Raw genomic sequence first — 98,362 nt, 5'->3', positions numbered from 1 at the left:
TCTTAAAAGTCTATATCAAAGATATGAATTTCTGCGTCAGACTTAATTTGAACCGCCGTATACGGAACCGTACGTACGGTGGTGTGAGAGGTCGGGAGTTAGTCGCTCCCTCCTACTCGATTTTTTTGAAAGCCTCCATTTTATTTGGAGGTTTTTTCTTTGCTTTGCCTGTCACTTTCATAATTTATTCATTTTACCGATAAAAGAATAAGAAATTCTGATATACCACTTAGTTGAAGAAGGGTATAAAAATCGAAGTATAAAAAATATATTTGAATTATGAAGGGAGAAAATTAAAAAATGTCTAATTATACCGTGAAAGATATGATGATTGCATATTCTGAAGATGCACTAGACCTTGCCAGTCAGATGGGAATATCTCTTGACTATTCAGAGGATAGTCTGAAGCTACTGGATGAGATTTTAGAAGAATATCATCTAGGATTACCAAAAGGTATTAAAAAACTATTTTTTAGAGGACCTTCTGAAGAGGATATTGTGCAAATGAGTAAAATCTGGGGAGGATATTTAGGCGAAGTAATCAGAAGAAATATTGGTGGAGAATGGGAAATGAGTAAGAATTTTAACAACGCCATATCTTTAACAATAAATAATACTGAAATTTACCCTCCAGCTAAAGTGAATAAAAGGATAATTAATGGGAAAGAAGATGAAGTATTCTTCTATTATCATGCTATAAAGGAAGACATTGTAAATGTATAATTTGGCTAATCCAATATGTTTTTGAGAAGGTGATTTATTGAAACTATTTTGCAAGGTAGCTAAAAAGATAACGGTTAATAATTTTATTTTTCATTGCATAATCAATGAAATACCTAGTAATGACTCAGTAAGTTTTAAAGTATATTCATCGAAAACTTCATTCTTTGAAGTGCATTTTACATGGGAAGGAAGTTCTCACTTCAACCTTCATAGACCACAGAATTGTGCAAGTATAATTAAATATGCAATTGAGCATGGATGGGGTTTTCGACAAGATAAGAAAACTATGAAAATTGAACAAGGTGATTTTCTAATTGATAAAATAGGATTATGTGTGTAACTTCAAATAAAACATGTGTTTCATATAACACTGACCAAGAAGGTAAGTACGAAGGTAATAAGTTTAATTGGATAGTTTTTTAGGAACTTTTCTAAAAGATTGTTGTTTTTAAAAAGATTTTGTTATAGGAAACAGTTGATAAATAAGTTGATTGGAACGGAAGGTGCGAGACTCCTGTGGGAGCAGCGGGACAGGTGAGACCCCGCAGGAGCGATAGCGACGAGGAGGCTCACCGCCCGCCCCACGGAAAGCGAGCGACCTGGAGTGGAAATTAACTTCTTCTCACATTGATATATAGTAACAATGTTTATGAATCAGGCATTGGCGGACGATATCACATTGGACTAGTTCCGTAAGCTAAATGAAACATATAACTTAAAAATAAAAAGAATACAATTGAAAAGAATAACCTAATAAGAACAGATCTTTTTTCTTTCTTGTTCTGAGCTTTTTTAAATAATTTATAATGGATAAAAATCAATATTGATAAAATTGGTATGTAAAGATATAGAGATATCGTATTAACCCATTCCGAATTTTTATGCCAATATTCATTTGGAGTCGGTATGATACCATCATATTGTTGATCTACTTTATTTTTAACAGTAATAAAAAAATAGGATACAACCAGATAATAGGCTGCAACTAAATACTTTACCCACCGAAATAATACCTTGTTAAATATAACGATTAACATGATAATTGTCAGATCAAAATATAAACCTGTGTATTGTTCCAACGAAATCACCTCTGACATTGTTGTTTTAATCTCTTCAAAAAAATGATGTTGAAAATGATATTTTATTATTCATTGCTCTGAAAAACAACAACTATATAACAAAAACTTAGAAATTATCCACATTCTATTCACATTCGAAAAGGTGACAGGCACCATTAAGGCAAATCCTTCTTTAAATAATAATGCGTAAAGTCTCTACCAACATGATCAATACTACCAAACACTTGATAACCATGCTTTTCATAAAATCCTAATGCTTGAAAACTTAATGTATCAACTTTAATGAAATCACACTTTTTTTCTAAAGCAATTTGCTCTACTTCTTGTAATAGTTGACTTCCATAACCGAATTTACGTATTTCCTCATCTATCATTAAGGTATGAATTTCTAGCCAATTCCAACATATTTCACCTAATAGACCACCAAGAACATTACCATTTTCATCTCTAAGAAATAAATTGATTTCTTGGTATCTGCCTCTTAAGTCTTCTGGGAAATGCGCAAAATTATACTTATAAAGCTGAAGATTTATATGATTCTTGTCCTTATTATTTAATTCTTTTGTAATATGTAAATTCATTATTTTATTCTCCTTAATTTCTAAAATCCTGCTTGTGAGATTAGTTCTTTATATTTTATCTTAAAAATCTTAATAATTAAAATTTTTATCAAATAATGTTAAAATTACATAGTAGTTGAAACGTAGATATGATGATTATTTATTAAGGGTGATACTGATGAAGAGTAATTTCCCAAAGAAAATACATATTATTGGATCAGTTGGAAGTGGGAAAACTACCTTGGCAAGGGACTTATCTACTAAGCTAAGTCTTCCATTCTATGAATTAGACAATGTTGTTTGGAAAAGATTTAAAACTGGCGATATAAGAAGAAGTGATGAAGAAAGAGATAACTATCTAAGCAAAATAATTAACTCTGAAGCTTGGATAGTAGAAGGTGTTCATCATAAATGGGTAATGGAAAGTTTCGAAAATGCTGAGTTAATCATATTTTTGGATACAAATTATTCTAAAAGGACAGTTAGAATAATAAAGAGATTCATTTTACAAAAAATGCTGCTTGAAAAAGCAAATTATAACCCTACTTTTGAAATGTTTAAGAAAATGTTTAAGTGGAATTCATATTTTGAAAAAGAAAGTAAACCAGAAATAGTAAACATATTGAACAAATACAATGATAAATTGATCATCCTAAATGATAACACTGAAGTAGAAAAATATTTGGGCTAACAAAATTTATACATACCATTTTTCTTCTCAATCATATCTTGTAAAATTATAAAATATGATTTAATAGACAGTAGGGAAGGATTTCTTTTAAACAAATCGAATAATTAAATGAATCATTCCTATATGTCATTTTTCTTCAAGTATATAGATTCGATTTGATCTTAATTAATATTTAAAATAATAGAATTTGTCCACATATTATTCACATCAAAAAAGTGACAGGCACCACCACAGAATTTGTCCACAATCTATTCACACAAAAAAAGTGACAGGCACCACCACAAAAAAAGTGACAGGCACCACCACACCAAAAGGGGGAAAACAATGGAAAGTTGGTCGGGATTTATTAAGATTGGAGAAGTACCAATCTACTTAAATAAATATATACCAGATCATCCGAAAGCAATTGTTCATATCGTTCACGGTATGGCAGAGCATAGTGGGATGTATAAAGAATTTATATCATACCTACTAGAACATAATTTTGCAGTTTATATTCAGGATCTTCGGGGGCATGGTCAAACTGCTCAAACAGAGGAAGACTTGGGATTTTTAGGCCATGATGTAGCTTGGGAGCGTATGAGTGATGATATATGTGAAATATCCAAGTTAGCGAAATCTGAGGTTCAAATGCCACTTATCTTATTTGGCCATAGTATGGGGTCCTATATTGCAAGGAGAGTTGTTCAAAAAGAAGGTAAAATCTATCATGGTTTAGTTCTTTCTGGCTCAGGTTATGACCCAGGATTGATAAGGAAATTAGGAGTAGTATTATCTAGTAGTTTAGCAAAAATGATGGGGAATCAAGCGAAGAGTAAGCTACTGGATAAACTGACATTTGGTAAATTTAATTCGAAGTTTAAACCTGCAAAAACTGATTTTGATTGGTTATCTAGGGATAACGAACAAGTTAAAAAATATGTTGAGGATCCTTATTGTGGCTTTATTTGTTCTACTAGTTTCTTTAAAGAAATGTTAACGGGTATAGGAGTAGTCCATTTAGAAGACGAAGTAAAGAAGACGCCATCTGATTTGCCAATTTTTATTTTTTCGGGAGATGAAGATCCAGTAGGGGATATGGGGAAAGGAGTAAAAAAACTCCATCAACTCTACGAAAAAAGTGGCATTCAAAATGTAACGCTAAAGCTTTATCCAAAAGGTAGACATGAAATGTTGCATGAAATTAATCGTGAAGAAGTGTTTCAGGACATTGGTGATTGGATTGAGAATCTTCCGTTGGATTTCAATAATGTAATCGTTTCTTGATGAATTTCCTCGTTCATAGTAAAATAATAGATAACAGTATATTCTGTCGGAGGTGAAGCAATGCATACATTATTTACAGTATTATTAATTATTGTTTCAATACTAATGATTCTTTTAGTACTTTTAAAAGCAGGTAAAGGCAATGGCTTATCAGGCGCAATTTCAGGTGGTGCTGAACAATTATTTGGAAAGCAAAAGGCTCGTGGGTTTGATTTAATATTACAGCGTACAACAGTTGTTGTGAGTGTTTTATTTTTCATTTTAACAATTGCTGTATCATATTTTAAACTGTAGTAAGAATGGCTGCCAGCGTTGGTAGCTTTTTTATTTTTCCCTACTTCACATTTTCTTCTTTTATCAAGTTTATAGTATTATTTTGATCATTTTGCTATTCTCTCATTCAGCTTTGCTATTAATCAACATTTCCTCTCACTTCTTTCTTTTTTTAATCGTTTAAAAACCCACACTGAAACAGAAAATAGAACTAGTCTATATTAAAATGATGAACATTCATCAGAAAAGCTATTTTTATGGAAATACAATCCAAACAAAGGTAAAATGAAGTGTTCAGTAATTATAATCTATACGTTTGATTAAGTTTAACGACATTAGCGACACCATTAAATCAAACGTTTGTTTGAAAGTTTAATTCGTTCATTTAAGAAATATTTACGTTGGAGTGATACATATATTATGAAAGTAACGATGCCAAAGCCGTTTACGTTTGAAGGTGGCGAACGTGCGGTATTACTATTACATGGATTTACAGGTCATTCAGCAGATGTTAGAATGCTTGGTCGTTTTTTAGAAAAACAAGGATATACTTGTCATGCCCCTCATTATGAAGGACATGGTGTACCTCCAGAGGAATTAGTTCATACTGGTCCTGATGATTGGTGGAAGGATGTAATGAATGCCTATCAATTTTTAAAGGACCGTGGACATCAAAAAATTGCGGCTGTTGGACTTTCTCTAGGTGGGGTGTTCTCATTAAAATTAGGATATACGGTTCCGTTAACTGGAATTGTAACAATGTGTTCGCCGATGTATATTAAAAGTGAAGAAATCATGTACCAAGGTGTATTAGCTTATGCTCGCGAATTTAAAAAACGTGAAGGAAAAAGCGAAGAGCAAATTGAAATAGAAATGGAAGAATACAGTAAAGCACCAATGAAAACACTTAAGGCGCTTCAAGGTTTAATTCAAGAAGTACGAGATGATGTCGATACAGTTTATACACCGACTTTTGTTGTACAAGCGCGTCATGATGAAATGATTAATACAGATAGTGCCAATATTATTTTTAATAATGTTCAATCAGATCATAAAAAATTAAAATGGTATGAAAATTCAACTCATGTCATTACATTAGGGAATGAACGTGATGAATTGCATGAAGATGTCCTTGAATTTTTAAATAGCTTGGATTGGTAGAAATAGAAATTCTGGGAATTGGACAAACTAATAAAAAATGTAAAAAAAGAACCCTCTAGCCATTTGGTTAGAATAGGAGTGATTTGGTTGGAAGAGTACCAACTTTGGAAAGAAAAGATTTTACAATTAATGAAAAGTAATGAGTACAAACCATTAAATATTCAAGAATTAGAAGAAGCTTTTGAAATTACGGATGCAGTTGAATTTAGAGAACTGGTTAAAACACTTGTAACTTTAGAGGATGAAGGATATATCACTCGTTCTCGTAATAACAAGTATAATCTTCCTAAAGAAGCTAATTTAGTAAGAGGGAAGCTTACTGGTCATGCTCGTGGATTTGCATTTGTTATACCTGAAGAAGAAGGTGCAGAAGATGTTTTTATTTCTCCTTCTGATCTAAATGGTGCCCTTCATGGAGATATTGTTATAGCAAGAATCACGAAAGAAAAAAGTGATGCTCGTCGTGAAGGAACAATTGTAAAAATTATTGAGCGTGGGCAAACAACAATGGTAGGTACATACCAAGCTCAAAAAAACTTTGGATTTGTAGTCCCAGATGAAAAGCGTTTTGGCAGTGATATTTTTATTACGAAAAGTGATTCGATGGGAGCGGTCGATGGCCATAAAGTAATTGTGGAATTAACACAATTTCCTGAAGGCGGAAAAAAAGCTGAAGGAAAAATTATTCAAATCCTTGGCCATAAAAATGATCCAGGTGTCGATATTCTCTCAGTTATTCATAAATTTGGTTTACCGCAAGCATTCCCTGAGGACGTAATGGACCAGGCAAATGCAGTACCAGATGAAATTAACGAAAATGATATCGGTAACAGACGTGATTTACGTAATGAAATGATCGTAACAATTGATGGAGCAGATGCGAAAGATTTAGATGACGCAGTTACTGTCACTAAGCTTGAAAATGGAAACTATAAATTAGGTGTCCATATTGCAGATGTTTCTTATTATGTAACCGAGAATTCACCGATTGATCAAGAAGCGTATGATCGTGGAACAAGTATTTATCTTGTCGACCGAGTAATCCCAATGATTCCTCACCGTTTATCGAACGGAATCTGCTCATTGAATCCAAAAGTTAATCGCTTTACACTTTCTTGTGAAATGGAAATTAACGAAAAAGGTGAAGTTGTTAGCCATGAAATTTTTGAAAGTATTATAAAAACGACTGAAAGAATGACATATAGTGATGTAAACAGTATTCTAGATGAAAATGATGAGGCATTGCGTGAACGTTACGAACCACTTGTTCCAATGTTTGAAGAAATGGCTCATTTAGCAAGTATTCTTAGAAGTCGACGAATGAACCGCGGGGCAATTGATTTTGATTTTAAAGAAGCAAAAGTTCTTGTTAATGAAGAAGGGCATCCTTTTGACGTTGTTTTACGTGATCGTTCGACTGCTGAAAAGCTAATTGAAGAGTTTATGCTTGTAGCAAATGAAACAGTTGCTGAACATTTTCATTGGTTAAATGTACCGTTTATGTATCGTGTTCATGAAGATCCAAAAGAAGAAAAACTGCAACGTTTCTTTGAATTTATTACAAATTTTGGGTATACCGTAAAAGGTACTGCAAATAACATCCATCCACGTGCACTTCAACAAGTGTTAGAAATGGTACATGGACAGCCAGAAGAAACGGTCATATCAACTGTTATGCTTCGTTCGATGAAGCAGGCAAAATATGAAGCAGACAATTTAGGTCACTTTGGCTTAGCAGCAGAGTTCTACACTCACTTTACGTCACCTATCCGTCGTTATCCCGATTTAATTGTACATCGACTGATTCGAACTTACTTACTACAAGGTAAAATAGACGACAATACGAAACGCGAATGGGATGATAAATTACCTGCAATCGCTGATCATACTTCTAAAATGGAGCGTCGAGCGGTTGATTCTGAACGTGAAACAGATGACATGAAAAAAGCAGAATTTATGCTTGATAAAATTGGTGAAGAGTATGAAGGGATTATTAGTTCCGTTACAAACTTCGGAATGTTTATCGAGCTCCATAATACGATTGAAGGTCTTGTACGCGTAGCAGACTTGTCAGATGATTACTATAACTATGATGAGCGTTCTTACGCAATGATTGGTGAACGTACAGGTAAAGTATTCCGAATTGGTGATGAGGTTAAAATCCGCGTTGCGAATGTTGATAAAGAAGAACGTGCCATTGACTTCGAAATTGTTGGCATGACAGGAACAAAATCTCGACGTGGTAATAGTAGAAGATCTGTTTCACTTCCAGATTCAAGCGGTAGAGGTGGTAAACGAGGAGAATCTCGTAGTCGAAATGGCCAAGAAAGAGGCGGACGAGGAGAATCCCGTGGTCGAAACGGTCAAGAAAGAGGCGGACGAGGAGAATCCCGTGGTCGAAACGGACAAGAAAGAGGCGGACGAGGAGAATCCCGTGGTCGAAACGGTCAAGAAAGAAGCGGGCGTGAAGAGTCACGCGATCGAAACGGTCAAGAAAGAGGCGGACGTGAAGAGTCACGCGATCGAAATGGCCAAGAAGGTAGCTCACGTGGAAGATCAAGAGGAAAACGTGATGACCGTTATAATCCAACTAAGAAAAAACGTGCTTTTTATGATGGAATCGCAAAAGGTAAAAAGAAGAAAAAACGAGATTAAAAAATGGACTGGCTCACATTAAGAGCCAGTCCATTTCTATTTTAGTACATTAAGATGCACTTATATCTTCGTTTTCTTGATCGCCATTCCATGTTTCTAGGTGTTCACGACCTGGTAAATCTGGAATATTAGCTGCGTTAAACACAGGGTTTAATCCTTGTTTCTTTTGTTTAATATAATCTGTTAAGACGTTTTTAGCTACTTTTGACAGTCTAGTAATAGCGTATAAGTTTACAAGGACCATTAATCCCATAAAAATATCTGCTAGTGACCAAACTAATTCAGCACTTTTTACTGTTCCAAATACAACCATGCCAATAACCGCAAGTCGGTAGAATAATATTGTTTTCTTACCATTTTTCATAAAGCGGATATTTGATTCGCCATAGTAGTAATTTCCAATAATTGTACTTAATGCAAATAAGAACACAGCGATCGAGATAAACATTGCTGCAAATGGACCAACACCTTGTCTTAATGACTCTTGTGTTAAAGGAATACCTGTTAAGTTTGATGTTTTATATACACCTGATACTAAAATAATCATAGCTGTTGAAGAACAGATAACAAATGTGTCTAAAATAACACCTAATGCTTGAATAAATCCTTGTTTAGCAGGATGTGTTACGTCAGCAGCAGCAGCTGCATTTGGTGCAGAACCCATACCAGCTTCATTTGAGAATAGTCCACGGCGAACACCTTGTAGTACAGTAGCACCGATTATTCCACCAAAAAGTTGTTTAAAGCTAAAAATTCCATCAGAGAAGATAGCTGAAAATACACTTGGTAAAATGTGATAATTAGCTACCATCATCCAAATTGATAAAAGGATATATACGCCAGCTTTAATAGGCACTAACGTAATTGAAAACTTAGCAACAGATTGAACGCCACCAAAAATAATTAAAGAAGTAATTACGATTAAAATAATTGCAGATGTTGATGTTTTTACACCAAATTCATTTTGTAAAGAAGCAGCAATTGTGTTAGCTTGTACTGCATTAAAAATAAGACCAAATGATAATGTAATTAAAATACTGAATGCTATACCTAACCAGCGATTACCTAAAGCTTTTTCCATATAGTAAGCTGGGCCACCACGCCATGCTTTTCCATCTTTTCCATCTCGTACTTTATACACCTGAGCAAGTGTACTCTCAACGAAAGCTGATGCAGAACCAATAAGAGCCATTAACCACATCCAAAATACAGCACCAGGACCTCCTAATGCAACAGCAGTAGCAACCCCAGCGATATTACCTGTACCGATACGTGCAGCCATACCGATTGCAAATGCTTGAAGAGAGGATACGCTTTTTTTATCTTTATTTGGTTTTTTTTCAGTAAGTAAACGGAACATTTCTGGGAAAAATCTAAATTGGACGAATCCCATTCTTATCGTTAAAAATAATCCAAGTCCAACTAGGAGAATAACAATAAGTTTCGACCATAAAAAATCATCAAATTGTGCAATAAAATTTGTCACAGATTCACACTCCTTTATTATTGATAGAATATTCGACAAAAAACGAACATAATCGACATTATATAGTGAAAATGTCCTATCTGTAAATAGGTGATATACAACAATTTGAATTGGAAGATTCTGTACTACAATCTTAAGGGATAGTGCAACTGTCTGAATGAGTTAACTGTTATAGTATAATTTCAGAGTTTAGGTTTATTTTTAACTAAAAAACAATTGATTATCAAATTGAAAGATGTTCGAACTAAATACAAACAGTTCAAACTTTCCTTCAATGGTTGTTTTTGTTAAAATAGAACCTAATAGTGAGGTGAACGACATGCCAAAAGGTGTTGGGAAAGTTATTGCACAAAATAAAAAAGCTTATCATGATTATTTTATTGAAGAAACATATGAAGCGGGAATGGTTCTTCAAGGAACGGAAATTAAATCGCTTCGTGCTGGGAAAGCTAACTTAAAAGATTCTTTCGCACGTGTTCAAAACGGTGAAGTGTGGCTTCATAATATGCACGTAAGTCCATATGAACAAGGTAATCGTTACAATCACGATCCTTTAAGAACAAGAAAGCTTCTTTTACACAATAAAGAAATTGTAAAATTAATTGGTTATACTAAAGAAACTGGATACACTCTTGTTCCTTTAAAAGTTTATTTAAAAAATGGTTATGCTAAATTGTTATTAGGTTTAGGAAAAGGGAAGAAACAATTCGATAAACGTGATGATCTGAAGAAGAAAGAAGCAAAACGTGAAGTTGAGCGTGCATTCCGCGATCGTCAAAAAATGTAGAATGTACGGGCATTTTCAATTAATGGATAAAACTAGTTAAACTTCTATTCTTTTTATGATTTAGTAACAATTGTTAATTGAAAGTTCCTGTGCATATGCTATAATAACTCATGTAAGGTAGTTAGCAACACAAAAACATGAAGCATTGAATGATGGCAATTTGAACTTTGAAAAACAGTTCAGTACGCTACTCGATATAGTTTCTGCTTCGTAAGTCATCCTTTAGAAGACAATATGAAAATTGTTGTCTTGCGATATGAGCTTTAACTAGTTCATAAAGCATTTCTAATATGGGGACGTTACGGATTCGACAGGGGTAGTTCGAGCTTAAGTTGCGAGTCGAGGGGGTCGGCCTCGTTAAAACGCCAAAGCCAATAACTGGCAAAAACAACAATTTCGCTTTAGCTGCTTAATAGCATCTAAAGGCTCCTCCTATGTATCGCCCATGTGCATAGCTTAGAGGGGTTCACTCATTAGTGGGCTACGCCGGACCTCGCCGTCTGAGGGGAAAGGAAGAGATTAACCAGACTAGCTACTAGGAAGCCTGTCATTGGGCTGAATAGTATGCGAAATACGAATACGATGACTACACTCGTAGAAGCTTAAGTGCCGATATTTCTGGACGTGGGTTCGACTCCCACCGTCTCCACCAATACATACTGTTGGTGGTTTTTTATTTTGTGTGTGATTTGAACCATAATTTTGCCAGATTGGCAAAGATATGCTTCAAAAAATACAGTAAGTTGTTGTAAGAGGCTTTAAAGAATAAATATATAGTATATATTGGGGCTATACGTAAAATAAAATTTACTATAGCCCTTTTTCTTTTTAGAAGTATTTACAATATTGATCTTTTCTAAGTTTCCCACTTAATTCAGCATATATTTTTGTGGTTTCACTTTTTTCATGACCTAATAAACTTTGAATTACCTCCAAAGGAGCACCATTATTCATCATATGTGTAGCATAACTATGTCTAAGTTGATGAGGACAAATATCTTTATTAATTAAAGAACGATTTGAAACTTGTTTTATTATATGACGTGTTTGAGCGATACTCATTCTGTGAGGATTCCTCTCAGTAACAAATAAAGAAGGATCGTTATCCTTTCGTTTATTTAAGTATCTAAAAAGCCAAATTTCGGACCGTATGTTAAAATATACTTCTCTCTCTTTGTTCCCTTTCCCTCTTACAATTATTGAGTGATTAGACCAGTTAATATCATTTCGATTTAATCTTACAATTTCTCCTATTCTACAGCCAGACGAATACATAAATTCAATAATCGCATGCTCCCTTGATGATATACATGCTTCACGTAAGTGCCCAATTTCTTTTCTGTTAAAAATTTTGGAATTCGTTTTCCTGGTTTTGGCTCTTTAATTTTAGATGATGGATTTTTGGTAATAAAACCTTCTTCATGGGCCCATCGAAAAAATGATTTAATAAATCTATCCCGATGTCCTAAACTTGATGGTTTTAATGATTTGCTTACTTTAACTAGATATGATTTTAAACATTCAGTATTAATATTACAAAGTTCAATATTTCCAAAATGCTTAATTAGTAAATTCGATTGAATTGCATAGGCTTTTAAAGTAAATTCAGAATAACCTTCAATTAATTTATCATCTAAATAACATTCCCATCCTTTTGATAATTGCATTATCCATCCCTCCGAATATAGAAAACATTTACAAAAGCATTATTGACAATTCCATTAACATAAATTTAAAAATGTGGAAAAATTTTTTTATTACACAACGGTTTGAGAGCAATATAAAAGTTAGTAAAAAGGAAGAGTGTTATTCAACTATTTGGCAGTTTAGTTGAATAAGGAAAGGGGATTTTTATAATGCCATAGAAATAAAATATTATAAAATATTCAGAGTGAGGTTAAGAATGAAAACATACTTACTAAAAAGGAGTAAGCACTATTTATTTATTTTAACTGGTGGATTTATAGGGATGTTATTAGCCTTAATGGTTAATAAGAAATTATATTTGAATCATAATAATATTTATCTTTTTAAATGGATGGGGATTGGATTATTGATAAGTGAGGTTGTTCTTTTTACTTCTTGGTTCTTTAAAAAGGATAAAAATTAGTTTAACTAACGCATGCGATACTTCATTAGAAGATCGCTTCTTTTATTCAACATAATGGCAGTTTAGTTGAATAAGGCAAGGACTTTTCGACTCATAAATCGAATAAATAATTATATAAAATCTCGAAATATTTCAATTGAAATTAACTCAATGGTAGTTTGTTTATAAAGTGTTATTTGAGGAGTGACCATCATTATGTAGAGAAGGAAAGGTACTATCCAAGAAAATTGGTACTGTGTGGATTATTGTGAAAGATCAAGAAAACCCAAGTAAAAGAAAAGAGGATTTACTCAATGACTTATGATCTATTATTTAAGCTATTTTTTGTATTTTCGATAGGGGTATCTATTTATGGAATATGTAGAAGTGCTAAGAATAAGCTCTACAAAATCTTGTTTAGATCAATTTTTCTTTTTTTATTCTCTTCAACGGTAATGTTCTTTTATCTACAAAACAGTGACAGTATTGCAAAATATTTTATTCCAGGTATAGCATATTTTACTGGAGCAATTAGTTTTAAAAAAAATAACAAAAGGTATAGCATGTTTTACTGAAGCAATTAGTTTTAAAATAACAAAAGTTATAGCAGATTAAACATGCTATAAAACATATATTCCATCTTACCTATACTGCTGCCATTTAAGGCAATAAAAAACCGACTAAACAGTCGAATATGATGTTCAACTAACGCATGCTTTAGTTCAATAATACTTGTACTTGTCCGCCAGTGATTTCTCCTATTTTAGAATTCGTTTACTTTAATTAATATAGAGGAGTTTATTTATGGATGAAAAAGATTTGTTGGAATTCTTAATGTTTATTGCTGAGGAAGATGCCCAAATCAGTACAATTATTGGATTTTTCACAAATCAATTAGGTTATAACGTAAATACTATTAAGAATATAGTTGACTATGGTGTGAAAATGAATATTTTACAAGTAATTGAAATTGACAAAGACTTTGAACACTATATCGTTGTAAATGAGTTAAGCGAAATTGATTGGACTACTTCAAATGTTAGACACGAAATATATTTTAATGACTTTGAGTATTGTAGAAAAAAATTATTTGTTCCTAATCCTAAAATACCAAGTGAATTTAGGTGTTTTATTAAAGGGTAGTATTCACTTATTCTTGTTCAACTAACGCATGCGATAGTTTAATACCACGAGTACCTTTTTGGTGCTCTTTTTTTATTGGAGTAAATGGCAGGATAGTCATATTGTAAGGGATGTATCAGTATTAATAGCGGGGAACCGTATCATATGTAAATGAGGTTTTGAAATTCTTGGTACTGAAACGATAACTAATTTAATCGATTTTCCTTTTTTCCTCTCTTCAAAATCATACCCAAATATTGGACCGTGTTGTGGGTTATTACCAATTATTCAACATTTACTCATATGCTATCCCTTATGTATGATAGAAATATAAACTAGTAGGTTTCCCATAAGGTACTAGATTGCTAGAATACATAATTTTATATCAGATTTAAGGGAGAGAGACTATGAAACATGCAGCAAAGTGGATGCGCTCGTTTATTTCTGTTGTTCTGCTGATTAGCGTTCTGCTAACGAGCCATTCTGTAGCTTGGGCGTCTGGAGTAATGCCGCCAGCGACAAGCGCCAATTTAAAAGGGATTGATGTATCGAAATGGCAAGGAACTATTGACTGGAAGCAGGTCAAAAACTCAGGTATAGCTTTCGTCTATGCAAAGGCTTCACAAGGTACAACATATACGGACCCTATGTTTTCGACTAATGTGCAGGGAGCAAGGGCAGCAGGGCTCCCTATTGGTGCCTACCACTATGCAAGTCCGAGTGCGCCATATAGCCCTGACGATGCAAAAGCTGAAGCGCAGTATTTCGTCAATGTGATGACGAATGGAGGAATGGGCGATTTTGGAGATATCATGCCTGTTCTTGATTTAGAACAACCTGCTACAACTGGAACGCTAACTTCCGATGAAATAGCCAGTTGGGCAAGAGTTTTTACCGATACGGTAAAGTCACTGACGAATCGCCGGGTAATGGTCTACACAGGTGCATGGTTTGTACAGCAGTACAACGATTTTGGTGGCAAGCTTTCAGATCTTCCCGTTTGGATTGCACGCTATGGCATTACTCAACCACCAGCTGTTGGCGGGTGGACCCAATGGACAGCTTGGCAGTACGACCAAGGTACAGTCCCAGGAATATCGGGAAATGTAGATTTAGATTATGGTCCAATGTCAATCGATTCATTAAGGGGTAACCTGACATATAAGGTTGTTTTTAAAGATGCGGACGGTACGGTCCTGTCTACTGAGCAGATTGGATATGGATCTGCTGCTAATCCTCCTGTAAATCCAGAGAGAACGGGATATACATTCACAGGCTGGGATATCAATTTCAGCAATGTTACATCAGACCTAGTGGTAACTGCCCAGTATAAGATCAATCAATATAAAGTAGTGTTCATGGATTCCGATGGTAAGGTCCTTGATACTCAGACGGTCGCGTATGGCTCATCTGCCAGTGTACCTCAAAATCCATCAAAGGATGGATATACTTTCTTACAGTGGGATCAAGCATTTAACAAGATAACGTCTGATCTTACGGTAAAGGCTATTTACGAACCCAAAATCTATACTATTATTTTCAAAGACTATAATGGAACCATTTTGAGTGATTCAAAAGTGAAATATAATATGCCGATTACAGCACCTGCACATCCAAACCGGACTGGTTATACTTTTACTGGCTGGGATCAGAAGTTTACCAATGCTACTTCCGATTTAACCATTACTGCTCTTTATAAGATTAACCAATATCCGGTTATCTTTAAAAATGACGATGGCAATGTCCTTAGCACTCAAACGGTTAATTATGGGGCAAAACCGTCATCAGTAAAAGCACCAGTTCGAACAGGTTATACGTTTGTCGGCTGGTTTAAAAGTTCAAAGGATACCGTTCCATACAATCTTCAAACACCGATAAAATTTGCTGTTGTCCTATCTGCACGCTATGCTAAAAATACGACAGTACCGGGTTGGGTGAAAGTCACTTCAGCAGGTTACAGTAAAGTAAAAGTCACCTGGAGGGCTGTTTCTGGAGCACAAGGCTATGAAATTTTCCGGGCTACTACGAAAACGGGGACATACAGTTATCTCGCTACATCCAGTTCTTCTTACACAAACAGTAGTTTGGTAACGAACCGAGCGTATTATTACAAAGTTCGTGCATTCCGAGTGGTGAATGGTACGAAGGTTGATAGCTCCTTTTCGACTATTGTAAGTGGTACTCCAGTCCTTGCGGCACCGACCGGACTAAAAGCAGCCAGAGCAAGCAGCACTTCAATTAAACTGACGTGGAATAGAGGGACAGAAGCCAGCGGATACGAAATTTTCAGGGCGACGTCCTATAAAGGCGTATATACGAAAGTAGTCACTCTAACATCGGGTTCTACTCTAAGTTTTACAAATACTAAACTATCGAAAGGCAAGCTGTATTACTTCAAAATCAGGGCCTATAGAACAGTAAACGGGAAAAAAATTTATAGTGGATATTCAAATACCGTATACCTAAAAACATATTGAATTCGTTACTAAGTTTTAGCTACCTTAATTGTGCGTTTTACAGTCACAATTGGGTAGCTTATTTTTTAAAGAAAGGAAGAGGAGATAGACCACGTGCCTGTCAATTCCGCCATTAATTCAGGTAGCTCTTTGAGGATTAGGTGCACTATGAAAGGTTTTTTTAGTTTTATAATAAGGGATGAAAAACTAGATTTTGATAGAATTACAGCAAACTTGAATGTTACTCCAACTGAAATAAAGAAAAAAGGTAGTTTAATTAATTCATTAAGAAAAATGAAAGATGATTTATGGACTTATAAAGTTAAATATGATGGTTATGAAGATTTACATCAAGTATTAGAAAAATTTTTAATAAAGTTATCTAAATCGAAAATGTATATTAATGAAATTTCCAAAATTCATAACGTATATATTTTCTTTAGTGCTCGTTCAAATTTAGGGCAAATGGGGTTTGAACTAAACCCAAATATATTACAAATGTTAGTGAATTAAACATTAGATTTGAAGTTCATATCTTTCGGAGAAGTAGAAATAGAATAAATTCTTATTTATGAATTACTTGACACAATTTCTTCAAATCTACAGGATTCTATACAAAAAAGAAGAAATCTTTATAAGACAAATATCTCTCAAAAGCCTGTTAGATCAACGATGTATAAAAAAGTGTATATTGTAATAAAACAGGCGAAAGGCAATCCTTTTTACACCAAAGGATTGCCTTTTTTTAACTTCTGTTAAGATTGATTATATAAACTGTAATTGTATAATTTATTCATAAGAAAGTGAAATAGACGTTTCTAAAATAGCCCAGTTTAGTTGCAAGACGTTTCAGAGAAGAACAAAAGGAAACGTCTTGCAACATGGAAAAACGTCGTGAACAAGGCATAAAGCCACGAAATGAGTATATCAAAGAGCAACAGAATAAAACGAATAACCATATATTTAATTTTCTTCTGTAAAACAAGTTGACTGATCATACTGCACGATTTTCTCATATACAATATATGGCATTAACTTTTCAATCACGTGCATCTGACTTTCATAGATAGAAAGAAGTTTTAATTTTTTCTGAAGCAGGTGGAAGGGAATGATATCGTTTGAGGTATCAAAGACATAGAGATTATCAAGTCCTTGATCATGTAAAATCCTTGAGAGTGATTTGTGCTGGTTATGTCCGTATTCACCACAAAGATTATGTGTGACGATGCGACTAGATCTATAACGGCTAATGATCTTCCTTAAATCCTTTCCGACTAGCTGCACATCAAAGCTTCCTCCATATATATCAGGATAGTCCCATATTTCATATGAAGCTCCAACCATTTTCATTGCTTTATGAAATTCTTTTGAGCGGATACTGTTATTGCCATTGGTTAAGCATATGACCTTCCAACCTTGTTCTCTTAATAAAGACGCTCCCCCGAAAATCGATTCATCATCGGGATGGGCGATAAACATGAGTTTATCAATCAAAATATAGCACCTCATTTTTGAATTTCACTATTAGAAATTGCATTTTCTAATAGAATATGTAGAGATCATGATGGATGACACAGTGCATGGATAAATACCTGTACTTAAAGTTTCTCCGTTAAGAGCAGATGAGATATTTAAAGGAAAGGTTTCAGGAGCCAAAGATGATTGTGAGGCCTTTATATCGGTCACGGGACAGAAAACAGGTTTCCTCCGAACCAAAATTACAAAAAGAGCCTTTATTAATCTGTAATGTGAACTAAATGAAAAGGACATTGGATATAGAATTACCAATGTCTTTTTTTATTTGTTTAACAAAATATAACTTATAAAATTAAGGTAAATAGGTAATTGTGTTTTATGACCTCATTTACCACTACAACAATTGATTTTTATAACCACATTTATCACAATATTTTTTACTCAATAAAAATCCATAATTAAAAAGCACATCAGATTTTTCTACTAAAGAAATCGTTAACTACAATAAAAAAGACCGACAAAATGTCGATCGTGTTATTGAACTAACGCATGCATTAGTTGAATAATCACTTTGATTAAATAGTTGAAAAAGGTTAGAAAATACCGATAAAAGGTTTGGATATTTTATTCCATTTATAGTTTAATAGTTACGGAGTGGTAGTATGAAAAAGTATTTAGGTTATTTATTAACTTTAATTCTGCTTTTTCTTGAAGTAAAGGGCAGTTTAGTGGAAGACTTTTAATTATTTATAAATGTAATTCACGTGATATATCGGATTTAGGCATTTACATTGTAAGAGCTAAGAAAAGAGGGATAATTTGAAATCAAAATTTATCATAGCCATGCCTCTGCTGTTGGCAGGTGTAGTTGTAGGGTACTTTACATTGCCCTGGATTATTTTATTTTTTGGTATTCAATTTGAAGCGAATCCACCAGAACCCAAAAACAAATACGGTGAATTCCCATTCCACTTAGTTTATGAAATCAACGGTATTCAACATACAATTGATGATACGATCATTTGCAAGTATGCAGGAATTGGCATTGATGAGGGAAGTGGAAAACACATTAAATGGGAAGAACGCTTAGCCAATGGAAATAAGCTTACAAGTTTTTTATTTACTGAAGAAAATCAATATGGAATTGAATTATTAGATGCTGTAATTGAAGGTAACAGTACAAGTATTATTTTAGATATAGGGAATCCACAATATTATTTGGGTTATAAGAAGTACAGAGATTACAGTCCTGGACGTGTAAGTATTTCGAGCCCACTTGCTACTGGGGTAATCAGTGAAGATGAATTGTGGAATAGATACAACATAAAAATAATTGAAAAGAAGTTTTCACAACCATTGTTGGGAAATGATTTGAGGAATCATCTCCTTATATGGATACTGACACTGCTCAATTGTCAGTGAATGGCGTTACGGTGACCCCACAAGAATCGAATTATCCTCCTAATACGAAGCGAATTGTTTTTAAATGGAAAAACGATACAAACAAACAATTATTGTGTGAACAAAGCTTTGGCATCCAAAAGAAAATTAATGGTAAATGGGAAGACGTATACCCCGATGTGGCAGTTGGTTTTTCGCAAGAACAGATAATCTTAGACGCTCATACTCAAATCACACACATTTACGAAATTAGTAAATATACAAATGAAATTCCGATCGGACAATATAGGGTGATTTCCCCAGTACTTGTTCCAGTGAAGAAAAACACTTACGATAGTCAGATTTTAAGTGGAGAATTCCCAATAGATTAGTCACAATTAATAATGAGCAGCTAGAGGATGCTCATACTATTCAACTAAAACGTGCGATAGTTCAACAAGAAATAGAGGATGATCATTAATCGATCATCCTCTATTTCACTATAGGGCAGTATAGTTCAATAAGGATAAAAGGTATTATGTCTGAATTATTGAATATAAAAATGATATGAAAGTTATTTTCCTATATACGCTATTATCGGAGGTCAAAGATGCTAGAGATATTAACTCTGTTGAAAGTAATTGGATTTGTTTTTCTATTGATTTTTCTAATATTCGTAACGATATTAATAATAAATTATTTTATATCGTTAAAAAAATATCTGAGTGAAATAGATAAGAAATTGGAGGTATTAATTAATAATAAAAAGTAAAAGTTGTACAAATAACGCATACATTAGTTAAAGATTATTGAGGTGGTTAAATGGAGAAAATCACTAAAAACCAATTAGAAAAGTCAGATCTTAGTTCAGTTGTTTTTATACGGGATTACATTCAATTTGTTTTTGAAGGTGAAAAAGAAAATATAATTTTAAGTGCTTTTACCGAACCCTTCAACCACTGTTAAAAATAACTATTATAATTTTCAAACTCCTGGTTGGAGAGATGCTTTGTGTAATTTAATAAATAAGATTGTTATAACAACTATCTTGGAGGAGAATTGATGAAACGATTAATCATGGTATTACTATTAGTTGGTTTGATTGTTGGAGGATTCGTTCTAAATCTCGAGAAGGGAACACTAACCTTACATGATCCAAAAATGGCGGCGGCCATTCAAATCATCGCCCGTGATAAAGTAAGCGTGCTTCAAACGAACAAACTTGGTGACAAATCAGCGATCGCCTTCTTTAGCGTCAAAAGTGAAAAATACGGTGAGATGTACGGATTTGCATTGCTAGAGAAAAAATGGAACGGGAAGTATCGGATTCCGCACATCACAGAAAAAAACGATTGGATGGTTCAATGGGGGACAAATGATCTGACAGAAAGAGTCATCGAAACAAAAGATGGTTTTAGTGAAATCCTATACGGAAAACGAATCAATGATTTATACGGGAATGTACCCATTGCAAGCGTCGTGTTACAAGCACAACAATTTTCCGTCACCAAACAAAAACATGTTACATCACACATCAAAACAACCGTTTCCGTACCAAAGAACAAATACGCTTTCTTCATCGCCAAACCAGTCCCAAAAGACCTGTCACTACCATACTACAAAGGCGACAGAGCCAATCAAATCGATTTAACGTTTAAGTTATTCGATGAAAATGGTAAAGAAATCAACGTAAGGTAAGCACTGGTTTGGTTCTACCTTTTTTTGTTGACTTCCAAAAAATGACCGCTATGATGTAGCTACAAAAAGAAAAGGCAGATTGATTCGAAAGAACAGGACGCAAATCCACGGGGCTACAGTCGAACAACTACGCGGCTAGCCTAACAGGACTTTTCTTATAGGGAGCGTGATAAACATACATATTTACAGAATTAAATGCGAAACAATTCCATTTGAATTTGATGAAGAAGATACAGAAATGGAAACAAAACGGGATTTTACATATTCGGGAATTATACTTGATTTAACCCAAATAATATTTTCATTTGCCGTTAAAAGATTAAATGCTTGAGTAATATGAAATTGATAATCAGACTTTGTTTGATCACTAAATGGAGGTAGGTAATTTAAAGTGATTTAACTTATTCAACTAAACGTATGCGATAGTTGAAGATCATGAAGGCCGCTTCGGCAGTCTTTTTCTTATTTAAGTAACTGGCAGTTTAGTTCAATAAGGTAAGAGGGGAAACGACTATTTTATTGAATAATTTATAGTAAGGTCTAAATTGTTAAATTTGGGAAAGCGAAATATATTGCTGGACAAATAATAAGGGTGATTTTTCATATGAGGCTAGATATGTTTATTACGTTTATTTTATTAGGTATATATATAGGCATATTCTCCGAGATTGTCGCAGAATTCTTCCATTATTCAAATATACTTATGTATGGACTATCTGGTATGGTGATCTATGGTTTAATATTTTTAATCATAACAAATATCCCTAGAATATCTGGTAAGACAATAAATTGGAAATTAGCCTTTGTAGTACTAATGATCGACAGTGTATTTTTTAAAATGATTGGAAAATACTTCGAATTAAACTAATTGTAAAATAAATAAATTTAAAAAAATCTTATACAACTATTAGCTGGTTTAGTTCAACAAGAAGGTATGTTAACTAACTCCTATCATCTAATATTTAAACTTATACTAAAGAAAAGGAGAGATTCTAACTATGTACGAACTAAAAACAAAAGAAACCAATAGTAGCGTCATTGAGTTTATTGAAAATGTCGAAAGCCCTAAAAAACGTGAAGATGCATATAAATTATTAGATATTTTTACAGAAGTAACAGGTTTTAAAGCGAAGATGTGGGGACCGAGTATTATTGGATTTGGTACATATCATTATAAATATGAATCTGGTCACGAAGGTAATGCACCACTAGTTGGCTTTTCGCCTCGAAAAGCTAAAATCAGTTTGTATTTTGCAACGGGTGACACGAAACGAGGGGAATTGTTAAAAGACTTTGGCAAACATACCTCAGGAAAAGCTTGCGTGTACATAAATAAAGTAGCAGATATTGATGTTAATGTTTTAAAAGCGTTAATTAATCAATCTATAAGGTTTTTAAAAGAAACCTATCCAAATCATTAAAGCATTTAAATGGATACACACTTGCTTTGAATGTGAAACTTTTCAATAATATTTTTAATGATTAAAATGTATATTCCTAATTGAACTAACGCATTCGTTAGTTGAAGTGCATGAAGGCTGCTTTGGCGGTCGTTTTATTATGCTATCCTACAGTTTAATGTAAAGGTAAAATTATCGAAATATAACAAAAACTTATCGAAAAAATGTAAAATAATATTTAAGTTACAGAAATGTGAATTTTAATAAATAGTATAGGAGAAGAAACCAATGAATCCATTATTATTAGAGATTCCAACTAAAATCGATACTAAGAGATTGTACTTAAGAATTCCGATGGCTGGCGAGGGTGAAACAGTTAATGCTTCAATAAGAGCTTCAATTAATGAATTAAAACTTTGGTTACCATTATATCAAAGTATGCCTGAAATTACTGAAACAGAAATCACTGTGCGACGTGCACATAATCAGTTTTTAAATCGTGAAAGTTTACGTTTTTTTATATTCAGTAAAGAAACAGATGAGTTTATTGGGACGTGCAGTTTACACAATATTAATTGGGATATTCCTAAATTTGAAATAGGATACTGGATTGATATTCGTTTTAGTGGTAAGGGTTTTATGACAGAAGCAATACAAAGATTAACCCATTTTGCAATTCAGGAATTGAATGGTAGACGAATTGAAATACGATGTGAATCTAGTAATATGAAAAGTCGTACGATCCCTGAAAAATTAGGATTTGAGCTTGAAGGGATTTTACGTAATGAAGATTTCTCAGCAGATGGTAAAAAACTAATTGACACCTGTATTTATGCAAAGATAAATTAGCCTATAATTTAAATTTACTTGTTGAACTATCGCATGCATTAATTGAACAACGATCGACTACTTCGGCGGCCTTTTTTATTGGACTATAGGGCAGTTTAACTTAACAAGTAATTGTAGATTAATAGATACCTTTTACTAAACGAAAATGAATTAGTTTTACTTAATTAACTTTGAAAAAAGCCAAAGAATACGAAATGTCGGATTGGAAAGAATATATGGATAAAATGTGATGTTGAGGTGTTGTAATGGACCACAAAGTTCTGCCAACGAAAGAATGGATTGAAGCGAGGAAAGAACTCCTACAGAAAGAAAAAGACTTCACGAAGTTGCGAGATGAACTTACACAGCTGAGACGAGATTTGCCGTGGGAAGCCGTTAACAAGTCTTACATATTTGACGGTCCGAACGGTACGGTATCATTATCAGACTTATTTAATGGAAGAAGCCAGTTGATCGTGTATCATTTCATGTTCAGCCCAAATTGGGATCAAGGCTGCAAGCATTGTTCTTTTTGGGCTGACCACTACAGTGGGATGTTACCACACTTAAATCACCGAGATGTCAGTTTTGTCTGTAATTCCCGTGGACCATTAGAAAAGTTGGATGCATTTAAAAAACGTATGGGTTGGACTTTTCCATGGTATTCATCGGGGCACACGGATTTTAATTATGATTTTCAAGCATCTTTTATTGAAGAAGAAGTAGAAAATAAACAAGCATATTACAACTATACTATGCAAAACCCAATGAGTTCCGATAGAGAAGGCGTGAGCGTTTTCTATAAAGATGATGAAGGTAATATATATCATACATACTCGACTTACGCTCGTGGCATTGACATGATGAATATCACTTATCAGTTTCTCGATTTGGTGCCGAAAGGTAGGCAGGACGATCGAGGACTTCGGCATAGTGATCAATATGTTCCAAAAGTATAATTTTTTTCTATTAAAGGGACTGTAAAAATGAATTGCAGTCTTTTATGTTATACAACGAACGTATGCGTTAGTTGTGAATCATGGTTATATTTTTAAAAAATTGGAGCTTTTTTAAGTTCCAATTTTCTATGTTGGAGAGAATTATTAAAGAAGAAAAGGAACTCTCATTACTAGAATAATTTAGTAAATGATATTATAAAAAATTTATCTATTTAACAAAGTTGATGATATTTTAATATCAAAAATAAGAAGGTGATTCTTTTATGGGAACGATAACCATCAATTTGTATTTCCATTTGTTGAAAATTTCGAGGATTATAAGGAACTACCAACCTAAATATGAATTCAATGAATATGAAATTATAGAAGATTTTTGTTTGACTATTCTTGTTTAAATATACAGGAGTTGACGATCACCTTCTATTTGACTAACTGCAAGATAGTGAAACATTAGCTAAAGATTATATCTTGGATTTATCAACATGGAAATGCATGGATATATTTGCTGTAGAAGGGTTCCCATAGACACTAACTAACATTTGATCCATCAGTTTTAATACTTTGTTCAAACATTTCATATGGAGAAACCCCTAAGGTAGTTTGCTCATTGTTCTCCTCTACTATGTTTATGGTATTTTAAGCATAGTAAATTTATATTTAAAATGAGAGAGCAATCGTTTTAAGAGATCATCTATAGTTATTGATGATCTCTCTTTTTTTATGCAATATCGTTGATGAATCAATGGTTATGAAGAGAATATAGGATTTTCGCGAAAAAAATATCTGAAAATTTAGATAAAAAATATTGACGAGATGGGTTTATTACAATAAACTAATCAACAAGGGGTTTACTGTAATAAACCCACAAAGGAGGGTGTTCAGAATGGAACCTTATAAATTGTTCGATGCCGAATACAAATTTACATGCCTGATTTGGGATAATGAACCTATTAATTCTACTGATCTTGTAAAGCTTTGCCAGACAGAACTTGGATGGAAAAAGTCCACGACCTATACAGTTTTAAGAAAATTATGTGAACGGGGAATCCTTAGAAACGAGGAAGCAACGGTCACATCCATTGTTAAAAAAGAGGACGCACAGAAATATGAAAGTCAGATGGTTGTTGAAAAAACCTTCAATGGTTCATTGCCACAGTTTTTAACTGCTTTTCTAGGTGGAAAAGGAATTTCTAATGAGGAAGCCGAAGAGTTGAAGCGGATTATAGAGGAGGCAACTAAATAATGAATCTGTTTCTTGTAATCCTTAATATGAGCATAACTGCTAGCTATGTTGCAATTGCGGTTATCATGGTGAGATTTCTTTTGAGGCGTGCTCCTAAAATATTCTCCTATATTCTATGGGCAGCCGTAGCCATCAGACTGTTTACCCACATTAGTTTCTCTTCAAGCTTTAGTATATTAGGTCTGGTAAAGTCCCGGAATAAAACTGGCACGGGTTTCATGGAATTTGTGCCACAGGAAATTGGGATGCAGAAAAATCCAGTTGTGGATACCGGAATTAAGGGGATAAGCCATTTTATAAATTCCTCCCTTCCGATGGCTACACAGGTAGCAAGCGTAAACCCCATGCAAATCATCGTGTGGATTGGAAGTATAATTTGGATAACAGGTGTAGCCATTCTCCTGCTTTTCAGCATTCTATCGTACTTGAAAATAGTAGTTAAGGTCCGAACGGCAACGCTTGTCAAGGATAATATCTTTGAGACTGACCAGATTGACACTCCCTTTGTGTGCGGTTTTCTGAACCCGAAAATATACATCCCAACCGGCATGAGTGATCATGAGCTGTCTTACATTTTACTACATGAGCAAATTCATATCATGAGACTTGATTATCTGATAAAACCTTTTGCATTTATGCTGCTTATCATTCATTGGTTTAATCCGCTAATGTGGTTATCTTACGCGCTTATGAGTAAAGATATGGAGATGTCCTGCGATGAAAGTGTCGTTAACAAGATGGGACAAAAGATTAAAAGAAGCTACTCAACCTCATTGCTTACTCTTTCCGTCAACAAAAAAAGCTTACTAGCCGGTAGTCCACTTTCTTTTGGAGAGAGTAATGTGAAGGCTAGAATTAGAAATATTCTTACTTACCGTCAACCTTCTAAGAAGATGATTGCAGCATATATGCTCGTTATTGCAGTTTTAGTTGTAGGTTGTACGGCAAATCCAAAGTCTTTGCAGCAATCACCACAGATATCCTCTCAATCAATAAATTCAGAATATTTTATGGATAAGTTAATGAAAAACAAAACACTTTATGTAGGTAACGCTAGTAAGGTAGGTGGACTCACTAGTGGAATGCCCCAGCCAAAAGGTTTGGAATGGAACGGAATGGCACTTCAAACAACAGCTCAACCTTATGGAGTAACTTTCAATTATAAAATAAATGACTCTAATTATGGGGTAAAAGAGAGGGAAATAAATAGCGAAGTTTTTTATCGTAATTCCATTCTACTCTTAAGCCTGATTGATAATGTCGATATTATAACCTATTCGATTGTTGATAGCTTGGGTCAAAATAATGGTAAAGATAAAACCTTCACGTTTACAAGAGAACAGGCAGACAAACTATTTGGAGAGGATGTCAGACGTTATGCTAAAGACGAAAAAAGCCTGAGACAACTAATTGATCGTTTAGACAAAATGCACTTCAGTGAAACCAATAACACCCCTTAATGTTTATCCTTGGAAATACGTCTGAATAAAGGATACTTTAATAGACCACACATATCGCGAATGCTTAATTACAAGTATTCCAATATGTGAAGTCCTTTAATTATTAATTGTTTCACTTACCAAACCTAAATAAAGACGATACATAAAAGTATCGTCTTAATAGGTAACTATCTATTAGGCTACAGTCTGATTATTTGTTTGAGATAAAGATTGATTTTTCTTCGTTGATTTTAAAACATTAAAGATTAGATTTAATAAAATAGCCGTTAAGCTGCCTGCGACGATCCCGCTATTTGAGAGAATTTTTACGGTTGCTGGCATATGGGAAAATAGATTAGGAACTGTTGTTACCCCTAGTCCCATCCCAACTGAACAAGCAATTATTAACAGATTTTCCTGCGATGAAAAATCCACTTTACTCAGTATTTTAATCCCTGCAGCTACAACCATCCCAAACATAGCAAGCATGGCGCCACCAAGAACAGATGTAGGGATAATTTGTGTTAGCGCTGCGATTTTTGGAACGAATCCAAGAAACACTAGCATGCCACCTACTGTATAAATAACATTTTTTTCTTTTCCTCCTGAAAGTTGAACAAGGCCAACGTTTTGTGAGTATGAAGTATATGGAAAAGAATTAAATAATCCGCCAAGAATGCTAGCAAAACCTTCAGCACGATATCCCTTTACTAAATCCTTCTCAGTAAGCTTTCTTCCAGTTATATCACTAAGTGCAAAATATACCCCTGTTGATTCAATGAGACTTACAATAGCAACAACAGTCATGATTAGAATCGGAACTAAATGAAATGAAGGTGTAGCTAGATACATAGGTTTTACCATATGGAACCATGAAGCATCGCTAACAGCTGAAAAATTCACTTTTCCCATAAAATAAGCAGCAGCTGTTCCTGCAATTAATCCTAATAAAATTGCTATTGATCGAATGAAGCCCTTAAAGATGCGATAAAGTGCAATAATAAATATTAATGTACCAAATGCAAGTGCAAGATTAGAGTTTGCTCCAAAGTCAGGACTACCTACGCCTCCTGCAACGTTATTCATGGCAACAGGAATAAGAGTCATACCAATAATAGTTACAACAGATCCCATTACAACAGGAGGAAAGAACTTAATTAATTTACCAAAGAAATTTGCGATAAGAATTACGATTAGACCAGACATGATAATCGATCCATAGATGGCTGATAAACCATACTGACTACCAATTTCAATAATTGGTCCAACTGCAGTAAAAGTACAACCAAGAATAATTGGTAGCCCGATTCCTGTAAAGCGATTCTGCCAAACCTGTAATATCGTTGCTATCCCGCTTGTAAGAATATCCATTGAAACTAAATAAGTTAATTGTTTACCAGTCATATGCAAAGAACTACCGATGATTAGCGGAACAAGAATGGCACCTGCATACATTGCCAACACATGTTGAATGCTTAGGGAGGCAACTTTAATAGGATTTTGTTTCATTAAATTAATTCCTCCACTTTTTCACTAATAAAATTGACGACACCGTTTTCTAAGGATTCAATTCTGGCTAATGATTCGACTCTTAAACCAAGGTCTTTCAATTTCTGTGCACCAGATTGGAAAGACTTTTCAATTAAAATTCCAATTCCTACAACAGTTGCATTTGCTTGATGTATCAAATCTACTAAACCCAGGGCCGCCTGACCGTTTGCTAAAAAATCATCGATAATAAGAATTTTATCGTTATCATTTAAATATTTTTTTGAAATGGAGATATTGTTTGTTACATTTTTAGTAAAAGAATGTACGCTTGTAGTGAGTAACGCCTCATTAAGAGTTAGTGATTTTTGCTTTCTAGCAAAAATTACAGGAACATTTAATTGCAGTCCAGTCATAACAGCAGGTGCAATTCCCGATGATTCGATTGTTACGATTTTTGTAATTTCTTCATTGGCAAAAAGCTTTGCGAATTCCTTACCGATCTCAAACATTAATTTAGAATCAATTTGATGGTTCAAGAAAGCATCCACTTTTAAAACTTCCTTTGAAATAGCCTCACCATCTGAAAGGATTTTTTCTTCAAGTAATCTCATGATTTTCATTTCTCCTTATTAAAAAGCTGTCACCTTTTTTAGGCGCTTTAGCTAGATAGTAAAATAAAAAAAGCCCAAAAGTTATACCTCACATAAAATTTGAGTGAGGTAATAACCTTTGGACTTATATGACCTAAAGGAATAGGAAATGTATGCTAAACAAAAGATAGCATATTTCTTTACCCACTCATAGTCAGATTGTTAAGGCAATCTGGTAGAAACTTGCAGGCCATATCCCCGCGATTATATGAGTGAAACGTATAATTTTAATCTCATTATAACATGGTCTATGAGTAAATCAATCCTTTTCCTCTTAAAAAACGAATAATTAAATAAAAATTCATTAAATTGTTCGTTATTAGTTATGTCCTTTACTAGATAAAGAAGTTCATTACTGTATGTTTTAGTAACAATTTAGTCCCACTAATGCTAAATGCAAGTGGTTTTTATTATGCCTAAAAAATGAAATAGTCAATGAACTTGTAGAAAAAACGAAAGAAAAATGGAATCCATTAGGTTTACTGCAGTTTTTTTTATTTCAGTAAATGGCAGGATAGTCCAATGTGGAATGTTTGAGCCTAAAAGAAAATAATCATGACACAAACTCGCCGAAATGATAGAGTATATAAAAAATAGACAATTGGGTGGTGGAATCTTCATGAAGCATCATCTACCTAGCATTGAAGATCTGTTGCAAACGAATTTTTCTTTGCTTTCCGATATGGATGACAAAAATGAAGCAGCTTATATATTTAAACAGCATCAAAGTGAAGTCTGGATGTTAACGAGAAATGAGTACATGCATTATAAAAGCGAGAATATCAAAGAACTTTATTGGAAAAGAGTGGGCGTTTCTAATGAAAAAGCTGTTATTCAAGACGTGATTCAAAAAGTGCAAACATCAGATATTGTGGTCATCACGTTTGGAGAAGGAAAAATCAAGGGCTACATCGATTCTGCAGCTTTACTTTCTAAAGTGTTTGAATCTTATCAATATTTAGAGGCCTATTTTCAAACGATGATTGATACAATGGATGGTTCGGTCTCGATTGTGGATGAGGCCGGGAAAACCGTTGTTTGGACCCCTGGTGCAGAACGGATTTTTTCGATTCCCAAAGAGGAAATTATTGGGAAAGACATGGATCAGTTTTTTCCAAAAGAAATGTTATTAAATAAAGTAACGGTGGAAACAGGACAATCGTTTCGTAATAGGCAGCACAATCCTCGAGAGGATTTATTTGTCATGATTAATAGCAGACCCGTCATCATCAAAGATCGGATTGTCGGTGCAGTGGCAGCGGAAACCGACATTACGAGTCAAGTATTGATGAACCAAGAGCTGATGAATGCTTCCTCAAAAATTCGTCAACTGCAGCAGGAGGTTTCCAGACTGCAATCGTCACGGGATTCTTTTCAACAAATTAAAGGTTCGAGTCAATTAATAAAAGAAACGGTTTTATTATCAAGAAGAATGTCTGAAACAAATGCGAACATTTTATTGCTAGGGGAAACAGGGGTCGGGAAAGAAATCTTTGCAAAAGCGATTCACCACTGCCAAGGTTCAACCACTCCGTTTGTTGCGGTAAACTGTGGCGCAATTTCACCATCTTTGTTTGAAAGTGAATTTTTTGGATATGAAAAAGGGGCGTTTTCAGGCGCAAATGCCAAAGGGAAGGAAGGAAAGCTAGAGTCGGCGAATGGGGGAACACTCTTTCTCGATGAAATTGGCGACTTGCCGTTGGATATGCAGGTGAAATTGCTTCGTGTTCTTCAAGATAAAACATATTATCGTGTCGGAGGAACAAAGCAACTGATTGCTCATTGTCGAATCATCGCTGCCACAAATAAAGATTTGGAAGCGATGGTCGAAGCTGGTGCATTTCGAGAAGACTTATACTATCGACTTAACATATTATCCATTACCATCCCGCCATTGAGGGAACGAAAAGAAGATATTATGGAGCTGCTTCATCTCTTTATATATGAATTTTCATTATTGTATCATCGTACGATTGAATACATAGATCCACAGGTATTTTCCATATTATTGAAATATGATTGGCCAGGAAACGTTCGGGAGCTGCGGAATACAATCGAACGATTAGTATTATTGTCCAGAGACGGAAAAATTACAATAGAAGCATTGCCTCAAAAGCTATCGAAGGCTGCCTCTTCATTGTATCATGATGAATCTTTGAAAGAAGATTTGAATCAGCATGAAAAAAACAAAATTATCGAAGCCATCCAGACCGAGAACGGAAACAAGCAAGAAGCGGCTAAGAAGCTGGGAATCTCCCGCGCGACTTTATACAATAAACTGAAAAAATTAAATATCAATCATTAATAGATAAAAAACAGTGCCAAAAATTTGTTGTGGCGCTGTTTTTTTGTTGTCTAAAAAAATAGACAATCGTCACTTTGAAGTGTCTAAAAAAATAGACACATGTTTTTGAAATACCTTCTACCGCTAAACTTTCAAAATGGCATGAAACTTGCATTTACTTATCTAAGATGGTGGTTGAACAGTTCATAGTAAACTGTCTCAAACCATATCATACAGAATCAAAATAACATCATTTTGGTATTCAATTCACGAAAAAAGGGGGTGTATCCTGGCTGTAAATCGTATTGTTTCTCTACGATTTAATACGATTTTATTAACCAGGAAAGAACATGAAAGAACGATTACAAGCACTGCAAAACTTTTTACAAGAACAACACATTCAAGGTGGCTTGATAACATCACGTCATAATATTTTTTATTTATCACAATTTGATTACGATCCACACGAACGGTTTGTCGGTATTTTTGTATTTGCAAATCGCGAACCGATTTTTATTACACCAAGTATGGAAGTTCAAATGCTGAAGGAAGCAGGCTGGAACAAGCAGATTATCAGTTATACAGATTCCGATAATCCGTGGTCGCTTGTTCGCGATGTAATTCAAGGTGGGAACGAGATCAATCGATTTGCTGTGGAGAAACATGCAATCTCCTATTTTTATATAGAAAATCTGCAACAGATTTTGAGTGGTGCGGAGTTTGTATCGTTAGATGATAAGCTTACCGAGATGAGACTTGTAAAAGATGATAATGAGGTTGCGATTTTACGAGAAGCGGCCGCTTTTGCTGATTATGGAGTGAAAGTCGGTATTGAGACTTTAAACGAAGGCATGACAGAACTTGAGTTACTTGGAAAAATTGAATACGAATTAAAGAAAAAAGGGATTCGGGAAATGTCATTTTCAACGATTGTCCTGTTTGGTCAAAATGCAAGCAATCCTCACGGTATCTCAGGAGAGAACAAGTTGAAAAAAGGCGATCCGGTCTTGTTTGATTTAGGCGTGAAGTATAAGGGCTATAGCTCCGATATCACAAGAACTGTCTTTTACGACCGTGTCACTAGCGAATTCCAGACGATCTACAACACAGTTTTACAAGCAAATCTTGCTGGATTGGAGGCTTGCCAGGCTGGGAGCCGAATTGGAGACGTTGATATAGCAGCAAGAAACGTCATTCAAGCTGCTGGATACGGCGATTTTTTTCCGCACCGAATCGGCCATGGCTTAGGCATTGATGTTCATGAATCACCTTCAATGAATGATGCAAATGATGGAATCTTGAAACCGGGCATGGTGCTTACAGTCGAACCAGGTATTTATGTACCAGGGCTTGGGGGTATCCGAATCGAAGACGATCTTGTCATTACGGAAAAAGGCTGTGAAGTGTTAACGAAGTTTTCAAAAACAATGCAAGTTGTAAAGGGGGATGAAAGGTAATGAACCGAATTGAAAAAATACAGAAACAGCTTACCAAGAATAATGTCGATGCGATTTTGATAACGAAGAATGAAAACCGCCGATACACGACGGGTTTTACAGGTTCGGCAGGTATGGTGTTGATTTCGCAAAAGGGCGTTACATTTATCACAGACTTTCGCTACGGAGAGCAGGCGCAAGCTGAAGTGAAAAATGCAAAAATTGTGATACATGATGGAAATATTGAAAAAGAAGTAGCAAGCGAAATCGAACGTCACGGCATTCAAAATCTAGCTGTAGAGGCAAATGCCATGACGTTAAATACCTTTTCGGCTCTTAAGGAGTATACGAATGCACAATTGGTTCCATTGGAAAATATAGTTGAAAAGGTGCGGGAAATCAAAGATCAGTCAGAATTGGAGACAATGCGAACAGCGGCCCGTATTGCCGACACGGCGTTTGATAATATTTTGAATGTCATTAAGCCAGGTATAACAGAGAGGGAAGTCCGCAATGAACTAGAAGTCTATATGAGAAAGCAGGGCGCCTCTTCTTCTTCATTTAATATCATCGTTGCCTCCGGACAACGTGCTGCCTTGCCGCATGGTGTTGCTTCCGAAAAAGTGATCGAGCATGGCGACATGGTAACCCTTGATTTTGGTGCGATGTACAATGGATATTGCTCAGATATCACGAGAACGATTGCTGTTGGGAACTGCTCAGATGAATTTCACGATATTTATCATATAGTCCTGGAAGCGTTAAAACGTGGGACAGAAGGAATTCGAGCGGGTGAAAATGCGAAAAAAATTGACGATTTAACGAGAGATTATATTACTGAAAAAGGCTATGGAGACCGTTTCGGACATTCTACTGGCCATGGCTTGGGTCTGGAAGTACACGAACCGCTTCGTCTTTCTGACAAAAGTAAAGAAGTGCTGCAAGCTGGTATGGTTGTAACGGTTGAGCCCGGTATTTATATCCCGGGATGGGGCGGCTGTCGTATTGAAGATGATATAGTGGTGACAGAGAATGGGTATGAAATTATTACTCATTCACCTAAGAAATTATTGATTTTATAATCGTATAGAAATTGAACAGGTCATCCTAACGGTGCGTTACGATGACCCTTCATGTGATTGGTGGTCGTATACAACATGAATAATATCATTATCCTAGTGATGACAGGATTTATGCTGCTTGGCGCAGTGGATAAGTTGCTTGGGAATCGATTTGGAATCGGGCAAAAATTCACGGAAGCATTTCATTCCATGGGAGCTTTAGCGTTGTCAATGGTAGGGATGATTTCCTTGTCGCCTGTTCTTGCCAAAGTGTTGACACCGGTTGTCACGCCTGTTTATCAATTCCTCGGGGCGGATCCTGCGATGTTTTCATCGACTTTTTTGGCGCTCGATATGGGCGGATACTCTCTTGCGAATGAAATGGCACGGTCAAGCGATGCCGCCTTATTTTCTTGGGTGTTTTTAGGGACGATGATGGGCCCGACTATCGTATTTACGATTCCGGTTGCCTTGAGCATCATTCAAAAGAAAGATCATCTCTTTTTTGCAAAAGGGATATTAATCGGACTTATGACCATTCCGGTCGGCTGTTTGGCGGGAGGATTTGCAGCGGGATTTGACTTTGTATGGATGCTGAAAAATTTGCTTCCGTCGATCCTCATTTCGGTCATAATCGGCATCGGGATGCTGAGCTTTCCATCCGTGATGATTCGCGGGTTTGTATGGTTTGGCAAGGGTATTGAGATCATAATCATGATCGGGCTTGTCGCAGTTATCATTGAAACATTGACAGGATTTGTTCTTATCCCGGGGATGCTGCCGATGAAGGAAGGCATTGTGACTGTCGGGAAAATCACTTTTACCCTTGCCGGTGCGTTTCCGTTCGTATTCGTGTTGATAAAAGTGTTGAAAAAGCCTTTTAATCTAATGGGGGAAAGGTTGGGCATGAATCAACAAGCATTGGGAGGATTCATTGCGTCCTTCGCCCATAACATTCCTATGTTTGCGATACTGCACGAAATGGACGACCGCGGGAAAGTCGTAAATACCGCATTTGCTGTAAGCGGCGCATTTGTATTTGGCAGTCACTTAGGGTTTGTGGCGGGTGTGGAGAAGAATTTTGTCATTCCGCTCATTGTCGGCAAACTGACCGCAGGATTTTTGGCTGCAGCATTGGCTTTGATAGTAACAAAACGTCGTTAATGAAGGAAAGTAAAAAAATTTGTTACTTAAAATATAAAAAACACTATTAACAATAATATTGTTAATTACAAAATTAAGAGATATAATCTTACTGAAAGATATGGAAACATGATACGAAATTGTTATGGTTTCTATTACATTCAATTTATTTTAAATTGGATTGGTATATTAGTAAGAGTTGCTAATTAACTATTCCACTATGAAGACATCATACCTGTTTATCAGGTAAGTGATTTTTCATAGTGGAATTTTTTTTTACAAAGGAGAAAAAATATGAAAAATTAAGTATTATGAATTCATGATTTTAAACTATTTAATAGGTAATAACTGTAAAAAGGCTAAAGGGATAGAATTTAATACTTATATTGAGGTGAATAAGAATATGTCGAAAAAAATACATGAATTTAATGACATCATTAGAAAACTTAGGAAAGAGTTGTTTGGAAAAGGCCCTGAACGAATTAATACAGTATTTGTTGAAAATATGGCTGTTTCAACATTATATGGTAATTTAACTCCTACTGAAAAATTTATTACAGGAACAAAAGAAGGTGCGGAGATGGTCCATACTGCACGAACAAAAATGATTCAAGAGCTGTACGTAACTAATCCTCCAATAGGTTTAGAAGAACTCGTAGAAGCAAAATTGGTCCATTTGTTTTCTGATTTGAAAATAGAAGAAGATATAGCCATATCGGTTTTTGTATTCGATAAAAATATTATCTAAATGGGAAAATCTGTACGACTAAACTAAGGAGGCTACAAACAGTGCATTCACACAATCCGTTAGCTACAGTTCAAGCAGCAGTTTTAACAGTTAGTGACACTAGAGATACTAATAATGATGAAAGTGGAAAGTTAATCAAAACTTTGTTAATCGAAAAGAATCATAGCGTTGTTGATTACAAAATTACAAAGGATGATCTATCCTCCATCGTTACAATTGTAAATTCATGGATTGAAAATTCAGAGATACAGGTAATTATTCTGACAGGAGGAACGGGTTTCACACATAGAGATGTTACGTATGAAGCAATTTCAACTATGCTTGAAAAAGAAATGCAAGGATTTGGGGAGTTGTTCCGAGGATTAAGTTATACGGAAATTGGTCCTAAGGCCATGTTCAGTAGAGCCATAGCAGGTAGTATTAAAGACAAAGCAATATATGCATTACCTGGATCTACGAATGCCGTAAATCTAGCAATGGTTAATCTGATATTGCCGACATGCCAACATTTTTTGGAAGAATTAAAAAGAAAATGAAGATAGCTGGAGTTGTTTTAGCCGGAGGGAAATCTTCTAGATATGGTAAACCAAAAATGTTTGAAATCTATAAAAACAAATTTTTCTATGAATATAGTGTAGAAGCATTGAAGCAAAATTCGATTTCGCCTGTTGTGATATCAACTAATGAAAAATTGATCTCATTTTTTGATCGAACTGATGTAGAATTCGTCATTGAAAAAGAAACTGACACATATCAAGGACCATTATTTGCAATGTATAATGCATTTTCAACTATTTCTAATGCAGATTGGTTTTTTGTACTAGCATCTGACATACCTTTTGTTACATCAGATTTTGTAAAAATGATGATTGATAACGCTTATGGTACTTCTTATGATGCCATTATTCCAATGCATTCAAATACAATTCAACCACTATTCGGTCTATATCACAGGAGAATTCTTGTGAAAATGGAACAATTACTAGCAACGAATAATAGAAAACTAAAATTGTTATTAAGCGACATTAACATTAAGACAATATCGTTTTCCACTAACGAACACATATTTATTAATATTAATTATCCTGAGGATTGGCTTAGATATAAAGATTAATCTTTGGATTCAAATAAACAACATGGAGAAGGTGGAAAAAATGAGTACATGTAAATTAAATCATTCAACTCAAGATGTTATTGATAAAGTTGAACTACAAAAATCTCATTTACCTGAAATTTTAGCTGAAGGGCTATTTAAAATATTACAAACTAAACCCTCACAAGTATTGTTAAATGAATTATTTCATCTATTAAAAAAATATGATTTATCATCACCGAACGAACAAGAAATAAGAAATAACCGTTTAAGTCAATTAATAATATTAAAGGGTGAGGATTAAAATGCTAAATAAAAAATTAATATGGGTACTTGTCTCAATTATAGTAGTCTGTGCAATTGTTTTTGGGGTTGTCAACAAAGTAACTCAAACTAAATTTGAAAACAAAGATAATAGAAAAATAGAATTAACAATTTCTGCTGCTGCTAGTCTAAAAGATAGTCTTATAGAAATTCAAAGTGTTTATGAAAAAAGCCATCCTAATGTAAAGCTTAGATTTAATTTTGGAGCTTCTGGAACTCTTCAGCAACAAATTGAAAATGGCGCACCAGTGGATTTATTTTTCTCAGCAGGAAAAGATAAGTTTAATAAGTTGATAAAAGAAGGACTTACCTCAAAAAAAGAGTCGGTAGATTTAATTGGAAATGAATTAGTGTTAATTGAACCTAAAAATTCTAATTTTCAAGTTAAAAATTTTGAAGATCTGAAACTAAATGAAGTTAAGAAAATCTCAATAGGGACACCTGATTTAGTACCAGCTGGTCAATATGCAAAAGAGTCATTAGAAAATATGAACCTTTGGTCAAGCATTAATCAAAAAATTGTCTATGCAAAAGATGTAAGACAGGTTTTATCATATGTTGAAACTGGGAATGTAGATGCAGGTGTTGTGTATAAAACAGACGCACTTACATCAAAAAAAGTCAAAATTGTTGAAACGGCAAACAACCAAACTCATAAGCCAATCATATATCCGGTAGGTATCATTAGTGATACAAAAAATCATAATGAGACAAAAGAATTCTATTCATTCCTTCAAAGTAAAAAATCCATGGAGATATTTGAAAAACACGGTTTTCTATCGAAATGAGGTGTTGACTTGACATGATAGAAGAATTTTTAATACCTCTTAAGCTTTCAATTAAAGTTACTTTTGTAGCTAGTGTCTTTGTAATTATTTTAGGTACTGTAGTTGGAAGGATATTATCGGTTCGAGATTTTAAGGGGAAGATTCTATTAGAAACAATTATTATGTTACCCTTAGTTCTCCCGCCTACTGTAGTTGGATTTTTATTAATTGTTGTATTTGGGAGACATAGTATTATAGGAAAGTTTATAGAGTGGTTTTTTAATCAACCAATTATTTTTACCTGGTGGGCAGCTGTAATTGCTTCTATAGTTGTGTCATTTCCTCTTATGTACCAATCTGCAAAAACAGGATTTCAAGGAATTGACAAAGATATAGAAGATGTTGCACGGAATTGCGGAGCAAATGAATTACAAGTCTTTCTATATATTTCTATTCCTTTAGCTTTTAAGTCGATTGTCACAGGCAGTATCTTATCGATCGCACGAGCACTCGGTGAATTTGGAGCTACGCTAATGTTTGCTGGTAACATTCCTGGACAAACTCAGACTGTACCTACTGCAATTTATATGGCAATTGATTCTGGGGATATGAAAATGGCTTGGTTATGGGTAATTTCATTGGTTTTCATTTCACTTATTATGTTACTGATAGTGCAGTTAATTCAAAAATAAATAATTATTTTAATAGCGTGCTTATTATTACCTTTGGTACTTATCAAATTTTGAGTTATTCGTGTATAGAAAACGCGTAGATGAAAAGGGTTTGACTTATTTATGGGAAAAGATTTGAAAAAATATAGAGGGATTACTCGTTTATTAATTGTCCTAGTTATATTGACAGTTATACAAGGAACGGGAATTATTCTTCAAGCATTTATGCTTTCTAAAGCAATTGTAAGTTTATTTAATGGAAGGAATAGTAGTGAAATTTATTCCGCTACTATCTTCTTCATTATCGCTTTTATATGTCGTCATCTAATAACTACAGTTAAACAAAAATACTCTGAAAAGTTCGCTGATGAAGCTTCGACTGATGTGAAAATGAAAGTTCTTGAAAAGCTATTTAAGCTTGGGCCGAGGTATGCTAGAAAATCAGGAACAGGTAATATTGTAACTTTAATAATGGAAGGAACTAATCAATTAAGACAATATCTAGAAATTGTGCCTTCTAAAATGATTAATCTTGCAATCATCACACCATTAGTAGTTCTATATATCTTCACTATTGATAAGGTTTCAGCAATTATTTTAGTTGTTACCTTTCCTATTATCATTATCTTTATGATTTTACTTGGTTTAGCTGCCAAACAGAAAGCTAATAAACAATGGAAGACATATCGCATATTATCAAATCATTTTACTGACTCTTTAAGAGGCCTTGAAACTTTGAAATTTCTAGGCTTAGGTCGAAAGCATACTAAAAAAATTGAAAGTGTAAGTGAGAGATATCGAGAGGCAACAATGAGTACATTAAAAACTGCATTTTTATCTTCATTTGCACTTGATTTATTTACGATGCTTTCAATTGCTACAGTTGCTGTATTTTTAGGTCTGCGCTTAATTAAAGGGGAAATATTATTCGAACCTGCATTAACAATTTTAATACTTGCGCCAGAATATTTCTTGCCTGTACGCGAATTTGGTTCCGATTATCATGCAACATTAAATGGACAAGAAGCAGGAAAATCTATGCAAGCGATATTAGATGAACAAGATTTTAGGGATCTATCAGATATTACTTTAAGGAAATGGAATAATAATAGTTTCATTGAATTAAGTAATATTTCAATAGAGCCTGAAAACGAATTAGTGATTTTAAATAAAGTAAATATGAGCATTAAAGGTTTTCAAAAAATCGGTATTGTTGGGGAAAGTGGTTCAGGTAAATCAACTCTAATTGACTTACTAGGTGGTTTTTTAGAGCCTACTAGTGGTGAAATAAATGTTTCAGGAAAAAAAGTGTCACACCTCCAATTACAAGATTGGCATAAACAATTATTATATATTCCCCAAAATCCGTATATCTTTTCGAAAACCTTAGAAGAAAATATAAGCTTTTATAAACCTAATGCCTCAAAACAACAAGTAGAAGAAGCGGGGCGTAAAGCTGGATTATCTTTATTAATGAACGATTTACCAAATGGATTAGATGAAAAAATAGGTGAAGGCGGAAGAAGTTTAAGTGGTGGACAAAGCCAAAGGGTAGCATTAGCTAGAGCATTTTTAGAAAATCGACCAATATTACTCTTAGACGAACCTACAAGTCATCTTGATATAGAGACCGAGTATGAGTTAAAACAAACAATGCTTGAGTTGTTTGAAAACAAATTAGTATTTATAGCTACACACCGCCTTCATTGGATGAAAGATATGGATCAAATAATCGTTATGAATGAAGGGGAAATTGTTGAAATTGGTACTCATGAAGAATTACTAGATAAAAAAGGTCACTATTTTAAACTAATTACTTCTTAGAAGGGATAAGTATGTTTAATAAAAATGGATGGATTTTACCATATATAAAAGAAAATCGCCGTTTATTTATATTGGTGATCTTCTTAAGTGCATTAACTATTTTTGCTGCGGCTTCCCTTATGTATACTTCCGGCTTTTTAATTTCAAAAGCAGCAACTAGGCCGGAAAATATTCTAATGATTTATGTTCCGATTGTTGCAGTTCGAACATTTGGAATACTAAGGTCAGTTTCTAAATATACCGAACGATTAGTTGGACATAATACTATATTAAAAATATTATCTCATATGAGAACAAGATTATTTAGTATCCTTGAACCTTCAGCACTAAGTTTAAGTTCAAAGTTTAAAACAGGAGATATCTTAGGATTATTAGCAAATGATATCGAGTATTTACAAGATATTTATTTGAAGACAATTTTCCCAGGAATTGCAGTATTATTTATATATGTACTTTCAATTTTCGTAATGGGATTCTTCTCAATTCCATTCGCACTTTTAATCGCCTTAGTATCATTTGTATTAATTGGGATATTGCCTTTTTATTCTTTATTAGTTGAAAAAGCAAGAACTCATCAAATAAAAAATAAAAAGAAAATTCTATATGAAAATCTAACAGATGCAGTAATGGGAATTAGTGATTGGCTATTTAGTGGTAGAAAGTCATCCTTTTTTAAAAACTATAAGGAGAGTGACCATTCCCTAAGAAAACTTCAAAATCAAGAAAAACGGTTTAGAAGTTGGCGTGATTTCTTTGCTCAATTTGTCGTAGCAATACTCGTTTTAATGATGTTGTATTGGGCTGGGAATGAAAGTATAGTTGGTGAGATTCCGAAAACGTTTATTGCAGCATTTGTATTAGTTCTCTTTCCGTTAACAGAAGCATTTATACCTTTATCAAATTCTGTTGGAAGTGTGCCTTTATATAATGATTCCATTAATCGCCTAGAAGACCTTGAAGAAAATCATCAAACTTCAACTACTTCGTTTGAGTTTGATAGAAAAGTTGAGGAATTTTCGAAGGTAGAGTTCGAAAATGTTACTTTTCAATATTCTGTTGAAGGAAATATCTTAAACAATATTTCATTTACACTTGAACCGAATAAAATAACTGCTTTATTAGGTCCAAGTGGTTCAGGTAAATCTACTATACTTAAGCTTATTGAAGGTGTTGAAGCTCCTAAACAAGGAAGGGTTACTATTAATAACATAGAGACTAGAATAGTAGGAGACGCTATCTCTAATGTTGTATCAGTCCTCAATCAAAAACCTTATCTATTTGATACATCTGTTCTTAATAATATTCGTTTAGGAAATCCGAAAGCAAGTGATGATGAGGTAGTTAAAGTTGCTAAAATGGTAGAGTTACATGATTATATAGAGTCGCTACCACAAGGCTATCATACTCCAATGGAAGAGACAGGTGTTAGATTTTCAGGTGGTGAACGTCAAAGAATTGCGCTAGCTAGAGTCCTACTTCAATTTACACCAATTGTTATTTTAGATGAACCAACTGTTGGATTGGATTCAATTACAGAACGTAAATTACTAAATACAATATTCAAAGTATTAGAAGGAAAGACAGTTCTATGGATTACTCATCATTTAATTGGATCTGAAATGGCAGATCAAATACTATTCTTAGATCAAGGGAAGATTATAATGGATGGTACTCATAATGAGCTGTATGAAAATGAAGAAAGATACCGAAGATTATTTGAACTTGATCGACCATATAAATATTATTGACTTTTATAAAAATGTGGACACTAGTAAAATGTTCTTGTGGTTAGATAGTACGAGTATTATAATAAAGATATCAAAAATCATTGATGTTAGGGTAATAGATATTTGCTTTAACATTCTGTTTTTTAATGTTGTATATGATGAGATAGATTGCACTAGTATGATAAATTGCTTAGCAATTAGCCCGTCATAAAATAAATTGTGTATTTACAATACACAGTCTATTTTATGACGGGCTTTTTTATTTTAAAAAGTGAACTTTTTATATTTTTAAGAATACTCCAAGTGATTTGACCTACTAAATAGAAATTAATCATAAAATTAAAAAGGACTGATAGTTATGTTGAAACATGAAGATATTTTGAACGCTTTAAAACATGTCCAAGATCCGGAACTGCATAAAAGTATCGTGGATTTAAACATGGTACGCAATATTCAAGTTGATGATACGCATATTCAACTAGAGGTTGTTTTAACGATTCAAGGATGTCCTTTAAAAGCAATAATAAAAGATGATATTGAACAATCTCTTCGGAACATTGGAGCTTCTTCTGTTTCGATCACGTTTAGTTCTATGACATCAGAAGAACGTGCTGCATTGACGCAAATGCTGAAGAAGAGCTCTACAACAAAGACAGGAATGCCTACTATGTTGCGACCTGATTCAGGTGTTCGATTTATTACTGTGACAAGTGGAAAAGGTGGAGTTGGAAAATCTACAGTTACCGTTAATCTAGCAATTGCTTTGGCACGGCTAGGAAAAAAAGTTGGAATACTAGATGCAGATATTTATGGGTTTAGTATTCCTGCAATGATGGGAGTTAGTCAGAAACCAACTATGATTGATCAGACTGCGATTCCAGTCATTAGTCATGGCGTTAAAATCATGTCAATGGGATTTTTTACAGATAATAATAACCCAGTGATGTGGCGAGGTCCGATGTTAAATAAATGGATTCAAAACTTTCTTGCAAACACCCATTGGGGAGAACTGGATTACCTTCTCCTTGATTTACCTCCTGGTACGGGAGATGTAGCGATTGATGTAGCAGCAATGATTCCTCAAGCAAAGGAACTGATTGTCACGACTCCTCACAATGTAGCTTCTTTTGTTGCATCAAGAGCAGGTGCCATGGCGAAACATACAAAACACGAAATTGTAGGGATCGTCGAAAATATGTCGTTCTATGAAGAACAAGATGGTACGAAGAATTATCTTTTTGGAAAGGGTGGCGGTGATATGTTAGCCGAAATACTACAATCCGAAGTAATCGCAAGAATTCCATTTGCCAAACGCGAGGAAAATAAAGGTTCAAATGTATATGATGAGGATTCTCTTACAGGAGAGATGTTTACATCGTTAGCTGAATTTATTATTCATATAAGTTAACTTTTTACAATACTAATGTAGGTAGGATGAAGTGCCAAATGAAACCAATAGTGGAGAAACGGAAAATTTTTAGATATTCAGACGGATATCTTAATGAAACTGAGGATTTAGTTGTTACAGAGTTTCCTGTTACCGTAAAAATTAATGAACAAGAATTCGTTACGATGGTTTGTACACCAGAATACATTGAAGATATGGTTATTGGTTATTTAGCTTCCGAAGGGATTATGAGGAAGTATGAAGATATTAAAGAAATTTGGGTTCGGGAAAAAGAAGGATACGTATACGTTAAGATCGATAATTTGAATCCTTATTATCAAAACTTCCAGAACAAGCGATATATTACTTCGTGCTGTGGAATGAGTAGACAAGGGTTTGTTTTCGTAAATGATGCGTTAACTGCCAAGAAAATGAAAGAAATACGAGTAAAGATCTCACCAGATGATTGTTTACGTTTAATGAGTAAGCTACAAAGCTCAGCAACTATTTTTCAAAATACTGGAGGAGTGCATAATGCCGCATTATGCGATGTAAATGGCTTTATGCTATGTCGAATGGATATAGGAAGACATAATGCTTTAGATAAAATATACGGATATTGTTTGAAAAATAATATCTCAATTGGAAATAAAGTCATAGTTTTTAGCGGACGCATATCTTCAGAAATATTATTGAAAGTAGCAAAAATTGGTTGTGAGGTAGTTCTTTCAAAATCGGCTCCTACTGAATTGGCATTAGAGTTAGCCGAAGAATTAGGAATTACGACAGTAGGTTTTATTAGAAATGATTCTTTCAATATTTATACATGTCCAGAACGAATTCAATAGAAACAACAGTACAAAATGTAATGAATGATTAATAGATATCAAGTATTAAAGGGAGAGATAAGTATGGAAGAAGGTATATTAGACAATTTACAACGCCCGCTGAGAGATTTACGATTATCCGTTACCGATCGTTGTAATTTTCGTTGTCGCTATTGCATGCCGGAAGAAATATTTGGGCCCAATTATGATTTTTTATCTTCTGATAAAATCCTATCTTTTGCAGAAATGGAACGTTTGACCCGTATATTTGTTTCACTAGGTGTCCAAAAAATACGAATCACTGGAGGAGAACCACTATTACGTAAAGATCTTCCTAATTTAATTTATCGTTTGAATTCAATTAAAGGAGTAGAAGATATTGCCATTACGACAAATGGTTCTCTTCTAAAAAAGTTTGCCACTGAGTTATTTAATGCCGGATTAAGACGAGTGACAGTCAGTCTAGATTCATTAGATGATGAACGATTTAACCAATTAAATGGGAATAGAAGCAATGTTAAGAGGGTTTTAGAGGGAATTGAGGCAGCTTCTAACGCAGGTCTAAAAGTGAAAGTTAACATGGTTGTTCAAAAAGGAAAAAACGATCAAGATATTATCCCAATGGCGAAATATTTTAAAGAAAATAACCATACTCTACGCTTTATTGAGTACATGGATGTTGGGAATTCCAATGGCTGGAGAATGGAAGATGTAGTAACAAAACAAGAGATTTTAACCCGAATTGGAGAAATCATGCCACTTGAACAAATTGAGCCAAATTATGTAGGAGAGGTAGCAACTAGATTCCGTTATTTAGAAGGTGATCAAGAAATTGGGATTATTTCCTCAGTTACAGATTCTTTTTGTTCAAGTTGTTCAAGGGCCAGAGTTTCAGCAGAAGGGAAATTATATACATGCTTATTCGCATCAAAAGGCTATGACCTTCGTGAATTACTTCGTTCAGAAGAATCAGATGATGTGATTAGCAAAAAAATAACTGATATTTGGATGAATCGAAGTGATCGCTATTCTGATGAAAGAGCGAATGGTTCAATAATACGATCTAAAGTAGAGATGTCACATATTGGTGGATAAAGTAGGCGTGTAATTTTGAATGGACTCTACAATATCTCAATGTCTAAGGAGCGGAAAATAATGAGTGATTTCACACATTGGAATGAAGAAGGGCGACCTAAGATGGTCGATATTTCACAAAAAGATGTCACAACTCGAACGGCTATTGCCCAAAGTACCATCGCTTTATCAACTAAACTATACGATGCAATACAAAACGGATTAATAAAAAAGGGGGATCCACTTCAAGTAGCTCAGATTGCTGGCATTATGGCTGCTAAAAAAACAGCGGATATCATTCCAATGTGCCATCCAATTATATTGCAGGGGATTGATTTCACTTTTAACTATCAAAAAAGCGAGAACGGATACGATTTAATTATACAAGCTACTATTAAGTGCAGTGGTAAAACGGGAGTTGAGATGGAAGCATTGACAGCTGTATCTGTTGCTGCTCTTACTTTCTATGACATGTGTAAAGCTGTTGATAAAACAATGGTCATTAAAGAAACATTTTTAGTACAGAAAACAGGTGGAAAAAGTGGGGATTTTTTTCATAAATAATAATTAAATAGAATAGTTTCCTATACATGAAAGAAAGGAAGAGAGGGTATTGACCGATCGTTATTCACGGCAACAGCTCTTCAAGCAAATAGGTTTTGAAGGGCAAGGAAAAATTAGACATAAGCATGTTCTAATCGTAGGAGCTGGAGCATTAGGTAGTGCTGGAGCAGAAGCTTTTGTAAGAGCAGGTATTGGAAAGTTAACCATTATTGATCGTGATTATGTTGAATGGAGTAATTTGCAGCGTCAACAGCTATACACTGAAAATGATGCCGAGGATAAAATTCCAAAAGCAATCGCTGCTGAACAGCATTTAAAACAAATTAATTCGGAAGTTGAAATTGAAGGTCTTGTTATGGATGCTAGACCTGACAATCTAGAAAATTTATTGAGTGATGTTGACATAATTATTGATGGTACAGATAACTTTGATACTAGATTTATATTAAATGATCTTTCACATAAATTTAACATACCATGGATTTATGGTTCCTGTGTAGGAAGTTATGGTGCTACTTATACAGTTATCCCAGGTAAAATGCCGTGTTTACATTGTATTTTAAAAGAAGTCCCTGTTGCTGGCGCGACATGTGATACATCAGGAATCATTAGCCCAGCAGTTCAAATTGTTTCTGCTTATCAAGTCTCAGAAGCATTAAAAATTCTTGTAGAAGATTTTGCATCATTAAGGAATACCTTTCTAACATTTGATGTATGGAATAACCAGTATTATTCTATTAATCTTGACAAAATCAATACAGATGGTTGTCGAACTTGTAGTTCAATTAGAACTTATCCGTATTTATCATATGAAAATCAGACGAAATCAGAAGTAATATGTGGGAGAAATACCGTTCAAATTAGACCCGCAAAAACGATTGAATATAGTTTTGACCAATTAGAAAAACGACTAAATATCCATGGTGATGTTACTAAGAATCCATATTTGTTATCTTGTCAGCTACAAGACTATCGTATGGTTATATTTAGAGATGGTCGTGTTTTTATCCATGGAACAAACGATATCCAGCTTGCTAAAAATTTATATTATAGCTTATTAGGATAATAGAGGGAGTGTAAATTTTGGTAGAAAAACGTAGCCCTATATCTGTTGGAGAATGTGTTCGAAAAGTAATGGAATACTCAAGTAAAGGTAAGACTGAAATGGTTCCGATTGAATTGGCTTATGGTCGTTTCTTAGCAGAAGATTTAATAGCTGACCATAATGTTCCTTCATTTGATCGTTCCCCGTATGATGGGTTTGCTGTTAGAGCAGAAGATACTGAAAGAGCTAATTCTAATAATCCTCTGTCATTTAAAGTGGTAGGAGAGATTGGTGCAGGAGCGGTCTTTAAAGGGCAAGTTAGAGCATTTGAAGCTGTTCGAATTATGACCGGTGCACAAATTCCTGAAGGCTGTAATGCAGTTATAATGCTTGAATTAGTAAGAGAATCATCAGTTGGTAATCAAAAGTATATCGAAATTAAGCGCCAACTCAAAATTGGTGATAACATCTCTTTTCAAGGAGAAGATGTAAAAAAAGGGACAATACTAGCAAAGAAAGGTACTTACATTAACCCTGGTATTTCAGCATTACTAGCAACCTTCGGATATAGCAAAGTACCTGTAGCCAAAAAGCCAGTAGTAGGAGTAATAGCAACTGGAAGTGAACTTCTTGAAGTAAGTGAGCAGCTTACTCCTGGGAAAATTAGAAATAGCAATTCGTATATGATTCTTTCTCAAATTGAAAGAGCTGGTGGTAGTGTTAAATACTTTGGAAAATTAATGGATGACTTTGATAAGTGTTTTCTTGCTGTTCAAAATGCTTTATCAGAAGTAGATGTACTCATTACAACAGGTGGCGTGTCAGTGGGCGACTATGATTACTTACCTGCTATCTACGATAAATTAGGAGCTACTATTCTATTTAATAAAGTAGCGATGAGACCAGGAAGTGTAACTACTGTTGCACAGTTAGATGGAAAACTATTATTTGGCTTATCCGGAAACCCATCTGCGTGTTATGTTGGATTTGAATTATTTGTACGGCCATTTATTCGCAAGTATTTATTTAGTGATAAACCTCATCTTAATCGAGAAAGTGCATATTTAGGAGAGGATTTTGTGAAACCAAACCCATTTACTCGATTTATAAGAGGGAAATTTTCTTTTAATAACGGGCAACTTATCGTTACTCCTTCTGGATTTAATAAATCGGGTGCTGTTTCGTCTTTAGCTAAAGCAGATTCACTTATTGTTCTTCCGGGAGGTACAAGAGGATATCAAAAGGGAATGATTGTAGATGTCTTATTATTAGAAGACAAACAAGGAAGTGAATGGCCATGGGACAACATTGTTCCATCCTACAAATCGTAGGTTATCAAAATAGTGGTAAAACAACATTAATGGAAAAACTAATTAGTAGAGTAGGTCAAAAAGGACTAAAAGCTGCTTCGATTAAGCATCATGGTCATGGAGGAGTTCCAAATGATGTTAGCTCTACTAAAGATAGTATACTTCACTTTAAAGCAGGTGCAATTGTATCAAGTGTAATGGGTGAAGGTGTCCTTCAACTATCTGCTAGGGTTGATGATTGGAGTCTTGAGGAAATAATTAAATTATATAGTTTTTTTTCCATTGATGTCATTTTCGTTGAAGGATATAAAAGAGAATACTATCCAAAAGTAGTCTTGATTCGAGATGAAACAGATCTCCAATTACTTAGTTCATTACCAAATATTAAGTGTGTAATCAGTCATATTAAATTAGATAAAGATATAAATAATAATTATCAAGTTTTTCAATTAAACGAAGAAGAATTATATATTGATTTTTTAATAGAAGAGTTGGTGAAAACAAGTGACAGAAAGTTTGTTTAGAATTGTGCGAGATCCTATTTCTGTTGAAGAAGTAACGAATCAAGTTTCCAGAAGGGAGGCTGGTGCCATTACACTCTTCATTGGAACTGTGAGGGAATTTACAAAAGGGAAGAAAACTTTATCACTTGAATATCAAGCATATGAACCAATGGCCGTAAAAATGCTAAGTCAAATAGGTGAAGAAATTAAGAACCAATGGCCAGATACATTGGTGGCTATTACTCATAGAATAGGAAAACTAGAAATCTCAGATGTTGCGGTGGTTATCGCCGTTTCCTCACCACATCGTAAAACTGCTTACAGAGCAAATGAATATGCAATTGAACGGATCAAACAAATCGTACCCATTTGGAAAAAAGAATTTTGGGAAAACGGAACAATGTGGATAGGAGATCAACTAGAAACTACTGAATATCCAGAAGGAAAACCAGTAAAGGAGGAATAGAATATGATTAAGGTTTTATTTTTTGCAGGAATACGTGAAGAAGTAGGTTTAGATGAATTAAAAATAGTCGAAATAGATAATATTACGATTCACCAATTAAAACAATATCTCCAAAATAAATATTCTATTTCATCTTTAAGTCATGTTATGACAGCTATCAACGAAAGTTTTGTAACAGATGAAGAAGTAATAAAAGATCAAGATATAATTGCATTTATCCCTCCAGTTAGCGGAGGATAAGAGATCTGAATGACAATCCGAATTTATTTTACTTAAAAAGAAATTGCAATCATAGAAATAGTCAGCAGGAATAATATTCTTATAATTTTCTCAAAACTATTAACAAACACTTAAAAGTTTTAATCAATTAATGAGTTTGGAGAAAAATAATTAAAGTTAACGACTGTCAATTTAGACAGTCGTTATTATTTGTCACTTATCAACATTTTACTTTAATTTTTTTAACATATTTCTCCCATTTGATTCCTTTAATCTTTTTTAGTTTCTGCTAAATGTAAGATTAGATAACTTATTGTAAGTACAAGGATTACTAAAGATAACCACAAATTTTGAAGTGGATTTATTCCGTTATTTACTATTATGAAACGAACTGTAGCAGTAATTCCAATATATAAAAGATATCGTAATGGGAAATGATAATCTTCTTTAAAGTATCGTACAATCATGGAAATAAAACCAAAATATAAGAAAAATGTCAGTATTTTCCCAAAAGCTTCATGTACATTTCTATTGCCCTCAAAAACATCATTTAAAATATAATAGAGTTCTCTAAAAAGTGAATAAACTAAAATAAAACTAAGAAAAATCAGTGCTGTATTCAATATCAATTGATGCATTTTGATCAACCATTTCTCTTTTTTTTTATATTCCGATTCAAACATCAGTATCCTCCATTATTATACTTTTTGACATGAATGAAATTTCCTCTCAATAATTACTAAATATCTACTATTTACACATTGTATAAAAGAATTTTAATTGAAAGAATAGGTATAGATTAGACTTTAATCTACAAACTTTTTTATTTCTAGTTGTTCCCATTCATATACCAATTTTATGTAAATCACGACCATTGAATAGTATAAAATAAATGGAACATGTTATAAAAATTCAATAAAACTGTTCATAATTATACTTGAAATCGTAAATAGTATTAATGTAACTTTTAAAACTTTACGGGGTGATAAAATTGTCTATATTAGAAAACTGGGATCAATTTAAAGGTTTTTTAGGAGAACGATTAGCGGCTTCTAATGAAAAGGGTATGGCTCAAAGTGCACTTTCAGAAATGGCTTATCGCGTAGGTGATTATTTAGCAAATGAAGTAGATCCGAAAAATCCAGAGGAGAAAATTTTAGCTGATTTATGGAAAAATGCTGATGAGCAGGAACAACATGCAATTGCAAATGTAATGATGAAATATGTAAGAAATAAATAAATTAAATAATTTCTCCTTAAAAACAGTCCATTGAATTTAGAATGTAAATTCAATGGACTGTTTTAATTTACAAATTTTTTTATTGGGAAATTGTATTAAGTCCAACTTCTTTGAAATCTGGGATTTATCCCGCATTAACGGGCAGTAAGACCCCCACTGATGGAAGTTTCACTTTATTAAACTATTCTATTTATAAATATTGTTTTTGTGTAAAACATCTCATTAATTAAACCTTTACTAAGATGTTCGCAAGCAATGATATGACTTTCTTTTTGTGAAATTATTTAACAAAAATTACAATATCTATCTTCATTTCTACGGTAGTAAATATATTTCATAATTTGGTGGATCAGTTAGCATTGATTTTTTTAACCGATTCTCATTAACTAATTCCTGCAAAGTTTTCTCAACATCATCAGGTTTCACATTAAATAAATCAGCAATCTTTACAGTAGAGATTGCTGTGTATTTCGGTTTTTTAGCTGAGGAGATAATCATAGATTGTACACGTTGAAATAATTTTTCTTTTTCCACTTTTTAAAACCTACTTCCCGATTAATTTTTTTAGAGTTAATTAAGAAATGAGATGCTTGATTCCTTATAAGATTAACCTGTTATAGATTTTCTTATGCTCTCCTACTAAAAAAACTCAATAATTAACTACTAATATTTATAAAAAGGGTAAATATAAAATTAGTTAGGTGAATATTATTCTTGGCATTGGAGGAAGTGTTTATGGGTGTAGCCTATTGGCAATCCTAAAAATATTAAACTAGGTGAGAGGCCATCCTAAAGATAAAGTCAAAATAAGGAGGTTAAAGCATGAAAGAAACTTCATTTTCAATGCAAATTAACGGGAAGGAATTCGTTGCACACCCTGGGCAAACAATTTTAGAAGTAGCTCAGGCAAATGAAGTATACATACCAAGTATTTGTTTTCATCCGAACCTCGGAACCATTCAAACTTGCGATACGTGTTTTGTCAACGCAGGAGGAAAAATGGTTCGTGCCTGTTCTACAAAAGCTGAGAACGGGATGACTATCGATACTCTCTCTCAAACTGTAAAGGATGCACAATATGAAGCTATGTCACGGATTTTAGTGAATCACGAACTGTATTGCACAGTTTGTGACAATAATAATGGAAATTGTGTAGTTCATAATACAGCCGAATATTTGGAAATTGAACATCAGAAATATAAATTTGAAGCAAAGCCGTATTCACCAGACCTTTCACATCCGTTCTATCGATATGAGCCCGATCAATGTATTTTATGTGGAAGATGCGTCGAAGCTTGTCAAGACTTACAAGTTAATGAAACATTAACAATTGATTGGAACCGTGAAAGACCTCGTGTTATTTGGGACAATGATGTACCAATCGATGAATCGTCTTGTGTTTCATGCGGGCATTGTGTAACAGTTTGTCCATGTAATGCCTTAATGGAGAAGTCCATGCTAGGTGAAGCGGGTTATTTAACGAAAATTCCCCCTGTCATGTTAGAACCAATGATCGATTTGACAAAAGAAGTAGAACCAGGCTATAAAGAGATTTTTGCTATTTCTGAAATGGAAGCCGCTATGAGAAAGGCTCGGGTCAAACGTACTAAAACGGTTTGTACATATTGTGGAGTTGGATGCAGCTTTGAAGTATGGACAAAAGATCGTCATATTTTAAAAATTGAGCCTCAAGAACATTCACCAGTAAATGGAATTTCTACATGTGTAAAAGGAAAATGGGGCTGGGATTATGTTAATAGCGAAGAGCGCTTAACAAAGCCTCTAATTCGTAAAGGAGATGAATTTGTAGAGTCAAGTTGGGAAGAGGCGTTTTCATTAATTGTTTCAAAGTTAACAGACATTAAAGAAAAATATGGTCCTGATTCTATGGGATTCATTGCTTCATCTAAATGTTCAAATGAAGAAAATTTCTTAATCCAAAAATTTGCCCGTGCGGTCATCGGGACAAACAATATAGACAATTGCTCAAGATATTGTCAATCACCAGCAACAGCAGGACTCTTACGTACAGTTGGAATTGGTGGAGATTCTGGAACAATAAAAGATATTGAGAAAGCAGGTTTGGTTATTATAGTTGGTGCTAACCCTGCTGAAGGTCATCCTGTTCTTGCAACTCGTATTAAACGGGCTCATAAGCTTCATGGGCAGAAACTGATTGTTGCAGATATAAGGAAGCATGAATTAGCAGAGCGTTCTAACTTGCTTATTCATCCTAAACCTAGTACAGACCTTATCTGGTTATCGGCCGTGACAAAATATATTATCGATCAAGGATGGCATGACAAGGAATTCTTGAAAAAACATGTAAATGGCGTTGATGAATATATTAAAACGTTAGATAAGTACACACTGGACTATGCTTCAAAGATGACTGGATTGACAAAGGATGAACTTATTGAAGTAGCAACGATGATTCATGAATCAGATGGAACATGTATTCTATGGGCTATGGGAGTTACTCAACATAAAGGAGCAACAGATACAAGTACAGCTATCTCAAATTTACTTATCATCACAGGAAACTATGCACGAGAAGGAGCGGGAGCCTACCCACTTAGAGGACATAATAACGTTCAAGGCGCTTGTGATTTTGGTACGGTGCCTATATGGTTTCCTGGATATCAACCTGTTCAGGATGAACAAGCTAGAAAACGATTTGAAAAGGCATGGGGTGTTACTTTGCCTAAAGATCCTGGATATGATAATCATCAAATGCTCGAAGGGATTAAGGAAGGTAAATTAAAGGCATTGTACTTATTTGGAGAAGAGATGGCATTTGTGGATTCGAATGCAAACTTTGTGGATTCTGAGCTTGCAAGTTTAGATTTCTTTGTGGTACAAGATGTGTTTTTCAGTAAAACAGCACAATTTGCTGATGTTGTTTTGCCTGCTGCCCCTAGTCTTGAAAAAGATGGTACATTCGTGAACACTGAGCGCCGAATTCAAAGATTTTATCAAGTGTTCGAGCCACTAGGTGAGTCAAAACCAGATTGGCTTATCTTCAAAGAACTTGCGAATCATTTTGGAGCGAATTGGACTTACGAGCATCCAAGTGAAGTTATGGATGAGGCAGCAAGCCTTTGTAGCATTTTTGCGGGTGTAAGTTATGAAAGACTCGAAGGATTTAACAGCCAAATTTGGCCAGTCGCCAAAGATGGTACTGACACACCACTTCTTTTCCTTGATGGATTCGGTTTTCCAGATGGGAAAGCAAGACTCTTTCCTGTTGAATGGACTCCGCCTTTTGAAGCTGGAAAGGAATATGATTTGCATTTAAATAATGGTCGACTGTTGGAACATTTCCATGAAGGAAACATGACATACAGATCTCCAGGACTTACACACAAGGTTCCACATCCTTGGTTGGAAGTTTCATTGGAACTAGCGAAGGAAAGAGGTCTTCAAGATGGTAGCTTAGTACGTTTAACGTCTCCGTATGGACAAGTTAAAGTAAGAACGATTGTCACAGATCGTGTAAAAGGAAAGGAATTGTACTTGCCAATGAATTCACGAGAAGACGATGAAGCTGTTAACCGTCTGACAAGTAGTTATCATGACTTGGTTACTCATACGCCGGCCTATAAAGAAATGAGCGTTAAAATGGAAGTATTAGAAAAAACAGGAGAATCACCTTTGCCAAAGGTAAATTATCGTTTTGGAAATCGTATGCCTCAAATTAGTGTAAGAGTGGAAGAAAAGTGGAAAAGAGATGATTTTACCCCGATAAACGAACTATATAAAGCTGGAGGTGAAGAACTTGGCGAAACCTATTAAGCAAATTAGAAGAGTCATCCCTACTCCTGAACAGGAAAGAGAACAAGCTATTACAGATATTTTAACAGCCCTTGCAAATAATCGGGAAGCTGTATTGGGAACCCTAGGAATAATAAAACAGCTCCAAGATATAGGTGTTTTAGCAGCTCTTAATGCGTTGCTTGAAAAACGTGTTGATGTAGGCGTAATTGCCATTAATCAAATTAATCAACCTAACATGCATAATATGATTAAAAATGGAATGAACGCTATAAACTTCCTTGGCAAAGTGAGTCCTGATCAATTACAAATTATGCTTGATGGAGTTAGTAGAGGCCTTGTACGATTTGGAGAAAAAATCGATAAACGTGAAAAAGCAAGCATATGGAAGCTTGGAAGTAGTATTGGAAATGATGATGTAAAGACAGCACTTGTTACTATGTTAGGGTTTTTAGAGGGGATGGGAGAAGTGTTCAAAGAAGATAAACAAGAGCTACATTAGAAAGGAGAATTTGCCAATTGGAAAAGGTATCTCTTAAGATAAATGGAATAAAAAATGATCAAGATGCTAATAAAATCCTTCAGGCTCTACATGAAGTCTGGGGAATCCGTGAAGCAGAAGTAAGTGTAGTAAACCAAACGGCTACGTTTAGTTATGATGAGAAAGCGGCCTCACAGACAGACTTTATTCAAGCCGTTAAAGATACAGGGTTTCATATTAATGATTAGTCTTTTATAAAAGAAAATAATAGAAGAATAAGTTAGAAAGGAGCCTACTTATGAAAGTATGTGAAGTTTGTGGTTCTGAAGAGCAAATGGAACATGAAGGAAACGAATTGTCTTCAACAAGAGTGCTTCACTTATGTGAAAGCTGTATAACGGATCGACGATTCTTATCTTTTGAGAATGAGGAATTACTATAAATAACTTGAAATGGTAAAAATAAAGGGATCAAAACCTTTTATTTTACCATTTTTTTATTATTTGAGTTTCTTCTATAGGCTATATCTTTGATGATTATTGACCATAATATAAATTAAGACTATTAAATAAAAAGGACTGGTAAGTATGCTGACACATGAACAAATTATGAGCGCTTTGAAACATGTTCAAGATCCCGAACTTCATAAAAGTATCGTGGATTTAAATATGGTAAGAAATATTCAAATAGACGGTACCCATATTCAACTAGAGGTTATTTTGACGATTCAAGGATGTCCATTAAAAGCAAAAATACAGGAAGATGTAGAAAAGTCTCTTCGAAATATTGGAGCTTCTACTGTTTCCTTAACTTTTGGTTCTATGACACCAGAAGAACGAGCTGAATTGACGCAAATGCTGAAGAAGAGCTCGACAACAAAGACTGGAATGCCGAATATGTTGCGACCTGATTCAGGTGTAAAATTTATTACTGTGACAAGTGGAAAAGGTGGAGTTGGAAAATCTACAGTTACTGTTAATCTGGCGATTGCTTTGGCCCGTATGGGGAAAAAAGTAGGAATATTGGATGCAGATATATATGGATTTAGTATTCCTGCAATGATGGGAGTTATACAAAGACCAACTATGATTGATCAGACCGTGATTCCAGTCATTAGTCATGGCGTTAAAATCATGTCAATGGGATTTTTCGCAGATAATAATAATCCAGTGATGTGGCGAGGGCCGATGTTAAACAAATGGATTCAAAACTTTCTTGCAAACACGCTATGGGGAGAACTGGATTACCTTCTCCTTGATTTACCTCCGGGTACAGGAGACGTAGCCATTGATGTAGCAGCAATGATTCCTCAAGCAGAGGAAATTATTGTCACGACTCCACACAATGTGGCTTCATTTGTTGCATCCAGAGCAGGTGCTATGGCGAAACATACTAAACACGAAATAGTAGGGATCGTCGAAAATATGGCGTTTTATGAAGAGCAAGATGGTACGAAGAATTATCTTTTTGGAAAGGGTGGCGGTGATATGTTAGCCGAAATACTACAATCCGAAGTAATCGCAAGAATCCCATTTGCCAAACGTGATGAAAATAAAGGCTTAAATGTATATGATGAAGATTCACTGACGGGAGAGATGTTTACATCTTTAGCTGAAGATCTTATTCATAGAAAAATAGTCTCATGATATATTTATCAAATTTATCCTGCATTAACGGGCAGTAAGACACCCACCTCAAGATTGAGAGAGAGGCGAGGAAGATAGGTGGGGGATAACTGCCCGTAAAAGCCCGATTGGGCGAGCTAACCATCAGTGGGGGATGCAGAAAAATCCCGACTGATGGAAGATTGGGGATAAAATTATCAAAAATGAAAAGGAACTACTATTTTGAGTAATTTAATATTGAGGTTAAACATATAAAGTATTATAATAATGGTACAAACGAAAAAATCATTGATGCCAGGTTATAATAATAGCCTTAGTGTCCTGTTTTTTTCAGTATAAGTGGTGAGATGGATTATAAGTAGTAAAAACTGCTTAGTTATTAGCCCGCCATAAAATAGAATGTGTATTACTATCATACACTCTATTTTATGGCGGGCTTTTTATTTTACAAAAAGGAGCAATTAAAAATGGCGGGAACAGTTCGAGTAAATATTAATGGGGAGCAACATGAGGTAGATCAAGGGACTCGAATTCTTGATTATCTTTTGGCACAAGGAGTAGAGCACCCACATATTTGTTATTCAGAAGTTTTAGGTCCTATTCAGACATGCGATACCTGTATGTGTGAAATTGATGGGAAAATTATGAGAGCATGTTCAACAGAAATTGAGGATGGAATGAATATATTAACATCTTCAGAACTAGCCAAATCGGCACAAACAGAAGCAATGGATCGTATTTTAGAGAATCATTTACTGTATTGTACGGTCTGCGACAATAACAACGGAAATTGCCGAGTTCATAACACAGCTGAGTTATTAGAAATTGAACATCAAACTCGTCCGTACCGAGAAAAAGGATACGATGTGGATATGTCACATCCTTTTTATCGATATGATCCAGACCAATGTATCCTTTGTGGACGTTGTGTAGAAGTATGTCAAGACTTACAAGTAAATGAAACACTATCTATTGATTGGGAACGCGACATTCCACGTGTAATTTGGGATGATGGAAAATCTATCAATGAATCTTCATGTGTTTCTTGTGGACAATGTGCTACAGTTTGTCCGTGTAATGCATTAATGGAAAAATCGATGTTAGGTGAAGCCGGGCTAATGACAGCAATTCCAAAAGACCTACTAAATCCTATGGTTGATCTTATTAAAGAAGTTGAACCAGATTATAAAACAATTTTTGCTTTATCAGAAGTGGAAGCAGCTGCTCGTGATAAACGAACGAAAAAAACTAAAACAGTGTGTACTTTCTGTGGTGTTGGATGTTCATTCGAAGTTTGGACAAAAGATCGTAAAATATTAAAAGTTGAACCAACAGAAAATAGTCCTGTAAACAGTGTTTCAACTTGTGTGAAAGGAAAATTCGGATGGGATTTTGTAAATAGTGACCAACGTATTACTTCTCCTTTAATCCGAAAAGGCGATGCATTTGTACCGGCTTCTTGGGATGAAGCACTTACATTAATTGCTGAAAAAATGGGTGCCATCAAAGAAACATACGGAAATGAAGCATTTGGCTTTGTAAGTTCATCAAAAACAACCAATGAAGATTCATATCTTCTGCAAAAATTAGCTCGTCAAGTATTTGGAACAAACAATATAGATAACTGTTCTCGTTATTGTCAATCTCCAGCGACAGACGGATTACTTGCAACAGTTGGTATTGGTGGAGATTCAGGTACTATTAAGGATATTGAAAATGCTGGACTTGTTATCACAGTTGGTGCTAACCCAACTGAAGGTCACCCAGTATTAGCGACACGTGTGAAACGTGCGAAGAAGTTACGTGGTCAAAAATTGATTGTTTCAGATCTACGTAAAACTGAATTTGCAGATCGTTCAGATTTATTTTTACATCCAAAACAAGGAACAGACTTTGTTTGGTTGACTGCAGTTGCAAAATATATCATTGACCAAGGTTGGCATGATGAAAAATTCATTCAATCTCGTGTGAATTATTACAAAGATTATTTAAAACTGCTTAATAAATATACTCTTGAATATGCAGAAGAAGTGACGGGTATTTCAAAAGAACAATTGATTCAGACTGCAAAAATGATCCATGAATCAACAGGAACTTGTATTTTATGGGGAATGGGTGTAACGCAAAACGTTGCAGGTTCTCATACGTCAGGCGCTATTGCAAACCTATTACTTATTACAGGTAATTTTGGTCGTACTGGAACAGGGGCATACCCACTACGTGGTCATAATAACGTACAAGGTTCTTGTGACATGGGATCACTTCCACAATGGCTTCCAGGTAATCAGCGTTTAACTGACAATGCTGCTCGTGAAAAGTTTGAAAAGGCATATGGAGTAAAAATCTCTGAAAAATCAGGGTTAACTAACATTGATATGTTAAAAGCTGTTGAAGATGGTAAGCTAAAAGCTATGTATCTGATGGGAGAAGAAATGGCATGGGTTGATTCAAACGCTAATCACGTGCATGAAACACTTAGCAAGTTAGATTTCTTTGTTGTACAAGACGTTTTCTTAACAAAAACAGCACAATTCGCTGATGTTGTGTTACCAGCGTCGCCATCTCTTGAAAAAGATGGAACATTCTCTAATACAGAGAGACGTATGCAACGCTTGTACAAAGTACTTGATCCATTAGGAGATTCAAAACCAGACTGGATGATTATTCAAGAAGTTGCTAAGTATATGGGTGTGGATTGGAACTATAGCCACCCAAGTGAAATCATGGATGAAATTGCAAGTCTTTGTCCAATATTTGAAGGTGTATCATACGATAGACTTGAGGGCTGGAATAGTTTAGTGTGGCCTGTACAAAAAGATGGAACAGATGAGCCACTTCTTTATACTAAGCGATTTAACTTCCCAGACGGAAAAGCTCGATTCTCTCTTACAGAATATGTTCCACCAATTGAATTTACACAAGAATTCGATCTTACTTTGAATAATGGTCGACTATTGGAACATTTCCATGTTGGTAATATGACAAATAAATCAAAAGGTCTTCAGTACAAATTACCTGAAGTATTCGTCGAAGTTTCACCTGAGCTTGCAAAAGAGCGTAATATTCAAGACGGATCATTAGTACGTTTAATATCACCTTATGGTTCTATTAAACTTCGTGCGGTAGTAACTGATAGAGTACAAGGAAAAGAATTATATGTTCCTATGCACTCAGTAAGTCATGAAAGTGCAGTTAATCTTTTAACTGGTAGTGTGGGAGACGTTCGAACACAGACACCAGCCTACAAACAGACGAAAGTAAAAATGGAGTTAATTAAGGCAGATGGAATCAGACCACTTCCAATGTATAACCCTCGTTATGCAAAGCGAAATCCACAATTAGGTGTACAAGTGGAACGAAAGTGGGCGCGTAAAGATTATGAGCCGATTGCAGATTTAAATAGATCGGGAGGTAACAAATAATGGCTAAACCAATTACGAAGATAGATGAACCAGTCCTTACGGAAAAGGAGATACAAGCTCAATCACTTGAAAAGGTTTTACAAGATTTGTCCCAAAATGCAGATGGGATTATAGAAACTATTAAACTACTTCAAGAACTTCATGATAGTGGGATTCTTGGAGCGATTAATAATCTTGTTGCAGCAAAAGAGCAGGTAGCCAAAATATTAGTGGGACAAATGTTACGTCCCCCTGTGATAACTGCCATTAATAATGCAATGGCTGCTGCAGGGGCAATAACAGAGATAGATCCTGAAACAACAAAAAAATTAATGGGTGGCCTTTCAAAAGGTCTGCAAAAAGCAGAAGAAGGATTCCAGTCAAACAAAAAAGTAGGAGTATTCGAGTTAGTTAAATTAATAAGAGACCCTGATGTTAATCGAGTTATAAAGTTTTCTTTAAATCTATTAAAAGGATTAGGAGAAGGATTAAAAGATTAAAAGATTAATCAAAGTAGGTTCTTATAAGAGGAGACCTATATTGATAATGAAGTTGATTGGAACGGAAGGTGCGAGACTCCTGTGGGAGCAGCGGGACAGGTGAGACCCCGCAGGAGCGATAGCAACGAGGAGGCTCACCGCACACCCCACGGAAAGCGTGCATCCTGGAGTTCCAATCAACTAATCGCATTCTTAAATAGCAACAAAGTTTAAGAAAACAGCCTTTATAAAATTTACTTTTTGAAACTATTAATAAAATTGGAGGATACTGATGATTGGATTGAAGAAGTTAAATAAGCGAAAGGGGCTAATAAAAATTTATCAAACGATGTTAAATACTTCATTAATTTTTCTTAGCTTTATTCTTACTTATTTTCTCTTTAGAGAACTTTATTATATTTTAAATGATGTTTTATTAGGAATTAAAGATGTTCATGAAATATTTAGTAAAATTCTTATATTTTTCTTATATTTTGGGTTTATTTCAATCATTGTCCAATATTTCAAAGAAAACTACCATTTCCCAATACGATACCTTCTATATATTGGGATTACTGCTACTATACGATTCATAATAGTAAATAACGGAGAATCAATTCATAATTTATGGTTAGCTCTTGTAATATTAGTTCTTACAATAAGTTATGTAATCTTACCTTCTACTGAAGTTAAAAATAATTCAAGATTTAATTAGGAGAAGAGAAATGAACAAAAATGTAGAACATCAATTCAATATGATACTTAGAGAAATTCGAAAAGATTATGTTGGTAATGGACCAAAAGAAATTAATACCCGTATGGTAGGTTCTTGGGTAATTAGTGAAATGAAAGGTAATTTAACGAATGTGGAACGATTTATGATTGGTTCACTTGAAGGGCAGAGAATAGTTCATGAAGCACGAACTAAATTAGTAAAGAAAATTTATAAAGATCCTCTGGTCTTAGAAAAGATTGAGGCAATAACTGGATCTAAAATTGTGAACATCTTTACAGATATTGATATTGACACTGATACAGCTATGACGATTTATGTTTTTGACGAACCTATACAGTGATTTTTGGATACAAAGTTAAAGGATGAGATACTTTGGACATTAGAAAAATGATAGAGACGATAGAGTTAAAAGAGATCAATACAGATTTACTTATTTCAAAAATGAACAAGAGTCTAATAGATCTGTATACCAATAAAAGTATTGAAGAATATACTGAAATTTTGAATGCTATGTTAGTATTAGCAGTCCACCTTAAATATGATTTAATTTTAAAGTATCTAGCTTGGGCACCTACTGTTGCTGCGAATGAGAGAATTCAATTTCAGGAAATATTTAAGTGCTTAGGTACAAGGAATAATAATAAAGATTGGTTCTTAAATTTATTTTCTTTATTTTTGGGAATTGCACATGTTTTTGGTTTTAATATGAGTGAAGTAGAAAGATGTTTCTTTGAAAATAAGAGATTAAATAGTTGTAGTACAGTAATTGTTGAATACTAAGTTTAACATAAGGGCATATAACTATTGATTATCAAATATGTAAAAATCTTAATTTATTAGGATAAATCACCTTTAAGTTTTATAAAATTCATATCAACTTGCTCAATGTTTCACAAACAATCGGTGAGAAATTTACTTTGAGCCTTAAAATTATAGCTCAACCTAAAGTTATATAAGAGAAGAAAGGAAATATAAAATGAATATTGTTACACTCTCAAGAATTCAATTTGCTTCTACAACACTCTTTCATTTTATCTTTGTACCACTTTCCATTGGTCTAGCTTTTTTAGTAGCTATTATGGAAACTTTATATGTGATAAAAAAAGATGAACAATATAAAAAAATGGCAAAGTTTTGGGGACATCTATTTTTAATTAACTTTGCTGTCGGTGTAGTTACTGGTATATTACAAGAATTTCAATTTGGTATGAACTGGTCCAAATATTCTCGTTTTGTAGGAGATGTTTTTGGTACCCCTCTTGCAATTGAAGCCCTTTTAGCGTTTTTTATGGAATCAACCTTTCTTGGTTTTTGGGTATTTGGATGGGATCGTCTTCCGAAATGGGTACATTGCTTATGTATTTGGCTTGTAAGTATAGGAACAATTTGTTCTGCCTTCTTTATCTTAGTAGCTAATTCATTTATGCAGCATCCAGTAGGGATGAAGTTAGAAAATGGACGTTTAGTAATGAAAAGCTTCTCTAAATTATTAGAAAACGGACAATTATGGGTAGAATTTCCCCATACAGTTTTTGGTTCATTTGCTACTGGTGCCTTCTTTATTACAGGTGTGAGTGCAATCATGCTTCTTAAAAAGAAAAATGTAGAATTTGCAAAAAAATCTTTTAAAGTAGCAATTATTGTTGGAATGTTTTCTGGTGTATGGATTGCTGCATCAGGACATGAACAAGCTCTCTATTTAGTCAAAACACAACCAATGAAGATGGCTGCAAGTGAAGCGCTATGGGAAAATAGTGGAAGTCCTGGTGCTTGGACCGTGGTAGCAAATATCAATCCCGAGAAAAAGCAAAATACAATGGAAGTTAAGATTCCATATCTATTAAGTTTTTTATCGTATGGAAAACTTTCTGGTGATGTTGAAGGAATGAATCATTTACAAAAACAATATACAAAGAAATATGGACAAGGAAATTATATACCACCAGTTCGTACAGCATTTTGGAGCTTTAGAATAATGGCGGGATTAGGTGGTCTATTATCCATTTTGGGTATCTGGGGATATTATTTAAATCATCGTAAAAAACTTTTAGAAAGTAAATTATTTCTACGTATCATGATCGCAGCTATTTCTTTTCCGTTTATTGGAAGTTCAGCTGGTTGGATTATGACTGAAATTGGTCGTCAACCTTGGGTAGTTTTTGGATATATGAAAACAAAAGATGCGGTTTCACCAGGTGTTACAGCTAACGAATTATTATTCTCTATTATTGCATTTTCTTGTTTTTATACAATTTTAGCAATTGTTATGGTCTACTTATTTATTCGTGAAATTAAAAAAGGTCCTGAACATGGGCATAACCACGAATCAAATACAAACATATCATTAGATCCATACTCTAAGGAGGAATATAACGTTGTCTCTCAATGATTTATGGTTTACATTAGTTTCTACTCTTTTTGTAGGGTTTATTTTTCTAGAAGGTTTCGATTTTGGAATAGGGATGATATCACGTTTCCTTGGAAAAAACGATTTGGAAAGACGTGCATTTATTAATACGATTGGTCCATTTTGGGATGCCAATGAAGTATGGTTAATCACTGGGATAGGTGGAATGTTTGCAGCATTTCCAGATTGGTACGCAACTTTATTAAGTGGATTTTATATTCCCTTTGTTCTCATATTGTTATCCTTAATTGGACGTGGTGTTGCTTTTGAATTTAGAGGTAAAGTAGAAAGTAAAGTTTGGCGAAATATTTGGGATTGGGTTATCTTTTTCGGAAGTTGTTTTCCGCCAATGCTTTTTGGAATAATCTTTTCAGCTATAATAAAAGGATTGCCAATTGATAGAAATATGGTTATGCATGCAAGCCTTTCAGATATTTTTAATGTGTATACGGTAATGGGAGGAATCACGCTTACTATGCTTTGTTTATGGCATGGTCTAAATTTTGCTACCATTCGAACAATGCATGAGATTAGAGATCGATCTCGAAATGTGGCAAAAAAATTATTACCAATTAATGCTCTATTGATTATTGTTTTTTCTATAATGACATTAAATACAACAGATTTATTTTACGTTCATAATCACATTATAGTGTATGTATTTTTTATAGGGGTAATTGTTTATCTACTTGCTCTCATCTTTCAAGTAAAAGAGAAAGACGGATGGGCGTTTACGATGTCGGGCTTAATCCTTATCTTATCAACAGCATCTATTTTTATAGGTTTATTTCCACGTCTGTTAATTAGCTCAACTGATTCTAATTTTAATTTTAATTTAACTATTTTTAATGCAGCATCTAGTCATTATTCATTAAGAATAATGTCATTTGTAGGAATCGGATTATTGCCATTTGTCTTAGGTTATCAAATTTGGAGTTACTACGTTTTCCGTAAACGAGTAAATCATAAGAAGAATATGGAGTATTAATGGTGATTAATTTAGTGTTAAATAGTTAAAATCAGTAGACGTTGAAAGGGAAAATTACAATTAATAGAGGTAATAACAAATATGGAGATAGCTCACTATTTAACTGAAATTATAAAAGAGATAAATCTTGCTTCAGAACTTATTCCAGTTGAATCATCAGAAAACCTATACAATAAAATTTTAAAATCCAATAAAGTTTTTGTAGCTGGTGCTGGTCGATCAGGATTTATGGTTAAGTCTTTTGCCATGAGAATGATGCATTTGAATAAAAATTCATATGTAATAGGAGAAACAATCACACCTAGTTTAGGGGAAGGTGACTTGTTGCTTATTGGTTCTGGTTCAGGAGAAACAAAAAGCTTAATAACTTTAGCAGAAAAAGCAAAAAAATTAGGTGGTACCGTTGTACTGATAACGATTTTCCCTGAATCAAGTCTAGGAAAATTAGCAGATACTATAATTACATTACCAGGTTCATATAAAGATATGTTAAAAAGTCATTATCAAACTATACAGCCAATGGGATCTTTATTTGAACAAACATTGTTATTATTATTAGATGCAGTCATATTAAGATATATGGAAGATAAGGGAATAGATTCCCAAACTATGTATGGGAGATATGCAAATCTTGATTAAAGAAAACTAGAATGTTTCCATTTTGCTGAAAAACTGTAGATTAATCTGCAGTTTTTTTTATTTTTAGTTGTTGATAAAAGAGAAGAAGAATAGTTAAGTTGTAATTCAAGTACTCCTACTAGGGGTAGCTCCACATCGCTATTAACTTAAAAAATTGGTTGTCACCAAAAACGGTCGTTTTTGTTACAGTTACTGGCATGCTATAATTAAAATTCTCTTATTTAATTAGGATAGCAAAGACACAAAGATAGAAGAGTTGCTTTAGTGGGTCATATCTAAAAATAATATCATTTGTATAATATCAAAGTTCTATCTTAGCAACTGTAATAAATTATGTATTCCTGTGACATAATTTTACATATGTCTCGGTTAATCCATACAAACAGATTAAGTTAGAGGAGGATGAGGGGAATTATATGAGTATAACTAAAAAGCACAAGTCCAATAAACTAAAAATCGTTTTACGAGTATTAATGATAATTATTGGGGCATTTATAACATCATATGGATTAGAATCGGTATTAATCCCAAACAATGTATCAGATGGTGGTGTAACGGGTTTAAGTATCGTTAGTTCAGAAGTACTTGGATTACCATTAGGACTTTTAATTGCAATCATTAACATCCCTTTTGTTTGGTTAGGGTATAAGCAAATTGGTAGAAATTTTGCTATTTATTCGATTATCGGTATTGCTTCATTAGCAATCGGTACGGTTCTCATGCACGAAGTACGAACTATTATTCATGGTGATACATTGTTAGTTACCGTTGTTGGGGGGATTATCATCGGTTTTGGTATGGGGTTAGCATTACGTAATGGCGGTGCATTAGATGGAATTGATATGTTAGCTGTATTACTTTCTCGAAAGTTACCTTTTGAGACAAGTGATCTCATCTTATTTTTAAACATGTTTGTCTTTATTTTTGTCTCAACAATATTTGGTCTTGAAGGGGCTATTCTTTCAGCCATTGCTTACTTTATTGCTTCTAAAGTTATTCACATCGTTGAAGTAGGTTTAAGTGGTTCTAAAACATTTAAAATTATCACAAAGGAACCTAAAATAATGGTAGAGACAATTCGAGATCGCTTAGGTCGAAGTGCAACGTATAATGAAGTTTACGGCGGTTATTCACATGAACAATTTAAAGAAATCACTTGTGTCATTAACCGTTTAGAAGAAAGTGAAATGAAAGAAATCATTCATGAAATTGATGAAAATGCCTTTGTTACGGTATATGACGTAGCGGAAGTAAAAGGCGGTAATTTCAAAAAACATGATATTCATTAATTATAACCTAGAAAAATTAAATATAGTTTTACAAAAAAATCACCTTTTAGTTTGACTGAAAGGTGATTTTTATAATGGATTTTTATGTTAATGTTTTACATGTTCTTATCAATAGTAAGAGCTTTTTTGGTATTGATTATTTATAAATAGAGTAATCAATAACTTTCGGATTCTTTGGTTGATCATCTAAAGTACTGTAAAGACTAGGGAATTCAAAAGATAACTGATATTTCCCTGCGTTATATGTTAAGATATGTGACCCTTTATATTCAATTTCTTTAGCAGGCTTACCTAAAGTAGCATTTACTGTATTTAAACGAATTGAGTCAAGAGCATGATTAGTTGTTATCTTGCCTAGTTTTGCGTCTTTCATTATTTGTTGTAATTTCGTTTGTTGAATTGTTAATTCAGACGGATAAATAGAGTAATCAATTACTTTTGGATTCTTTGGTTGATCATCTGAAGTACTGTATAGGCTAGGGAATTCAAAAGATAACTGATATTTCCCTACGTTATATGTTAAGATATGTGATCCTTTATATTCAATTTCTTTAGCAGGTTTACCTAAAGTAGCTTTTACTGTGTTTAAACGAATTGAATCAAGAGCATGATTATATGTTATCTTACCTAGTTTTGCGTCTTTCATTATTTGTTGTAATTTTGTTTGTTGAATTGTTAGCTCAGACGCATAAATAGAGTAATCAGTTACTTTTGGATTCTTTGGTTGAATATCTGAAGTACTGTAAAGACTAGGGAATTCAAAAGATAACTGGTATTTCCCTGCGTTATACGTGATGATATGTGACCCTTTATATTCAATTTCTTTAACCGGCTTACCTAAAGTAGCTTTTACAGTGTTTAAACGAATTGAGTCAAGAGCGTTATTACTTGTTGTCTTGCCGTGTTTTGCATCTTTCATTATTTGTTGTAATTTCATATGTTGTTTTTTTAGTATAGTTTTATTAGATACTGTTAATGGTTTAACGTTCGTAGCTGCATGAGTTGTCAGTGTTAATCCTAGTAATAAAGTTGAAGATACTGCTGTACTGATTACGATTTTTTTAGTTAATTTTTTCATGATATTCATCCCTCTTATACTTCTTTTTTATTTTCCACGTCACAATTGCGATGTATATTTATTTTAATTTTTGAGCTCTATAAATAAGACGCATAGCTCGACCAAAAAGTTTTAAATAAAAATAAAATTTATTCAAAATAATATTTATTCCACATTAACGGAAAGTGAGCCCCCCACCTTAAGATCGCACATTTATATACTCTTCAATGAGACTATCTATTACTTTCACAAGCTTATTAAATTTTATTTCATACTTGACGCACTTTAATTACGTATATATACTAACTTACATAAAGTAACTTGATTATTTTTGATAAATATTAGGTATTTTATAATTTACATCAAAGTGATCTTAGCTTTCAATTTTAAATTACAGATAAAGAAAGACAAGATAATAAATTAGAAAGAGGTAAGAAAAGTGATTAAGAAATATGAGATTGGGGCGTTAGTTTTACGTCTGGTATTGGGGATTACATTTTTTATTCATGGTTTTGCGAAATTTCAAGGTGGAATTGAAAATGTTGCAGGCTGGTTTAGCAGTATGGGATTGCCAGGATTTATGGCTTATGCAATTGCTACAATTGAACTTGTCGGAGGCATTGCATTGATCTTAGGACTTGGGACACGTGTCATCAGCACTTTGTTTGTATTTGTTATGCTTGGTGCAATTATTAAAGTGAAACTGGCAGCAGGATTTATGGGAGATGGGAAAACAGCTGGGTATGAGCTAGAATTGGTACTTCTTGCAATAGCTGTTTACCTTGTTGTATGTGGAAGTCGATTGTTCTCTCTTCAAAATCTATTTGGCAACAAGGAAAAATAGTAAACGTAGAACCCTCTCGTTGTAAATGAGAGGGTTTTATAATTGTTATTAAATATAAAGTCGTAGATAAAAATAACTTTAATCTTCTATGTAATATAGGATTTGGTATTGGGAATAGTACAGTTATGACTAAAAATTCCTAGTATTCCTTTGAGGTGAAATTTGTAGATATGGATAGAAAACAGAAGTGGAGCTTATGGGCACTTTCATCTGTTCCTTTAGTTATGACGCTTGGAAACTCCATGTTAATTCCTGTTCTACCATTAATTGAAAAGAAGTTAAAAATTACTGATTTTCAAGTATCGCTTATCATTACGATTTATTCGATTGTCGCTATACTTTTAATTCCTGTAGCGGGTTATTTATCAGATAAATGGGGAAGAAAGAAAGTCATTATTCCAAGTTTATTAATAGCAGGAATAGGCGGAGCTTTTACAGGATGGGTTTCATGGAAATTTGAAACTCCATTTATGTGGATTTTAATCGGACGAGTCATACAAGGTGTTGGCTCAGCGGGTGCAATGCCTGTAGTGATTCCTTGTGTAGGTGATATGTTTGAAGATGAAAAACAAGTTAGCACCGGTCTTGGTCTAGTCGAAACATCCAATACATTAGGTAAAGTGCTAAGCCCAATTCTAGGATCTTTACTAGCTTCATTTGTTTGGTTTCTTCCATTTTGGTTCATTCCGGTATTATGTATCATTTCCATCATTTTGATTATCTTTTTTGTAAAACCGCCAAAGCAAAAACAAGAAGCACCCCCACTAAAAATCTTTCTTCAAAATGTAAAGTCGATTTTATGTGAAAAAGGTCGCTGGCTCTTTCCTATTTTTTTGCTTGGTGGAATTGTTATGTTCATTCTATTCGGTGTTCTTTTTTATTTATCTTCCATTTTAGAAAAGAAATATCATTTAGATGGCGTTTGGAAAGGTGTTGTATTAGCAATTCCATTAGCTTCACTTTCACTCACTTCTTATTTAACAGGGAAAAAAATTGGTAATAACAAAACGATAATGAAGTGGTGCATCTGTATTGGATTTTTCTTATTAGGAATCACATTAATCATTCCAATTTTCTTTAAAAACATTTACATCATTATAGTGTGTCTAGTATTTAGTGGGCTTGGAATTGGTGTAAGCCTTCCTAGCTTAGATGCCTTAATAACAGAGGGAATCCAAAAAGAACAAAGGGGTTCAATTACATCTCTATATAGTTCAATGCGATTTGTTGGAGTAGCAGCAGGTCCACCCGTATTTGCTTTATTAATGAAGGGACCAGATAACTATATATTTTTACTATCCATTTTTTTAGCAATAGGAGGAGCAATTTTAGCATTCTTTTTTATTAAACCGAAGACTGATGAAAAAAGTGGAGTAGAAAATAAGGAAGCATAAACTTTAAGGTTGTGCTTCTTTATTTAATTATGGATTTTTTTATTAACCTGGAATTCTTTGTCTCACACCTCCCTTCAAAAGATTAGTGGTGGAAATATCCAAAAAAGTTTCAAATAATTCATTTATTTATAATTATTTATTAAAATATAAAATAGAAAGTCTGAAATAAATGTAGTGTATCATATTCATAATTTGAAAATGTGCATTTTGGGATAGGTGATTTATTTAAAAGGCTCTTTTCTTAAAGATTGTTGTTTTTGAGATTATTAATTTTAAAGACAGAAGTTGATTACAATGGAAGGTGCGAGACTCCTGTGGGAATAGCGGGAAGGCTGAGACCCCGCAGGCTTGCCGAGGAGGCTCAGCTCACGCCCCACGGAAAGCGAGTATCCTGGAGTTGTAATCAACTAACGCATTCTAAAATAGCTACAGTGTATACGAAAACAGCCATTTAAAAAGACTTTTTGGAGGTTAATTTATGAGTGAGCTTAATTCATTATTTCGTAAAAGAATCGGCATTTCAGAAGAAGAGAATATTACATTTGAAACGCTAGATAACATACTTGAAAAAACAGCATATAACATCCCTTTTGAAAACCTATGCATTATTGAAAATAAAACAAATGATATTACAAAGGAAAACTTAATGAACAAAATATTGTTGAAGAAAGAAGGCGGTCTATGTTATGAATTAAACTCTATATTCTATTTGTTCTTAATCGAAAATGGATTTAATGCATTCTTAGCACGTGGAGTTGTATACAATCAAGAAAATCAAGGGTTCCAAACACATGGAAGAAATCATGTAACGATCCTTATAAATCATGAGGGACAAACATATTTAATCGACACTGGCTTTGGAGCGAATCTGCCATTAAAGCCAGTCCCTTTAACAGGAGAGACTATAATCTCTAATAATGGTAAATTCCGGATCGAAAAAGTGAATACTGAACATGGAGATTATGTGCTTCACATAAAATTAAAGCATAAGGATACAGATTGGAGAATTGGATATGCTTTTGATTCCAAGAGAATGGTAACAGATTTATTGGAGCTTAATGAGATTCAATCGGCTATCTCTGAACACCCAGAATCACCTTTTAATAAAAATCCTTTAATCACTCGACTTACTAGTGGAGGAAGTGTCACATTAACTGATTCTTCCTTTACACAATGGGTTGATGGAAAAGTTACAAAAGAGAAAATTGGCTATGCGAGATTCAAAGAGTTATCGAAACGGCATTTTGGATTATAGATTATATAATAATAGATTTTATAAATGAATGGATAGGGGTAGAAAATATTCTGTTACTCTATCCATTTTTTAGTTAGATAATAATCTAATGTATTAGTTAATTATTCTAGTAAGCTTAATCCTCATAGCAACTACTGTTAAAAAATAAATTAATAAGTAAAGATTACCATAGAATAAATATTGTATTATTATTCAGTAGAATGTATAATCATAAATATCTTAATCTTGAATTTTTAAAACATGTTCATCATACCAAGATAGAAACAACATTCTTTTAAAATGTCATTAACAGGGAGAGAGTGTTTAATGAATATAAAATCACAAATTGCAAACTTAGAATCATATAATCCAGGAAAGCCAATTGAATTAATAAAAAAAATGCATGGACTTGATCGAGTTGTGAAATTGAATGCGAATGAAAACCCATTTGGCTGTTCATCAAAGGTTTTCGAAGCATTACAGACCATTTCTGAACAATTTGCAATTTATCCTGATGGTCCTGGAGAAGCACTAAGTCAAAAGGTTGCTGAATTTTTAAGTGTTCAGCCAGAGCAATTGCTATTTGGCAGTGGAGCAGACGAAGTCATTCAAATGATTAGTCGTGGTTTAATAGAATCAAAGCATAATATTGTACAAGCTACACCTACTTTTTCTCAATATGAACACCATGCCATTATTGAAGGTGCTGAAGTACGTAATGTGCCATTGTTAAATGGTGTTCATGACCTTAATGAGATGTTAGAACAAATAGATGAACAAACCAAAATTGTATGGATTTGTAATCCGGCTAATCCTACTGGTACTTATGTAAATCAAGCAGAGTTAGAGAATTTTTTACAGTCAGTTCCAAAATCAACTTATGTTGTCGTTGATGAAGCATATGTAGAATATGCAATAGCAGAGGACTTTCCAAATACGATTTCATTACTTCACCAATTCGATAATGTCATTATTCTACGTACATTCTCTAAAGTATATGGTCTAGCATCGTTTCGAATTGGATATGGAATTGGTCATCCCAATCTAATGGCAGAATTAAATAAAGTAAGACTTCCATATAATACTTCACTGACTGCTCAAATTGCAGCAATGGCAGCACTAGAAGACCAAAAATTTATTAAAGAATGTGTCAGTAAGAATTCAGAAGGATTACAACAGTATGTAGATTTTTGCGAAACATATGGTATCTCATATTTTCCATCGCAAACTAATTTTATTTACTTAGAAATAGAAAATAGTAAAGACATTTTTGAAAAACTTGAATCAAAAGGTTTTATTATCCGACATTTTCCAAATGCTATTCGGGTTACAATTGGTAAGCAATCTGATACTGAAGGATTAATCAATTGCTTGAAAGAATTTATAGTTAAGAAAACATCGTTAAACGTTTAAAGCTGAAAAATAATCAATCAAAGGGGACATCTACAATGTTACAAGCACAAATGATTAACGCATTAAAACATCATCATCGTAAGAGGGATTGAATCTATGAACTAAAAAAATGTTCATGGATACAAGCCCTATTCGTGTTACGATAAGTGCTTGTGTCGCTGGAAAGCCATACAGGTACTTACCTGTATGGCTTTTCTACTTTTAAAAGGAGATGACAGAAATGGATGAACTATTACAGCAATCATTAAAACGTTATGAAATAAAGAGAAGTATGGAAGATTTTGCATTACAAAAGGGGTACTTTCCTTTTCAACCAGCATTATTCGAAAAGTATGAGCAATTTACTTGTAAAAACCCGAGTTTAACAAGAGAGCAAATGGTTGTCGTAATGAATGGTTATCAGCAGCTATTATTACGTCCAGATATTACGACTGCAATGATCAAAGAAGTGTTACCAAATATAAATCAAAAAGATAAAGTGAAGCTATTTTATCAATCTACGAACTATCGAAGTAGTAAAAAATCGGTAAAAGAAATCAGCCAATTTGGTATTGAAATTTTAGGTGAGATATCTGCTAGTTCAGAGTGTGAAATAGTCGAGATGGCTTGCAATTATTTGAAAGATTACCATTTTATTCTTGAAATTGGTCACACGGGTTTCTTAGAGGGATTATTAGATGAATGTAACTTAACTAAAAATGAACGTTATGAACTTAAGAAACTAATCTATGCAAAAGATTTCCATGGCTGTACTCAATTTATGAATCAAAAAAACAGCAAGGATGAAGTAAAAGAAGTATTTGAAAAACTATTTACGTTTCATGGTAAGTTAGATCAACTTATTACCATTGAGCCACAATATCTTTTAAACGAAAAAATGCAAAATGCAGTAGAGTCATTCCGAAAATTTACGGAGATTAATTCAAATATTTACTTTGATTTATCGATGATTAATGAATTGGATTATTACGAGGGGATTATTTTTAAAGGATATTATCCAAACTTACCAAGAGCTGTACTTAGCGGTGGTAGATATGATTCATTAACGAAAGAATATGGCCAAAAAATTGGTGCTATCGGATTTTCGATTGATGTAAATGCTTGGATTCAAGCGAAAGAGAGGGATAACACATGGAATGGCTAACCGTTGCAATCGCAAAAGGTAGAATCGAAAAAGATATGAATAAAATTTTCTATGAAATAGGGATGGGTGATTGGATTGACCAGGGTTCTAGAAAACTAGTATTTGAGGATCATGTAAATCTCATTAAATATATTTTTGTTAAACCTGTCGATGTTGTTACGTATGTTGAAAAAGGAGTTGCAGATCTTGGAGTTGTCGGAAAAGACGTCATTTTAGAGCAAGAAGGAGACGTTTATGAATTACTCGACCTGCAATTTGGAAAATGTACCTTTGCGGTTGCAAGCTTTCCGCAAAATAAACAATTTCGTTTAAAAAACAACATTCGAATTGCAACGAAATATCCCAATATCACAAAGAAATATTTTCAAAAAGAGGATATTGAAATTATCCCTTTAAATGGCTCAGTTGAATTAGCTCCAATCATGGGGCTATCAGATGTAATTGTTGACCTAGTTGAAACAGGTAACACATTAAAAGCAAATGGTTTGGTTGTTTTAGAAGAAATGATGCCAATTAGCGCTAAAGTGATTTGCAATAAAGTAAGCTATCGTTTCCAGTACGAAAAAATCATGTCATATACACGAAAAATCTCTGAGGGGAGAGAGAAGTATAATGAAAATTTATCAATCAACTGATCAAAGTAACCAATTAAATAAAATCATTTCGCGTTCAAATTTACCAACAGAACAAGTTGAAAAAGTTGTGAAAGAGATTATTCAAGATGTAAAAGAAAATGGTGATCTTGCTGTTTCAAACTATACAAAAAAATTTGATGGCACGGAATTAATGAATTTTGAAGTGTCGGAAGAAGAATTTGAACAAGCTTTTCAAGAAACAAATCAAAACGTAATTGATGCGCTGTTAGTCGCAAAAGAGAATATTGAACGATTCCATATTAAGCAAAAACTAACGGGATATAAAATAGAAGAAACAGATCAATTTATCCAACAAATTGTGCGACCAATTCAAACGGTTGGCTTATATATACCAGGAGGAAAAGCAGCATATCCATCTACCGTCCTAATGAATGCTATACCAGCAATTATTGCAGGCGTAAAAGATGTCATTATGATTACTCCGCCAAATAAAGAAGGAAAAATTAATAACTCTTTGTTAGTAGCTGCGAAAATTTCAGGCGTCAATCGAGTATTCAAAGTGGGAGGAGCACAAGGGGTGGCTGCGTTAGCGTACGGAACAAGCCAAATTCCGAAAGTGGATAAAATCGTCGGACCGGGAAATATGTATGTGGCAACGGCAAAGCGACTTGTATCAGGCATTGTTGGGATTGATATGATTGCAGGACCAACTGAAGTAGTTATTGTAGCAGATGAAACGGCTAACCCGCGATTTATTGCAGCGGATTTAATGGCACAAGCTGAACATGATGAAATGGCGTCAAGTGTTGTACTAACAAATTCATTGAGCCTTGCTGAACAAATACAAAGTGAAATTAGCATGCTGATCGATGAACAACCCAAAAAAGTAATTATCGAAAAGGCATTTGACCAATACGGTGCGATTATCCTAACAGATAAAATGGATGACGCAATTGAGATTGTGAATAAAATGGCACCAGAGCATGTTGAAGTGATGACAGAAAACCCAATTGAAATGGCAGAAAAGATTACGAATGCAGGTGCAATCTTTATTGGAGAATATACGCCTGAATCAGTTGGAGATTATTATGCAGGTACAAATCATACATTACCAACAAGTGGAACAGCACGATTTGCTTCGTCCTTAAGTGTGCTGGATTTCTTGAAGAAAACATCTGTCGTGTACTTTAGTAAACAATCACTTAGCAAAGCAAAAGAAACAATCGAAACATTGGCAAATGAAGAAGGGCTATATGCACATGCTCGTTCCGTTTCGATTCGATTTGAGGAGGGTAACTGATGAGAGTATCAACGATATCACGAACAACAAAAGAAACTGCTATTGCATTATCACTAAATCTTGATGGAACAGGAAAAAGCAACATTTCGACAGGGATTGGTTTTCTTGATCATATGTTAACACTCTTTTCATTCCATAGTGGTATTGATTTAACCATTGAATGTAATGGCGATATTGAAGTAGATGATCATCACACAACAGAAGATATTGGTCTGGCTTTAGGACAAGCGTTACTTGAAGCGCTTGGAGATAAAAAAGGAGTGAATCGATACGGATCATCCTATGTTCCAATGGATGAAACATTGGCAAGAGTAGTTATTGATTTTAGTGGGCGTCCTTATCTTATCTACGACGCGAAACTTGAAAGAGAAAAAGTAGGTATGCTTGATACACAAAATGTGAAAGAATTTTTTAAATCTGTTTCAAATGAAGCAAAGATGAACTGTCATATGGAAGTTCTTTATGGTGAAAATGATCATCATAAAATTGAAGCATTATTTAAAGCATTTGGCCGAGCTATAAAAGAGGCGTGTAAAATCGTTTCAAATGAAATTCCATCGACGAAGGGAGTGTTGTAATTGAATATTATTGTGGACTATGGAGCCGGGAATTTAAGTTCATTACAACGCGCGTTTGAGCAGATTGGATTAGATGTAGAAATTAGTGATGACAAAGAAGTTATCCAAAATGCTTCCTCAATTATTCTTCCAGGAGTAGGTGCTTTTGGAGCTGCTATGGATGAATTAAAGAAACGAAATTTAATTGATGTGTTAAAAAAGAAAGCAATGGAAGGAACGCCTTTTTTAGGAATTTGTCTTGGAATGCAGTTGCTTTATGAATTTAGTGAGGAAGAAGGAAAGTATGAAGGGCTAGGATTATTAAAAGGAACAATCAAAAGGATTCCAGATACTGTAAAGGTCCCGCATATGGGATGGAATTCACTAACTTTTTATAAAAATGACCCAATCTTAAAGAACAATTTAGACGGAGATTATGTTTACTTTGTTCATTCATATTACGCACAAGCAGATGATGAAAATATAGTTGCGTATAGTGATTACGGCGTAAAAGTACCCGCAATTGTAAATAGCAAAAACATTTATGGCATGCAATTTCACCCTGAGAAAAGTAGCGAAGCCGGACTAAACCTACTAAAAACATTTAAGGAGATGATTAGCTATGAAACTATTTCCAGCAATTGATTTAAAAGATGGGAAATGCGTGAGATTAAAGCAAGGAGACTTTTCGGATGTAAAAGTTTATAGCGAAGATCCTCTTAAAATGGCAAAACAATTTGAACAAGATGGTGCTACTTTCTTACATGTCGTTGATTTAGATGGAGCTCGTACTGGTAATGGATTGAACAAAGAAACGATAAAGAAAATCATCCAAGAAACGAATTTGTCTGTGCAAGTTGGTGGAGGAATCCGAACAATCGAGAGTATTGATGGATGGATTCAATGTGGGGTAGAACGCGTCATACTTGGGACTATTGCGGTTGAAAGCGAAGAGTTTGTGAAAGAAGCTGTTAAACAATATGCAGAAAAAATAGCAGTGGGCGTCGATGCAAAAGACTCAAAGGTGGCAACGCATGGTTGGGAAACATTATCGAACATGGATAGTTTAGTGTTTTGTAAAAACTTATTGAACCTTGGCGTGAAGACAATCATTTATACAGACATTTCAAAGGACGGTATGCTAAGCGGTCCGAATATAGAAATCTATAAAAAGCTACTAGATCTAGAAAGTGTAAACATTATTGCATCAGGTGGAATCGGTTCTCTGAAAGAATTAAAAGAGTTAGCGGAAATTGGTGCTTACGGAGCTATCACTGGAAAAGCCTTATATGAAGGGAAGTTTACTGTAGAGGAGGCACTTCAATGCTTGCAAAACGAATCATACCTTGCCTAGACGTTCGAAATGGCCGAGTGGTTAAGGGGAAACAATTTGAAGGAATCATTGATGTTGATTCTCCTGAAGTATTGGGTAAATACTATAGTGAAAATGGAGCTGATGAGCTAGTTTTCTATGATATAACTGCTTCGAATGAGGACAGAGATATTTCTCTTGAGTATGTTTCGAACGTAGCAAAAGAACTTCGAATTCCCTTTTGTGTTGGGGGAGGCATTCGAACAATTGAAGATTTTACACGGATTTTAAGAAAAGGAGCAGACAAAGTATCAGTTAATTCTGCAGCTGTAAAAAATCCTAATTTAATACGAGAATCGGCTCAAAAATTTGGTTCTCAATGTGTAGTGCTTTCAATCGATGCGAAGCAAAATGAACTTGGAGAATACAAAGTATTTATCAATGGAGGAAGAACGGAAACAGAACTTCATGCAGTGGAATGGGCAAAAAAAGGTGTCGAGCTAGGTGCCGGCGAGATTGTGCTTAATAGCATAAATGAAGATGGGATGAGAAATGGATATGATTTGACTATCCTTAAATTAATCACAGACGAAGTAAATGTACCAGTGATCGCGTCAGGCGGAGCAGGTACGATGGAGCATTTTAAGGAAGCGATCGAAAAAGCAAATGTTGATGGTGTGTTAGCTGCTTCTGTTTTTCATTTTGGTGATATTAAAATAAATGATTTAAAGAACTATTTACTAGAAGAAGGTATTTGCATTCGAGGGTAATTATATAGTGGGAGTGAGAGAGAATGATTCAAATTGAAAAAGTAAATTTTAACCAAGATGGTTTAGTACCAGTCATTGCACAGGATAGCGAAACGAAAGATGTATTAATGTTAGCGTATATGAATAAGGAAGCTCTTCAACTAACACTTGAAACAGGCTATGCAACGTATTATAGCCGTAGTCGACAACAATTATGGAAGAAGGGAGAAACTTCTGGTCATCTTCAAAAAGTAGTGGCAAGTTATTATGATTGTGACCAAGATTCTATCTTACTACTAGTTGAACAAAGTGGCGTTGCTTGTCATACAGGTAGCTGGTCTTGTTTTACGGATAAGAAAAGTGAGAAGTCAATCCTAAATACTTTATATGAAACAATCATTGAAAGAAAGAATTCTCCAATTGAAGGATCGTATACAAACTATTTATTTGAAAAAGGAATTGATAAAATCCTTAAAAAGGTTGGAGAAGAAACAAGTGAGGTCATCATCGGTGCAAAAAATGAAGGAACAGAAGAATTAATCTATGAGATTAGTGATCTTGTTTACCATGTACTTGTGTTAATGGTTGAAAAAGGAGTGACCTTAGAAGACATTCAGTCTGCGCTTGCATCCAGAAAAGAGAAGGTGAAATCTTGAAAATAGATGGGCACACTCATTCACACTTTTGTCCACATGGTTCAGGGGAACACGTTGAAAAATTAATTGAACGAGCAATTGAATTAGGCTTTGATGAATATCACATTACGGAACATCCGCCATTACCTGAATCTTTTTTAAAGGATTTAGTTCCATTAGAAGCCGTTCCAACGATTACATTCCATGAAAATGAGACCGATGATTACATCAAAGAAATGTTGTATGTTAAAAATAAATATAAAGACAAAATCACTATTAAAGTTGGTTTCGAAATTGATTTTTTACCAGACCATACTCAATGGACAAAGCAATTTCTAAACGATTATGGGAAATATTGCGATACTGGTCTAGTGTCTGTGCATTTCCTTAAAGGTATAAGTGGCTGGCGCTGTGTTGATTATGATGCAAAAGATACAGCAGAAGGACTTGTTTCATATTATGGTAATCCTGAAAAATTCCAGCTTTCTTATTACGATATGGTAATTGAATCAATCAATGCTGATTTAGGAATCAATAAACCAACAAGAATTGGACATATGACCCTTTGTAATAAATTTAAGACTTTTATTGGGATTGAAACAAGCACGGTTATTGATGAAAAAGTAGATGGAATCTTAAAGTTAATCAAAAACAAACAGTATTCATTAGATTATAATACTGCTGGGCTATTTAAACCTTATTGTGGGGAAACATATCCCTTAAATAACATTGTGCAAAAAGCTATTAAAATGGGCATCCCATTCATGTATGGTTCAGATGCGCACGGGGTAGAAGATGTAGGAAGAGGATATGACGTTTTTCAATCTTCTATGAAACATGTATAGCCGAACAGAAAAGCATGACATTCATAAAAATGAGGTCATGCTTTTCTATTGAAACTTATTCTTATATCATTAATATTTCACGGATGTCTTCATCTGTAAGAGTAGTTGTAGCATTCCCATTTGAATCGATAATTTCTTCAATTAAATGTTGCTTTTTTTCTTGCAGTTCATTGATTTTTTCTTCGATTGTACCACGTGAAATAAGCTTGATAACTTGGACAGCATCAGTTTGGCCAATCCGATGGGCACGATCTGCTGCTTGTTTCTCAACAGCCGGATTCCACCAAATGTCATAAAGGATAACGGTATTGGCACCTGTTAGATTGAGTCCAACTCCACCTGCTTTTAAAGAAATTAGAAATAAATCACGTTCACCAGCATTAAATCGGTTACAGATTTCCATTCTTTCTTCAGATGGGGTTTGACCATCAAGGTAGAAAAAAGGTTGTCCTTTAATCGCTAGCTCTCTACCTATTAGCTCTAGCATTTTCGTAAACTGAGAAAAAATCAGTACTCTTCTATTTGAAAGTCTTGATTCCTCTAAAATTTGCATTAACTGTTCATATTTAGCTGAGCTACCTTTGTATTCATTTACAAACAAGGATGGATGACAACAAATCTGTCGCAATCGAGTCAAACCTGCTAAAATTTTGATACGGTTTTTCCCAAGCGTCTCTTGATTTTTGTCCAAATGTTTTAAAGTATCGTGTTTCAACTTTGCCAAATAGGCAGCGTACAGTTTTTTCTGATCAGGAAGTAACTCCACTGATTCCAATGTCTCAATTTTTTCAGGTAGTTCTGAAAGTACATCCTCTTTTAACCTGCGAAGCAAAAATGGACGAATTCTTCGAGCAATCGATTTTTTAGAGAGGTTACTGTATTCTTTCATTCCTTGGAATAGTTGAGGAAAAACAACATGATAAATTGACCATAGTTCTTCTAAAGAATTCTCCACTGGTGTACCAGTAAGTGCAAAACGATAATCCGCCTTTATTTTTTTTACAGCTCGTGCCGTTTGTGTCGTTGGATTTTTAAATGCCTGAGCCTCATCAAAAAACACAGTGTGAAAGTCTTGGTTCTCAAACCACTTTATGTCCCTGCGCAACAATGGATAAGAGGTAATGACAACATCCGCATCAGTTACATTCTCCATAGTCTTGAGTCTATCCGTTTTATTTCCATCAATGACAGTAACTTGTAAATTCGGAGCAAATTTCAAAAATTCACTAAGCCAGTTATACGTTAAAGATGATGGGCAAACAATAAGGGCTGGCCACTTCTTTTTACGAATATCTTGTAGCTCAGATACAATGAATGTGATACTTTGCAGTGTTTTCCCTAGTCCCATATCATCTGCAAGAATCCCTCCGAATCCATAGCTAGCAAGTGTTTTCATCCATTTATAGCCGCATTTTTGATAGTCTCTTAATGTTGTCTCTAAACTCTTCGGAACTTCGAACTCCAAGCTATCCGGATTGTGGATTTTTTCTAAGAATTCACGGAATGATTCCTCTAATGTAAATAGTTTACTATCATCAACAGAATCAAGAAGCTGAAGTCCCTGGATGATTGGTAGCTGGAAGTCACTATCAAGGTCTTCCTTTTGGATAGGAAGTGCATTTAGAAAACGATTAATTTCTTTTAACTCTCTAGTTTCTAATGAGAATAGCGATCCATTTCTTAAACGATAATATTTTCGTTTTTCTTCTAATGCGATTAGAACCTCACGTATCTGTTTGTCAGGTATACCGTCCAATTCGAATTTAAATTCAAGCCAATTAGTTCGTTCTTTATTTACCTTCACTCGAATCCGAGGAGGAGTATTTTCTCTAAAAATGCGATTTCTTACTGCTGTTGTTGCATATATTTGTACAAGTTTTTGGAGTTTCGGAACTACATGATACAGAAACTCATACTCTAACTCTTCATTATGTAAATAAAATCCGCCATCAGTCTTGGTGAATGATCTATCCTCCATCAGTTGAAAGATTGCATTTTCTTTGTCATGATCTCTGAAAAGTGGAGTCTCTAGTTGGATTTCCCGATTTTCCAAAGGATTAATTACTATATTTTCATAGTGAAAATCGAGTCCAGCTAGTAGGCGGTTTTTCACACGATCTAAGTAAAGTTTGGCGATCAATGGAGTTCTCGCAACGTTTTTAGTTAAAGCTTCTGATAGTTGAACATCGCCTAGTCTTTTCAAACCTGGTACTACTTTTTCTAAGAAAAAATCTATTTGCTCTTGTGAAATCTGAATTTGATCGGTTCCTGAAGCATCTAGTATTTGTTTTAAATCTAAAAGACGTTTACGATCGTCACTATTCATTTGAACTAGTTTTCCAGTAGATAAAACACATCCATATGAATCCAATACAATGATCTGATTTAACCCTTGAATCTCCAGTTGATAGTTTTTAGCATCAGTCTCTGTAATAGTAAATGTTAAAGGAAGGGGTTCCTCCGACAAGTGAAGACCAGTAAATGCATTTTCATCAAAATGTAGTTTTACTAAAGGTGCTCTCGTTAGTAAAGGGATAAGATGTTTTAAATAAGAAGGTGGAATAATCAACAAATGCTTATCAATGGTAAGATCATGTTCGTCCTCTAATGTATCAATAAATAGTTTTTCATCTTGGATTACTTGGATCAGTAGCTGAATAACTGCATCGGTTTCTTTTTGAAAACAATGCATGCTTGGATCATAAAAGAAGCTTGGATTACCACTTTTCACTTGATTTAGAAAATCTCGGATATTTTGTACATTAGTCGGACCAATCTTAACTTCTATTCCAAATATGTTTCGTCCCTTTCCTAAGATGACAGGTTTACATATGAACTCTACATCAAGTACTTGTCTGTTTTCAAAATGAAGTTGATGACCACTTGAACGCTTAGGCTGATCATTAAAAAGATTCAACAATCCCTCTGTTAGTGCCTGACTAGCTGAGGATTCGAATTGTTTTTTATTCGAAACAACTGGAACTGTTCCTTTTCGATGATGATCGTGAATCGATAGTAGAACTGCTGCAATATGCTGACAATCCCTTTGGAAGGAAGATAGAGAAGGGCAGCTACACTTTGTATGAAAGCCGCTTTTAGTATCCTTTTCAATGGTGACATAAAAATCTTCTGTTCCTTTTACTCTAGCTTCACAAACATCTGGACCATAATATTCAAAAATCACTTTATTAGAGCGACAAAAAGCCTCGCCTCTTTTGAAGGAGACTGTTCCGCACATTTCTTTAATCATTTTTTGATTTAATTTTATATTCAAAAGCATTGCTCCTTCCTGAAGGGGATTTGCTTTTCTTGCTAAAGCTTGCTCATGTGTTAATGAAGCACCTAAATGGAGTGTTTAATCAAATAAATCTCAATTCTATCTGAATGTTTTTATTAATATATCTTACCATTTATTGTTTAACGGGCGTATGAAATAATACCGTAATACCTAAAGAAGGACTAAATCTTGTAGCAACAGGTACTTATGATAGAAGGAAACAAAAAATTAAAGTAGAATTCCTTAATTAAAAGCTGCATGTAAATGAAAGGTTGAGTAAATGAGGGTTATAAATCTTTTATAATTGGGATTGTATTAGGATTAGTCATTCATTCTTATACGAACAGTACTCATATTTATTTTGGAGTAATAGATGCATTATAATGTAGTTTATTTTTATGGATCTTTGGTTCGTTGGGATTAAAGATTTTTCCACCTGAAATTCGAGATATGTGGGACGAGATAATTCCTTACTATAATTTAGGGGAAATCGTGATTACTTTTCTCATTTTAAGTATTGTAGGGGGATTTTTGAAATGAAAATTGTGGTTACTGCAGACTTAGTTACCCTATAGGAGACTTTTTAAATGTCGACCCTATAGGGTACATTTTATTAACTAGGTGTTGTTTAGAGTATTGGCAATAATAGTTTAATACTTAAATAACATTGAGATAATTTGCCAACCTGTACCTACCGTCCAAAATAATACATGATCGCCTCGTTTAATCTTTCCAGATTCAATTCCTTTATATAAAGCGATAAATGGACTACTTGTGCCAGTGTATCCAAATTCATCACCAACATAGATAAATTTCTCTTTATCAACCTCTAATTTTTGTTGGATCATTTCAATGTTTTTTATAGAAAATTGGGACAAGCAAAATGCATTAATATCGTTTAATGTTAATCCATGTTCAGTTAATAAATCCTGCATATCATCTACAGCTGGTTCAACTACAACTGATCCATCGAATGGTATCCATTTGATATATAAATCTTCTTGACTTAGATTATCTTTAAAAAGTTTTGAAGTACCAACAGCAGGAGCAAGTATATTACGGCATCCCGAGGTTTCCGAAGTATATCTTGCGTCTATGAATCCAGCTGGTTCTTCTACTCTTTCTAAAATAACAGCGGCTGAAGCATCACCGTAATTTGCATAAGTAATTTCACAGTTAGGATCACAATGTACTGTATTATGGTCAGAGCCTACTACCAATCCATATTTAATACGTGGATTAGCTTGCATATATCGTGATAATTGTTCGACTGCTACAGTCATGCCTGCACAGTTGGAATTACTATCATATGCAATAGTCTTATTATGAGCTCCTAATTCTTTATGAAGTAACATTGCGCTTGAAGGAAAAGTATACTCAGGTGTTTGAGTTGAAAATATAATCATATCAATATCTTCAACTTGTAAATTTGCTTTTTTAATTACTTTTTTACTTGCTTCAATTGCCATTGTCAAAGAATTTTCGTTAGGATGATCAATGACATAACGATTATTTCGTCCCATTATATCAACAATAAAATGCTCGATTTCTTTTCCTTGTTTTTTAAAATGGTCAAAATAAAACTCATTGTTAACAGATTTTTGCGGATGGTAAATATCTACTGCTTTAATTTGAATGTGACTCATAAATATGATCCACCTTTGTTAGGTCATTTAGTATTTAGAAAAAGCTTCAAAGTTTACTACTATAAATGTGGAACGATTAATCTTGTTGAATAATCTCGTAATTATTTAAGCCAGTTCTCGATGCAATTCTATTTAATTGCATTTTTAATGTAATATTGTTTTTAATTGTAAAAATAATTTTTTTGAATCCAGTTTGTTGGTATAATGTGTAACAGTTTTCTAGTAGAGGCAAAACATCTTGGGAGGATACAGCTAGTTCTGTACAGTCTAAATCAATATTGTACTCGCTAGGTTTAAATTTTTTGACTTCATTATTGTAATCATTAATGAAATTTAACCCATCTTTCTCTTCGAATCGACCTTCAACTTTTACGTTTAAAACTTTTTTACTAGAATCAAGTTTAAAATTATAGCTTCCCATCAGTTTCCACAACCTTCCAATTTCAGTGAATTTTACAAATTATTTATCGCCATTGTTACTTGATTTATTTACTCTTTGGTAATGAAACTATTCTTTTTACCTACTAGAAAATAAATTTATAGGCCCTTTGGGTAACAAGTTTATAGATTACTATCTAACTATTTTAATAGACCCCGAATTGAAGGGACCCTTCATTTGTTTTAGAAGGTATTTAAGTAATTACGAAGAATAAATATAAATACCAAATAGAAATAGAGGTAAACTTTTTATGACAATACAATTAAAAAGTGTCACAAGAGAAAATTGGGAAGAAGCATTAGAGCTAAAAGTTAATGAAAAGCAAAATAAATTTGTTCCCTCAGTAGCTGTATCTCTTGCTAAAGTCTATATTAAACCAGACGGAGACAATGTTGAGTATATCCCTTTTGCCATTTATGACGATGAGAAAATGGTTGGATTTATCATGCATGCCTACGTAGAAAATACAACGAATATGTATTGGATCAATGGTTTTATCATTGATGAAAATTATCAAGGTAAAGGATATGGTAGAGCCGCATTATCTGAGATGGTTAAATGGATCGTCAATCGATTTCCTAAGTGCAAAGAAATTCGTTTAACCGTATTTAGAGAAAATGAAGCTGCTTGTGCATTATATAAAAGTTTTAGCTTTCAACCAACAGGGGATGTTTATGGAGACGAAGATGTATGGTTTCTTTCAATTGATTAAGGAAGACATACTAAATCTTTAAGAAGACTGGAATGCCACCTTTTTTCTTTATAGCTATGAAATTACTTTATAAAGAGTATTTAGATCAAGAAACAAAAAGTGGAATTCTTAATTAATAATTTTCAAAAAGGATGTGAAATCTGGGCATGCACTTAGGAGATATTATCTTTCAAATTATTGTATTTGGTTTCGTATTCTTATTGTTAACTGCTTTTACATTATTTGTTAAATCGTTGGTAAGGAATCAAAATGAAAAAATTCAACATAATAATGAGCTTGAGAAGAAATTAGATAAAGTCACTTCTTTATTAGAGGAAAAGGAGAGTAAGAATTAACTTGAGATTAGTTTAGAAGAGAGTGAGTTTTATTAAGAGTAAATTATTTCCTTATGATTCAGTTAGAACTGAATTATAAGGATTTTTTTTAAAACCCAATAAAAAGTTTGCTCCATGTCACAAACCATTCCCCTAAATCGTTATAAGGGTAAAGGGGGAAGAACATATGAAAAATATCATTGTTTTAGGTGGCGGGTACGCTGGAATTCATTTAATTAAGTCATTAAAAAACCAACTTAAAAATGAAATTGGAAGTAGTGTCAGAATCATTTTAGTTGATAAAAATCCATACCATTTTAGAAAGGTTTTACTTTTTAAAGTCGTCACAGAGGAAGTTCAAATCAAAATTCCGTTCGAGCATTATTGTTCAGAAGGAATTGAGTTTATGCAAGGAGAAGTGTTAAACGTTGATTCCACTAGTAAAAATGTAGAATTAAAGGTGGAGAATGAACAAGTTATTAATTTGCCTTATGATTATTTAGTTATTGCACTTGGAAGTGTTGCAAAAGTAAACTCAACAATTCCAGGTGGGATCAGTTTAGGAGACGAAAAAAGCGCACTGTTAATTCGTGAACAGATAAATGATTTAATTCAATGTGCGAAATTGATAGATGATAAAGAAAAACAAAAGGATGCTCTTAGAATTGCAGTAGTTGGTGGTGGAATCACTGGGATTGAGACAGTATCTGAGTTAGTTGAATGGTATAAAAATAAACTGGGTATAGCAGGAATAAATCCTGAACATGGAGAAATTCTTCTACTTGATCCAAAGGAACATTTACTAGATATTGCCCCATTAAAAGTTTGTGAAAAACTAGAACACAAACTAAGGGACTTAGGAGTAAAATTTATTCCAAAAACAAGAGTAAGAGAATATAAAGAGAATCAACTGCATTGTGAAAATGGCGCTGTTTATTCAGTAAGAACTTGTATCGTAACAAACGGATTGTCTGCAAATCCATTAATAAAAAAAATGGGGTTACCTCTCTCTGAACACAATCAATTGATTGTAAATGATATTTACTGTGTTAATGGCTACAACAATATTTTTGCTATTGGAGATTGCGCAAGAGTAGTTGATCGAAAGACTAATCAAATTGATAGCATGACGTGTAAGGAAGCTGTTCCTCAAGCTCAGAGATTAGGCAAAATCCTTACTAATTTACTTTTAAATAGACCGAATAAAGTCACGCATAAAGGATTTCCAGTGAAAGGATATGGCATTAGTTTGGGTCCGCATGAGGCATTTGTTTGGGCACAAAAATGGGGGATCGACTTTGTCATTACGGGTAAATTGGGTTTGCGAATAAGAAAAATGACGTGGGATCAAGCAAGTTTAGTGACGAATAGCAAATAGAAAAAGCATAGGAGAAGATGAGCGATGGATAATGAGTTATTAAACGAATGTTATATCGAGTATAAACGACTTCTTTTCTCATTAGCTTATCAATTGACAGGGAGTATATGTGATGCTGAAGATGTCATTCAGGATGTTTTTGCACAATTAAGTACGTACGATCTGAAACATCAAACGAACATGAAGGGCTTTTTATGCAAATTAGTCACGAATCGTTGTTTCGATTTGATCAAGTCTGCAAGGAAAAAAAGAGAATTATATGTAGGTACTTGGCTGCCAGAACCATTAATTGTTGAAGAGGACCCACTTTATGAAATCAGTATAGAAAATGATGTGTCACTGGCATTGCTTTTACTTTTTGAAAAGTTAAATCCTACTCAAAGAGCGATCTTCATTCTTCGAGAAGTTTTAGAGTTTGACTATAAGACCATTGCAGAGATTGTACAAAAGGAAGAATGTACTTGTAGAAAAATATTTAGTAGAGTGAAAAATAGTTTACCTAACATTGAGGAAGAACTATCGACTCCAGATAATCACGAGAAGGTTATTAAGCAATTTATTGGTGCTTTTCAACAAGGTAATGTCAATCAAATTATTGATATTTTACAACACGATATTGTTTACTATGCAGATGGTGGGGGCAAGACTGTTGCTGCATTACGTCCAATTTTTGGTATCGAACGAGTTGGAAAGCTGCTTGAATCTCTAATGAATAAAATTTGGAATGAAGATATAAAGGTATCGTTAGGAAATGTAAATGGACGTACTGGAATTATTTTTCAAGATGCACATGGGCTAAAAGGTGTAGTCGGTTTTAATATTAAGCAGGATAAAATTAAAGAAATTTATTTTGTAGCAAACCCTGATAAATTGAAGGTTCATTAATAGACTGTTTCCACCACATTTATTGTTGGTGGATTTTTTTATGAGCAAATTTTTTGAAATATATGAATAAGGAGGTTTATAATTTGTTAAAGTTTAGCTGTTTGAAACAAAAATGGTTAATATGCTTTTTGGCAACAATAAATGATTATCAAATAAATTAGGGGTGTTAAGTAATGAGTAAATTGCTGTTTTCTCCATATGAAATAAAAGGTTTACAATTAAAAAATCGAGTAGTCATGGCGCCGATGTGTCAATATTCGGTAACTGAGAAGGATGGTAAGCCAAATGATTGGCATTTTGTACATTATGTCAGTCGTGCGATTGGTGGAACAGGCTTGATCATCATGGAAATGACGGATGTTGAACCAGATGGACGTATTTCGAATTATGATTTAGGGTTATGGTCAGATGATCACATTCCTGCCTTTTCTAGAATTATTGATGCAGTTCATTCACATGATGCAAAAATTGGGATCCAAATTGCACATGCGGGTAGAAAAGCGCAAGATGCAGCGGAACCAGTAGCACCGTCTGTTATTAAATTGCCAGGAGAAGGTTTTAATACGCCACGTGCATTGACAACAGAAGAGGTAAAAGAAATGGTGCAGCTATATGCCGACGCAGTTCGTCGTGCTGTGACTGCAGGGGTAGATATGATCGAAATTCATGGTGCGCATGGCTATTTAATTCACCAATTCCACTCTCCATCTTTCAATAAGCGTGATGACGAATATGGAAAAGATCTTACTAAATTCGGAGTAGACATCATAAAAGCTGTCAAAAAAGAAATGCCAGCTGATATGCCACTATTTTTCCGAATTTCTGCAGCTGAGTATATCGATGGTGGGTATGGAATTGATCATTCAATCGAATTATGCAAGGTATATAAAGAAGCAGGCGTAGATGTATTCCACATTAGTTCAGGTGGAGAAGGAGCTCCTGGAGAAAGAAAACCTGGGAACTATCCTGGATACCAAGTACCGTTTGCTAGAAAAATTCGAGAAGTACTTGATGTACCGGTTGTTGCAGTGGGAATGCTTGATGAACCAGCTTTGGCAGAAGCAGTTGTTTCGAATGGTGATGTAGATTTAGTTGCAATCGGCCGAGGACTGCTTCGTGATCCATATTGGGCAACACATGCCGCAGTAGAGTTGAGAAATAAAGAAAGAAGCTTTGCTCCAAAACAATATGAGCGTGCGTATTAATTATTTATTTTTTGGTTGATGTGTGTGTGCGGTTTGTGCGGTGTCGAATTTTGTAGAATGACCGATATAATGTTGTTTTTGGCTGATAAATTAGATGGAATGACCGATATATTGTAAAAATGATTGATATTTTGGCAGAAGTGACTGATAAACTTGTAGTTCTGACCGATATATTCTGAGTTGGCCGAAAGAATAGAGGAAATGGCCCATATATTCTCAAAAACGGACCATAAAATAACGAAAACGGACCATATTATCTCAAAAATGGCCCATATAAATGCTAAAACGGCCCATATAATGGTGATATTTCCTGAGCCGGCCGAAAAAACTGCAATTCTGGCCGAATAATCATCAAAACCGGCCGGAAAAATAATCATTTTGGCCGAATAAATCAGATTTTGGTTGAATTATTATCAAAAACGGTTGAATAAACTAGATTTTGGTTGAATTGTCACCAAAAACGGTTGAATAAATCTGATTTTGGTTGAATTATTACCAAAAACGGTTGAAAAAATCAGAATCTGCTCGAATCATCGCCAAAACTAGTTGAGTAAATCAGAATCTGCTCGAATCATCATCAAAACCAGTTGAATAAACCAGAATCTGGCCAAATTATCATCAGCATCGACTGACAAACGATAATCCTACTGAATTATCATCATTAACCGGCCATATACAGTCTCTCCAACAAACTAACCAACACAACGAAAAAGCACCTTCTCTCAAGAAAAGGTGCTTTTTTCTATATATACCTACCTCAATTAGAAATCAAAGTTATCTGGATCTGGACCAGTTCGATGATTTTCATTTAAAGAACTAATTTTATTCATCTCATCTTGTGTTAGTTCGAAATCAAAGATGTTGGCATTAGCAATGATGCGCTCTTCTTTTACTGATTTCGGAATTGTTACGACTTCGTTTTGGATGTCCCAGCGTAAAATTACTTGTAGGACCGCTTTGTTATATTTTTCAGCAATTTCAATTAAAGTTGGGTTATCGATTAGTTGTCCTCGCATTAGTGGAGCCCAAGCTTCGAGTTGAATATTATTTTTTCTGCAGAAGTCACGTAGTTCTGTTTGTGTTAAACGTGGGTGGTATTCAACTTGATTCACCATTGGATTAATTTCTGAATCAGCAATTAAGTCTTCTAAATGGTGGATGTTGAAGTTACACACACCAATTGCGCGAACGCGGCCATCTTTATACAGTTTTTCAAGTGCTTTCCATGTTTCTTTATATTTTCCTTTTACTGGCCAGTGGACTAAATATAAATCTAAGTAGTCTAATCCAAGCTTTTTCAAACTTTTTTCAAAAGCAGCTAAAGTGGACTCATATCCTTGATCAGAATTCCAAACTTTTGTTGTAATAAATAATTCTTCACGAGGAATTTCTGATTCTTTAATGGCTTGCCCTACGCCTTCTTCATTTTGATAAAATGCTGCAGTATCAATACTACGGTACCCATTTCGGAGTGCTGCTTTTACAGAGTTTATAACCTCTTGACCTTCCTCTGCTTTATAGACTCCTAAACCAAACCATGGCATTTTAACACCATTAGCTAAGACAGTACAATCTTGTAGATTTTTTGCCATCTTTCATAACCTCCTCTAGCCTTTCACTAAAAACAAACTTATTTTCTCATAGTTGGTTGAAAATAGGAAATTTCTTGATTAAGAAAATTTCCTTACATACTGACATTAAGTTAATAGATCGATGTCGGATTTTGAAGAATGTCCTCTGTATTTTCCGATAACAAGGACATAATTCAACCTGCACTGGAAATGATAATGAATAAGGCAAAAAAAATCCATTTAGTTCGTCGACGGAAAGTGAGCGGACTTTCATGAATATCAACAATGATGTTATACAGAGCCTTAAATAAAATAACGGGAAATGGGAATCCCTTTAATCCTAAAAACTAAGCAGATTTGCTTAACGTAAAGGAGAAATGGATATGTCAGAAACAAATGCTGAACAAAATATACCAATCGGATCAAATGGACAATTTGAGTTGCTTGATCAACTTTTAAACCCAGAAGTTCAGAAGTCTTTAACTTCTTTAATAGAACAGCTTCCAAAATTAACGGAAATTGTAACTTGTATGACGAAAACTTATGATTTTGCTCAGTCAGTTGCAACGGATGATGTATTGAAGAATGATACTGTTGGTGCGATTAAAGAAATTATGGATCCAGTGACAGATAATGTGAAGCGAATGGCCGTAGCTGCTATTGAAGCAAAAGATTACTCAGAAGACAGCAATGAAGTGATTGGTATTTTTGGCATTTTAAGAATGTTAAAAGATCCACAAGTACAAAGGATGCTTCGCTGTGTAAATGCATATCTTAGAATTTCAGCAAGAGATGATCGTCTTTAATTGAAAGAATGGAGGATGAACGATGTCTAAAAAAATTGTTATTTTAGGGGCAGGTTATGGTGGACTATTAACTGCTTTAACCGTTCGCCATCATTATAGTAAGGCTGAAGCAGAAGTGATTGTGGTAAATCAGTTTTCAACACACCAAATTATTACAGAATTACATCGCTTAGCAGCAGGAAGTGTTTCAGAACGTGCTGTTTCGATTCCGCTAGATAAGCTTTTCAAAGGAAAGGATATTAATCTTAAGATTGCTAAGGTAGAGTCATTTTCAGTTGAAAATAAAGAAGTGAAACTTTCAGACGGGTCTAATTTATCGTACGATGCTCTTGTAGTTGGATTAGGAAGCACCACGGCTTACTTCAACATTCCAGGGCTCCAAGAAAATAGTTTAGTGTTGAAATCCGTTAAGGATGCTAAAAATATTTATCAACATATTGAAGAGCGAATTCGTGAATATTCGAATTCAAAAAATGAAGCTGATGCAACGATATTAATTGGTGGCGGAGGTTTAACTGGGGTTGAATTAGTCGGTGAAATTGCTGATAAGATGCCTAAGCTTGCGAAGACCTATGGAATAGACCCTAAGGAAGTAAAATTGCTTCTTGTAGAAGCGAGTCCAAATATTCTTTCAATGTTACCAGAGCATTTAATCGAGCGTGCAACTTCTAGTCTAGAAGCACGTGGTGTAACATTCTTAACAGGTCTTGCTGTCACAAATGTTGAGGGAAATACTGTTTCTTTGAAAGATGGTCAAAAAATTACAACGAATACTTTCGTTTGGACAGGTGGAGTGCAAGGGAATCCTCTAGTTGGAGAATCTGGTCTTGAAGTAAATCGTGGACGTGCAACTGTTAACGAGTACCTTCAATCTACTTCACATAAAGATGTATTTGTTGCAGGTGATAGTGCGGTTGTTTTTGCACCAGATGGCAAACCATATCCGCCCACAGCACAAATTGCTTGGCAAATGGGTGAAGTGATTGGCTATAATCTTTACGCCTATTTAGAAAATAAATCGTTTGAAGTATTTAACCCAGTAAATTCAGGAACACTTGCAAGCCTTGGTCGCAAAGATGCTGTTGCCATCATTGGAGGGAATTCAACACCAATAAAAGGATACCCAGCATCTTTAATGAAAGAAGCGAGCAACATACGCTATTTATCGCATATCAATGGATTGTCTAGCTTAGCATATTAAAATTTTTAAAACTTTAAGCATGTAGTTAATCTGCATGCTTTTTTCTTATACTAAAAAAAGCATAAAATACCTAATTTGGTATTTTATGCTTTTAAATTTAATACTTTATTGCAACACTAATTCAGCAGTTACTGGGTTATGGTCACTATTTTCAAATCCTAAATCATGACCTTTTACATTTTTCACAGTAATGTTAGGAGAAACTAAAAATCCATCAATTACAGCTTGGAAATTACGCCCCTTTTTAAAAGGGTAATCATCTGAACGAGTTGATGGAATTGTTTTATCCGCAACCCATTGGAAGCCAGCTGGTTTAAAGGAAGAAGGGAATTTTTGTAGCCAATCTGGCCATTTTTCTGTTGTTGGAAATAAATAAGGATCTGTAGTTGGAATTGCGTGATTCCAATCCCCACCTAAAATGATGTAATTTCCTTTTTGAATTTCTTTATTTAAGTACGCTGATAAATACTTCAATTGTTGTTTACGAACTTTCCCACCTTTATCGTATGCTGATAGGTGAAGATTGATTAGGACAAGCTCTTTTCCGTTATCAACTGGCATTCTACTTTCGATGAAAGCACGATCTAAATCAAATTGCTGACGAGGCCAGTTTTCTTGACCAGCTAATTTATAACGGTGACTATCTGAAATCTTAAATTTAGATAAAGTTAATAAACCACTATTAGCTGATCCTAGCGGGTGAAATATTGGAACTGGAACCCAAGGAACCTTATAGTTTACTGCAAATGTATTGCTGTAGTCAGGTAATCTTTTTGTAAGATCGTTCACTTCGTTAATATGATAGCTACGAGTAGAATTCTTATCGATCTCTTGGATGAGATTAATGTCTGATCTTTCATTTGTAATAAAAGAAGTGATTCCTTTTAAATTTGTCATTGTTTGTTTTTTACTACTGGACCCTGACATAGTTCCGCCATCCATAAAGAAGTCCTCATTTTTATCTAAGCCAGCATATCCAATGTTAAAAGTTGTAATTGAAAAAGGCTGTCCTTTTTTCAATATCTGCTCTTTATTATTCTTAACAGAAAGTGGTAGAACTTCAGCAGGCTTATAATCTGTGATTGTTACATAGGCTAAAAAGCCAGCGAATAGTAATGCAAAACCAACAATCAAATAGCCTAGCCATTTTAAAATCTTTATGATCATTCATTTTCCTCCTTAAAACCTTCTTAAAAATTTTCAAGTTATGAATTGCTAATCCTTATTATAATTCAAAAACCAATAAAATAACTGAATTTTCTTTCTTTGGAATTCTTGTCGATAAAAAAGACTAGAATTTTCAGATGAAAATATTGACAGTCACTTTCATTTTACATAGTATATCATTATAAATTAACTTTCAAATAATTCTTTGTATTAAAAATGAAGGGTGGTTTTTGAAATGAAAAATATGAATACGCGTAGATGGTGGGTTCTTGGTGCTCTTTCGTTTGGTTTGATTGCTGTGGGTTTAGATATGACGGTGCTTAACATTGCATTACCTACTTTAGCAATTGAGTTACATGCATCAAACAGTGAGCTTCAGTGGTTTGCAGATTCTTACAATTTAGTGGTGGCTGCAGTATTGTTACCTGCAGGAATGTTAGGTGATAGACTTGGTCGTAAAAAAATGTTACTGATATCATTTGTTATGTTTGGAACAGCTTCAATTGGTTGTGCCTATTCGGATTCTCCAGAAATGTTAATTGGAATGAGATGTTTATTAGGGTTAGGGGCAGCCTTTTTAATTCCACTATCAATGTCCATACTTCCGGTGCTCTTCTCAGGCAATGAACGCACAAAGGCAACAATGATATGGGCGACCGCCAACATGTTAGGTATCCCATTAGGACCTATTGTTGGTGGATGGTTACTTAAAAACTATCATTGGGGATCAGTATTTTTACTAAATATTCCTTTTGTTATCGTTGCATTAATTGCTATTTCAATTTTATTGCCAGAATCTAGAAGTACAAATCATTCAAAATTTGATGGAATAGGTGTACTAACTTCAAGTGTAGGTCTTGTCGCTTTAACTTACGGCGTAATAAAAGCTGGTGAAAAAAGCTGGAGTGATAGCGGTGTACTTTTGTATCTTTGTTTAGGAATCTTGGCACTCGTTGGTTTTGTGGTGTGGCAAAGGAATACAAAAAGTCCACTCATTGATTTATCTTTATTTCGATCTGCTCGCTTTACTTGGGGATCTATTTTAGCAACTCTTGCTTCTTTTACGATATTCGGATTATTGTTTGCAATTCCACAATATTTTCAAGCGGTTGGTGGAGCTGATACATTAGGGACTGGATTACGTTTATTACCTTTGATTGGTGGGTTAATAGTTGGAGCTAAATTTGCTGATAAATTAGGTATCAGATTAGGGGCTAAATACGTTGTGGCAATTGGCTTTGGGTTGATTGCCTTAGGATTATTCATCGGAACTACAACAAAGGTTGGAAGTCAGTATAGTTTTGCAGCTTTATGGATAACTATTACAGGTATAGGTTTAGGGTTGGCACTTCCTACATCAATGGATGCTGCACTTGGTGAACTTTCAGCAGAGAGAAGTGGAGTTGGTTCTGCATTAATTATGGCCTTACGTCAAGTTGGTGGCACAATTGGAGTAGCGATTTTAGGTAGTGCACTTAATTCAAATTATCGTAATCATTTAGATGTTACTGGTTTGCCTGAAGCAGTAGCAAATACGGTAAAACATAGTGTAGCTGCTGGAGTTGCAGTTGCAAAACAGATTAATTCGGTAAAATTAGTAGAATCTGTCCGTGCGGCTTTTGTAAATGGTATGGAGATTATGCTGTTAGTTTGCGGAGGGGTTGCCGTACTTGGAATTATACTAACGTTGTTATTTTTGCCTCGTAAAAAGTCTAACGGACAAGAGAAGAGTACTCAATTAGAATCATTGTCTATCGATAAATAAAAATGTAAACTTGTACTATAGAATGCTTAATTAACATGTCGCTTAAAAATATAAAATGGGGGTGGAAATTTGTCTTTAGCAGACCAGCCAAAGTCTAGCCTTCGTGAACGTAAAAAGGCTAAGACTAGGGCCACTATTCAACAAAATGCATTACGTTTATTTCATGAACAAGGATATGCTGATACAACAGTTGAACAAATAGCCGATGAATCAGAAATCTCACCTAGTACTTTTTTTAGATATTTTCCAACTAAGGAATCGGTTGTTTTAGATGATGACTATGATCCGGTAATAATTGAAGAATTTAAAAGGCAACCAAAAGACTATAGTCCAATTCAAGCTCTACGTGGTGCATTGAAAGCAGCTTTTTCAAATTTTACAGTTGTTGAGCGGGCAGCAGTTCGAAAACGAATGGAACTTATTATGTCCGTTCCTGAACTTCGAGCAGCATCCTTAAATCAAGTTTCAAATACTGTAAATATGATCGCATTAATGATTGCTGAGCGGGTTGGTCGTGACAGTAGTGACATTGAAGTTCTTACTTTTGCAGGAGCTGTAATAGGTGCTATAACGTCAGTTCTATACTATTACGCACAAAATCCAGATATTAAAATTGAGAAAGCTATTGATGATACATTACTTCAACTTGAAGCAGGATTTCCGCTTTAATTTTTTGATAGACTACCTTGAAAATAACATCTTAAAAGACAATTATTATAGGATGAATTCCTTATTTTTATGGTCCATGGTGCGAGTTTTATTAGGATGTATGTCTCTATTTTAAGATTGTTGCTTTTAGGTTATGTAATTTAAAAGACAGAAGTTGATTGGAACGGAAGGGTGCTCGACTCCTGTGGGAGATGCGGGAAGGCTGAGACCCCACAGGAGCGTATGCGACGAGGAGGCTCAGCTCACGCCCCTAGGAAAGCGAGCATCCTGGAGTGGAAATCAACTTACACATACTAAAATAGCAACAATATATACAAAACAGCCTTTTGATAAGAGTGTTAGACAAATGGATAAGTAAAAGAACGGACTTGCAAAAAAATGGCAGGTCTGTTTTTTGATGGATAAAAAGTGATTAATTCAAGATATTTTGATTTTCTTAAAATAATTTAATCTAAAATCACCTTCTTACAAGCAAGTAATTCCCATAAATAAAGCATGTAGACTATTTTTTGGGCAACACTAAGCCATATAGTTTTTAACGCTTATGAAACTTTTAGTTTTCATAAAAGGTGGAGAAATACATGTGTGGTATTTTTGGAATTATGTGGAATGCACAAGAAAAAAGTTCAAAGCTAGATTTAGAACAGCTAAAACAATTAACGAATTTAATAACTCATCGCGGACCAGATGATGAAGGGTTTTATGAAGATGAGTTTGTATCATTATGTTTTAAGAGACTGAGCATTATTGATATTCACGCAGGACATCAACCTTTATCGTATGAAGATGGTCGTTATTGGATTATTTTTAATGGTGAAATTTATAATTATTTGGAATTACGAGAAGAGTTAATCGTGCTTGGATATCAGTTTAAAACAAATACAGATACAGAGGTTATTTTAGCAGGTTATAGTGCATGGAAAGAAAAGGTATTAAATAGGCTAAGAGGAATGTTTGCATTTGTGATTTGGGATACTCAGACCGGACAATTATTTGGGGCAAGAGATCCTTTTGGAATAAAGGGATTTTATTACTATGAGGATAAGGAAAAGTTAATTTTCTCTTCTGAAAGTAAAGTGATTTTAAACGCTCTAAAACCTGAGTGGAACTATGAAGTTAGTCAAACATCCTTGCAACAGTATTTATCTTTTCAATATGTACCCGAACCGGCAACAATATTTGAGGGAATCAAAAAATTAGAACCAAGTCATTATTTTGTGAAGAAATTAAATGAACCAATGACAATAAAAAGATACTGGTCAAATCATTTTGAAGTAAAAAAACAGAACGAAGAAGAGGTTTATAAACAAATTCGAAATGCTCTATTCGATTCTGTGAAGTTGCATATGCGAAGTGATGTGCCTGTTGGTTCATTTTTGTCTGGAGGAATCGATTCATCGGCAATCGTTTCAATTGCAAAAGAATTCCACCCGAAACTAAAAACTTTTTCAGTAGGATTTGAACGAGAAGGTTATAGTGAAGTTGATGTGGCAAAAGAAACGGCAGATGCTTTGGGATTAGAAAATATAAGCTATATTATTACTCCTGAAGAATTTCTAAATGAATTGCCTAAGATCGTTTGGCATTTAGATGACCCTTTGGCAGACCCTGCAGCAGTACCTCTATATTTTGTTGCTAGGGAGGCAAAAAAGCATGTTACTGTTGTTTTGTCAGGTGAAGGTGCAGATGAATTGTTTGGAGGATACAACATTTATCGAGAACCTATTTCTCTAAAACCGTTTAACTACGTACCATCCTATTTTAAAAAAATCATCAAACAATTATCCATTCATATACCTGAAA

95 protein-coding genes, 1 other RNA gene, 1 pseudogene and 1 riboswitch (1 of these 98 only partly in view) are annotated in these 98,362 nt (G+C 34.2%); of the genes and pseudogenes, 82 read left to right on the top strand and 15 right to left on the bottom strand.

Annotation, left to right across the window (positions count from 1 at the left end):
- Positions 1–300: 300 nt before the first annotated feature.
- Together J5Y03_RS11510 and J5Y03_RS11505 are read left to right on the top strand one after the other, a co-directional pair.
- A complete protein-coding gene (locus tag J5Y03_RS11510; protein WP_209405727.1) occupies positions 301–723 on the top strand; it encodes a hypothetical protein in 423 nt (140 codons plus the stop codon).
- A 37-nt stretch (positions 724–760) separates the two neighbouring features.
- Positions 761–1,063, top strand: coding sequence for a hypothetical protein (locus tag J5Y03_RS11505; protein ID WP_209405725.1), 303 nt, complete (start codon positions 761–763; stop codon positions 1,061–1,063).
- 334 nt (positions 1,064–1,397) lie between these two features.
- On the opposite strand, the gene J5Y03_RS11500 is transcribed toward J5Y03_RS11505, so the two are convergent.
- Together J5Y03_RS11500 and J5Y03_RS11495 are read right to left on the bottom strand one after the other, a co-directional pair.
- On the bottom strand, positions 1,398–1,802 hold the full coding sequence (locus tag J5Y03_RS11500; RefSeq protein WP_209405723.1) for a hypothetical protein: 405 nt from the start codon (positions 1,800–1,802) through the stop codon (positions 1,398–1,400).
- A gap of 155 nt (positions 1,803–1,957) precedes the next feature.
- Positions 1,958–2,383 (bottom strand): GNAT family N-acetyltransferase, encoded by a 426-nt coding sequence (locus J5Y03_RS11495; RefSeq protein WP_209405721.1) that lies wholly within the window; start codon positions 2,381–2,383, stop codon positions 1,958–1,960.
- 157 nt (positions 2,384–2,540) lie between these two features.
- Here J5Y03_RS11495 and J5Y03_RS11490 point away from each other — a divergent pair, with 157 nt between their 5' ends.
- The 5 genes from J5Y03_RS11490 to rnr all read left to right on the top strand — a co-directional run bounded on the left by J5Y03_RS11490 (position 2,541) and on the right by rnr (position 8,408).
- Positions 2,541–3,053: an AAA family ATPase gene (locus J5Y03_RS11490; RefSeq protein WP_209405719.1), complete on the top strand. Its 513-nt coding sequence runs from the start codon at positions 2,541–2,543 to the stop codon at positions 3,051–3,053.
- 324 nt (positions 3,054–3,377) lie between these two features.
- On the top strand, positions 3,378–4,319 hold the full coding sequence (locus J5Y03_RS11485) for an alpha/beta hydrolase (RefSeq protein ID WP_209405717.1): 942 nt from the start codon (positions 3,378–3,380) through the stop codon (positions 4,317–4,319).
- A gap of 60 nt (positions 4,320–4,379) precedes the next feature.
- Entirely contained in the window at positions 4,380–4,613 is a 234-nt protein-coding gene (secG, locus tag J5Y03_RS11480; protein WP_209405715.1) for a preprotein translocase subunit SecG, read from the top strand.
- Positions 4,614–5,009: 396 nt separating this feature from the next.
- Positions 5,010–5,753, top strand: a complete 744-nt coding sequence (locus J5Y03_RS11475; RefSeq protein ID WP_322099574.1) for an alpha/beta hydrolase — start codon at positions 5,010–5,012, stop codon at positions 5,751–5,753.
- A gap of 129 nt (positions 5,754–5,882) precedes the next feature.
- Positions 5,883–8,408 (top strand): ribonuclease R, encoded by a 2,526-nt coding sequence (gene rnr / locus J5Y03_RS11470; protein WP_245208870.1) that lies wholly within the window; start codon positions 5,883–5,885, stop codon positions 8,406–8,408.
- Between the two features lie 49 nt (positions 8,409–8,457).
- On the opposite strand, the gene J5Y03_RS11465 is transcribed toward rnr, so the two are convergent.
- Entirely contained in the window at positions 8,458–9,894 is a 1,437-nt protein-coding gene (locus J5Y03_RS11465; RefSeq protein ID WP_209405708.1) for an alanine/glycine:cation symporter family protein, read from the bottom strand.
- A gap of 319 nt (positions 9,895–10,213) precedes the next feature.
- Between J5Y03_RS11465 and smpB the strand changes: the two genes are divergently transcribed.
- The gene (gene smpB, locus J5Y03_RS11460) at positions 10,214–10,681 is read left to right on the top strand and encodes an SsrA-binding protein SmpB (RefSeq protein ID WP_209405706.1); all 468 of its coding nucleotides are present in this window, start codon (positions 10,214–10,216) and stop codon (positions 10,679–10,681) included.
- A 292-nt stretch (positions 10,682–10,973) separates the two neighbouring features.
- Positions 10,974–11,333: a transfer-messenger RNA gene (gene ssrA, locus J5Y03_RS11455) on the top strand.
- Positions 11,334–11,509: 176 nt separating this feature from the next.
- On the opposite strand, the pseudogene J5Y03_RS11450 reads toward ssrA, so the two are convergent.
- Positions 11,510–12,348 (bottom strand): annotated as a pseudogene (locus tag J5Y03_RS11450) (tyrosine-type recombinase/integrase).
- A 236-nt stretch (positions 12,349–12,584) separates the two neighbouring features.
- On the opposite strand from J5Y03_RS11450, the gene J5Y03_RS11445 reads away from it, so the two are divergent.
- The 4 genes from J5Y03_RS11445 to J5Y03_RS11430 all read left to right on the top strand — a co-directional run bounded on the left by J5Y03_RS11445 (position 12,585) and on the right by J5Y03_RS11430 (position 16,861).
- Complete coding sequence (locus J5Y03_RS11445; RefSeq protein ID WP_209405704.1) at positions 12,585–12,791, top strand: hypothetical protein; 207 nt, start codon at positions 12,585–12,587, stop codon at positions 12,789–12,791.
- 783 nt (positions 12,792–13,574) lie between these two features.
- Positions 13,575–13,913 carry a hypothetical protein gene (locus tag J5Y03_RS11440; RefSeq protein ID WP_209405702.1) on the top strand — a complete coding sequence of 113 codons (339 nt, stop codon included), beginning with the start codon at positions 13,575–13,577 and terminating at the stop codon, positions 13,911–13,913.
- A 386-nt stretch (positions 13,914–14,299) separates the two neighbouring features.
- Positions 14,300–16,369 carry a GH25 family lysozyme gene (locus tag J5Y03_RS11435; protein WP_209405700.1) on the top strand — a complete coding sequence of 690 codons (2,070 nt, stop codon included), beginning with the start codon at positions 14,300–14,302 and terminating at the stop codon, positions 16,367–16,369.
- A gap of 147 nt (positions 16,370–16,516) precedes the next feature.
- Positions 16,517–16,861: a DUF4279 domain-containing protein gene (locus J5Y03_RS11430; protein ID WP_209405698.1), complete on the top strand. Its 345-nt coding sequence runs from the start codon at positions 16,517–16,519 to the stop codon at positions 16,859–16,861.
- Between the two features lie 450 nt (positions 16,862–17,311).
- Here the strand turns inward: J5Y03_RS11430 and J5Y03_RS11425 are convergent, their stop codons facing one another.
- Positions 17,312–17,842 carry a PIG-L family deacetylase gene (locus J5Y03_RS11425; RefSeq protein ID WP_209405696.1) on the bottom strand — a complete coding sequence of 177 codons (531 nt, stop codon included), beginning with the start codon at positions 17,840–17,842 and terminating at the stop codon, positions 17,312–17,314.
- A gap of 801 nt (positions 17,843–18,643) precedes the next feature.
- Between J5Y03_RS11425 and J5Y03_RS11420 the strand changes: the two genes are divergently transcribed.
- The 10 genes from J5Y03_RS11420 to J5Y03_RS11375 all read left to right on the top strand — a co-directional run bounded on the left by J5Y03_RS11420 (position 18,644) and on the right by J5Y03_RS11375 (position 26,792).
- Complete coding sequence (locus J5Y03_RS11420) at positions 18,644–19,246, top strand: hypothetical protein (protein WP_209405694.1); 603 nt, start codon at positions 18,644–18,646, stop codon at positions 19,244–19,246.
- Positions 19,216–19,596, top strand: a complete 381-nt coding sequence (locus J5Y03_RS11415) for an immunoglobulin-like domain-containing protein (RefSeq protein ID WP_209405692.1) — start codon at positions 19,216–19,218, stop codon at positions 19,594–19,596. Before J5Y03_RS11420 ends, J5Y03_RS11415 begins: the two co-directional genes overlap by 31 nt.
- A 430-nt stretch (positions 19,597–20,026) precedes the next feature.
- Entirely contained in the window at positions 20,027–20,170 is a 144-nt protein-coding gene (locus tag J5Y03_RS11410; protein WP_209405690.1) for a hypothetical protein, read from the top strand.
- Between the two features lie 96 nt (positions 20,171–20,266).
- Positions 20,267–20,902, top strand: coding sequence for a hypothetical protein (locus J5Y03_RS11405; RefSeq protein ID WP_209405688.1), 636 nt, complete (start codon positions 20,267–20,269; stop codon positions 20,900–20,902).
- A gap of 604 nt (positions 20,903–21,506) precedes the next feature.
- On the top strand, positions 21,507–21,770 hold the full coding sequence (locus J5Y03_RS11400; RefSeq protein ID WP_209405686.1) for a hypothetical protein: 264 nt from the start codon (positions 21,507–21,509) through the stop codon (positions 21,768–21,770).
- Positions 21,771–21,900: 130 nt separating this feature from the next.
- Entirely contained in the window at positions 21,901–22,323 is a 423-nt protein-coding gene (locus tag J5Y03_RS11395; RefSeq protein ID WP_209405684.1) for a DUF1801 domain-containing protein, read from the top strand.
- Positions 22,324–22,590: 267 nt separating this feature from the next.
- The gene (locus J5Y03_RS11390; RefSeq protein ID WP_209405682.1) at positions 22,591–23,151 is read left to right on the top strand and encodes a GNAT family N-acetyltransferase; all 561 of its coding nucleotides are present in this window, start codon (positions 22,591–22,593) and stop codon (positions 23,149–23,151) included.
- 245 nt (positions 23,152–23,396) lie between these two features.
- Positions 23,397–24,089, top strand: coding sequence for a DUF899 domain-containing protein (locus J5Y03_RS11385; RefSeq protein ID WP_209405680.1), 693 nt, complete (start codon positions 23,397–23,399; stop codon positions 24,087–24,089).
- Positions 24,090–24,972: 883 nt separating this feature from the next.
- Positions 24,973–25,332, top strand: coding sequence for a BlaI/MecI/CopY family transcriptional regulator (locus J5Y03_RS11380; RefSeq protein WP_209405678.1), 360 nt, complete (start codon positions 24,973–24,975; stop codon positions 25,330–25,332).
- A complete protein-coding gene (locus tag J5Y03_RS11375) occupies positions 25,332–26,792 on the top strand; it encodes a M56 family metallopeptidase (RefSeq protein ID WP_209405677.1) in 1,461 nt (486 codons plus the stop codon). The genes J5Y03_RS11380 and J5Y03_RS11375 overlap by 1 nt, the downstream gene beginning before the upstream one ends.
- Before the next feature lie 174 nt (positions 26,793–26,966).
- On the opposite strand, the gene J5Y03_RS11370 is transcribed toward J5Y03_RS11375, so the two are convergent.
- Both J5Y03_RS11370 and J5Y03_RS11365 read right to left on the bottom strand, forming a co-directional pair.
- Positions 26,967–28,280, bottom strand: a complete 1,314-nt coding sequence (locus J5Y03_RS11370; RefSeq protein WP_209405675.1) for a nucleobase:cation symporter-2 family protein — start codon at positions 28,278–28,280, stop codon at positions 26,967–26,969.
- The gene (locus J5Y03_RS11365; RefSeq protein ID WP_209405673.1) at positions 28,280–28,873 is read right to left on the bottom strand and encodes a xanthine phosphoribosyltransferase; all 594 of its coding nucleotides are present in this window, start codon (positions 28,871–28,873) and stop codon (positions 28,280–28,282) included. The genes J5Y03_RS11370 and J5Y03_RS11365 overlap by 1 nt, the downstream gene beginning before the upstream one ends.
- 170 nt (positions 28,874–29,043) lie before the next feature.
- Positions 29,044–29,144: riboswitch (purine riboswitch) on the bottom strand.
- Between the two features lie 387 nt (positions 29,145–29,531).
- On the opposite strand from J5Y03_RS11365, the gene J5Y03_RS11360 reads away from it, so the two are divergent.
- The 21 genes from J5Y03_RS11360 (at position 29,532) to moaD (ending at position 49,406) form a co-directional block, all read left to right on the top strand.
- A complete protein-coding gene (locus J5Y03_RS11360; protein ID WP_209405670.1) occupies positions 29,532–31,217 on the top strand; it encodes a sigma-54 interaction domain-containing protein in 1,686 nt (561 codons plus the stop codon).
- A gap of 329 nt (positions 31,218–31,546) precedes the next feature.
- Positions 31,547–32,653, top strand: coding sequence for a M24 family metallopeptidase (locus tag J5Y03_RS11355; protein ID WP_209405668.1), 1,107 nt, complete (start codon positions 31,547–31,549; stop codon positions 32,651–32,653).
- The gene (locus J5Y03_RS11350; RefSeq protein WP_209405666.1) at positions 32,653–33,714 is read left to right on the top strand and encodes a M24 family metallopeptidase; all 1,062 of its coding nucleotides are present in this window, start codon (positions 32,653–32,655) and stop codon (positions 33,712–33,714) included. The genes J5Y03_RS11355 and J5Y03_RS11350 overlap by 1 nt, the downstream gene beginning before the upstream one ends.
- A gap of 75 nt (positions 33,715–33,789) precedes the next feature.
- Entirely contained in the window at positions 33,790–34,857 is a 1,068-nt protein-coding gene (eutH, locus tag J5Y03_RS11345; RefSeq protein ID WP_209405664.1) for an ethanolamine utilization protein EutH, read from the top strand.
- 382 nt (positions 34,858–35,239) lie between these two features.
- Positions 35,240–35,584 (top strand): DUF2294 domain-containing protein, encoded by a 345-nt coding sequence (locus tag J5Y03_RS11340; RefSeq protein ID WP_209405662.1) that lies wholly within the window; start codon positions 35,240–35,242, stop codon positions 35,582–35,584.
- Positions 35,585–35,625: 41 nt separating this feature from the next.
- Positions 35,626–36,120 carry a MogA/MoaB family molybdenum cofactor biosynthesis protein gene (locus J5Y03_RS11335; protein WP_209405660.1) on the top strand — a complete coding sequence of 165 codons (495 nt, stop codon included), beginning with the start codon at positions 35,626–35,628 and terminating at the stop codon, positions 36,118–36,120.
- A complete protein-coding gene (locus tag J5Y03_RS11330) occupies positions 36,117–36,698 on the top strand; it encodes a molybdenum cofactor guanylyltransferase (RefSeq protein WP_209405658.1) in 582 nt (193 codons plus the stop codon). Before J5Y03_RS11335 ends, J5Y03_RS11330 begins: the two co-directional genes overlap by 4 nt.
- Before the next feature lie 40 nt (positions 36,699–36,738).
- Positions 36,739–36,981 (top strand): group-specific protein, encoded by a 243-nt coding sequence (locus J5Y03_RS11325; protein WP_209405656.1) that lies wholly within the window; start codon positions 36,739–36,741, stop codon positions 36,979–36,981.
- 1 nt (position 36,982) lies between these two features.
- Complete coding sequence (gene modA / locus J5Y03_RS11320; RefSeq protein WP_209405654.1) at positions 36,983–37,789, top strand: molybdate ABC transporter substrate-binding protein; 807 nt, start codon at positions 36,983–36,985, stop codon at positions 37,787–37,789.
- Between the two features lie 14 nt (positions 37,790–37,803).
- Complete coding sequence (gene modB, locus J5Y03_RS11315) at positions 37,804–38,460, top strand: molybdate ABC transporter permease subunit (protein ID WP_209405652.1); 657 nt, start codon at positions 37,804–37,806, stop codon at positions 38,458–38,460.
- 102 nt (positions 38,461–38,562) lie between these two features.
- The gene (cydD, locus tag J5Y03_RS11310; RefSeq protein WP_209405650.1) at positions 38,563–40,263 is read left to right on the top strand and encodes a thiol reductant ABC exporter subunit CydD; all 1,701 of its coding nucleotides are present in this window, start codon (positions 38,563–38,565) and stop codon (positions 40,261–40,263) included.
- Positions 40,264–40,274: 11 nt separating this feature from the next.
- Positions 40,275–42,011 carry a thiol reductant ABC exporter subunit CydC gene (cydC, locus tag J5Y03_RS11305; protein WP_209405647.1) on the top strand — a complete coding sequence of 579 codons (1,737 nt, stop codon included), beginning with the start codon at positions 40,275–40,277 and terminating at the stop codon, positions 42,009–42,011.
- Positions 42,012–42,348: 337 nt separating this feature from the next.
- Positions 42,349–43,398 carry a P-loop NTPase gene (locus tag J5Y03_RS11300; protein ID WP_209405645.1) on the top strand — a complete coding sequence of 350 codons (1,050 nt, stop codon included), beginning with the start codon at positions 42,349–42,351 and terminating at the stop codon, positions 43,396–43,398.
- A 38-nt stretch (positions 43,399–43,436) separates the two neighbouring features.
- Positions 43,437–44,225 carry a formate dehydrogenase accessory sulfurtransferase FdhD gene (fdhD, locus tag J5Y03_RS11295; RefSeq protein ID WP_209405643.1) on the top strand — a complete coding sequence of 263 codons (789 nt, stop codon included), beginning with the start codon at positions 43,437–43,439 and terminating at the stop codon, positions 44,223–44,225.
- A 63-nt stretch (positions 44,226–44,288) separates the two neighbouring features.
- Positions 44,289–45,299, top strand: coding sequence for a GTP 3',8-cyclase MoaA (gene moaA / locus J5Y03_RS11290; protein WP_209405641.1), 1,011 nt, complete (start codon positions 44,289–44,291; stop codon positions 45,297–45,299).
- Between the two features lie 60 nt (positions 45,300–45,359).
- On the top strand, positions 45,360–45,842 hold the full coding sequence (moaC, locus tag J5Y03_RS11285; protein ID WP_209405639.1) for a cyclic pyranopterin monophosphate synthase MoaC: 483 nt from the start codon (positions 45,360–45,362) through the stop codon (positions 45,840–45,842).
- Between the two features lie 49 nt (positions 45,843–45,891).
- On the top strand, positions 45,892–46,908 hold the full coding sequence (locus J5Y03_RS11280) for a MoeB/ThiF family adenylyltransferase (protein ID WP_209405637.1): 1,017 nt from the start codon (positions 45,892–45,894) through the stop codon (positions 46,906–46,908).
- Positions 46,909–46,925: 17 nt separating this feature from the next.
- Positions 46,926–48,218, top strand: a complete 1,293-nt coding sequence (locus J5Y03_RS11275) for a molybdopterin molybdotransferase MoeA (protein ID WP_209405635.1) — start codon at positions 46,926–46,928, stop codon at positions 48,216–48,218.
- Entirely contained in the window at positions 48,179–48,721 is a 543-nt protein-coding gene (gene mobB / locus J5Y03_RS11270; protein WP_209405633.1) for a molybdopterin-guanine dinucleotide biosynthesis protein B, read from the top strand. The genes J5Y03_RS11275 and mobB overlap by 40 nt, the downstream gene beginning before the upstream one ends.
- On the top strand, positions 48,702–49,166 hold the full coding sequence (locus J5Y03_RS11265) for a molybdenum cofactor biosynthesis protein MoaE (protein ID WP_209405631.1): 465 nt from the start codon (positions 48,702–48,704) through the stop codon (positions 49,164–49,166). Before mobB ends, J5Y03_RS11265 begins: the two co-directional genes overlap by 20 nt.
- 3 nt (positions 49,167–49,169) lie before the next feature.
- The gene (moaD, locus tag J5Y03_RS11260) at positions 49,170–49,406 is read left to right on the top strand and encodes a molybdopterin converting factor subunit 1 (protein ID WP_209405629.1); all 237 of its coding nucleotides are present in this window, start codon (positions 49,170–49,172) and stop codon (positions 49,404–49,406) included.
- Between the two features lie 248 nt (positions 49,407–49,654).
- Here the strand turns inward: moaD and J5Y03_RS11255 are convergent, their stop codons facing one another.
- Positions 49,655–50,068 carry a phosphate-starvation-inducible protein PsiE gene (locus tag J5Y03_RS11255; RefSeq protein ID WP_209405627.1) on the bottom strand — a complete coding sequence of 138 codons (414 nt, stop codon included), beginning with the start codon at positions 50,066–50,068 and terminating at the stop codon, positions 49,655–49,657.
- 308 nt (positions 50,069–50,376) lie between these two features.
- On the opposite strand from J5Y03_RS11255, the gene J5Y03_RS11250 reads away from it, so the two are divergent.
- The gene (locus J5Y03_RS11250; protein ID WP_209405625.1) at positions 50,377–50,625 is read left to right on the top strand and encodes a DUF3243 domain-containing protein; all 249 of its coding nucleotides are present in this window, start codon (positions 50,377–50,379) and stop codon (positions 50,623–50,625) included.
- A gap of 315 nt (positions 50,626–50,940) precedes the next feature.
- Here J5Y03_RS11250 and J5Y03_RS11245 read toward each other — a convergent pair whose 3' ends face one another.
- Positions 50,941–51,159, bottom strand: coding sequence for a PCI domain-containing protein (locus J5Y03_RS11245; RefSeq protein ID WP_209405623.1), 219 nt, complete (start codon positions 51,157–51,159; stop codon positions 50,941–50,943).
- Positions 51,160–51,447: 288 nt separating this feature from the next.
- Here J5Y03_RS11245 and fdhF (J5Y03_RS11240) point away from each other — a divergent pair, with 288 nt between their 5' ends.
- From fdhF (J5Y03_RS11240) to J5Y03_RS11175, 14 genes are all read left to right on the top strand, one after another.
- The gene (gene fdhF, locus J5Y03_RS11240) at positions 51,448–54,420 is read left to right on the top strand and encodes a formate dehydrogenase subunit alpha (RefSeq protein ID WP_209405621.1); all 2,973 of its coding nucleotides are present in this window, start codon (positions 51,448–51,450) and stop codon (positions 54,418–54,420) included.
- A complete protein-coding gene (locus J5Y03_RS11235) occupies positions 54,404–54,901 on the top strand; it encodes a DUF1641 domain-containing protein (RefSeq protein WP_209405619.1) in 498 nt (165 codons plus the stop codon). Before fdhF (J5Y03_RS11240) ends, J5Y03_RS11235 begins: the two co-directional genes overlap by 17 nt.
- Positions 54,902–54,918: 17 nt before the next feature.
- Positions 54,919–55,128 carry a heavy-metal-associated domain-containing protein gene (locus J5Y03_RS11230; RefSeq protein ID WP_209405617.1) on the top strand — a complete coding sequence of 70 codons (210 nt, stop codon included), beginning with the start codon at positions 54,919–54,921 and terminating at the stop codon, positions 55,126–55,128.
- A gap of 50 nt (positions 55,129–55,178) precedes the next feature.
- Positions 55,179–55,322 carry a hypothetical protein gene (locus J5Y03_RS11225; protein WP_209405615.1) on the top strand — a complete coding sequence of 48 codons (144 nt, stop codon included), beginning with the start codon at positions 55,179–55,181 and terminating at the stop codon, positions 55,320–55,322.
- A 145-nt stretch (positions 55,323–55,467) separates the two neighbouring features.
- Positions 55,468–56,526, top strand: a complete 1,059-nt coding sequence (locus J5Y03_RS11220; RefSeq protein ID WP_209405613.1) for a P-loop NTPase — start codon at positions 55,468–55,470, stop codon at positions 56,524–56,526.
- Positions 56,527–56,972: 446 nt separating this feature from the next.
- Entirely contained in the window at positions 56,973–59,927 is a 2,955-nt protein-coding gene (fdhF, locus tag J5Y03_RS11215) for a formate dehydrogenase subunit alpha (protein ID WP_209405611.1), read from the top strand.
- Entirely contained in the window at positions 59,927–60,406 is a 480-nt protein-coding gene (locus tag J5Y03_RS11210; protein ID WP_209405609.1) for a DUF1641 domain-containing protein, read from the top strand. Before fdhF (J5Y03_RS11215) ends, J5Y03_RS11210 begins: the two co-directional genes overlap by 1 nt.
- A gap of 271 nt (positions 60,407–60,677) precedes the next feature.
- On the top strand, positions 60,678–61,100 hold the full coding sequence (locus tag J5Y03_RS11205) for a phosphate-starvation-inducible protein PsiE (RefSeq protein ID WP_209405607.1): 423 nt from the start codon (positions 60,678–60,680) through the stop codon (positions 61,098–61,100).
- 10 nt (positions 61,101–61,110) lie between these two features.
- Entirely contained in the window at positions 61,111–61,461 is a 351-nt protein-coding gene (locus J5Y03_RS11200) for a DUF2294 domain-containing protein (RefSeq protein WP_209405605.1), read from the top strand.
- 32 nt (positions 61,462–61,493) lie between these two features.
- Positions 61,494–61,901, top strand: a complete 408-nt coding sequence (locus J5Y03_RS11195; RefSeq protein WP_209405603.1) for a nucleoside triphosphate pyrophosphohydrolase family protein — start codon at positions 61,494–61,496, stop codon at positions 61,899–61,901.
- 196 nt (positions 61,902–62,097) lie between these two features.
- The gene (locus J5Y03_RS11190) at positions 62,098–63,510 is read left to right on the top strand and encodes a cytochrome ubiquinol oxidase subunit I (RefSeq protein ID WP_209405601.1); all 1,413 of its coding nucleotides are present in this window, start codon (positions 62,098–62,100) and stop codon (positions 63,508–63,510) included.
- Positions 63,497–64,516 (top strand): cytochrome d ubiquinol oxidase subunit II, encoded by a 1,020-nt coding sequence (gene cydB, locus J5Y03_RS11185; RefSeq protein WP_209405599.1) that lies wholly within the window; start codon positions 63,497–63,499, stop codon positions 64,514–64,516. The genes J5Y03_RS11190 and cydB overlap by 14 nt, the downstream gene beginning before the upstream one ends.
- Positions 64,517–64,597: 81 nt before the next feature.
- Complete coding sequence (hxlB, locus tag J5Y03_RS11180) at positions 64,598–65,155, top strand: 6-phospho-3-hexuloisomerase (protein WP_209405597.1); 558 nt, start codon at positions 64,598–64,600, stop codon at positions 65,153–65,155.
- Between the two features lie 416 nt (positions 65,156–65,571).
- Positions 65,572–66,444, top strand: coding sequence for a YitT family protein (locus tag J5Y03_RS11175; RefSeq protein WP_209405595.1), 873 nt, complete (start codon positions 65,572–65,574; stop codon positions 66,442–66,444).
- A gap of 136 nt (positions 66,445–66,580) precedes the next feature.
- On the opposite strand, the gene J5Y03_RS11170 is transcribed toward J5Y03_RS11175, so the two are convergent.
- Complete coding sequence (locus J5Y03_RS11170; protein WP_209405593.1) at positions 66,581–67,522, bottom strand: DUF4309 domain-containing protein; 942 nt, start codon at positions 67,520–67,522, stop codon at positions 66,581–66,583.
- A 418-nt stretch (positions 67,523–67,940) separates the two neighbouring features.
- On the opposite strand from J5Y03_RS11170, the gene J5Y03_RS11165 reads away from it, so the two are divergent.
- The 13 genes from J5Y03_RS11165 to hisJ all read left to right on the top strand — a co-directional run bounded on the left by J5Y03_RS11165 (position 67,941) and on the right by hisJ (position 79,524).
- Positions 67,941–68,345: a DoxX family protein gene (locus J5Y03_RS11165; protein ID WP_209405591.1), complete on the top strand. Its 405-nt coding sequence runs from the start codon at positions 67,941–67,943 to the stop codon at positions 68,343–68,345.
- Between the two features lie 170 nt (positions 68,346–68,515).
- Entirely contained in the window at positions 68,516–69,739 is a 1,224-nt protein-coding gene (locus tag J5Y03_RS11160; protein ID WP_209405589.1) for an MFS transporter, read from the top strand.
- A 478-nt stretch (positions 69,740–70,217) separates the two neighbouring features.
- Complete coding sequence (locus J5Y03_RS11155) at positions 70,218–70,994, top strand: arylamine N-acetyltransferase family protein (RefSeq protein WP_209405587.1); 777 nt, start codon at positions 70,218–70,220, stop codon at positions 70,992–70,994.
- Positions 70,995–71,300: 306 nt separating this feature from the next.
- On the top strand, positions 71,301–72,386 hold the full coding sequence (gene hisC / locus J5Y03_RS11150; protein ID WP_209405584.1) for a histidinol-phosphate transaminase: 1,086 nt from the start codon (positions 71,301–71,303) through the stop codon (positions 72,384–72,386).
- A 220-nt stretch (positions 72,387–72,606) separates the two neighbouring features.
- Entirely contained in the window at positions 72,607–73,530 is a 924-nt protein-coding gene (locus tag J5Y03_RS11145) for an ATP phosphoribosyltransferase regulatory subunit (RefSeq protein ID WP_209405582.1), read from the top strand.
- Positions 73,518–74,165 (top strand): ATP phosphoribosyltransferase, encoded by a 648-nt coding sequence (gene hisG / locus J5Y03_RS11140; protein WP_209405580.1) that lies wholly within the window; start codon positions 73,518–73,520, stop codon positions 74,163–74,165. Before J5Y03_RS11145 ends, hisG begins: the two co-directional genes overlap by 13 nt.
- Positions 74,143–75,426 carry a histidinol dehydrogenase gene (gene hisD, locus J5Y03_RS11135; protein ID WP_209405578.1) on the top strand — a complete coding sequence of 428 codons (1,284 nt, stop codon included), beginning with the start codon at positions 74,143–74,145 and terminating at the stop codon, positions 75,424–75,426. Before hisG ends, hisD begins: the two co-directional genes overlap by 23 nt.
- Positions 75,426–76,004 (top strand): imidazoleglycerol-phosphate dehydratase HisB, encoded by a 579-nt coding sequence (gene hisB / locus J5Y03_RS11130; RefSeq protein WP_209405576.1) that lies wholly within the window; start codon positions 75,426–75,428, stop codon positions 76,002–76,004. Before hisD ends, hisB begins: the two co-directional genes overlap by 1 nt.
- The gene (gene hisH / locus J5Y03_RS11125; protein ID WP_209405574.1) at positions 76,005–76,628 is read left to right on the top strand and encodes an imidazole glycerol phosphate synthase subunit HisH; all 624 of its coding nucleotides are present in this window, start codon (positions 76,005–76,007) and stop codon (positions 76,626–76,628) included. It begins immediately after the preceding gene.
- A complete protein-coding gene (gene hisA, locus J5Y03_RS11120) occupies positions 76,606–77,337 on the top strand; it encodes a 1-(5-phosphoribosyl)-5-[(5-phosphoribosylamino)methylideneamino]imidazole-4-carboxamide isomerase (protein ID WP_209405572.1) in 732 nt (243 codons plus the stop codon). The genes hisH and hisA overlap by 23 nt, the downstream gene beginning before the upstream one ends.
- Positions 77,307–78,065, top strand: a complete 759-nt coding sequence (hisF, locus tag J5Y03_RS11115) for an imidazole glycerol phosphate synthase subunit HisF (protein WP_209405570.1) — start codon at positions 77,307–77,309, stop codon at positions 78,063–78,065. The genes hisA and hisF overlap by 31 nt, the downstream gene beginning before the upstream one ends.
- A gap of 23 nt (positions 78,066–78,088) precedes the next feature.
- On the top strand, positions 78,089–78,700 hold the full coding sequence (hisIE, locus tag J5Y03_RS11110; protein ID WP_209405568.1) for a bifunctional phosphoribosyl-AMP cyclohydrolase/phosphoribosyl-ATP diphosphatase HisIE: 612 nt from the start codon (positions 78,089–78,091) through the stop codon (positions 78,698–78,700).
- Positions 78,697–79,524 (top strand): histidinol-phosphatase HisJ, encoded by an 828-nt coding sequence (gene hisJ / locus J5Y03_RS11105; RefSeq protein WP_209405566.1) that lies wholly within the window; start codon positions 78,697–78,699, stop codon positions 79,522–79,524. The genes hisIE and hisJ overlap by 4 nt, the downstream gene beginning before the upstream one ends.
- A gap of 61 nt (positions 79,525–79,585) precedes the next feature.
- Here the strand turns inward: hisJ and J5Y03_RS11100 are convergent, their stop codons facing one another.
- The 3 genes from J5Y03_RS11100 to J5Y03_RS11090 all read right to left on the bottom strand — a co-directional run bounded on the left by J5Y03_RS11100 (position 79,586) and on the right by J5Y03_RS11090 (position 84,868).
- Positions 79,586–82,798: a DEAD/DEAH box helicase gene (locus tag J5Y03_RS11100; RefSeq protein WP_209405564.1), complete on the bottom strand. Its 3,213-nt coding sequence runs from the start codon at positions 82,796–82,798 to the stop codon at positions 79,586–79,588.
- 653 nt (positions 82,799–83,451) lie between these two features.
- Complete coding sequence (locus J5Y03_RS11095) at positions 83,452–84,447, bottom strand: ketoacyl-ACP synthase III (protein WP_209405562.1); 996 nt, start codon at positions 84,445–84,447, stop codon at positions 83,452–83,454.
- 76 nt (positions 84,448–84,523) lie between these two features.
- Positions 84,524–84,868, bottom strand: a complete 345-nt coding sequence (locus J5Y03_RS11090; protein ID WP_209405560.1) for a hypothetical protein — start codon at positions 84,866–84,868, stop codon at positions 84,524–84,526.
- A 268-nt stretch (positions 84,869–85,136) separates the two neighbouring features.
- Here J5Y03_RS11090 and J5Y03_RS11085 point away from each other — a divergent pair, with 268 nt between their 5' ends.
- The 5 genes from J5Y03_RS11085 (at position 85,137) to J5Y03_RS11065 (ending at position 89,380) form a co-directional block, all read left to right on the top strand.
- The gene (locus J5Y03_RS11085; protein WP_209405558.1) at positions 85,137–85,598 is read left to right on the top strand and encodes a GNAT family N-acetyltransferase; all 462 of its coding nucleotides are present in this window, start codon (positions 85,137–85,139) and stop codon (positions 85,596–85,598) included.
- A gap of 146 nt (positions 85,599–85,744) precedes the next feature.
- Positions 85,745–85,933, top strand: a complete 189-nt coding sequence (locus J5Y03_RS11080) for a DUF4083 domain-containing protein (protein ID WP_209405556.1) — start codon at positions 85,745–85,747, stop codon at positions 85,931–85,933.
- 166 nt (positions 85,934–86,099) lie between these two features.
- Positions 86,100–87,290 carry an NAD(P)/FAD-dependent oxidoreductase gene (locus tag J5Y03_RS11075; RefSeq protein WP_209405554.1) on the top strand — a complete coding sequence of 397 codons (1,191 nt, stop codon included), beginning with the start codon at positions 86,100–86,102 and terminating at the stop codon, positions 87,288–87,290.
- Between the two features lie 24 nt (positions 87,291–87,314).
- Entirely contained in the window at positions 87,315–88,175 is an 861-nt protein-coding gene (gene sigJ / locus J5Y03_RS11070) for an RNA polymerase sigma factor SigJ (RefSeq protein WP_209405552.1), read from the top strand.
- A 173-nt stretch (positions 88,176–88,348) separates the two neighbouring features.
- Positions 88,349–89,380: an NADH:flavin oxidoreductase/NADH oxidase gene (locus J5Y03_RS11065; RefSeq protein ID WP_209405550.1), complete on the top strand. Its 1,032-nt coding sequence runs from the start codon at positions 88,349–88,351 to the stop codon at positions 89,378–89,380.
- A gap of 761 nt (positions 89,381–90,141) precedes the next feature.
- Here the strand turns inward: J5Y03_RS11065 and J5Y03_RS11060 are convergent.
- Positions 90,142–90,972, bottom strand: a complete 831-nt coding sequence (locus J5Y03_RS11060) for an aldo/keto reductase (protein WP_209405548.1) — start codon at positions 90,970–90,972, stop codon at positions 90,142–90,144.
- A gap of 362 nt (positions 90,973–91,334) precedes the next feature.
- On the opposite strand from J5Y03_RS11060, the gene J5Y03_RS11055 reads away from it, so the two are divergent.
- Positions 91,335–91,757 carry a DUF1641 domain-containing protein gene (locus J5Y03_RS11055; RefSeq protein ID WP_209405546.1) on the top strand — a complete coding sequence of 141 codons (423 nt, stop codon included), beginning with the start codon at positions 91,335–91,337 and terminating at the stop codon, positions 91,755–91,757.
- A 22-nt stretch (positions 91,758–91,779) separates the two neighbouring features.
- Positions 91,780–92,958, top strand: a complete 1,179-nt coding sequence (locus tag J5Y03_RS11050) for an NAD(P)/FAD-dependent oxidoreductase (RefSeq protein ID WP_209405544.1) — start codon at positions 91,780–91,782, stop codon at positions 92,956–92,958.
- Between the two features lie 105 nt (positions 92,959–93,063).
- On the opposite strand, the gene J5Y03_RS11045 is transcribed toward J5Y03_RS11050, so the two are convergent.
- Complete coding sequence (locus tag J5Y03_RS11045; protein ID WP_209405745.1) at positions 93,064–94,122, bottom strand: endonuclease/exonuclease/phosphatase family protein; 1,059 nt, start codon at positions 94,120–94,122, stop codon at positions 93,064–93,066.
- A 238-nt stretch (positions 94,123–94,360) separates the two neighbouring features.
- On the opposite strand from J5Y03_RS11045, the gene J5Y03_RS11040 reads away from it, so the two are divergent.
- The 3 genes from J5Y03_RS11040 to asnB form a co-directional block, all read left to right on the top strand.
- Positions 94,361–95,890: a DHA2 family efflux MFS transporter permease subunit gene (locus J5Y03_RS11040; RefSeq protein ID WP_209405542.1), complete on the top strand. Its 1,530-nt coding sequence runs from the start codon at positions 94,361–94,363 to the stop codon at positions 95,888–95,890.
- Between the two features lie 69 nt (positions 95,891–95,959).
- Positions 95,960–96,559: an acyl-CoA-like ligand-binding transcription factor gene (locus tag J5Y03_RS11035; RefSeq protein WP_209405540.1), complete on the top strand. Its 600-nt coding sequence runs from the start codon at positions 95,960–95,962 to the stop codon at positions 96,557–96,559.
- 581 nt (positions 96,560–97,140) lie between these two features.
- Positions 97,141–98,362, top strand: the 5' portion of a protein-coding gene (gene asnB / locus J5Y03_RS11030; protein ID WP_209405538.1) for an asparagine synthase (glutamine-hydrolyzing). 674 nt of this gene lie beyond the right edge of the window; 1,222 of the gene's 1,896 nt are visible here — the first part of the coding sequence; its start codon is at positions 97,141–97,143; its stop codon lies beyond the right edge, outside the window.

The sequence above is a fragment of the Gottfriedia endophytica genome (assembly GCF_017814275.1).
GTDB classification, from domain to species: domain Bacteria; phylum Bacillota; class Bacilli; order Bacillales; family Bacillaceae_G; genus Gottfriedia; species Gottfriedia endophytica.
This window is presented reverse-complemented; position numbering and strand designations above follow the sequence as displayed.

Bases quoted from the DNA above. Each gene is read 5' to 3' on its own strand.
- J5Y03_RS11080 (WP_209405556.1), top strand. From the start codon at position 85,745: ATGCACTTAGGAGATATTATCTTTCAAATTATTGTATTTGGTTTCGTA.
- J5Y03_RS11390 (WP_209405682.1), top strand. From the start codon at position 22,591: ATGAATCCATTATTATTAGAGATTCCAACTAAAATCGATACTAAGAGA.
- J5Y03_RS11205 (WP_209405607.1), top strand. From the start codon at position 60,678: ATGATTGGATTGAAGAAGTTAAATAAGCGAAAGGGGCTAATAAAAATT.
- J5Y03_RS11365 (WP_209405673.1), bottom strand. From the start codon at position 28,873: ATGAGATTACTTGAAGAAAAAATCCTTTCAGATGGTGAGGCTATTTCA.
- J5Y03_RS11355 (WP_209405668.1), top strand. From the start codon at position 31,547: ATGAAAGAACGATTACAAGCACTGCAAAACTTTTTACAAGAACAACAC.
- J5Y03_RS11370 (WP_209405675.1), bottom strand. From the start codon at position 28,280: ATGAAACAAAATCCTATTAAAGTTGCCTCCCTAAGCATTCAACATGTG.
- J5Y03_RS11330 (WP_209405658.1), top strand. From the start codon at position 36,117: ATGAAGATAGCTGGAGTTGTTTTAGCCGGAGGGAAATCTTCTAGATAT.
- moaD (WP_209405629.1), top strand. From the start codon at position 49,170: ATGATTAAGGTTTTATTTTTTGCAGGAATACGTGAAGAAGTAGGTTTA.
- J5Y03_RS11380 (WP_209405678.1), top strand. From the start codon at position 24,973: ATGGAACCTTATAAATTGTTCGATGCCGAATACAAATTTACATGCCTG.
- J5Y03_RS11300 (WP_209405645.1), top strand. From the start codon at position 42,349: ATGTTGAAACATGAAGATATTTTGAACGCTTTAAAACATGTCCAAGAT.
- J5Y03_RS11085 (WP_209405558.1), top strand. From the start codon at position 85,137: ATGACAATACAATTAAAAAGTGTCACAAGAGAAAATTGGGAAGAAGCA.
- J5Y03_RS11440 (WP_209405702.1), top strand. From the start codon at position 13,575: ATGGATGAAAAAGATTTGTTGGAATTCTTAATGTTTATTGCTGAGGAA.
- J5Y03_RS11490 (WP_209405719.1), top strand. From the start codon at position 2,541: ATGAAGAGTAATTTCCCAAAGAAAATACATATTATTGGATCAGTTGGA.
- J5Y03_RS11485 (WP_209405717.1), top strand. From the start codon at position 3,378: ATGGAAAGTTGGTCGGGATTTATTAAGATTGGAGAAGTACCAATCTAC.
- J5Y03_RS11050 (WP_209405544.1), top strand. From the start codon at position 91,780: ATGTCTAAAAAAATTGTTATTTTAGGGGCAGGTTATGGTGGACTATTA.
- moaA (WP_209405641.1), top strand. From the start codon at position 44,289: ATGGAAGAAGGTATATTAGACAATTTACAACGCCCGCTGAGAGATTTA.
- fdhD (WP_209405643.1), top strand. From the start codon at position 43,437: ATGAAACCAATAGTGGAGAAACGGAAAATTTTTAGATATTCAGACGGA.
- J5Y03_RS11350 (WP_209405666.1), top strand. From the start codon at position 32,653: ATGAACCGAATTGAAAAAATACAGAAACAGCTTACCAAGAATAATGTC.
- J5Y03_RS11430 (WP_209405698.1), top strand. From the start codon at position 16,517: ATGAAAGGTTTTTTTAGTTTTATAATAAGGGATGAAAAACTAGATTTT.
- J5Y03_RS11075 (WP_209405554.1), top strand. From the start codon at position 86,100: ATGAAAAATATCATTGTTTTAGGTGGCGGGTACGCTGGAATTCATTTA.
- J5Y03_RS11060 (WP_209405548.1), bottom strand. From the start codon at position 90,972: ATGGCAAAAAATCTACAAGATTGTACTGTCTTAGCTAATGGTGTTAAA.
- J5Y03_RS11040 (WP_209405542.1), top strand. From the start codon at position 94,361: ATGAAAAATATGAATACGCGTAGATGGTGGGTTCTTGGTGCTCTTTCG.
- J5Y03_RS11410 (WP_209405690.1), top strand. From the start codon at position 20,027: ATGGAGAAAATCACTAAAAACCAATTAGAAAAGTCAGATCTTAGTTCA.
- fdhF (WP_209405611.1), top strand. From the start codon at position 56,973: ATGGCGGGAACAGTTCGAGTAAATATTAATGGGGAGCAACATGAGGTA.
- J5Y03_RS11210 (WP_209405609.1), top strand. From the start codon at position 59,927: ATGGCTAAACCAATTACGAAGATAGATGAACCAGTCCTTACGGAAAAG.
- hisF (WP_209405570.1), top strand. From the start codon at position 77,307: ATGCTTGCAAAACGAATCATACCTTGCCTAGACGTTCGAAATGGCCGA.
- J5Y03_RS11175 (WP_209405595.1), top strand. From the start codon at position 65,572: ATGAGTATAACTAAAAAGCACAAGTCCAATAAACTAAAAATCGTTTTA.
- J5Y03_RS11435 (WP_209405700.1), top strand. From the start codon at position 14,300: ATGAAACATGCAGCAAAGTGGATGCGCTCGTTTATTTCTGTTGTTCTG.
- moaC (WP_209405639.1), top strand. From the start codon at position 45,360: ATGAGTGATTTCACACATTGGAATGAAGAAGGGCGACCTAAGATGGTC.
- J5Y03_RS11190 (WP_209405601.1), top strand. From the start codon at position 62,098: ATGAATATTGTTACACTCTCAAGAATTCAATTTGCTTCTACAACACTC.
- eutH (WP_209405664.1), top strand. From the start codon at position 33,790: ATGAATAATATCATTATCCTAGTGATGACAGGATTTATGCTGCTTGGC.
- cydC (WP_209405647.1), top strand. From the start codon at position 40,275: ATGTTTAATAAAAATGGATGGATTTTACCATATATAAAAGAAAATCGC.
- J5Y03_RS11510 (WP_209405727.1), top strand. From the start codon at position 301: ATGTCTAATTATACCGTGAAAGATATGATGATTGCATATTCTGAAGAT.
- J5Y03_RS11170 (WP_209405593.1), bottom strand. From the start codon at position 67,522: ATGAAAAAATTAACTAAAAAAATCGTAATCAGTACAGCAGTATCTTCA.
- modA (WP_209405654.1), top strand. From the start codon at position 36,983: ATGCTAAATAAAAAATTAATATGGGTACTTGTCTCAATTATAGTAGTC.
- J5Y03_RS11220 (WP_209405613.1), top strand. From the start codon at position 55,468: ATGCTGACACATGAACAAATTATGAGCGCTTTGAAACATGTTCAAGAT.
- smpB (WP_209405706.1), top strand. From the start codon at position 10,214: ATGCCAAAAGGTGTTGGGAAAGTTATTGCACAAAATAAAAAAGCTTAT.
- J5Y03_RS11375 (WP_209405677.1), top strand. From the start codon at position 25,332: ATGAATCTGTTTCTTGTAATCCTTAATATGAGCATAACTGCTAGCTAT.
- J5Y03_RS11155 (WP_209405587.1), top strand. From the start codon at position 70,218: ATGAGTGAGCTTAATTCATTATTTCGTAAAAGAATCGGCATTTCAGAA.
- hisG (WP_209405580.1), top strand. From the start codon at position 73,518: ATGGAATGGCTAACCGTTGCAATCGCAAAAGGTAGAATCGAAAAAGAT.
- modB (WP_209405652.1), top strand. From the start codon at position 37,804: ATGATAGAAGAATTTTTAATACCTCTTAAGCTTTCAATTAAAGTTACT.
- J5Y03_RS11095 (WP_209405562.1), bottom strand. From the start codon at position 84,447: ATGAGTCACATTCAAATTAAAGCAGTAGATATTTACCATCCGCAAAAA.
- J5Y03_RS11340 (WP_209405662.1), top strand. From the start codon at position 35,240: ATGTCGAAAAAAATACATGAATTTAATGACATCATTAGAAAACTTAGG.
- J5Y03_RS11395 (WP_209405684.1), top strand. From the start codon at position 21,901: ATGTACGAACTAAAAACAAAAGAAACCAATAGTAGCGTCATTGAGTTT.
- J5Y03_RS11055 (WP_209405546.1), top strand. From the start codon at position 91,335: ATGTCAGAAACAAATGCTGAACAAAATATACCAATCGGATCAAATGGA.
- mobB (WP_209405633.1), top strand. From the start codon at position 48,179: ATGGCCATGGGACAACATTGTTCCATCCTACAAATCGTAGGTTATCAA.
- J5Y03_RS11090 (WP_209405560.1), bottom strand. From the start codon at position 84,868: ATGGGAAGCTATAATTTTAAACTTGATTCTAGTAAAAAAGTTTTAAAC.
- J5Y03_RS11415 (WP_209405692.1), top strand. From the start codon at position 19,216: ATGGATACTGACACTGCTCAATTGTCAGTGAATGGCGTTACGGTGACC.
- hxlB (WP_209405597.1), top strand. From the start codon at position 64,598: ATGGAGATAGCTCACTATTTAACTGAAATTATAAAAGAGATAAATCTT.
- J5Y03_RS11065 (WP_209405550.1), top strand. From the start codon at position 88,349: ATGAGTAAATTGCTGTTTTCTCCATATGAAATAAAAGGTTTACAATTA.
- J5Y03_RS11385 (WP_209405680.1), top strand. From the start codon at position 23,397: ATGGACCACAAAGTTCTGCCAACGAAAGAATGGATTGAAGCGAGGAAA.
- hisC (WP_209405584.1), top strand. From the start codon at position 71,301: ATGAATATAAAATCACAAATTGCAAACTTAGAATCATATAATCCAGGA.
- J5Y03_RS11360 (WP_209405670.1), top strand. From the start codon at position 29,532: ATGAAGCATCATCTACCTAGCATTGAAGATCTGTTGCAAACGAATTTT.
- fdhF (WP_209405621.1), top strand. From the start codon at position 51,448: ATGAAAGAAACTTCATTTTCAATGCAAATTAACGGGAAGGAATTCGTT.
- secG (WP_209405715.1), top strand. From the start codon at position 4,380: ATGCATACATTATTTACAGTATTATTAATTATTGTTTCAATACTAATG.
- J5Y03_RS11400 (WP_209405686.1), top strand. From the start codon at position 21,507: ATGAGGCTAGATATGTTTATTACGTTTATTTTATTAGGTATATATATA.
- J5Y03_RS11145 (WP_209405582.1), top strand. From the start codon at position 72,607: ATGGATGAACTATTACAGCAATCATTAAAACGTTATGAAATAAAGAGA.
- hisD (WP_209405578.1), top strand. From the start codon at position 74,143: ATGAAAATTTATCAATCAACTGATCAAAGTAACCAATTAAATAAAATC.
- J5Y03_RS11225 (WP_209405615.1), top strand. From the start codon at position 55,179: ATGAAAGTATGTGAAGTTTGTGGTTCTGAAGAGCAAATGGAACATGAA.
- J5Y03_RS11405 (WP_209405688.1), top strand. From the start codon at position 20,267: ATGAAACGATTAATCATGGTATTACTATTAGTTGGTTTGATTGTTGGA.
- sigJ (WP_209405552.1), top strand. From the start codon at position 87,315: ATGGATAATGAGTTATTAAACGAATGTTATATCGAGTATAAACGACTT.
- J5Y03_RS11200 (WP_209405605.1), top strand. From the start codon at position 61,111: ATGAACAAAAATGTAGAACATCAATTCAATATGATACTTAGAGAAATT.
- cydD (WP_209405650.1), top strand. From the start codon at position 38,563: ATGGGAAAAGATTTGAAAAAATATAGAGGGATTACTCGTTTATTAATT.
- J5Y03_RS11255 (WP_209405627.1), bottom strand. From the start codon at position 50,068: ATGTTTGAATCGGAATATAAAAAAAAAGAGAAATGGTTGATCAAAATG.
- hisIE (WP_209405568.1), top strand. From the start codon at position 78,089: ATGATTCAAATTGAAAAAGTAAATTTTAACCAAGATGGTTTAGTACCA.
- J5Y03_RS11495 (WP_209405721.1), bottom strand. From the start codon at position 2,383: ATGAATTTACATATTACAAAAGAATTAAATAATAAGGACAAGAATCAT.
- J5Y03_RS11160 (WP_209405589.1), top strand. From the start codon at position 68,516: ATGGATAGAAAACAGAAGTGGAGCTTATGGGCACTTTCATCTGTTCCT.
- J5Y03_RS11445 (WP_209405704.1), top strand. From the start codon at position 12,585: ATGAAAACATACTTACTAAAAAGGAGTAAGCACTATTTATTTATTTTA.
- J5Y03_RS11325 (WP_209405656.1), top strand. From the start codon at position 36,739: ATGAGTACATGTAAATTAAATCATTCAACTCAAGATGTTATTGATAAA.
- rnr (WP_245208870.1), top strand. From the start codon at position 5,883: ATGAAAAGTAATGAGTACAAACCATTAAATATTCAAGAATTAGAAGAA.
- hisA (WP_209405572.1), top strand. From the start codon at position 76,606: ATGAAACTATTTCCAGCAATTGATTTAAAAGATGGGAAATGCGTGAGA.
- hisB (WP_209405576.1), top strand. From the start codon at position 75,426: ATGAGAGTATCAACGATATCACGAACAACAAAAGAAACTGCTATTGCA.